Annotated in this window: 103 protein-coding genes, 2 tRNA genes and 1 pseudogene (2 of these 106 only partly in view); 51 read left to right on the top strand and 55 right to left on the bottom strand. The window is 64.0% G+C overall.

What is annotated here, in order from left to right; all coding sequences use genetic code 11:
* The 10 genes from hutI to DQW77_RS00785 all read left to right on the top strand — a co-directional run.
* Positions 1–981, top strand: partial view of an imidazolonepropionase gene (gene hutI, locus DQW77_RS00830; protein ID WP_181711166.1) — the 3' portion only. The gene continues 213 nt to the left of window position 1, outside the view; 981 of the gene's 1,194 nt are visible here — the last part of the coding sequence; the start codon falls outside the window, past its left edge; it ends in the stop codon at positions 979–981.
* The gene (gene hutH, locus DQW77_RS00825) at positions 978–2,519 is read left to right on the top strand and encodes a histidine ammonia-lyase (RefSeq protein WP_113256262.1); all 1,542 of its coding nucleotides are present in this window, start codon (positions 978–980) and stop codon (positions 2,517–2,519) included. The genes hutI and hutH overlap by 4 nt, the downstream gene beginning before the upstream one ends.
* 118 nt (positions 2,520–2,637) lie before the next feature.
* The gene (gene hutG / locus DQW77_RS00820; protein ID WP_113256377.1) at positions 2,638–3,435 is read left to right on the top strand and encodes an N-formylglutamate deformylase; all 798 of its coding nucleotides are present in this window, start codon (positions 2,638–2,640) and stop codon (positions 3,433–3,435) included.
* Between the two features lie 112 nt (positions 3,436–3,547).
* Positions 3,548–5,215, top strand: coding sequence for a urocanate hydratase (gene hutU / locus DQW77_RS00815; RefSeq protein ID WP_113256261.1), 1,668 nt, complete (start codon positions 3,548–3,550; stop codon positions 5,213–5,215).
* A gap of 6 nt (positions 5,216–5,221) precedes the next feature.
* Positions 5,222–5,674 (top strand): DUF1810 domain-containing protein, encoded by a 453-nt coding sequence (locus tag DQW77_RS00810; protein ID WP_258523625.1) that lies wholly within the window; start codon positions 5,222–5,224, stop codon positions 5,672–5,674.
* An 86-nt stretch (positions 5,675–5,760) separates the two neighbouring features.
* A complete protein-coding gene (locus DQW77_RS00805) occupies positions 5,761–6,846 on the top strand; it encodes a TRAP transporter substrate-binding protein (RefSeq protein WP_113256260.1) in 1,086 nt (361 codons plus the stop codon).
* Positions 6,847–6,900: 54 nt separating this feature from the next.
* Positions 6,901–7,404 (top strand): TRAP transporter small permease subunit, encoded by a 504-nt coding sequence (locus DQW77_RS00800; RefSeq protein ID WP_113256259.1) that lies wholly within the window; start codon positions 6,901–6,903, stop codon positions 7,402–7,404.
* Complete coding sequence (locus DQW77_RS00795; RefSeq protein ID WP_181711170.1) at positions 7,404–8,954, top strand: TRAP transporter large permease subunit; 1,551 nt, start codon at positions 7,404–7,406, stop codon at positions 8,952–8,954. Before DQW77_RS00800 ends, DQW77_RS00795 begins: the two co-directional genes overlap by 1 nt.
* A gap of 115 nt (positions 8,955–9,069) precedes the next feature.
* Positions 9,070–10,089, top strand: a complete 1,020-nt coding sequence (locus DQW77_RS00790; protein ID WP_113256258.1) for an ornithine cyclodeaminase family protein — start codon at positions 9,070–9,072, stop codon at positions 10,087–10,089.
* Positions 10,089–11,558 (top strand): aromatic amino acid ammonia-lyase, encoded by a 1,470-nt coding sequence (locus tag DQW77_RS00785; RefSeq protein ID WP_113256257.1) that lies wholly within the window; start codon positions 10,089–10,091, stop codon positions 11,556–11,558. Before DQW77_RS00790 ends, DQW77_RS00785 begins: the two co-directional genes overlap by 1 nt.
* A gap of 12 nt (positions 11,559–11,570) precedes the next feature.
* On the opposite strand, the gene DQW77_RS00780 is transcribed toward DQW77_RS00785, so the two are convergent.
* The 7 genes from DQW77_RS00780 to DQW77_RS00750 all read right to left on the bottom strand — a co-directional run bounded on the left by DQW77_RS00780 (position 11,571) and on the right by DQW77_RS00750 (position 18,873).
* A complete protein-coding gene (locus DQW77_RS00780) occupies positions 11,571–12,377 on the bottom strand; it encodes a mechanosensitive ion channel family protein (protein WP_113256256.1) in 807 nt (268 codons plus the stop codon).
* A gap of 76 nt (positions 12,378–12,453) precedes the next feature.
* A complete protein-coding gene (locus DQW77_RS00775) occupies positions 12,454–12,903 on the bottom strand; it encodes a YtoQ family protein (RefSeq protein ID WP_113256374.1) in 450 nt (149 codons plus the stop codon).
* 14 nt (positions 12,904–12,917) lie between these two features.
* Complete coding sequence (locus DQW77_RS00770) at positions 12,918–13,577, bottom strand: phosphoribosyltransferase (RefSeq protein WP_113256255.1); 660 nt, start codon at positions 13,575–13,577, stop codon at positions 12,918–12,920.
* A 168-nt stretch (positions 13,578–13,745) separates the two neighbouring features.
* On the bottom strand, positions 13,746–16,145 hold the full coding sequence (gene pheT, locus DQW77_RS00765; protein WP_113256254.1) for a phenylalanine--tRNA ligase subunit beta: 2,400 nt from the start codon (positions 16,143–16,145) through the stop codon (positions 13,746–13,748).
* 91 nt (positions 16,146–16,236) lie between these two features.
* On the bottom strand, positions 16,237–17,112 hold the full coding sequence (locus DQW77_RS00760; RefSeq protein ID WP_113256253.1) for a nitrilase-related carbon-nitrogen hydrolase: 876 nt from the start codon (positions 17,110–17,112) through the stop codon (positions 16,237–16,239).
* Positions 17,113–17,173: 61 nt separating this feature from the next.
* Positions 17,174–17,905 carry a spermidine synthase gene (locus DQW77_RS00755; RefSeq protein ID WP_113256252.1) on the bottom strand — a complete coding sequence of 244 codons (732 nt, stop codon included), beginning with the start codon at positions 17,903–17,905 and terminating at the stop codon, positions 17,174–17,176.
* A gap of 8 nt (positions 17,906–17,913) precedes the next feature.
* Positions 17,914–18,873 carry an SIS domain-containing protein gene (locus DQW77_RS00750; RefSeq protein ID WP_113256251.1) on the bottom strand — a complete coding sequence of 320 codons (960 nt, stop codon included), beginning with the start codon at positions 18,871–18,873 and terminating at the stop codon, positions 17,914–17,916.
* Positions 18,874–19,016: 143 nt separating this feature from the next.
* Here DQW77_RS00750 and DQW77_RS00745 point away from each other — a divergent pair, with 143 nt between their 5' ends.
* Together DQW77_RS00745 and DQW77_RS00740 are read left to right on the top strand one after the other, a co-directional pair.
* Positions 19,017–20,342, top strand: coding sequence for a UDP-glucose/GDP-mannose dehydrogenase family protein (locus tag DQW77_RS00745; protein ID WP_113256250.1), 1,326 nt, complete (start codon positions 19,017–19,019; stop codon positions 20,340–20,342).
* An 85-nt stretch (positions 20,343–20,427) separates the two neighbouring features.
* Entirely contained in the window at positions 20,428–21,645 is a 1,218-nt protein-coding gene (locus DQW77_RS00740; protein ID WP_113256249.1) for an MFS transporter, read from the top strand.
* Between the two features lie 4 nt (positions 21,646–21,649).
* On the opposite strand, the gene DQW77_RS00735 is transcribed toward DQW77_RS00740, so the two are convergent.
* The 4 genes from DQW77_RS00735 to DQW77_RS00720 all read right to left on the bottom strand — a co-directional run bounded on the left by DQW77_RS00735 (position 21,650) and on the right by DQW77_RS00720 (position 25,260).
* Positions 21,650–22,552, bottom strand: a complete 903-nt coding sequence (locus DQW77_RS00735; protein ID WP_113256248.1) for a dihydrodipicolinate synthase family protein — start codon at positions 22,550–22,552, stop codon at positions 21,650–21,652.
* Between the two features lie 21 nt (positions 22,553–22,573).
* On the bottom strand, positions 22,574–23,548 hold the full coding sequence (locus tag DQW77_RS00730) for a D-2-hydroxyacid dehydrogenase (protein WP_113256247.1): 975 nt from the start codon (positions 23,546–23,548) through the stop codon (positions 22,574–22,576).
* Complete coding sequence (locus tag DQW77_RS00725) at positions 23,545–24,960, bottom strand: MmgE/PrpD family protein (protein WP_258523624.1); 1,416 nt, start codon at positions 24,958–24,960, stop codon at positions 23,545–23,547. Before DQW77_RS00725 ends, DQW77_RS00730 begins: the two co-directional genes overlap by 4 nt.
* A 213-nt stretch (positions 24,961–25,173) precedes the next feature.
* Positions 25,174–25,260, bottom strand: a tRNA-Leu gene (locus tag DQW77_RS00720).
* Positions 25,261–25,404: 144 nt separating this feature from the next.
* Here DQW77_RS00720 and DQW77_RS00715 point away from each other — a divergent pair.
* Positions 25,405–26,388 carry a complex I NDUFA9 subunit family protein gene (locus DQW77_RS00715; RefSeq protein WP_113256246.1) on the top strand — a complete coding sequence of 328 codons (984 nt, stop codon included), beginning with the start codon at positions 25,405–25,407 and terminating at the stop codon, positions 26,386–26,388.
* Here DQW77_RS00715 and DQW77_RS00710 read toward each other — a convergent pair.
* Complete coding sequence (locus tag DQW77_RS00710) at positions 26,380–27,195, bottom strand: undecaprenyl-diphosphate phosphatase (protein ID WP_113256245.1); 816 nt, start codon at positions 27,193–27,195, stop codon at positions 26,380–26,382. The two genes, DQW77_RS00715 and DQW77_RS00710, sit on opposite strands and share 9 nt — an antisense overlap.
* Before the next feature lie 216 nt (positions 27,196–27,411).
* Here DQW77_RS00710 and DQW77_RS00705 point away from each other — a divergent pair, with 216 nt between their 5' ends.
* Positions 27,412–28,845 carry an NAD(P)-dependent oxidoreductase gene (locus DQW77_RS00705; protein ID WP_181711165.1) on the top strand — a complete coding sequence of 478 codons (1,434 nt, stop codon included), beginning with the start codon at positions 27,412–27,414 and terminating at the stop codon, positions 28,843–28,845.
* A 120-nt stretch (positions 28,846–28,965) separates the two neighbouring features.
* Positions 28,966–33,498, top strand: a complete 4,533-nt coding sequence (gltB, locus tag DQW77_RS00700; RefSeq protein WP_113256243.1) for a glutamate synthase large subunit — start codon at positions 28,966–28,968, stop codon at positions 33,496–33,498.
* 205 nt (positions 33,499–33,703) lie between these two features.
* On the opposite strand, the gene DQW77_RS00695 is transcribed toward gltB, so the two are convergent.
* Entirely contained in the window at positions 33,704–35,098 is a 1,395-nt protein-coding gene (locus tag DQW77_RS00695; protein ID WP_113256242.1) for an aspartate aminotransferase family protein, read from the bottom strand.
* 82 nt (positions 35,099–35,180) lie between these two features.
* Complete coding sequence (locus DQW77_RS00690; protein ID WP_113256372.1) at positions 35,181–35,876, bottom strand: GntR family transcriptional regulator; 696 nt, start codon at positions 35,874–35,876, stop codon at positions 35,181–35,183.
* A gap of 146 nt (positions 35,877–36,022) precedes the next feature.
* Here DQW77_RS00690 and DQW77_RS00685 point away from each other — a divergent pair, with 146 nt between their 5' ends.
* The 5 genes from DQW77_RS00685 (at position 36,023) to DQW77_RS00665 (ending at position 41,421) form a co-directional block, all read left to right on the top strand.
* The gene (locus DQW77_RS00685) at positions 36,023–37,108 is read left to right on the top strand and encodes a polyamine ABC transporter substrate-binding protein (protein WP_113256241.1); all 1,086 of its coding nucleotides are present in this window, start codon (positions 36,023–36,025) and stop codon (positions 37,106–37,108) included.
* A 62-nt stretch (positions 37,109–37,170) separates the two neighbouring features.
* Positions 37,171–38,298 carry an ABC transporter ATP-binding protein gene (locus tag DQW77_RS00680; protein WP_113256240.1) on the top strand — a complete coding sequence of 376 codons (1,128 nt, stop codon included), beginning with the start codon at positions 37,171–37,173 and terminating at the stop codon, positions 38,296–38,298.
* Between the two features lie 3 nt (positions 38,299–38,301).
* A complete protein-coding gene (locus tag DQW77_RS00675) occupies positions 38,302–39,192 on the top strand; it encodes an ABC transporter permease subunit (RefSeq protein WP_113256239.1) in 891 nt (296 codons plus the stop codon).
* Positions 39,193–39,283: 91 nt separating this feature from the next.
* Positions 39,284–40,099: an ABC transporter permease gene (locus DQW77_RS00670; protein ID WP_113256238.1), complete on the top strand. Its 816-nt coding sequence runs from the start codon at positions 39,284–39,286 to the stop codon at positions 40,097–40,099.
* Positions 40,096–41,421, top strand: a complete 1,326-nt coding sequence (locus DQW77_RS00665) for an FAD-binding oxidoreductase (RefSeq protein WP_113256237.1) — start codon at positions 40,096–40,098, stop codon at positions 41,419–41,421. Before DQW77_RS00670 ends, DQW77_RS00665 begins: the two co-directional genes overlap by 4 nt.
* 20 nt (positions 41,422–41,441) lie before the next feature.
* Here the strand turns inward: DQW77_RS00665 and DQW77_RS00660 are convergent, their stop codons facing one another.
* The gene (locus DQW77_RS00660) at positions 41,442–42,365 is read right to left on the bottom strand and encodes a DMT family transporter (RefSeq protein WP_113256236.1); all 924 of its coding nucleotides are present in this window, start codon (positions 42,363–42,365) and stop codon (positions 41,442–41,444) included.
* Between the two features lie 112 nt (positions 42,366–42,477).
* Between DQW77_RS00660 and DQW77_RS00655 the strand changes: the two genes are divergently transcribed.
* A complete protein-coding gene (locus tag DQW77_RS00655) occupies positions 42,478–43,980 on the top strand; it encodes a malonyl-CoA synthase (protein ID WP_113256371.1) in 1,503 nt (500 codons plus the stop codon).
* 8 nt (positions 43,981–43,988) lie between these two features.
* Here DQW77_RS00655 and msrA read toward each other — a convergent pair whose 3' ends face one another.
* The 3 genes from msrA to DQW77_RS00640 all read right to left on the bottom strand — a co-directional run bounded on the left by msrA (position 43,989) and on the right by DQW77_RS00640 (position 45,859).
* Positions 43,989–44,495, bottom strand: coding sequence for a peptide-methionine (S)-S-oxide reductase MsrA (msrA, locus tag DQW77_RS00650; RefSeq protein WP_113256235.1), 507 nt, complete (start codon positions 44,493–44,495; stop codon positions 43,989–43,991).
* Positions 44,492–44,941 carry a peptide-methionine (R)-S-oxide reductase MsrB gene (msrB, locus tag DQW77_RS00645; RefSeq protein ID WP_113256370.1) on the bottom strand — a complete coding sequence of 150 codons (450 nt, stop codon included), beginning with the start codon at positions 44,939–44,941 and terminating at the stop codon, positions 44,492–44,494. The genes msrA and msrB overlap by 4 nt, the downstream gene beginning before the upstream one ends.
* A gap of 177 nt (positions 44,942–45,118) precedes the next feature.
* Positions 45,119–45,859, bottom strand: coding sequence for an N-formylglutamate amidohydrolase (locus tag DQW77_RS00640; RefSeq protein WP_113256234.1), 741 nt, complete (start codon positions 45,857–45,859; stop codon positions 45,119–45,121).
* A 180-nt stretch (positions 45,860–46,039) separates the two neighbouring features.
* Here DQW77_RS00640 and pyk point away from each other — a divergent pair, with 180 nt between their 5' ends.
* The 5 genes from pyk (at position 46,040) to DQW77_RS00615 (ending at position 49,554) form a co-directional block, all read left to right on the top strand.
* Positions 46,040–47,485, top strand: a complete 1,446-nt coding sequence (pyk, locus tag DQW77_RS00635; protein ID WP_113256233.1) for a pyruvate kinase — start codon at positions 46,040–46,042, stop codon at positions 47,483–47,485.
* Positions 47,486–47,522: 37 nt separating this feature from the next.
* Positions 47,523–47,747: a hypothetical protein gene (locus DQW77_RS00630; protein ID WP_113256232.1), complete on the top strand. Its 225-nt coding sequence runs from the start codon at positions 47,523–47,525 to the stop codon at positions 47,745–47,747.
* A 137-nt stretch (positions 47,748–47,884) separates the two neighbouring features.
* Entirely contained in the window at positions 47,885–48,085 is a 201-nt protein-coding gene (gene rpmI, locus DQW77_RS00625; protein WP_113256369.1) for a 50S ribosomal protein L35, read from the top strand.
* A 22-nt stretch (positions 48,086–48,107) separates the two neighbouring features.
* Positions 48,108–48,473, top strand: coding sequence for a 50S ribosomal protein L20 (gene rplT / locus DQW77_RS00620; RefSeq protein ID WP_113256231.1), 366 nt, complete (start codon positions 48,108–48,110; stop codon positions 48,471–48,473).
* Positions 48,474–48,660: 187 nt separating this feature from the next.
* A complete protein-coding gene (locus tag DQW77_RS00615) occupies positions 48,661–49,554 on the top strand; it encodes a fatty acid desaturase (RefSeq protein WP_113256230.1) in 894 nt (297 codons plus the stop codon).
* Here DQW77_RS00615 and DQW77_RS00610 read toward each other — a convergent pair.
* The gene (locus DQW77_RS00610) at positions 49,551–50,288 is read right to left on the bottom strand and encodes a class I SAM-dependent methyltransferase (RefSeq protein ID WP_113256229.1); all 738 of its coding nucleotides are present in this window, start codon (positions 50,286–50,288) and stop codon (positions 49,551–49,553) included. The genes DQW77_RS00615 and DQW77_RS00610 overlap by 4 nt on opposite strands.
* 115 nt (positions 50,289–50,403) lie before the next feature.
* On the opposite strand from DQW77_RS00610, the gene pheS reads away from it, so the two are divergent.
* Together pheS and DQW77_RS00600 are read left to right on the top strand one after the other, a co-directional pair.
* Positions 50,404–51,477 (top strand): phenylalanine--tRNA ligase subunit alpha, encoded by a 1,074-nt coding sequence (gene pheS, locus DQW77_RS00605; RefSeq protein WP_113256368.1) that lies wholly within the window; start codon positions 50,404–50,406, stop codon positions 51,475–51,477.
* Positions 51,474–51,827, top strand: coding sequence for a DUF2513 domain-containing protein (locus DQW77_RS00600; protein WP_147094912.1), 354 nt, complete (start codon positions 51,474–51,476; stop codon positions 51,825–51,827). Before pheS ends, DQW77_RS00600 begins: the two co-directional genes overlap by 4 nt.
* 319 nt (positions 51,828–52,146) lie before the next feature.
* Here DQW77_RS00600 and DQW77_RS00595 read toward each other — a convergent pair whose 3' ends face one another.
* On the bottom strand, positions 52,147–52,368 hold the full coding sequence (locus tag DQW77_RS00595; protein WP_113256227.1) for a DUF1127 domain-containing protein: 222 nt from the start codon (positions 52,366–52,368) through the stop codon (positions 52,147–52,149).
* Between the two features lie 244 nt (positions 52,369–52,612).
* Here DQW77_RS00595 and DQW77_RS00590 point away from each other — a divergent pair, with 244 nt between their 5' ends.
* A complete protein-coding gene (locus DQW77_RS00590) occupies positions 52,613–53,698 on the top strand; it encodes an Mrp/NBP35 family ATP-binding protein (RefSeq protein ID WP_113256226.1) in 1,086 nt (361 codons plus the stop codon).
* A 625-nt stretch (positions 53,699–54,323) separates the two neighbouring features.
* Here DQW77_RS00590 and DQW77_RS00585 read toward each other — a convergent pair.
* The 3 genes from DQW77_RS00585 to DQW77_RS00575 form a co-directional block, all read right to left on the bottom strand.
* A complete protein-coding gene (locus DQW77_RS00585; protein WP_113256225.1) occupies positions 54,324–55,292 on the bottom strand; it encodes an Acg family FMN-binding oxidoreductase in 969 nt (322 codons plus the stop codon).
* A gap of 112 nt (positions 55,293–55,404) precedes the next feature.
* Positions 55,405–55,941: a peptidoglycan-binding protein gene (locus DQW77_RS00580; RefSeq protein WP_113256224.1), complete on the bottom strand. Its 537-nt coding sequence runs from the start codon at positions 55,939–55,941 to the stop codon at positions 55,405–55,407.
* Between the two features lie 82 nt (positions 55,942–56,023).
* Positions 56,024–56,398: an OB-fold nucleic acid binding domain-containing protein gene (locus tag DQW77_RS00575; RefSeq protein WP_113256223.1), complete on the bottom strand. Its 375-nt coding sequence runs from the start codon at positions 56,396–56,398 to the stop codon at positions 56,024–56,026.
* A gap of 127 nt (positions 56,399–56,525) precedes the next feature.
* On the opposite strand from DQW77_RS00575, the gene DQW77_RS00570 reads away from it, so the two are divergent.
* Both DQW77_RS00570 and DQW77_RS00565 read left to right on the top strand, forming a co-directional pair.
* A complete protein-coding gene (locus DQW77_RS00570; RefSeq protein WP_113256222.1) occupies positions 56,526–56,849 on the top strand; it encodes a 2Fe-2S iron-sulfur cluster-binding protein in 324 nt (107 codons plus the stop codon).
* Positions 56,850–56,853: 4 nt separating this feature from the next.
* A complete protein-coding gene (locus DQW77_RS00565) occupies positions 56,854–57,561 on the top strand; it encodes a VCBS repeat-containing protein (RefSeq protein ID WP_258523623.1) in 708 nt (235 codons plus the stop codon).
* Between the two features lie 6 nt (positions 57,562–57,567).
* On the opposite strand, the gene DQW77_RS00560 is transcribed toward DQW77_RS00565, so the two are convergent.
* Both DQW77_RS00560 and purD read right to left on the bottom strand, forming a co-directional pair.
* Positions 57,568–58,194: a hypothetical protein gene (locus tag DQW77_RS00560; protein WP_113256220.1), complete on the bottom strand. Its 627-nt coding sequence runs from the start codon at positions 58,192–58,194 to the stop codon at positions 57,568–57,570.
* Positions 58,195–58,244: 50 nt separating this feature from the next.
* Positions 58,245–59,510 carry a phosphoribosylamine--glycine ligase gene (gene purD / locus DQW77_RS00555; RefSeq protein ID WP_113256219.1) on the bottom strand — a complete coding sequence of 422 codons (1,266 nt, stop codon included), beginning with the start codon at positions 59,508–59,510 and terminating at the stop codon, positions 58,245–58,247.
* Positions 59,511–59,582: 72 nt separating this feature from the next.
* Between purD and xseA the strand changes: the two genes are divergently transcribed.
* From xseA to DQW77_RS00540, 3 genes are all read left to right on the top strand, one after another.
* Complete coding sequence (gene xseA / locus DQW77_RS00550; protein ID WP_113256218.1) at positions 59,583–61,076, top strand: exodeoxyribonuclease VII large subunit; 1,494 nt, start codon at positions 59,583–59,585, stop codon at positions 61,074–61,076.
* 142 nt (positions 61,077–61,218) lie between these two features.
* Positions 61,219–62,124: a LysR family transcriptional regulator gene (locus tag DQW77_RS00545; protein ID WP_113256217.1), complete on the top strand. Its 906-nt coding sequence runs from the start codon at positions 61,219–61,221 to the stop codon at positions 62,122–62,124.
* A gap of 159 nt (positions 62,125–62,283) precedes the next feature.
* Positions 62,284–62,826: an NADPH-dependent FMN reductase gene (locus tag DQW77_RS00540; protein WP_113256216.1), complete on the top strand. Its 543-nt coding sequence runs from the start codon at positions 62,284–62,286 to the stop codon at positions 62,824–62,826.
* A 13-nt stretch (positions 62,827–62,839) separates the two neighbouring features.
* On the opposite strand, the gene DQW77_RS00535 is transcribed toward DQW77_RS00540, so the two are convergent.
* From DQW77_RS00535 to DQW77_RS00525, 3 genes are all read right to left on the bottom strand, one after another.
* Positions 62,840–64,078: an FAD-binding oxidoreductase gene (locus tag DQW77_RS00535; RefSeq protein WP_113256215.1), complete on the bottom strand. Its 1,239-nt coding sequence runs from the start codon at positions 64,076–64,078 to the stop codon at positions 62,840–62,842.
* A 144-nt stretch (positions 64,079–64,222) separates the two neighbouring features.
* Positions 64,223–64,348 carry a type B 50S ribosomal protein L36 gene (ykgO, locus tag DQW77_RS00530; protein WP_113256214.1) on the bottom strand — a complete coding sequence of 42 codons (126 nt, stop codon included), beginning with the start codon at positions 64,346–64,348 and terminating at the stop codon, positions 64,223–64,225.
* Positions 64,349–64,426: 78 nt separating this feature from the next.
* Positions 64,427–64,501: transfer RNA gene (locus DQW77_RS00525), tRNA-Val, on the bottom strand.
* A gap of 148 nt (positions 64,502–64,649) precedes the next feature.
* Here DQW77_RS00525 and DQW77_RS00520 point away from each other — a divergent pair.
* Positions 64,650–65,513: an N-formylglutamate amidohydrolase gene (locus tag DQW77_RS00520; RefSeq protein WP_113256213.1), complete on the top strand. Its 864-nt coding sequence runs from the start codon at positions 64,650–64,652 to the stop codon at positions 65,511–65,513.
* 7 nt (positions 65,514–65,520) lie between these two features.
* Here DQW77_RS00520 and DQW77_RS00515 read toward each other — a convergent pair whose 3' ends face one another.
* Positions 65,521–66,774: a DNA polymerase IV gene (locus DQW77_RS00515; RefSeq protein ID WP_113256367.1), complete on the bottom strand. Its 1,254-nt coding sequence runs from the start codon at positions 66,772–66,774 to the stop codon at positions 65,521–65,523.
* Positions 66,775–66,900: 126 nt separating this feature from the next.
* Between DQW77_RS00515 and DQW77_RS00510 the strand changes: the two genes are divergently transcribed.
* Complete coding sequence (locus DQW77_RS00510) at positions 66,901–67,248, top strand: antibiotic biosynthesis monooxygenase (RefSeq protein ID WP_113256366.1); 348 nt, start codon at positions 66,901–66,903, stop codon at positions 67,246–67,248.
* A 15-nt stretch (positions 67,249–67,263) separates the two neighbouring features.
* On the opposite strand, the gene DQW77_RS00505 is transcribed toward DQW77_RS00510, so the two are convergent.
* On the bottom strand, positions 67,264–67,842 hold the full coding sequence (locus DQW77_RS00505) for a HupE/UreJ family protein (RefSeq protein WP_113256212.1): 579 nt from the start codon (positions 67,840–67,842) through the stop codon (positions 67,264–67,266).
* 239 nt (positions 67,843–68,081) lie between these two features.
* Positions 68,082–69,476, bottom strand: a complete 1,395-nt coding sequence (locus DQW77_RS00500) for an aspartate aminotransferase family protein (protein WP_113256365.1) — start codon at positions 69,474–69,476, stop codon at positions 68,082–68,084.
* Between the two features lie 390 nt (positions 69,477–69,866).
* On the opposite strand from DQW77_RS00500, the gene DQW77_RS00495 reads away from it, so the two are divergent.
* The 3 genes from DQW77_RS00495 (at position 69,867) to DQW77_RS00485 (ending at position 73,032) form a co-directional block, all read left to right on the top strand.
* Positions 69,867–70,865 (top strand): ABC transporter substrate-binding protein, encoded by a 999-nt coding sequence (locus DQW77_RS00495; protein WP_113256211.1) that lies wholly within the window; start codon positions 69,867–69,869, stop codon positions 70,863–70,865.
* Between the two features lie 95 nt (positions 70,866–70,960).
* Positions 70,961–71,770, top strand: a complete 810-nt coding sequence (locus DQW77_RS00490) for a taurine ABC transporter ATP-binding protein (protein ID WP_113256210.1) — start codon at positions 70,961–70,963, stop codon at positions 71,768–71,770.
* The gene (locus tag DQW77_RS00485) at positions 71,767–73,032 is read left to right on the top strand and encodes an ABC transporter permease (protein WP_113256209.1); all 1,266 of its coding nucleotides are present in this window, start codon (positions 71,767–71,769) and stop codon (positions 73,030–73,032) included. Before DQW77_RS00490 ends, DQW77_RS00485 begins: the two co-directional genes overlap by 4 nt.
* 9 nt (positions 73,033–73,041) lie before the next feature.
* Here DQW77_RS00485 and DQW77_RS00480 read toward each other — a convergent pair whose 3' ends face one another.
* From DQW77_RS00480 to DQW77_RS00460, 5 genes are all read right to left on the bottom strand, one after another.
* Positions 73,042–73,908, bottom strand: a complete 867-nt coding sequence (locus DQW77_RS00480) for a class I SAM-dependent methyltransferase (protein WP_113256208.1) — start codon at positions 73,906–73,908, stop codon at positions 73,042–73,044.
* Positions 73,905–74,879, bottom strand: a complete 975-nt coding sequence (locus DQW77_RS00475; protein WP_113256207.1) for an agmatinase — start codon at positions 74,877–74,879, stop codon at positions 73,905–73,907. The genes DQW77_RS00480 and DQW77_RS00475 overlap by 4 nt, the downstream gene beginning before the upstream one ends.
* Positions 74,872–75,714, bottom strand: coding sequence for a C40 family peptidase (locus DQW77_RS00470; protein ID WP_181711164.1), 843 nt, complete (start codon positions 75,712–75,714; stop codon positions 74,872–74,874). Before DQW77_RS00470 ends, DQW77_RS00475 begins: the two co-directional genes overlap by 8 nt.
* 94 nt (positions 75,715–75,808) lie before the next feature.
* Entirely contained in the window at positions 75,809–77,194 is a 1,386-nt protein-coding gene (locus DQW77_RS00465) for a M17 family metallopeptidase (RefSeq protein WP_113256205.1), read from the bottom strand.
* Between the two features lie 69 nt (positions 77,195–77,263).
* Positions 77,264–77,644, bottom strand: coding sequence for a hypothetical protein (locus DQW77_RS00460; protein ID WP_258523621.1), 381 nt, complete (start codon positions 77,642–77,644; stop codon positions 77,264–77,266).
* Positions 77,645–77,791: 147 nt separating this feature from the next.
* Here DQW77_RS00460 and DQW77_RS00455 point away from each other — a divergent pair, with 147 nt between their 5' ends.
* A complete protein-coding gene (locus DQW77_RS00455) occupies positions 77,792–78,442 on the top strand; it encodes a carbonic anhydrase (protein ID WP_113256204.1) in 651 nt (216 codons plus the stop codon).
* Between the two features lie 146 nt (positions 78,443–78,588).
* Here DQW77_RS00455 and DQW77_RS18430 read toward each other — a convergent pair.
* A pseudogene (locus DQW77_RS18430) lies at positions 78,589–78,747 on the bottom strand (pyridoxamine 5'-phosphate oxidase family protein); the annotation flags it as partial.
* 157 nt (positions 78,748–78,904) lie between these two features.
* The gene (locus DQW77_RS00445; protein ID WP_113256203.1) at positions 78,905–80,530 is read right to left on the bottom strand and encodes a DUF4139 domain-containing protein; all 1,626 of its coding nucleotides are present in this window, start codon (positions 80,528–80,530) and stop codon (positions 78,905–78,907) included.
* Between the two features lie 159 nt (positions 80,531–80,689).
* Here DQW77_RS00445 and DQW77_RS00440 point away from each other — a divergent pair, with 159 nt between their 5' ends.
* Positions 80,690–81,163, top strand: coding sequence for a relaxase/mobilization nuclease domain-containing protein (locus DQW77_RS00440; protein WP_258523620.1), 474 nt, complete (start codon positions 80,690–80,692; stop codon positions 81,161–81,163).
* A 17-nt stretch (positions 81,164–81,180) separates the two neighbouring features.
* Here the strand turns inward: DQW77_RS00440 and DQW77_RS00435 are convergent, their stop codons facing one another.
* Both DQW77_RS00435 and DQW77_RS00430 read right to left on the bottom strand, forming a co-directional pair.
* Entirely contained in the window at positions 81,181–82,203 is a 1,023-nt protein-coding gene (locus tag DQW77_RS00435) for an aspartate-semialdehyde dehydrogenase (RefSeq protein ID WP_113256202.1), read from the bottom strand.
* 81 nt (positions 82,204–82,284) lie between these two features.
* Positions 82,285–83,214, bottom strand: a complete 930-nt coding sequence (locus DQW77_RS00430) for a histone deacetylase family protein (RefSeq protein WP_113256201.1) — start codon at positions 83,212–83,214, stop codon at positions 82,285–82,287.
* Positions 83,215–83,451: 237 nt separating this feature from the next.
* Here DQW77_RS00430 and rsfS point away from each other — a divergent pair, with 237 nt between their 5' ends.
* From rsfS to DQW77_RS00385, 9 genes are all read left to right on the top strand, one after another.
* Positions 83,452–83,832, top strand: a complete 381-nt coding sequence (rsfS, locus tag DQW77_RS00425; RefSeq protein ID WP_404947917.1) for a ribosome silencing factor — start codon at positions 83,452–83,454, stop codon at positions 83,830–83,832.
* Positions 83,833–84,303 (top strand): 23S rRNA (pseudouridine(1915)-N(3))-methyltransferase RlmH, encoded by a 471-nt coding sequence (gene rlmH, locus DQW77_RS00420; RefSeq protein WP_113256200.1) that lies wholly within the window; start codon positions 83,833–83,835, stop codon positions 84,301–84,303.
* A 255-nt stretch (positions 84,304–84,558) separates the two neighbouring features.
* Positions 84,559–86,076, top strand: a complete 1,518-nt coding sequence (gene gpmI / locus DQW77_RS00415) for a 2,3-bisphosphoglycerate-independent phosphoglycerate mutase (protein WP_113256199.1) — start codon at positions 84,559–84,561, stop codon at positions 86,074–86,076.
* Positions 86,073–87,215, top strand: a complete 1,143-nt coding sequence (locus DQW77_RS00410; protein WP_258523619.1) for a murein hydrolase activator EnvC — start codon at positions 86,073–86,075, stop codon at positions 87,213–87,215. Before gpmI ends, DQW77_RS00410 begins: the two co-directional genes overlap by 4 nt.
* A 3-nt stretch (positions 87,216–87,218) precedes the next feature.
* Positions 87,219–88,559, top strand: coding sequence for a S41 family peptidase (locus DQW77_RS00405; RefSeq protein ID WP_113256198.1), 1,341 nt, complete (start codon positions 87,219–87,221; stop codon positions 88,557–88,559).
* A 138-nt stretch (positions 88,560–88,697) separates the two neighbouring features.
* The gene (locus DQW77_RS00400; RefSeq protein WP_113256197.1) at positions 88,698–90,449 is read left to right on the top strand and encodes a chloride channel protein; all 1,752 of its coding nucleotides are present in this window, start codon (positions 88,698–88,700) and stop codon (positions 90,447–90,449) included.
* Entirely contained in the window at positions 90,436–91,536 is a 1,101-nt protein-coding gene (locus DQW77_RS00395; RefSeq protein ID WP_113256196.1) for an extracellular solute-binding protein, read from the top strand. The genes DQW77_RS00400 and DQW77_RS00395 overlap by 14 nt, the downstream gene beginning before the upstream one ends.
* Positions 91,537–91,600: 64 nt before the next feature.
* On the top strand, positions 91,601–92,083 hold the full coding sequence (locus DQW77_RS00390) for an RNA pyrophosphohydrolase (RefSeq protein ID WP_113256360.1): 483 nt from the start codon (positions 91,601–91,603) through the stop codon (positions 92,081–92,083).
* A gap of 60 nt (positions 92,084–92,143) precedes the next feature.
* A complete protein-coding gene (locus tag DQW77_RS00385) occupies positions 92,144–95,020 on the top strand; it encodes an error-prone DNA polymerase (protein WP_113256195.1) in 2,877 nt (958 codons plus the stop codon).
* 12 nt (positions 95,021–95,032) lie between these two features.
* Here the strand turns inward: DQW77_RS00385 and DQW77_RS00380 are convergent, their stop codons facing one another.
* From DQW77_RS00380 to DQW77_RS00335, 10 genes are all read right to left on the bottom strand, one after another.
* Positions 95,033–95,551 carry a DUF2478 domain-containing protein gene (locus DQW77_RS00380; protein WP_113256194.1) on the bottom strand — a complete coding sequence of 173 codons (519 nt, stop codon included), beginning with the start codon at positions 95,549–95,551 and terminating at the stop codon, positions 95,033–95,035.
* Positions 95,552–95,577: 26 nt separating this feature from the next.
* Positions 95,578–96,846 carry a gephyrin-like molybdotransferase Glp gene (glp, locus tag DQW77_RS00375; RefSeq protein WP_113256193.1) on the bottom strand — a complete coding sequence of 423 codons (1,269 nt, stop codon included), beginning with the start codon at positions 96,844–96,846 and terminating at the stop codon, positions 95,578–95,580.
* The gene (locus DQW77_RS00370; RefSeq protein ID WP_113256192.1) at positions 96,843–97,454 is read right to left on the bottom strand and encodes a carbonic anhydrase; all 612 of its coding nucleotides are present in this window, start codon (positions 97,452–97,454) and stop codon (positions 96,843–96,845) included. Before DQW77_RS00370 ends, glp begins: the two co-directional genes overlap by 4 nt.
* Positions 97,455–97,479: 25 nt before the next feature.
* Positions 97,480–98,280 (bottom strand): peptidylprolyl isomerase, encoded by an 801-nt coding sequence (locus DQW77_RS00365; protein ID WP_113256191.1) that lies wholly within the window; start codon positions 98,278–98,280, stop codon positions 97,480–97,482.
* Positions 98,281–98,284: 4 nt separating this feature from the next.
* Positions 98,285–99,025: a respiratory nitrate reductase subunit gamma gene (narI, locus tag DQW77_RS00360; protein ID WP_113256190.1), complete on the bottom strand. Its 741-nt coding sequence runs from the start codon at positions 99,023–99,025 to the stop codon at positions 98,285–98,287.
* A gap of 10 nt (positions 99,026–99,035) precedes the next feature.
* Positions 99,036–99,752 (bottom strand): nitrate reductase molybdenum cofactor assembly chaperone, encoded by a 717-nt coding sequence (gene narJ / locus DQW77_RS00355; protein ID WP_113256189.1) that lies wholly within the window; start codon positions 99,750–99,752, stop codon positions 99,036–99,038.
* Positions 99,752–101,272, bottom strand: coding sequence for a nitrate reductase subunit beta (narH, locus tag DQW77_RS00350; protein ID WP_113256188.1), 1,521 nt, complete (start codon positions 101,270–101,272; stop codon positions 99,752–99,754). Before narH ends, narJ begins: the two co-directional genes overlap by 1 nt.
* Positions 101,269–104,994 carry a nitrate reductase subunit alpha gene (locus DQW77_RS00345; RefSeq protein ID WP_113256187.1) on the bottom strand — a complete coding sequence of 1,242 codons (3,726 nt, stop codon included), beginning with the start codon at positions 104,992–104,994 and terminating at the stop codon, positions 101,269–101,271. The genes narH and DQW77_RS00345 overlap by 4 nt, the downstream gene beginning before the upstream one ends.
* Positions 104,995–105,058: 64 nt before the next feature.
* Entirely contained in the window at positions 105,059–106,666 is a 1,608-nt protein-coding gene (locus DQW77_RS00340; RefSeq protein ID WP_113256186.1) for an MFS transporter, read from the bottom strand.
* Positions 106,667–106,728: 62 nt separating this feature from the next.
* Positions 106,729–108,099 (bottom strand): nitrate/nitrite transporter, encoded by a 1,371-nt coding sequence (locus DQW77_RS00335; protein ID WP_113256185.1) that lies wholly within the window; start codon positions 108,097–108,099, stop codon positions 106,729–106,731.
* Positions 108,100–108,345: 246 nt separating this feature from the next.
* Here DQW77_RS00335 and DQW77_RS00330 point away from each other — a divergent pair, with 246 nt between their 5' ends.
* Positions 108,346–109,044 carry a cyclic nucleotide-binding domain-containing protein gene (locus DQW77_RS00330; RefSeq protein ID WP_113256184.1) on the top strand — a complete coding sequence of 233 codons (699 nt, stop codon included), beginning with the start codon at positions 108,346–108,348 and terminating at the stop codon, positions 109,042–109,044.
* A gap of 33 nt (positions 109,045–109,077) precedes the next feature.
* Here the strand turns inward: DQW77_RS00330 and DQW77_RS00325 are convergent, their stop codons facing one another.
* The 5 genes from DQW77_RS00325 to DQW77_RS00305 all read right to left on the bottom strand — a co-directional run.
* Entirely contained in the window at positions 109,078–109,854 is a 777-nt protein-coding gene (locus tag DQW77_RS00325) for a FadR/GntR family transcriptional regulator (protein ID WP_113256183.1), read from the bottom strand.
* Positions 109,823–110,779 carry an ABC transporter ATP-binding protein gene (locus DQW77_RS00320; protein WP_113256182.1) on the bottom strand — a complete coding sequence of 319 codons (957 nt, stop codon included), beginning with the start codon at positions 110,777–110,779 and terminating at the stop codon, positions 109,823–109,825. Before DQW77_RS00320 ends, DQW77_RS00325 begins: the two co-directional genes overlap by 32 nt.
* Positions 110,776–112,662, bottom strand: coding sequence for a dipeptide/oligopeptide/nickel ABC transporter permease/ATP-binding protein (locus DQW77_RS00315; protein WP_181711162.1), 1,887 nt, complete (start codon positions 112,660–112,662; stop codon positions 110,776–110,778). The genes DQW77_RS00320 and DQW77_RS00315 overlap by 4 nt, the downstream gene beginning before the upstream one ends.
* The gene (locus tag DQW77_RS00310) at positions 112,659–113,606 is read right to left on the bottom strand and encodes an ABC transporter permease (RefSeq protein ID WP_113256358.1); all 948 of its coding nucleotides are present in this window, start codon (positions 113,604–113,606) and stop codon (positions 112,659–112,661) included. The genes DQW77_RS00315 and DQW77_RS00310 overlap by 4 nt, the downstream gene beginning before the upstream one ends.
* A 97-nt stretch (positions 113,607–113,703) precedes the next feature.
* Positions 113,704–113,744: the end of an ABC transporter substrate-binding protein gene (locus DQW77_RS00305; protein ID WP_113256181.1), read on the bottom strand. 1,540 nt of this gene lie beyond the right edge of the window; the window shows 41 of its 1,581 coding nt (coding positions 1,541–1,581); its start codon lies off the right edge, out of view; the stop codon is at positions 113,704–113,706.

Genomic DNA, 113,744 nt, shown 5'->3' with positions numbered 1-113,744 from the left:
GGAGGCGATCGGGCGGGAGAGTTCGAGATGCGTCTGGAAGGTGCCAGCTACGAGGAAGTGGCGCGCGCCGGAGGCGGCATCGTCTCCACTGTGACCGCGACACGCGAGACTCCCGAAGACGAATTGCTGTCCGGAGCTCTGCGTCGTGCCGATGCCCTGATTGCCGAAGGTGTTTCCGTGATCGAGGTGAAGTCCGGGTACGGCCTGGATGTCGAGACCGAGACGAAGATGCTGCGGGCGGCGCGGCGGATCGCTGACCTGCGTCCGGTGCGGGTGAAGACCTCGTTTCTGGGCGCGCACGCGGTGACGACCGAATACAAGGGCCGCAACGCGGATTACATCCGCGACATCTGCCTTCCCGCGCTGGACCTTGCTGCAGCCGAGGGCCTTGTGGATGCGGTGGACGGGTTTTGCGAAGGCATCGCCTTTTCCGTCGAGGAGATCGAACCGATGCTTGCAAGGGCCCGGCAGCTCGGCTTGCCGGTCAAGTTGCATGCCGAGCAGTTGAGCAATACCGGCGGGACGCGACTGGCGGCCGCATACGGAGCATTGTCGGCCGATCACGTGGAATATGCCACCGCCGAGGACGCGAGGGCACTTGCCGCTTCGGGCAGTGTCGCGGTGCTTCTTCCCGGTGCGTTCTACACCCTGCATGAAACGCAACTCCCCCCGATCGGGGCGTTTCGCGAAAACGGGGTCCCGATGGCGCTGGCCACCGATTGCAACCCGGGCTCCTCGCCGCTGGCCTCGATTCTGCTGGCAATGAACATGGGGTGCACGCTTTTCCGGATGACCCCGGAAGAGGCGTTGGCCGGGGTCACCCGCAACGCCGCGAAGGCGCTCGGCCTCGACGATACCGGGATCATCGCCCCCGGCCTGCGTGCCGACCTGGCGATATGGGATGCGGCGCAGCCGGCGGAGTTGTCATACCGTATCGGGTTCAACCCGCTTCACCGGCGTATTTTCGGGGGCGAGGGATGACGGAGACGCTTGTTCCGGGATCCGTGACCCTCGCGCAGCTCGAAGCGATCTGGCGCCGTGACCTTCCGGTGGTGCTTGACCCGGCGGTCAGGCCCGGTGTGGAGGCGGCTGCCGATCTGGTGCGGCATGCCGCGGCGGGTGACGCTGCAGTTTACGGCGTCAACACGGGCTTTGGCAAGCTGGCCAGTGTCAAGATTCCGCCCGATCAGACCGAGGCGCTGCAACGCAACCTGATCCTGTCGCATTGCTGCGGGGTGGGTGAGGCGCTGGACAGGCCCACGACACGGTTGATGATGGTGCTGAAACTGCTGTCTCTGGGGCGAGGAGCCTCGGGGGTGGCGTGGCGGACAGTGGAACTGATCGGCGACATGGTCACGGCCGGGGTCACGCCGGTCGTGCCGGACCAGGGATCGGTTGGGGCGTCGGGGGATCTGGCGCCGCTGGCGCACATGGCGGCAGTCATGATCGGCGAGGGAGAAGCATGGCGTGGTGATGTCCGCATGCCGGGCGGCGAGGCGCTGCGACAAGCCGGGCTGGAGCCGATCGTGCTGGGCGCAAAGGAAGGGCTCGCCCTGATCAACGGGACGCAGTTTTCCACGGCCTGCGCCCTTGTCGGCCTGTGGGAGGCGTGGAGAAACCTGCGCGCCTGCGTCGTGACATCGGCGCTTTCAACCGATGCGATCATGGGGTCCACCGCGCCGCTGGTGGAGGGTATCCATCTTCTGCGCGGGCATCAGGGACAGATCGATGTGGCCCGTGCGCAACGCGAACTGATGACCGGGAGCGAGATTCGCGAAAGTCATCGCGAAGGCGACAGCCGCGTCCAGGATCCCTATTGCATCCGCTGCCAGGCGCAGGTCAGCGGTGCCGCCATGGACCTCTTGCGTGGCGCTGGAGGGACCCTCCGGACGGAGGCCAATGCTGTCACGGACAATCCGCTTGTCCTGGTCGATGACAGCCATCCGGACGGTGGCATGATCGTGTCGGGCGGCAATTTCCACGCCGAGCCGGTGGGCTTCGCAGCCGATCAGATCGCCGTGGCGATCGCCGAGATCGGGGCCATAGCGCAACGCCGCGTGGCTCTGATGGTGGACCCGACGCTGAGCTTCGATCTGCCGCCGTTCCTGACCCCGGAACCGGGACTGAACTCCGGCCTGATGATCGCCGAGGTGACCACTGCCGCGCTGATGAGCGAGAACAAGCACATGGCCACACCCTGCACCACTGACAGCACCCCGACCTCGGCCAACCAGGAAGATCATGTAAGCATGGCCGCCCACGCCGCGCGGCGGCTGCGGCGGATGAATGCCAATCTCAACACCATTCTGGGGGTCGAGGCGATCTGCGGGGCGCAGGGGATCGGCTTTCGCGCACCGCTCCGCACGAGCGCGCCGCTCAGGGAGGCCGTGATGCGGCTGCGCGCCGTGGTACCGGCACTGCAGGCGGACAGGTACCTGGCCCCCGACCTGCAGGCGGCAGCGGGTCTGATCCGCGATGACGCGCTGGCTGTCGCGGCGGGGCTGGAGTTGGACCCATGAGGCCGCGCAGGTGCTTTGCGTGGGCGGTGGCGGGGCGCTGCCCCTCTTGGCACCGGGGGAATCCCGGCGCCAATTCACCCCGGGATATTTCCGGCCAGAAGAAGCGCGGAGCCAAGGGATGACCCCGGTGGAGGTGATACGCGGCGACGGGCCGGTGGTTCTGGGCATGCCCCATACCGGCACATATGTTCCGCCACATGTTTGGGGCTGCATGAACGAGACCGGCCGCAGCCTTGCCGATACCGACTGGAACATCGACAGGCTTTATACAGGGGTGCTTCCCGGTGCGACGATAGTGCGGGCCACGTTTCACCGTTACGTGATCGACGCCAACCGGGACCCGAGCGGTGCGAGCCTTTATCCGGGTCAGAACACCACCGGCCTGGTGCCGCTGACAGATTTCGACGGGCATGACATCTGGGACCAGCCCCCGGATGCGGCCGAGATCGAGGCCCGCCGCGAGGCCTGGCATGCGCCTTACCACGCCGCCCTTGCCGACGAACTTGCGCGGGTGCGCTATCTGCACGGTACGGCGGTGCTTTATGATTGTCATTCGATCCGGTCCGAGATCCCGTTCCTGTTCGAGGGACGATTGCCGGATTTCAACATCGGGACCAACGGTGGCACCACCTGTGCGCCGGAAATCACTGCCCTTGCAGAGGAGGTCTGCGGTGGGGCCCAAGGGTACACGGCGGTCACCGACGGCCGCTTCAAGGGAGGCTGGACCACGCGGCATTACGGACGCCCCCACGACGGCTGGCACGCGATCCAGATGGAGCTGGCGCAGTCGACCTACATGCGCGAGGAACCCCCCTGGACCTATCTTGAGCAAAGCGCCGCGAAATTACGCCGTCCACTGGCCGATCTTCTGGCCCGGATGGATGGCCTCGCGCGTGATGGTGGGCTTTCGTGCTGACCCGCCGCGGCCACCGCAAGAGCCGTCACCGCCACGGTGTCACCCGCGGCCGGGAACGGAGATACAGAAACATTTGCCGGCCACCCGCCGGCCCGGTGAGGAAAACGGAGACATGACAGATCCACGCCACAACACCCGCGACGTGTATCCCGACACGGGCACCGAGATCAGCGCCAAGAGCTGGGTCACCGAGGCGCCGATGCGGATGCTGATGAACAACCTGCACCCCGACGTGGCCGAGAACCCGCATGAACTGGTGGTCTATGGCGGGATCGGGCGTGCGGCCCGGACATGGGAGGATTTCGACCGCATCGTCGCCACGCTGAAGACGCTGGAGGAGGACCAGACGCTGCTGGTGCAGTCGGGCAAGCCGGTGGGCGTGTTCCCGACCCACAAGGATGCGCCGCGGGTTCTGATCGCGAATTCCAACATCGTGCCGCACTGGGCCAACTGGGACCATTTCAGCGAACTCGACCGGAAGGGCCTGATGATGTACGGCCAGATGACCGCCGGGTCATGGATCTACATCGGCACGCAAGGCATCGTGCAGGGCACCTACGAGACCTTCGCCGAGGCCGGGCGCCAGCATTACGATGGAAACCTGACCGGCCGCTGGATCCTGACCGCGGGGCTGGGCGGCATGGGCGGGGCGCAGCCGCTGGCTGCGGTCTTTGCCGGCGCCTGCTGCCTGGCGGTGGAATGCGACGAGAGCCGGGCGGAATTCCGCAAGCGCACGGGTTACGTGGACGAGATCGCACATTCGCTCGACGAGTCACTAAAGATGATCGACCGCTGGACCAGCGCGGGCGAGGCGAAGTCCGTGGCGCTGATCGGCAACGCGGCAGATGTTTTCCCGGAACTGGTGCGGCGTGGCGTGCGCCCCGATATGGTTACCGATCAGACCAGCGCCCATGACCCCGTGCATGGCTACCTGCCACAGGGCTGGACGGTGGCCGAATGGCGCGGCAAACAGGAAAGCGACCCGAAAGCGGTTGAAAAGGCCGCGCGCGCCTCGATGAAGGTGCATGTTGCCGCCATGGTCGATTTCTGGAATGCCGGAGTGCCGACTCTGGATTACGGCAACAACATCCGGCAGGTGGCGCAGGACGAGGGGCTGGAGAACGCGTTCGCCTTTCCCGGCTTCGTGCCGGCCTATATCAGGCCGCTCTTTTGCCGCGGGATCGGGCCGTTCCGGTGGTGCGCGCTCAGCGGCGACCCGGAGGACATTTACCGCACCGACGCGAAGGTCAAGGAACTGGTGGACGATCCGCACCTTCACAACTGGCTGGACATGGCGCGGGAGCGGATTTCATTCCAGGGTCTCCCGGCGCGCATCTGCTGGGTCGGCCTGGGCGTGCGGCACAAGCTGGGCCTTGCTTTCAACGAAATGGTGCGCACGGGCGAGCTGAAGGCGCCGGTGGTGATCGGGCGCGATCACCTTGACAGCGGCTCGGTGGCCAGCCCCAACCGCGAGACGGAGGGTATGCTGGACGGGTCCGACGCGGTGAGCGACTGGCCGCTGCTGAACGCTTTGCTGAACACGGCGGGCGGAGCGACATGGGTCAGCCTGCATCATGGCGGTGGCGTCGGAATGGGATTTTCGCAACATTCCGGCATGGTGATCTGTTGCGACGGCACAGAGGATTCGGACCGCCGTATCGCGCGGGTCTTGTGGAACGATCCGGCCACCGGAGTGATGCGTCATGCGGATGCCGGGTACGACATCGCCCTGGATTGCGCGCGGGAGCACGGTTTGAACCTTCCGGGGATCCTGAAGTGAATGAGGATGGCTGCACACATGCCGTGGGCCGGTTCGGCGATGTGCCTTGACCGTTTCATCGACGCGCAGGAGCGCATGTGGCCCGCCCCCCTGCAGGAGATCAGGGCCGGGCGCAAGCGGACCCACTGGATGTGGTTCGTCTTTCCGCAGCTGAAGGGCCTTGGCCGATCGGCCATGGCGCAGCATTATGGCATCAAGGACATGGAGGAGGCGCGCCGATTTCTCGCCCATCCTGTCCTGGGTCCGCGGTTGGAAGAGATTTCCGGCGCGCTGCTGGCGCATGACGGCCTGGCGGCCGAAGCGATACTCGGCCCCGTGGACGCGATGAAGCTGCGTTCCTCGGCGACCCTTTTCGAGGCCGCGGGCGGTACGGCCGTGTTCGCCGGGTTGCTGGACTATTTCTTTGAGGGTGAGCGCTGTGACCCGACTTTGTCGCAGCTGCGAGAGAACGGCGATTGAAAGGACATCAAAGCGTAGGGCGTTGCCGTAACCAGATCGTCTGAACACGGACGCGAGCCAGAGACTTCAACAAGGAGGAAAGACCAATGAAGAGACGCGAATTCCTGAAGACAAGCGCCATCGGTACCGCCGGTGCGGCATTGGCAACACCTGCGGTGGCGCAGGACGTGCGGCAATGGACGATGGTCACCGCATGGCCGAAGAACCTTCCCGGTCCCGGCGTGGCGGCGCAGACGCTGGCCGACCGGATCACCACGCTTTCCGGTGGCCGGCTCGAGGTGAAGCTGCATGCTGCCGGCGAGATCGTGCCGGGGCGCGGCGTTTTCGATGCGGTTTCCGAGGGCACGGCCGATCTCTATCACGCGGTTCCGGCTTATTGGGGGTCTAAGTCCAAGGGCATACTGCTGTTCGGTTCTCAGCCGTTCGGGCTGCGCGCCGAGGAGCAGGTAGGCTGGATGGTCCACGGGGGTGGGCAGGCGCTTTACGACGAAATGTATGGCCGTTTCGGAATAAAGCCGTTCCTGTGCGGCAACTCGGGGCCGCAATGGTTCGGATGGTTCCGCGAGGAAATCAACTCGGTCGACGACCTCAAGGGCATGAAATACCGCTCCACCGGGCTGGCCTCCGAGATGTGTTCCGAAATCGGCATGGCGGTTCAGGCGATGAGCGGCCCGGCGATGTTCCAGGCGCTCCAGTCGGGGGCGCTGGACGCAGGAGAATTCATAGGGCCATGGACTGACTCGGCCCTTGGTTATCATCAGATTGCCAAGAACTATTACTGGCCGGGTATCGGCGAGCCCAGCTCGGCCGAAGAATGCGGGGTCAACGCGGCTGCCTACGAGGCGCTGCCCGACGATCTGAAACTGGTGGTCAAGACCGCGTGTTCGAGCCTCTACAACGATGTCTGGACCGAGTACGAGACCAAACATGCCAGGGCGCTGGTGCAGTTGGTCGAAAACGAGGGAGTGATGCCGAAGGCCCTGCCCGAGAACATCGTGACGGAGATGGGAAAGGCCGCCGAAACGGTGATAGGCAAGCTGCGCGAGGACGACGATGACCTGGTCAAGCGCATCGCCGAGAGTTTCGTGGCCTATCGGGACTCGGTGGGCGGCTACATGACCTATGCCGATAACGGCCAGATGAATGCCCGGGCCAAGGTTCTGGGATATTGATCATGGGCGCGGCCCGGGGTGCTGCCGGGCCGCGCCGTAACAAGGGATGACCCCATGCAGGCACTGGCATCATGGCTTGACGGGATCAACCGCGCCGTGGGGCGCGTGGTGCGGTGGCTGGCGCTGGCGATGGTGCTGGTGCAGTTCGCCGTCGTGCTGTTGCGGTACGTGTACGGCATCAGTTCCATCGCGCTCAACGAAAGCGTCCTCTACATGCACGCCACCCTGTTCATGCTCGGGGCCGGTTATACGCTTCTGGTGGACGGGCACGTGCGCGTCGACATCTTTCAGGCCAGGGCCGGCACGGTCGGGAAGGCGCGGATCGACGCCTTTGGCCATATTGTGCTTCTTGTCCCCTCGATGCTGGCATTGCTCTACTGGTCCTGGCCATCGGTCAGGAACGCCTGGGCGATCTACGAGGGCGCGATTTCGGTTGGCGGAATTCCCGGAGTGTTTCTGCTCAAGTCACTGATTCCTGCCTTTTGCGTATTACTGATCCTGCAATCCCTGGCCTGCCTTCTGCGCAACCTCGTGGTCCTGAGGGTGCGAAGCGCATGATCCTGGAATATTTCGACCTGCTGATGTTCGCGGCGTTGATGGCGGCCATCCTTCTGGGATTTCCGGTTTCCTTCGCGATCGCCGGAACTGCCATCCTGTTTGCCTACCTGGGCTGGTCCGCCGGGATAATGAAGCCCGGCCTTCTGGGTGCCTTGGGGCAGCGTGTATTCGGTGTGATGACCAACGAGGTGCTGATCGCGATTCCGCTGTTCGTGAGCATGGGCGTGATCCTGGAACGGTCCCGTATCGCCGAGGATCTTCTGGATACGATGGGGCGCCTCTTCGGGCAGTTGCGCGGGGGCCTGGGCATTTCGGTGATCCTTGTGGGGGCGCTTCTGGCCGCCTCCACCGGGATCGTCGGGGCAACAGTGATCGCCATGGGGATGATCGCGCTGCCCACGATGCTGCGGACCGGATATGATCCGCGTCTCGCCTCCGGGCTGGTTTGCACCGCCGGTACGCTTGGGCAGATCATTCCGCCCTCGACGCTCCTGATCATCCTCAGCGACGTGATGTCCAGCGCCTATCAGCAGGCACAGTACGAACAGGGCAAGTTTTCGGTCGAAACGATTTCGGTGGGCCAGATATTTGCCGGGGCGCTGGTGCCCGGGCTGGCGCTGGTGACGATCTACATCGTCTATGTGCTTTTGCGCGGCGTCCTTAGGCCGCAGGACATGCCGCCGGCACCCACCCCGGAAGGGCGTCCGGGCCCAGCCGAAATCGCGGGGGCCGTGGTGCCGCCGGTGGTGCTGATCGTCGCGGTTCTGGGCGCGATCCTTGGCGGCATCGCCACCCCTACCGAGGCGGCATCGGTCGGCGCGGTCGGCGCGATCCTGATGGCCGGCGCGCGGCAGGGAGTGGATCGGAGGCTGGTTCTGTGCGGGGCGGCGGCGTTTCTTTTTCTTGCTGTCGCGGCGGGCCTTGCCCCCGTGCGCCTTCAGCGCAGCGATGCGGGTGCTGCGGACTGGGCACTTGGTGCCGTTTACGGCGCGCTTGCACTTCTGGGGCTCTGGGCCGTCCTGGTGTCCCTTTGGCGGCTTTTCCGGCGCGATCTCCTGGTCGGCGCGATGACCACCACGATGACCGTGACGGCGATGATCTTTGCCACGATCCTGATGGCAAGTGTCTTCAGCCTTGTTTTTGTGGGCCTGGGCGGCGAGGACCGCGTGGCGCAGATCCTGCAATCCATGCCCGGCGGGGCGACCGGCGCCCTGGTCTTCGCGATGGTGCTGATCTTCGTGCTGGGATTCTTCCTCGATTTCGTGGAAATCACGGTCATCCTTTTGCCGCTTGTCGCGCCGGTTCTGATCCTGATGGGGCATGATCCGGTCTGGTTGGCGATTCTCATCGCCATCAACCTCCAGACATCCTTCCTGACCCCGCCATTCGGGTTCTCGCTCTTTTACCTGCGCGGCGCTGCGCCACCTGAAATCACCACCGGTCAGATCTATGCCGGAGTCATGCCATTCATTCTGCTTCAGATAGTCGGGATCACGACGATCTGGGCGGTTCCTGCCCTGGCCACCTGGTTGCCGTCGGTCGTGTTCTGAGGGGTTTCGGGCTTTCACACTGGCAAGAATCGCGTGGCAGGTGCATCTCGTGGATTGCGCGCTGCCGCATGATCGTGCTTATGTGCATACATAATCTGCAAGAAGGAAGTTGCACATGTCCCTGGACGGAAAAACACCTCCGGTCTATTTCGATTTTCTCAATCGTTTCGATGTCGAGGCGCTGGATCTGACGGATGAGGAAATCCTGGGTGCGGTGGAAGCCGGGCTACGGATGCAGGGAGCGGGAGAGACCGAGATCGAGCCGCGTACTCACATCCGGCCACGCGCGGGCGTCGAGGGCCATTTCAACGTCTTGCGCGGCTGGATCGGCGGTGAGGTGGACAGTGCCGGTACCAAGGTGGTCGGTGATTTCGTCGACAATTACCGTCATGGACGCCCGAGCGAGTATGGGCTTCTGACACTTTTCGATCCGCGCATGGGCGCGCCCAAGGCCATCGTTGACGCCACCGGCATCACCGAGATGCGAACCGGTGCGATCACCGCGCTCGGGGCCAAGTATCTGGCCCCGGAAAACCCGAAGGTCCTGGGCCATATCGGTGCTCGCGGCACCGCATACTGGAACATACGTCTACTTTGTCATCTCTTCGATTTCGAGGAGGTCCGCATTCATTCGCGTCGTCCCGAAAGCCGCGACTCCTTTGCCGCCCGGCTGGAGTCCGACCTCGGCCGAAAGATAGACGTCACGGATGATTGGCAAAGTTGCCTGGAGGGTGCCGATATCATGGTCGAGGCTTCGCGCCTGTCCGAGCCGGCGCCGCTTCTCAGGACGGAGTGGGTCAAGCCCGGCACCCTTGTCATTCCCTATGGAACCATGTCGGCCGTTGAACTGGACCTCACCGACATCATGGACAAGGTCGTCATGGATGACTGGGGGCAGGCGCATGGCGTCTTCGGGGCGCTGCGCGCGCACGTGGATGCCGGCAAGCTGACACAGGACACACTGCATGCCGAACTGGGGCAGATCGTCGCCGGATCGCGACCGGGGCGGGAACGCGCGGACGAGACGATCCTGTTCTGGCATCGGGGGCTGTCGCTTTCGGATATAGCGTTGGGTCACATGATGCTGGAAAAGGCGCATGACAAGGGGATCGGCCAGAAGTTGAGGTTCTGGTAATGGACGTCATGCAAAGGGTTGATCCGGCACAATTCGCCGCGACCCTGAAGGGCGTGAGCACGCTGGAGGTGCCGGACGCGGTTTTCGCACGTATCCAAGCCGCCCGCCGGCATGTTGACGCAAAGGCCGCCGGTGCGGCCCCTGTTTACGGCCTCAACACCGGGCTGGGTGGCAATCTGGGTCATCGGATCGCACCCGAAGACATTCCGGACTTTCAGCAAAAGCTGGTGGACGGGCGGTCCGTGGCGACAGGCGACACGCTGCCCGAAGAGACGGGGCGCGCCATCCTGCTGGCCCGTATCCTGTCGGCGTCTCAAGGGCGAAGCGGCCTTTCGGAGGAGGTTTTCAGCCACATGGTTGCGGTGTTCCGGTCAGGCATCGCGCCCGTGGTTCCGGAATTCGGGTCAATCGGGGCGGCGGATCTGACCGTGATGGCGGTTTGGGCACAGGGGCTTCTGGGGCGCGGCGAGGTTTGGTTGGAAGGACGTGTCGTACCTGCTGCCGACGCGTTGGCACGAGCCGGGCTGACGGCCCCTGTTCTTCAGCCGAAAGATGCGCTGGCATTGATCAACAACAGTGCCTTCAGCGTTGCGCGTGCGGCCCGCGCCCTGGAACATGCGCGACGGGGACTGGATATGGCCAGAACATCGGCGCTTTTGTCCTATGCTGGATACGGGGCCAGCCGCGAAGTGCTGCGCGCCGACGTGAATGCGCTGCGCCCCGCATCCGGCCAGGCGGATGCCGCCGCCTGGTTTGCACGGCACCTCGAGGGTGCCGAAGACCGGCCCCGCAGGGTGCAGGAGGCACTGAGCTTTCGTCTCGTCGCGACGGTCACCGGGGCGGCCGAGACCGCGATTGCCCGGGCCGAGGAGGCCTGGGAAGACGAGGCCAATTCCGGGGCCGACAGCCCTGCGGTTCTGGACGATGGTGAAATGGTCTCGACGGCACATTTCCATGCGCCGTCCCTGGCGCTGGCCCTCGAGGGGGTGAGTCTTGCCATGGCAATGGTAGCGAACGGTGCGGTTCAGCGGGTACAGAAACTGATGACCCCCGAGTTGTCGGGGCTGCCCAGGTACCTGTCGCCCATGGGCGGAGCGAGTGCCGGCATGGTGCCGATGCAGAAGACATGCGCCTCGCTGCAGGCCGAAATCCGGCGGCACGCGATGCCGGTTGCCTTCGATCCGGCACCAGTGTCTGACACGGTGGAGGACATGGCCGCCATGACACCGCTGGCGGCGGCAAAGCTTCTGGACCAGATGCGTGCCTTTCACCTGCTTGCGGGAGCCGAGGCGATGGCAGCGGCACAGGCACTGGACCTGCGGGCGCCCGGGGCGACAAGCCCGTCGGTCGCCATGGTGCATGACGCGATCCGGGCCGTCGTGCCCACCCTGCAGGAAGATCGCCCCCTTGGCGGGGATATCGGCGCGGCCGCACGTGCCCTGAGTGATGCCGCCGCCAAGTTGGCCTGAGAGGTCCCGGCGTCAGCCTGTTTTCTGGATTTCGACCGAGTGGGGATACGGGATCGAGATGCCTTTCTCGTCGAACGCTTCCTTGACCGTCTTGGTAAGTTCGAACTTGATGTCCCAGTAATCCCCGGCATCGCACCACAGGCGCGCGGTGAGATCGACGCTGCTGTCACCAAGATTGGTCACGCGCACCCAGGGTGCGGGATCGGAATGAACCCGGGAATCCGCCTCGGCCAGATCAGTGATGATCTTCATCGCCTTGTCCGCGTCATCGTCGTAATCAATTCCGAACATAAGGTCGCAACGCCGTGTCGCGTGATGCGAGTAGTTGGTGATGACCGCACCCCAGGCCTGCCCGTTGGGCACGATGATCTGGACGTTGTCCGGCGTTGTCAGTTCGGTGAAGAAAAGGTTCAGATCGGCCACGGTTCCCGCCGTGCCGCCGATATCAACATACTGGCCCAGCTTGTAGGGCCGGAACAGGATCAGCATGAATCCTGCGGCAAGATCGCTGAGTGTCCCCTGCAGCGCCAGCCCGATGGCCAGTGTTGCAGCGCCGAGAATCGCGACGAGGCTGGTTGCCTCGATCCCGAAAAGGCCAAGAACCGCGATCAGAACGATGATCAGGATGACCCATTTCAGAATACTTGCGACGAAATTGCCGAGGGTATCGTCAAGACGCGGGTTCGCCTGTACCCGGCGGCGAACCATGCCGCTGATCGCGCCGGCGACAATCCAGCCGACGACGAGAAGGACGATCGCCTTGATTGCATTGAATGCCAGCGGGCCGAACCCGCCCATCGTGTCCATGATCGGGCCCATTATCCAAACTCCCTCGTTAACCCGATGCTCCATTATCGCCCGCCACCGGCGCTGCCAAGGGGCATTTCACCTTCCGCTAGCCCGGCAAAGTGCCTTTGAGGACGTATTCGAGGATCTGCACCACTTCTTCCGGTTCCCGCGTGACCGCCAGAGCGGCGGCATCGACTTCCTTGAGGGCGTGATCGTGTTCCGGTGGCTGAAGGATGATGAGAGATTTGCCAAGCGCGCTTGCGTAGCCGGCGTCGAAGGCCGCGTTCCACTGCTTGTACTTGTCGCCGAAGCGGACGACCACAATGTCGGCTTCCGCGATTCCCTTGCGGGTGCGGATAGCGTTCACCATGGCCCCCTTGTGATCGTGCCAGTACTTGTCCGCCTCCTCCCCGAGGATCGCCACCCCGCAATCGTCACTTGCCGCGTGATCCGTCACCGGCGCGGAGAAGCCGATATCCAGCCCTTTGGCGCCCGAGACGATACGGTCGCGCCAGTCGGTGTGGATTTCGCCGGATAGATAAACCTTGAGGGACATCAGGGAGCTCCTGTTCATTGATTTCGTGCGGTACCGTCGGCCGGCGCGTCCTGCATCATTGCCGTAACCTCCCGGTCGGGGACCTGTTCGAAACGGTCATAATGTGCCCCCACCGCGCGGAAGTAGCGCGGCACCAGCGGGCAAACGACCCGATCCACCAGCGGTGACAGATCATCGAGCGCCTCTTGCGATGCGACGGGCACCGCAAGCAGGATCCGGGCCGGGGCGCGGTCACGCAGGGCCATGAGGGCCGCGCGGACAGTGGCACCGGTTGCTATGCCGTCATCGACGAGGATCGTATCGCGCCCCGCCACCGGGATCGGCGGCCGGCCCGCAAGCCATCGCTGCCGCCGTTCGGCCAGTTCGGCACGCTTGGTTGCGACGGTGTCGGCGATATCGTCCTGCGTCATTCCGAGCCCGCGCAGGATGCCCTCGTTGAAATACACATGCTCGGGCGGGCCATCGACGATTGCGCCCGCTGCCACCTCTTCCTGCCCCGGCACGCCGATCTTTCGAACCAGCACCAGATCCAGCGGCGCGCCGAGCCCCCTGGCGACAGGCAAAGCCACGGGCACCCCGCCGCGCGGCAGGGCAAGAACCACAGGATCGTCCAGGGCCATGTCCTTTAGCCTGCCGGCAAGTTCGTCACCTGCCGCTTTTCGGTCGGCATACATGCTGCCTCCTGCTTCGTTTCACCTCATCATGCCATACCGTGACCGGCGGGCAACCATTCCCGCGCCGGGGCGGCGAATGAGGTGATATGGGCGCATGTGCAAGCAGCTTTGCCGCGCGCCCGGAATTCGAGCCGGAGGGCAGATCGTTCGCCTGAGCGTGGGCGATCTCTAACCTCGCAGGACACCTCCGGTCGCCTTCCGGACCTTGTCCACGATTTTGGTGGACACCGCTTCGATGTCCGCATCGGTGAGTGTCTTTTCAACCGGCTGCAGGCGCACGGTGACCGCCAGAGATTTCTTGCCTTCGCCAAGGCTGCCGCCGATGTATTCGTCGAAGACGCGCACATCCTCCACCAGTGTCTTCTCGGCACCGGCGGCGGCGTTGACCAGTGTCAGCGCCTCGACATCCGCGTCGACCACGAAGGCAAAATCACGCTCCACCGCCTGCAGGTCGCGCAGGACGAGCGCGCCGCGCGTTGCGGATGATTTTCGTGGCATCGGGATCTCGGCCGGAAACAGGGTAAAGGCCATCGCGGGGCCCTTGATATCCATCGCTTGAAGGAGGCCGGGATGCAACTCTCCGAAAATGCCGAGCACCTTCCCGGGGCCCAGGCATATGCGTCCGTGGCGCCCGGGATGGAACCAGTCCGGCCCGTCGCGCAGGATCTGCACCTTGGCGGGGGCCGACAGGGCCGACAAGACCGCTTCGGCATCGGCCTTGGCGTCGAAAAGGTCAACATTGCGGGATTGCCCGTGAACGTCTTTCGGGGCGGTTCTTCCCACCAGAAGACCGGCAACCTGCAAATGCTGTTCATCCGGTTCGCCGCCGTGGAAGGCATGGCCGACCTCGAAAAGCGCCATGTCCATCAGCCCGCGCGCCTGGTTGCGTGCCGCCGCCTGCAGAAGGCCGGGCAGCAGGTCCGGGCGCATATGGCTCATCTCGGAACTGATCGGATTGGCGAGCATCGTGGCATCATCTCCACCGCCGAAAAGCGTTGCGCCGGCGTGGTCGATGAAGCTGTAGGTGACACATTCATTGTAACCCAGCATGGCCGTGGTCCGGCGGGCGATCTGTTCCCGGCGCTGCATGGTCGACAGGATCGGTTTGGGCACGCCATCACGGGCGCGTGGCATCGGCTTGCCCCGCAGCCTGGTCAGAGAGGCGATGCGCGCCACCTCTTCCACGAGGTCGGCCTCGCCCATAACGTCGGGCCGCCACGAAGGGACATGCGCCATGTCGTCCTCGAGCCGGAACCCGAGCGCTTCGAGCGTGCGGCGCTGTTCGGCTTCCGGGATGTCCATGCCGACAAGCGATTGCACCCGGGCCGGATCGAGGCGGTAGGCGCGGCTGACATCAGGTACTTCGCCGGCGACAACCACTTCGGAGGCCTCGCCGCCGCACAGGTCCAGGATCATCCGCGTGGCCAGTTCATGGCCCGGCATGTTGAAGGCCGGGTCGATGCCGCGCTCGTTGCGGTAGCGCGCGTCGGAATTGATCCTCAGCGCGCGACCGGTTTCGGCGATCTGAACGTGATCCCAGACGGCGGCTTCCAGAAAGACATTGGTGGTCTTTTCGGTGCAGCCGGTGGCGAGCCCGCCCATGATGCCGCCGATGCTCTCGATGCCCGCGTCGTCGGAAATCACGACCTGCCCGAGACCGAATGTGTAGTCCTTCTCGTCGAGGCCGGTAAGGGTTTCGCCACCCTTGGTGCGGTGGACGAGGAGATTTCCACTGACCTTGTCGGCGTCAAAGACATGTAAAGGACGGTTGCGGTCATGGGTGAAGAAATTGGTGATGTCCACCAGCGCCGAGATCGGGCGCAGGCCGATGGCGCGCAAACGGTCCCGAAGCCATTCGGGCGAGGGGCCGTTCTTGACATTGCGGATCAGCCGGCCGGCGAAAACCTCGCAGCCGTTCTCGCGCGCGTCGGGGGCGATACTCACGTCGATGGGGCAGGGGAAGCTGCCCCGGATCTCGGCCTGCGGCGCGGGTTTCATCCTGCCGAGGCCGCGTGCCGCCAGATCGAGCGCGATACCGCGGACGCCAAGCGCGTCGGGCCGGTTGGGCGTGATCGCGATCTCGACAACCGGGTCCACCTTGGCGGGATCGTTCTCGATCAGCCAATCGGTGAAACGCTGGCCCACCTCGCCCGAGGGGAGTTCGATGATGCCGTCATGCTCGTCCGAGAGTTCCATCTCGCGTTCCGAGCACATCATGCCGTGGCTCTCCACGCCGCGGATCTTGCCCACGCCGATGGTCGTGTCGATGCCGGGCACGTAGGTGCCGGGGCCGGCCACGACGACGGTGATCCCCTCGCGGGCGTTCGGGGCTCCGCAGATGATCTGCCGCTCGCCTTCTGCAGTCTGCACCTGGCAGACCCGCAGCCGGTCGGCATCGGGGTGTGGGTCTGCGCTGATGACTTTGCCTATTGTGAAGTCGGACAGCCGCGCGGCAGGGTCCTGCACCTCTTCCACCTCAAGCCCCAGATCGGTCAACGCGTCGGTTATCTCCGGCAGCGTTGCCTGGGTTTCGAGGTGATCTTTCAGCCAGGACAGGGTGAATTTCATGGGTCAGCATCCGCCGGTTGTCTTGTTGGTCCCGCGGCGTTTAGCGGATATCGCGGCAAGGGGAAAGGCCCGCACGAATCCGCGGCGCGGTTCAGTCCTCGTCGCGGATGATGTCCGGAACGCCAAGGCGCGCGATCAGGCGGTCGGTCTCGCGTTCGACCAGCGCGATATTGCTGTCGCGGACCGTCGGCAGAAGTGCCCTTGCACGGCGCACCTCGGAATATTCGAGCGTTGCATGGATCAGTTCGGGCCCCTGCCCCGCGATTGCAAGGGGATGGCCGAAGGGATCAAGAATGCGCGAGCCACCCCAGAATGTCAGGTCCATTTCCGGGCCGACGCGGTTCACCATCACCGAGGGCGCGCCATACATCATCGAGTAGAAATGCATCGTCGCTGTCCAGCCGGAAGGGTTGTCGAAAGCCTCGCCAACGGCTTCGACTCCCGAAGAAATCGGGGAAACCAGGAGTGTGGCGCCATGCAGGAACGCCAGGTGCGTGAGCGCGGGATTCCACAGGTCGGCACAGATCAACAGGCCGAGGCGCCAATCCTCGTCGATGGCATGCGTGTCCACGAACCGGCCCTGCGCATAGTATTTCGTCTCGATCAGCTTGCCGTAGGAGGGCAGATTGATCTTGCGGTGGATATAGACCAGCTTGCCGCCGCGATAGACACCGGCGGCGTTATAGAACTGCGCGCCGGGGCCTTCCTCGATGAAACCCACGATCAGGATCATGTCGCCGGCAGTGCGCGACAGCTCCAGGAGCCGCGCATCGCGGCTCTGCATGGTCACGTCAAGCAGGGATTCGGCGCCGTAGTGGCCGGTCATGGAGAGTTCCGGAAAGACCAGGAGGTCAGCGCCAACATTGAGGGCCGCGCCAACCCATCTGTGGTGTTCGCTGAAATTGGCGTCCAGATCGCCGATGGTCGAGGCAAACTGCGCGGCGGAAACGGTGAGGGATCTGGTCATGGTCCGGCCTGTGAGAAATGCGGCTTTGAAACGGAGGCTTGCACGCGATGACAGCAGGGCGTCAAGCGCCGTGCCGCGCGAGGTAAACCGTTTGCGTGAACGGGCGGTCCTGCAGGGGGTTGTGGAATGTCACCGGCACAGGCCAGGCCGCGACGAAGACCGATTTCAAGCGGTCGGTGAAGGCAGCATCCGGTGGTTCGTTCGACCACAAGCCGAATATGCCGCCGGGCTTCAAGTGGCGTGAAAGGGCGGCAAGGCCCTCCGGCGTGTAGAATCCACCGCTGCGTGTGTCGAGAAGCGCGTCCGGCGAATGATCTATGTCCACAAGGATCGCGTCATGGGTGCAGCCCGGGTTTTCAGGGTCGAAACCTTCCGCGCTGGCCGCGAGAGCGAAAAAATCGCCCTCCACGACTCTGCAACGTGGCTCGCTTGTGAGCCCCTCCCCAAGCGGCAGGAGGCCCGTTTGATGCCATTCGATCACCGGATCAAGAAACTCGACGACGCAGAGCCGTGCAACACCCGTCGCATCCAGAACGGCACGGGCGGTGTGGCCAAGGCCCAGACCCCCGACAATCACGCTCAGGTCCTCTCCACGGCACGCGGCAACACCTTCTTGTCCCAGTGCCACCTCCGATGCGGTGAAAGCGCTTGTCATAAGAAATTCGTGGCCGAGCATGATCTCGTACACGTCCAGTCCGAGTCGCAGGTCGTGCCGTCGCCGCAACGATAGCGCGCCGATGGGTGTCGGACGAAAATCCAGTTCTTCAAAGAAGGGGACGGGCGGATCGGTCATGCCCGCGCTCACGCCACGCCGCTGCGCAGCAGATCGTGGATATGGACGAGCCCCTGAAGCCTGCCATCCTTGTCCACCGCGAAAAGCGCGCTGATCTTGTTGGCGTTCATGATGCCCAGAGCCTCGGAAAGGAGGGCCTCGGGCCCTATGGTGCGCGGGCTGCGGGTAGCGACCTCGCCGGCGCGGCATTCCATCAGCCGGTCGAGGTTGCGGCGCAGGTCCCCATCGGTGATCACGCCGGCCAGGTGCGATCCATCCAGGACCGCGGCCACGCCGAACCCCTTCGCCGTCATTTCAAGCAGGGTCTCGCCCATCGGCGTGTCACCGTGCACCACCGGCAGCTCATCCCCCTTGTGCATGACCGCGCTGACCCTGAGCAGTTGAGCGCCAAGCGTGCCCCCCGGATGGAAGGCGAGGAAATTCTCGCGCTCGAATCCGCGCAGGCGCATTAGCGCCACCGCCATCGCATCGCCAAGGGCCATGGTGCAGGTGGTGGAGGTGGTTGGGGCCATGCCGATCGCGCAGGCCTCGGGCGCTTCGGGCAGGGCGAGCAGACAATCGGCCTGCTGCCCAAGGGTGCTCAGGGGGTTCTTGGTTATCGCGACAAGCGGGATCGAGAAGCGCCGCGTATGGGCAATGATATCGGCAAGTTCGCGCGTTTCGCCGGAATTGGAAATCAGGATCACCGCGTCCTGCGGGGTGATCATGCCCAGATCGCCGTGGCTGGCCTCGCCGGGATGCACCGACTGCGCCGGTGTCCCGGTGCTGGCCATCGTGGCGGCGATCTTGGCCGCGACATGCCCCGATTTGCCCATGCCCGAGACGATGACGCGCCCCCGCACCGAAAGCAGGGTTTCGACCGCCGCGTCAAAATCGCTCGGCAAAGCATCGCGCAGAGCCAGAAGCGCCTCTCCCTCTATGAAAAGGACGTCCTGGGCGATCTCCGTGGGGGTCTGGGTGGTTGTCATCCGTCGGGCTCCGCTGTGACAGCGGCGGTGATACCCGCTTGCCGGGGCAAGGGAAACCCCCGTGCGCGGAAGGTGGCCGCGTTGACTTCGCGAATGACCTGACGCACAACGAAACGAAAGCGGGGCAGGAAAGGACAGGGGCCATGAAGATCGCGATGATCGGCGCCGGGTATGTGGGGCTGGTGTCGGGTATCTGCTTTTCCGATTTCGGGCATGACGTCACCAGTGTCGACAGCAACCCGGACAAGATCGCCATGCTTGAACGCGGTGAAGTGCCGATCTTCGAACCGGGGTTGGAGGCGCTCATGGCCAAGAACGTCGCCGCGGGGCGGTTGACCTTCTCGGACGATCTGGCCACCGCCGTGGCGGGTGCCGATGCTGTCTTCATCGCGGTGGGTACGCCGACACGCCGGGGCGATGGCCATGCGGACCTGACTTTTGTCATGGATGCGGCAAGGGAGATCGCGAAGGCCGCGAGCGGGTACATCGTGATCGTGACCAAATCCACGGTGCCGGTGGGGACCAACCGGCAGGTCAAGCAGGTGATCCGAAAGGCCAACCCCGCCCTCGACTTCGATGTCGCTTCCAACCCCGAATTCCTGCGCGAAGGCGCAGCGATCGAGGATTTCATGAAGCCCGATCGCGTGGTCGTGGGTGTGCAATCCGACCGTGCGGCCGAGGTCATGCAGGATATCTACCGGCCGCTCTATCTGCGCGATTTTCCGATCATCGTCACTGATCTGGAAAGCGCTGAGATGATCAAGTACGCGGCGAACGCCTTCCTTGCCACCAAGATCACCTTCATCAATGAAATCGCCGCCTTGTGCGAGCGTACCGGCGCCGACGTCAAGCAGGTGTCCAAGGGGATGGGCCTTGATGGGCGGATCGGCAACAAGTTCCTGCACGCCGGCCCCGGTTTCGGCGGTAGCTGCTTTCCCAAGGATACCAGGGCCCTGGCCCGTATCGGGCAGGAGCATGCGTCGCCGGTCCAGATCACCGAAACGGTCATCAAGGTCAACGAGGAGGTCCGCCGCCGAATGACCGACAAGCTGCTGGACATGTGCGACGGCAGTTTCAACGGCAAGCGCATCGGCGTTCTGGGCGTGACCTTCAAACCCAACACCGACGACATGCGGGATGCGCCCGCGCTGACAATCGTGCCCGCCCTGGTGGGTGGCGGTGCAAAGGTTCGGGTGATGGATCCGCAGGGGCAGCGGGAGGGGGAAGAGCTGTTGCCCGGGGTGCAATGGCTGAACGATCCCTACAAAGCGGCCCACAATGCCGACCTTCTGGTGATCCTGACGGAATGGAACGAGTTCCGTGCGCTGGACCTGAAACGCATCGTGCGCAAGATGTCGGTACCGCGCCTTGCGGATCTGCGCAACATATACTCGGCCCGCGATGCCAAGCGCGCCGGGTTCACCGCCTATCAGTCCGTGGGCCGCGCAGGATTCGTGAAGAGCACATGATCGCTGTGAACGGATGCAATGACACGCACGTGCATGGGGAGCCGGGGGCCGCCCTGCAGCGCGTGCGGCCGGCCCTGGAATTGCCGTGACGACAGATGTCGATATCCTTGACAGCCGCTATTCCTGGCTCCGCCTCGGGGTGTGCCTTCTGATCGCGACGATCGGCAATGTCGGCATGTGGGCGATCGTCGTGGTGATGCCTGACATGCAGGCGGAATTCGCCATAGACCGCGCCGATGCGGCGCTGCCGTATACCCTGACGATGGTGGGCTTCGCGTTTGGAAATCTGGCCATCGGACGGATCGTGGACCGGTTCGGGATCACCGTGGCGCTGAGCCTTGCGGCCGTCCTGATCGGCGGCGGCATGGGGCTGGCTGCGCTGAGTCCGTCGGTGATGATCCTTTCGGTGCTTCAACTCATCATCGGTTTCGGCACCGCCGCCAGTTTCGGACCCCTTATCGCCGATATATCGCTCTGGTTCCTGCGCCGCCGCGGTATCGCCGTGGCGATAACCGCAAGTGGCAACTACTTGTCCGGCGCGTTCTGGCCTGTCGTTCTTGGTGGCGTTCTGGCCGAACACGGCTGGCGCGGGGTCTATCTTGTGCTCGCGTGTGTCACGGTGGCGCTGGTGATCCCGCTGTCATTGTTTTTGCGGCGGCGGGTGCCACTGGGGGCGACTGCCCATGCGGATACGATATCCAGCCAGCGTGCCAACGCCTCCGGAATCCCGCCCCGGACGCTGCAACTGATGCTCGGACTGGCCGGCATCGGCTGCTGCATCGCGATGTCGATGCCGCAGGTTCATATCGTGAGTTTTTGCGTCGATCTCGGCTATGGTCCGGCCGTCGGCGGGCAGATGCTTTCCCTGATGCTTCTGGGCGGTGTCGTCTCGCGGCTGATTTCGGGGCTTGTCGCGGATCGTCTGGGCGGAGTGCGCACCCTTTTGATCGGGTCGGCGCTACAGTGCCTGGCGCTCTTTCTCTACCTGCCGGCGGGAGGGCTTGTTTCGCTGTACATGGTCAGCGCGGTATTCGGTCTGGCGCAGGGCGGGATAGTGCCCAGTTACGCGCTCGTGGTGCGCGAATACATGCCCAGCAAGGAGGCCGGGCGGCGGGTCGGTTTCGTGCTGATGGCAACGATCTTCGGGATGGCAATAGGTGGCTGGATGTCGGGCTGGATATACGATGTGACCGGCAGTTACAGGATGGCTTTCATAAATGGAATCGCCTGGAACTTCCTGAATATCGGTATCATGGTCCTGATCCTGCTGCGCACCACGCGCCGGCACCTCGCCGCAGCCTGATCGTTCAGCCGTGGATCACCGTCTTGTCCAGGTCAGGCCCGAGGGCCGGATCGGCCGGTTCCAAAGGCGGTCTCAGGTTGAGCCACCGTTCATCACCGCTCTGATGGGCTTTCAGAGATTTGAGCCCCGGAATAAGACCGGCGTCCTGAATCGCCGTGCGATGACGATTGACGGCTGCCTCAAGCGCCTGCGCCTCGATCGTCTTGTCGGCGAGGGCGAGATCATAGAGCTTTCGGATCGCACCGGCATTGGAATTGCAACTTGCCGAAATACAGCCGCCCGCGCCTGCCTCCACCCCTTTCAGCAGGAAGCTCTCGGAGCCGGGAAACACCGAAATGCCGGGGGCCGCGTCGATCACCGCGCGCGTGTTTTCCCAGTCTCCCGAACTGTCCTTGTAGGCCACCACGATCTCGGGAAACGCCGTGTTCAGCCGCGCCGCGAGAGCCGGCGAAATTCCGACTCCTGCCATTTGCGGAATGTGGTACAAGCAGATGCGCAGCGCGTCCGAGCCCACGCGGTCTATCAGCGTGCTGAAATAGCGGTAAAGCCCCTCGTCCCGGGCATTGACGTAGAAGAACGGCGGCAGTGTCATCACGGCCGCACATCCAAGATCAACGGCGTGGCGCACAAGCGTTTCGGTGTCCGCAAGCGCGCAGAGCCCGGTGCCCGGCATCAGTTGGTCCGGCTGCGCAATGCCCGAGGTGACCAGCCGTTCCAGAATCTCCATGCGCTCGCGCGAGGTGTTGCTCACTGCTTCGCCGGTGGTGCCGAACGGTGAGAGGTAGTGCGCGCCATCGGCCAGACACTGTCCGGCATGTTCGAGGTAGAGGTCGGACGCGATGGTCATGTCGTGATTGTAAGGTGTGAGCACGGGGGTCACGATCCCGCGGAACCGTTTCGTGGGCATGCGGTGGTCCTTCCTGGTTGATCAGTAGCCGCGTTCGGGATCGACGATATTGACAAGGGTTTCACCCGCTTGCCAACGGGCAAGGTTCTCGAGGAAGAGCTCGAACGAGGCCATTTTCCAACCCTCGAACACGGCCGAGCAATGTGGCGAGATGATCGTGTTATCCAATTCCCAGAGGGGGCTGTCGGTCGGCAGTGGCTCGGTCTCGAAGACATCGAGCGCGGCTCCGGCGATGACCCGGTTGCGCATCGCGTCGATCAGCGCGTCGGGCTGCACGACACCGCCGCGCGAGACATCGACAAGAAGCGCATCGGGTTTCATGGCCCCGAAGGCCCGCGCATCGACCAGATGACGTGTCGACGGCAGAAGTGGCGTGCAGACGGCGATGAAATCCGCGCGCCCCCAAAGATCGGGCAGGGCGTCGGCGGCATGCACCTCGTCGACATTCTCCATCGGGGCGGGGCGCGCACGCGTGCCCAGAACATGCAAGCCGAAGGCCCGGGCACGTGCGGCAATGGCTTGTCCGGTGTTGCCAAGGCCGACGATCAGCAGGGTCTTGCCCTTCAAGGGGCTCATGAGACGTTCGCCGTCCCAGTGCCGCGCAGAGCGATCGGCAGCCAGCCCGTCGATATCAAGGGTGAAATGCAAAAGGGCGCCGAAAGTATATTCGGCCATCATGGCCGACGCGACACCGGCAGAATTGGTTACCGTGACACGCTCGGGGTTCCACGGCGTCAGGTGATCGGCGCCCGACCCGCCCACGGAAATCCACTCGGGGCCGTCCTCACCCAGTAATGCCTCGCGCGGAAAACCCGCGCGCCCCGCGAAACAGATCGAATAAACCACGTCGGGCCTGAAGGACCCGACAAGTGTGTCCAGGCCATCGTACTTGTCGCTGGCTTCGACGGTCGCGTCCGGGGCCACATCCTGCATCCGGGCCAGAAGCGGGCCGGGCTCGCTGGAGTGGATTAGGATTTTCGGGGTCTCGCCTGTCATTGCGCCTCCACTTCGGGGTAAACCAGTTCAGCCAGGGCTGAAAACCGTGTGCCGGGCTCGCACAGCTCTTCAAGCATCGCCCAGATCGCATCGCGTCGGGCTCTTGGCATTACCCGCGCTGTCATGGACTCGAACTTTTCCCGCAATTCGCTGTCGCTCATCGGCTCCTCGGGGCCGCCACGCGCCTGGACATCTCCGGAGTGAACCTGACGGCCGTCCCGCAGGATGACGGTGATGTCGGACCAGCGCCCCTCGGGGAAACGGGCGGAATGATGTGCATCCTCGGTGACGGTGATGCGTGGCAGCCACGCAAGGACATCCGGATCGCGCAACCGCTCGCCCGAGATGGCGTGCGGGGTGATCCGGCCATGTTCCAGCATTGTGGCAAGGGCGAAGCCGAGGCTGTATTGCGCCTGTGAAGTCGTCCGTGGCGCCCCGGAGAAAAGACGCGCGGATTCCGTGAAGGTGCGCACTTCGATCCTGTCGACGTCATTCGGGCGTATGCCCTGTTCCTGAACAATCCTGTGCAAGGCGTCGCAGGCGGCATGCGCCCAGCGGCAGATCGGGTAAGGCTTGATGTAGTTGCTTTCAATCGTCCATTCGCGCCCCAGATCGGCCCAGACATCCGCGACATCGTCGGCCTCCACAGTGATTGCCGGCGCACCGGTGAATCCCCGCATGGCCATCAACGTGGCCGAAGCGCCAACCAGCGCGCCCATGCCGGACCCGTCATGCAACATTGTGGGATTGTCGATTTCGCGCATCATCTGGCTGCGCGGGCCGTGATATTCGGCGATTCCGAGAGCATGACGCAGGATTGCGGCATCCGCTCTTTCCATCCGACACCCGAGAGCGGCAACGCCAAGCGCGTTCCAGGCGCCCGATGTGTGGTAATCGGAAACCGTGGCATGCAGCGAAATTCCGGCACGGGCAGCCACCTCGTAAGCCATGGCCAGCGCCTTCAGCGCGGTGCGTGCCTCGAGCTCCGGATGCCTTTCGGCAAAAGCGAAAAGAGCCGGCACGACGGCGCAACCGATATGGCCCTTGGTGCGGTTCAGCCCGTCGTGACCGTCAAGATTGTCGATTTGAGTGGCAAGGGCCCATGCCGCGCCCGGCACGCTGACGCGGCGGCCGTCGAACAGCATACGGGCGGCGGTGTCCTGCGATCCCGCAGCATGGAAATCGATCGCGAAGTCTCGGGCTATCGTTCCCGGCTGCAGAGTTGCCGCACCCGCGGCCACACCGATCGTGTCAATCAGCAGGCGCGCAGCGAAACGCAGCGCAGTTTCCGGAACCTCAAGCTCGGGGTTCAGCGCGAACCGGGCGATCGTGGTGAACCGCGTGCCGTCGGGCTCCGCGATACGGGATGGACCATCATGCATGTGCGGCTCCTGGGCGGGGATCTGCCTCATGCAAGCTACCTGTCACTTGACCCGGAAGGCAATGGCGTTCCGTGCAGATGTGAAAGGGCGTGGCGGAGGAATGGCTCGCTTGGGATGTGGCACCTGCGATCCGGTCATGTCGCTGATGTACCTCAGGCGCCAATCACTCTGCCGGTTCCCGCGTTCGGGATGGCCTGAAACGTGACTGACCAACAGCCGGGATCCGTTGATCTTGAAGGGAAATGGTGCCCAGGAGAGGACTCGAACCTCCACGTCCATACGGACACTAGCACCTGAAGCTAGCGCGTCTACCAATTCCGCCACCTGGGCCGGTGTCGTGAAGCAGGCATGTATCTCCGCGTCCGGAAGGTGTCAACGTCGTTTTTCGCAACCATGCGGCTTGCCAAAGCGCCTTGTCCAAACCGGCCCGGAAGGATAGGACTCGAGTGTAAATAATTTGCCCGGAGACAGCCAATGTCCAAGCTTGTCACGATCTATGGCGGATCAGGATTTGTCGGACGCTACATCGCTCGGCGCCTCGCGCAGGCGGGATGGCGCATACGCGTGGCGGTCAGACGCCCCAACGAGGCGATGCACGTGAAGCCTTATGGCGTGGTCGGACAAGTGGAGCCGGTATTTTGCAATATCCGTGATGACGCGAGTGTCCGGGCCGTGATGAAGGGGGCCGATGCGGTTGTGAATTGCGTTGGAACGTTCGATCGGAAAGGTCGAAACAATTTCGATGCAGTCCAGCACGAGGGCGCGGAACGCATCGCGCGCCTGGCCGCCGAAGAGGGCGTGGAGAGGATGGTGCACATTTCGGCCATTGGTGCCGACGGAGACTCCGAAAGCATCTACGCCCGTACCAAGGCGCAGGGCGAGGCGGCGATTACCGGGCATTTCCCGCAGGCCGTGATCCTGCGACCTTCAGTCATTTTCGGCCCCGAAGATGCCTTCTTCAACCGGTTCGCCGCGATGACGCGCCTCGGCCCGGTCCTGCCGGTTGTCGGGGGCGGAACGCGGTTTCAACCTGTTTACGTGGATGACGTTGCCGCTGCGGCGGCTCTGGGTGTGGAAGGCCGGGCCGCACCGGGTGTTTACGAGCTGGGTGGTCCGGACGTCACCACATTCCGTGACCTGATGCGGCATATGCTCCAGGTCATCAGGCGGCGGCGGCTGATCATGAATATCCCGTTCTGGGCGGCTTCTGCCATGGCATGGGTCATGGAATTGGGCCAGACGCTTTCACTTGGGCTGATCCCGCCGCAGATCACCCGCGATCAGGTTCGCAGCCTCAGGCATGACAACGTTGTGAGTGCGGATGCGAAGGGGTTTGCCGAACTGGGAATCGAGCCGACCTCTCTCGAGGCGGTTTTGCCCGATTACCTGTGGCGTTTCCGCCCCTCGGGGCAATACGCGGCGATACAGGAATCGGCCGACAAGCTTCGGTCAGGCTAACTGCCCGCCATAGGCAAGGATCAGCAGGGCGATGCCCAGGATGATCCGGTAAATGACGTAGGGTGTGAAGCTGACGTGGTGCAGGAGACGCATCATCAGCGCAAGCGCAAGAAGCGCCGCCACGAAGGCGAAGACCGCGGCAATCAGACAGCTCCGCATATCTACGCTCTCTACCCCGATGATGACCTCCCCGCCCAGGAGTGCGCCGCTGGCCGCGATCGCGGGTATCGACATCAGCATTGCAAATCGTGCCGATTCATGACGGGCGTATCCCAGCATGCGTGCCCCGCTGATCGTGATGCCCGATCGCGAGGTGCCGGGTATAAGGGCAAGCGCCTGCCAGAGGCCGATGATGATGGCGTGGCGCATTGTCCAGTTTTCCTGGGTAAGGTGGCTTGAGCCGCGCTGATCCGCCCACCAGAGCACGACGCCGAATACCAGCATTGTCCAGCCGATCACGATCGGAGAGCGCATCGCCTCGTCCAGGCCGATGACATGCAGTATCAGACCCAGAATGACCACCGGCATGGACGCGATGACGAGCAGCAAAGCAAGGCGTGCGCCGGGCGTATCGACCCGGCCACGCACCAGGCGGTGAAATCCGCCGAGCGCCAGCCGGACATCTGAAAGGAAATACAGGATGACCGCAAGCAGGGTGCCCACATGAACGGCGACATCCACCGCCTGTCCCTGATCGTGAAGACCGGTCAAGGAAGGCAGGAGAATCAGGTGCCCCGAGGACGAGACCGGCAGGAATTCAGTCACGCCCTGGATCATGGCAACGAGAATCAGATGCAAGAGCGTCATCCGGCGGCTCCGGGTTTGAGCATTTCCTCACCTATAAACCATTGGAAATCACAGGGAAGCGCATAAAAAGGTCCGAAACGGACATAAAATACGAGATCCTTTGTGGGTTTGGTTCCAGCTGAAGCAAAAATTCTATTAATAAGACAGTAAAGCTGACTTTTCATGCTGTGCCACATGCCGTACACATGGTGCTTCAATGGTGAACGGAGAGGCGCCGTGTCAAAGCAACCAATGCTGAAATTTGTGACGGTCGAGCGGGTGATGCCCGACAAGCGGGCGGCCGAGAGCCGCAACAAGGACTTTCACGAAATCTATGCGGAGTATGCCGATGCCAAGGCCCGGGAACAGGCCGGACGGTGCAGCCAGTGCGGTGTACCTTATTGCCAGTCACATTGCCCGTTGCACAACAATATTCCCGACTGGCTTCGGCTGACGGCAGAGGGGCGCTTGCGCGAGGCATACGAGCTTAGCCAGGAAACCAACACATTTCCCGAAATCTGTGGGCGGATCTGTCCGCAGGATCGTCTGTGCGAGGGCAACTGCGTGATCGAGATGTCGGGACACGGCACTGTCACGATCGGCGCTGTCGAAAAATATATCACCGACACGGCGTGGGAAGAAGGTTGGGTCGAAGCGATCATGCCGCGGCAGGAACGCCCTGAATCCGTTGGGATAATTGGCGCCGGGCCGGGTGGCCTGGCGGCGGCTGACATTTTGCGGCGCGAGGGTGTGAAAGTGACTGTCTATGACCGTTACGACCGGGGCGGCGGATTGATGACCTACGGGATTCCCGGTTTCAAGCTGGAAAAGGACGTGGTGATGCGCCGGATGGACCAACTGGCACAGGCCGGGGTCGAGTTCCGGCTGAACTGCGATATCGGCCAAGACCTGTCATTCGAGGAGATTCACAGCAAACACAATGCCTTGTTGATCGCCACCGGGGTTTACAAGTCGCGAGACCTGCCCGGTCCGGGCGCCGGGGCGCAGGGGATCGTGCGTGCGATAGATTATCTGACGGCATCCAACCGGATCGGGTTTGGTGACATCGTGCCCGAATTCGAGTCCGGCGAGTTGAACGCGGCTGGCAAACGAGTTGTCGTGGTCGGTGGTGGCGACACGGCTATGGATTGTGTGCGCACGGCCGTGCGACAGGGTGCGACTTCGGTCAAGTGCTTGTATCGCAGGGACCGGGACAACATGCCGGGCAGCCAACGTGAAGTGGCCAATGCCGAAGAGGAAGGTGTTGTTTTTGAATGGCTCAGCGCCCCGAAATCCTTCATGGGTGATCCGGTTTCCGCAGTCCGTGTGCAGCAAATGCGCCTTGGCCCGCCGGATGCCACCGGACGCCGCGCGCCCGAGGAGATCGAAGGCGCAGAGCATGACGAACCGGCGGACCTGGTGATCAAGGCGCTCGGTTTCGAAGCGGAGGATCTTCCGGCCCTCTGGAATCAAAAGGATTTGGAAGTCACACGCTGGGGCACGATCAAGGCCGAGTTCACATCCGGCCGCACTTCGATGCCGGGGGTGTACGCGGTGGGAGACATCGTGCGCGGTGCCTCGCTCGTTGTCTGGGCGATCCGTGACGGGCGCGATGCGGCGGCGGCCATGATGGATGACCTGAACGCCGCGCAATCCGTCGCTGCGCAATAGGTTTTGAACAGTTCGAAGAGTTTGAACAGGGTTCTTGTTCAGGACGTCGGCGTTCCGTCCTTCAAGATGAAATTCGGGGCAGCACCCCTGACCCACAGACCCAAGAAAGGGTGAAGAGCGATGATGAAACCGGATCTCGACTGGGCCGCCGATCAGGATGCGAAGCGCAAATGGCTGGCCGGGCACGGCATGTACTCGGAAGAGGAGGAGCATTCCTCTTGTGGCGTGGGCCTGGTGGTGTCTGTTGATGGCAGTGCCTCGCGCAAGGTCGTCGAGGCCGGTATCGGCGCGCTGAAGGCGATCTGGCATCGGGGCGCGGTGGATGCCGACGGCAAGACCGGGGACGGCGCGGGCATCCATGTGCAGATCCCGGTGCCGTTCTTTTATGACCAGATCAAGCGCACCGGACACGAGCCGCGCGAGGATCGCCTTGTCGCGGTCGGGCAGGTCTTTCTGCCGCGCACGGATTTCGGCGCCCAGGAAACCTGCCGCACGATCGTGGAGTCCGAGGTGCTGCGGATGGGGCACTCGATCTATGGCTGGCGGCATGTGCCGGTGGATGTGACCTGCCTTGGCGAAAAGGCCAACGCCACCCGCCCCGAGATCGAGCAGATCCTGATCTCGGATGGCAAGGGCCTGGACGAGGAAACCTTCGAGCGCGAACTGTACGTGATCCGCCGCCGGATCGAGAAGGCCGCCGCGGCGGCCGGGGTCAACGGCCTTTATATCGCGAGTCTGAGCTGCCGGAGCATCATCTACAAGGGCATGATGCTTGCCGAGCAGGTGAGCGAATTCTACCCCGATCTCAAGGACAAGCGGTTCAAGTCCGCTTTCGCGATCTATCATCAGCGGTATTCCACCAACACCTTTCCGCAATGGTGGCTGGCGCAACCGTTCCGGATGCTGGCACATAACGGCGAGATCAACACCCTCAAGGGCAATCTGAACTGGCTGAAGAGCCACGAGATCAGGATGGCCTCCTCGGCGTTCGGGGAGATGGCGGAGGACATCAAGCCGATCGTCTCGGGCGGATCTTCGGACAGCGCCGCGCTTGATGCGGTGTTCGAGGTTCTCGTGCGCGCCGGACGCAGCGCGCCGATGGCCAAGACGATGCTGGTGCCGGAAAGCTGGTCCAAGCAGGCCGAGGAACTGCCGCAGACGTGGCGTGACATGTATTCCTACTGCAATTCCGTGATGGAACCGTGGGACGGTCCCGCGGCGCTCGCGATGACGGATGGCCGGTGGGTCTGTGCCGGGCTGGATCGCAATGGTCTGCGGCCGATGCGCTATGTCGTCACCGGTGACGGGCTGGTGATCGCCGGGTCGGAAACGGGCATGGTGCCGGTGGATGAGGCGCGGGTGCGTGAAAAAGGTGCGCTCGGACCCGGTCAGATGCTGGCAGTGGACATGAAGAAGGGCCTTCTGTTCCACGATACCGAAATCAAGGACAAGTTGGCACGGGCGCTGCCGTTCGGTGACTGGGTCGGCAAGATCAAGGATCTGGACACGGAGCTTTCGAGAGTGACCGAAAGGCCGATTTTCAGCGGCGAGGATCTGCGCCGGCGCCAGATCGCCGCCGGGTACAGTATCGAGGAGCTGGAACAGATCCTCGCGCCGATGGCCGAGGACGGCAAGGAGGCGATCGGCAGCATGGGCGACGATACGCCCTCGGCGGTGCTGAGCAAGCGCTACCGGCCGCTGAGCCATTTCTTCCGGCAGAACTTCAGCCAGGTCACCAACCCGCCCATAGACAGCCTGCGCGAGTACCGGGTGATGAGCCTCAAGACACGGTTCGGCAACCTGAAGAACGTGCTGGATGAAAGCGGTGCACAGACCGAGATCCTGACACTGGACAGCCCCTTCGTGGGCAACGCGCAGTTCGACGCGCTCCTGTCCGGTCTGGATACCGAGGTTGCCCGGATCGACTGCACGTTCGCGCCGGGGCGCGGCGCGCTGCGTGCGGGGCTGGAGCGCATTCGCGCCGAGGCCGAGGACGCCGTGCGGTCAGGTGCCGGGCATCTGGTGCTTGGTGACGAGACATCCGGCCCTGACCGCGTGGCGATGCCGATGATCCTGGCGACCAGCGCGGTGCACAGCCACCTGACGCGCAAGGGTCTGCGCACCTTCTGTTCCATCAACGTGCGGTCGGCCGAATGCATCGATCCGCACTATTTTGCCGTGCTGGTGGGCGCCGGGGCGACCGTCGTAAACGCCTATCTCGCCGAGGATTCCATCGCCGATCGGATCGGGCGGGGCCTGATCGAGGGCAACCTGACCGACGCGGTGGCGCGCTACCGCAAGGCGATCGACCTGGGGCTGCTCAAGATCATGTCCAAGATGGGGATTTCGGTGGTTTCGTCATATCGCGGCGGGCTGAACTTCGAGGCGGTGGGCCTGGGCCGCGCGATGTGCGCGGAGTATTTTCCCGGCCTGACCAGCCGGATTTCCGGCATCGGAATCTCCGGCATCCAGACCAAGCTGGAGGAAATCCACGCCGAGGCATGGCAGGGTGGCCGTGACATCCTGCCCATCGGCGGATTCTACAAGGCGCGCAAGTCCGGCGAGACCCACGCATGGGGCGCACAGACCATGCACATGATGCAAATGGCTTGCAACAAGGCCAGTTACGAACTCTGGAAGCGCTATTCGGACGCGATGCGCAAAAGCCCGCCGATCCACCTGCGCGATCTGATGGCGATCAAGCCGATGGGTGACTCGGTGCCGATCGAGGAAGTCGAAAGCGTCACCGCAATCCGAAAGCGTTTCGTCACGCCGGGGATGAGCCTCGGCGCGCTGAGCCCCGAGGCGCACAAGACCCTGAACGTTGCGATGAACCGCATCGGCGCCCGCTCGGACAGCGGCGAAGGCGGTGAGGATCCGGCACATTTCGTGCCCGAACCCAATGGTGACAACCCCTCGGCCAAGATCAAGCAGGTCGCCAGTGGCCGTTTCGGGGTCACGGCGGAATACCTCAACCAGTGCGAGGAACTGGAAATCAAGGTCGCCCAGGGCGCCAAGCCCGGCGAGGGCGGGCAGCTTCCCGGCATGAAGGTCACGAAGCTGATTGCCCGGCTGCGCCATTCCACGCCCGGCGTGTCCCTGATCAGCCCGCCGCCGCATCACGACATCTACAGCATCGAGGACCTCGCGCAACTGATCTATGATCTCAAGCAGATCAACCCGGCGGTGAAGGTCACTGTCAAGCTGGTGGCACAATCCGGCGTCGGGACCATTGCCGCGGGCGTGGCCAAGGCCAAGGCCGATGTGATCCTGATATCCGGCCATAACGGCGGCACCGGGGCCTCGCCCGCCACCTCGATCAAATATGCCGGTCTGCCTTGGGAAATGGGCCTCACGGAAGCGCACCAGGTGCTCAGCATGAACAGCCTTCGGTCTCGCATCACCCTGCGGACGGATGGCGGCCTGCGTACCGGGCGCGACATCGTCATGGCGGCGATGATGGGCGCCGAGGAGTACGGAATCGGAACCGCGGCTCTGATCGCGATGGGTTGCATTATGGTGCGGCAATGCCAGTCGAACACCTGCCCGGTGGGGGTATGTACCCAGGACGAGCACCTGCGCGAGAAGTTCACCGGGAACGCGGAGAAGGTGGTGAACCTGATCACCTTCTACGCCCAGGAGGTGCGCGAGGTTCTGGCGGAGATCGGCGCGCGCAGCCTCGACGAAGTGATCGGCCGGGCCGACCTTCTGACACAGGTCAGCCGCGGCAGCGCGCATCTTGATGATCTGGACCTCAATCCGATGCTGATCACGGTGGATGGCGCCAAGAACCTCCGCTACGACCGTGAACGCCCGCGCAACGAGGTGCCCGACACCCTTGATGCCGAGATCGTGCGCGACGCGCAGCGGTTCCTCGAGGATGGCGAGAAGATGCAACTGTCCTACGCTGTACAGAACACCCACCGCACGGTCGGCACCCGGCTCTCAAGCCATATCGTCCGCAATTTCGGAATGCGAAACGCCCTGCAGCCGGACCATCTCACGGTGAAGCTGTCGGGCAGCGCAGGACAGAGCCTCGGAGCCTTCGCTGCACCGGGGCTGAAGCTGGAGGTGTCCGGCGACGCCAATGATTACGTCGGCAAGGGCCTCTCGGGAGGCACGATCGTGGTCCGCCCGCCGATGGCAAGTCCTCTGGAGGCCGGAGAGAACACGATCATCGGCAACACGGTGCTCTACGGCGCCACCGCAGGTCATCTCTTCGCCGCGGGTCGCGCCGGCGAGCGCTTCGCGGTTCGCAATTCCGGCGCCCATGTGGTGATCGAGGGCTGTGGCTCGAACGGATGTGAATACATGACCGGCGGGGTCGCAGTGATCCTTGGACGGGTCGGCGCCAATTTCGGTGCCGGCATGACCGGCGGGATGGCCTACCTGCACGATCCCGACGGACGGGCGCGTGGACTGATGAACATGGAAACGCTGGTCACATGTCCGGTGACCGAGCCGCATTGGGAAGCGGAACTGAAGATGCTGATTGAACGTCACGCGCATGAAACCGGCAGCCGCCGGGCGCGCGACATCCTTCGCCACTGGGAGACAGAGCGCGGGGATTTTCTTCAGGTTTGCCCGGTCGAGATGCTGGACAAGCTCGACTATCCGCTGGGAATCGAGGCACGATCCGTTCCTGCGGAGTGAATGCCCGGATCCTGCGAAAGGAGCGCGCCAGTGGCGCGCACAGTCCCGTCTCGTTGTCGGCCTGCGGCCTCCGCCTCGGGTGCCTCCGGCGGGAGTATTGCAAGAAAGATGAAGACGGGCAGATGCCTTCATCTTTCCCTAAATACTCCGGGGGTCCGGGGGCAGCGCCCCCGGATCAAGCACGACGAGTGGCCGGCGGCGGTCCTCAACCCGCGGACATCAACCCTTCGTCGCGAAGCCGTGAATGGGCGATGTCGAGGGCTTTGGCCGCGCGGTCTGCCAGGGTGTCGACCTCGGCTTGCGAGATGACCAGCGGCGGCGAGATGATCATACGGTCGCCGACATGCCGCATCACCAGGCCGTTCTCGAAGCAGGCTTCCCGGCAGATCAGCCCGGCGCTTCCCGCGGGAGCGGCAAAGGCCGCTCGACGCGTCTTGTCGGGTGTCAGCGCGATAGAGCCCATCATTCCCTTAAGTCGCGCTTCTCCAACAAGCGGATGATCGGCCAGTGCTGTCCAGGCCTTTTCAAGATAAGGGGCCGTTTCACGGGCCACCCGATCGACGATTCCCTCTTCGCGAAGGATGCGAAGGTTCTCCAGCGCCACTGCGCAGGCGACGGGGTGGCCGGAATAGGTGTACCCGTGGTTGAATTCGCAATGTGCGAGAACCTCCGCCACCTCGTCGCAGACGATCGAGCCGCCGATCGGTGCATACCCCGAGGAAAGCCCCTTCGCTACGGTCATGATATGCGGACGCCAGCCCACGGTTTGCGAACCGAACCAGTTGCCGGTGCGGCCGAAGCCGCAGATGACCTCGTCGGCGATGAGCAGGATGTCGTGCGCGTCGCAGATGCGCTGAATTTCCGGCCAGTATGTTTCGGGTGGTACGATCACCCCGCCGGCGCCTTGAACGGGTTCCGCGATGAAGGCCGCAACCCGGTCCTCGCCGATCTCGGCGATGGCGCGTTCAAGCTGGCGAGCGCGTTCGAGGCCGAATTCCCCGGGGGACGTTTCGCCGCCTTCCGACCACCAGTCCGGCTGATCGATGTGGTGGATATCGGGGATCGGCAATCCGCCTTGCGCGTGCATGCCGCGCATCCCGCCAAGCGAGGCACTGCCGACACTGGAGCCGTGATAGCCGTTGCGGCGGCCGATGATCACTTTCTTGTCCGGCTTGCCCTTCTGGGCCCAGTAGGTGCGCACCATGCGGATATTGGTATCGTTGGCCTCGGAGCCCGAGCCGGCGAAGAAAACGTGGTTCAGATCGCCCGGCGCAAGTTCGGCCAGTGTATTGGCAAGGGCGATGGCGGGAACGTGGGTGGTCTGGAAGAACGTGTTGTAATAGGGCAGCTCGCGCATCTGCCGGGCGGCGGCATCGGCCAGTTCGTCGCGCCCGTAGCCGATGTTCACGCACCATAGGCCTGCCATCGCATCGAGATAGTCGCGCCCTTCGCTGTCTGTCAGGGTGACGCCCCGGGCGCGTGTGATGACGCGCGGCCCGTTGGCGGCAAGATCGGCCCCGTGCGTGAAGGGGTGCATGTGGTGGGCGGAATCGAGCGCCTGAAGCTCGCCGGTCGGCAGGTGGTTGGAAATCTGGATCATGACAGCGCCTTTGACGGATGTTGCATGGCGCGTGCCGCGCCTTTGGATCAGAATATGATCAAATCTTCCGCTGTCAATCGAATCAATCCGCAGCGGCCGTCCCTTCCAGAGATCGCCGCACCAGTTCCATTCCCTGTGTCACGTCCTCGCGAATGGCACGGGCCGCCGCCGTCCCGTCGCCGACGCGCATGGCCGCGAGCATCTCCTTGTGGCGGTCGGGCAGGTTCTGGGTGCCCATGCGGCCGCAAACCACCCTGAGCGACGGCCCGAAGCGCAACCAGAGACCATCGGCCAGATCGGCCAGGATCGGTGCCTCGGCAAACTGGTAGAGCCGTCTGTGAAAGCGATAGTTCAGTTCAAGGTAAGCGCGCAGGTCGCCCTGCAGGATGGCGTCATCCAGAGCATCGTCAAGCCCGGTCAGCTCGGCGAGGTCCGCAGGGCCGGCGCGGGCTGTCGAGCGTTCAGCAAGAAGTGGGTCAAGCCACTGTCTAGCAATTATTATTTCACAAATTCTCGCATCGTCGAGAAGTGGTACGCTAACCCGCCGATTGCCCTGGAATTCCAGGGCCCCTTCCGAGATGAGGCGGCGGATCGCCTCGCGCACCGGGGTCATGCCGGCACCGAGCCGATCGCTCAGCCCCTGGATTGTCACCGCCTGCCCCGGCGCCAGATCGCCATAAAGAACCTGATCGCGCAATTGACGGTAGATCCGCTCATGTGCCGGCGCCCTGGTTCCGGTGCCGGACACATCGCCCGGATTTTCAGCTGCATGCCCCATCAAATCGTCCGCCGGCCCCTTTTGCAAATGTCTGTGCTTGCGAGTTTAACGACTGCGTGAAAGCATTACCATATTGCCAAGTGCGGATTTATTTGATCAAATTCGCCGACGGAGCAAGAAACTTGCCGAACCAACGGGAGAGAAACATGAAGAAACTGATTCTGACGACAACGGCCATCTTCGGGCTGGGCGCCGCGGCGGCGGCCGCCGAGGAGGTCCGGGTCTACAATTGGTCCGACTACATAGATGAATCGTTGCTGGAGAAGTTCGAGGAGGAAACCGGGCTGGAGTTGACCTATGATGTCTTCGACAGCAACGAGGTTCTGGAAACCAAGATGCTGGCCGGTGGTTCCGGGTATGACGTGGTTGTGCCGTCGGGCACCTTCCTGCAACGGCAGATAAGCGCCGGGGCGTTTCAGAAGCTGGATTATGACAAGCTTCCCAATGCCAAGCATCTTTGGGACGTGGTACGCGAGCGCACGGCCGCCTACGATCCCGAGCATGAATACGCGGTCAATTACATGTGGGGTACCACAGGTATCGGGGTGAATGTCGACAAGGTGACCGAGGTGCTGGGCGAGGATGCGCCGATGAACTCCCTGGCACTGATCTTCGAGCCGGAGAACATGGAAAAGCTGGCTGAATGCGGGGTGCAATTCCTCGATGCGCCGGTCGAGCTGATTCCCGCGGCGCTGGCCTATCTGGGCGAGAACCCGGACAGCCATGACACGGACGTGATCGCCAAGACCGAGGAGGTTCTGGCGGGGGTTCGTCCCTATGTGCAGAAATTCCACAGCTCGGAATACATCAACGCCCTGGCCAATGGCGATATCTGTGTCGCCTTCGGCTGGTCGGGTGACATCCTTCAGGCGGGGTGGCGCGCGGAAGAGGCCGATAACGGGGTCAATATCGCCTACAACGCGCCCAAGGAAGGCGCGCTGATGTGGTTTGACATGATGGCGATTCCGGTGGACGCCCCCAACCCGGAGGGTGCTCACGAGTTCCTCAACTTCATCCTCGACCCCGAGAATATCGCGGCCGCGTCGAACTACGTCTACTACGCCAATGGCAACAAGACCTCGCAGCAGTACCTGATCGACGACGTGATCGACAATCCGGCGATCTATCCTGACGAGGATACGCTCGAGAATCTCTACACCACCCGCCCCTACCCGGCCAAGGTGCAGAGGACGGTCACGCGCATGTGGACCAAGATCAAGTCGGGCACCTGAGCCCATTCGCAGCCCGCGCGGCACGTTCCGCGCGGGCCTGTTCCGTTCAGCCGGGGGCAGGCATGCCGGAAACCGTATTCGAGCCGTGGAACGATCCTGATGCCGAGCCGCTGATCAGGTTCCGAAACGTGACCAAGCGTTTCGGTGATTTCACCGCCATCGACAACCAGACACTTGATATCTACGAAAAGGAATTCTTTGCGCTTCTGGGTCCGTCGGGTTGTGGCAAGACGACGATGATGCGCATGCTCGCGGGGTTCGAGACACCGACCGAGGGCACGATCGAGCTTTCGGGCCAGGACATCGCGCCGATTCCGCCCAACAAGCGCGCGGTCAACATGATGTTCCAGTCCTATGCGCTTTTCCCGCATCTGAGCGTGTGGGAAAACATCGCCTTCGGGCTGAAACGCGACAGGATGGACAAGGATTCCATCGCGGCGCGGGTCGAGGAGATGCTCAAGCTCACCCGCCTGGAGAAATTCGCGCGGCGCAAGCCGCACCAGATTTCCGGCGGACAGCGGCAGCGCGTGGCGCTGGCACGAAGCCTTGCCAAGGCACCCAAGCTGCTGCTTCTGGATGAACCGATGGGTGCGCTTGATGCCAAGCTGCGCCAGGACACGCAGTTCGAGCTGATGGACATCCAGGAAAAGACCGGCACGACCTTCGTGATCGTCACCCATGACCAGGAAGAGGCGATGACCGTTGCCAGCCGCGTGGCGGTGATGGATCACGGCCGCATCGTTCAGGCCGACACCCCGGCGCGCATCTACGAAGATCCCGAATCCGTGTATGTGGCGGATTTCATCGGAGACGTGACGATCATCGAGGGCACCGCACAGCCGCGGCGCGAGGGTTTCTATGAAATGACTTTCGCCGAAGCGCAGCCAGGGATTTCGGCGCAATCGGAGAGGAAATTCACCGCCGGGCAAGCATGTGCGCTGGCGATCCGGCCCGAGAAGGTGGTGATCAGCGCCGAGAAGCCCGAGAACGGGGTGAACGCCCTGAAAGGCACGATCCTAGATATCGCATATCTGGGCAACATCTCGACCTATCATGTGGAATTGCCCGGCGGGCAGGTCATAAAGGCGCAAACAACCAACACGCGGCGGTTGTCGCGGCGCAATTTCACCTGGGAAGACGAAGTGTGGTTGAGTTGGAGTGAAACCGCCGGCGTCTTGCTGGAGGGCTGAGGGATGCGCCGTTTCGCCCTGATCGTCCTGCCCTATGCCTGGCTTCTGGCGCTGTTCCTGGTGCCCTTCATCATCGTTCTGAAGATCAGCCTCAGCGACATCGCGCTGTCGATTCCGCCCTATACGCCGACGCTGGACCTGGCCGCCGGCTGGCAGGGCGTGAAGGATTTCTTCGCCGCGCTGGATTTCGAGAATTTCGTCTTCCTGACCTCCGATGACCTTTACTGGAAAGCCTATCTGTCATCTCTGCGGATCGCGGCCATCTCGACCTTCCTGACCCTTCTGGTGGGCTATCCGATCGCCTATGGCATGGCCAATGCCCCGGCACATTGGCGCCCGACCCTGATGATGTTGGTGATCCTGCCCTTCTGGACCTCGTTTCTCATCCGGGTCTATTCCTGGATGGGAATTCTCTCGACCGAAGGGTATCTCAACCAGATCTTGGGCGGGTTGGGCCTGATCGCGGAGCCGCTGCAGATCCTCAATACCAATGTCGCGGTCTATATCGGCATCGTCTACACCTACCTGCCGTTCATGATCCTGCCGATATATGCCACCCTGGAACGGATGGATGCCTCGCTTCTGGAAGCAGCGGAAGATCTGGGGTGCTCGCGGATAAAGGCGTTCTGGCTGATCACCTTCCCGTTGTCGCGCAGCGGGGTCATCGCCGGGTGTTTCCTGGTCTTCATTCCCGCGGTCGGGGAATTCGTCATACCGGCGCTTCTGGGCGGGTCCAGAACGCTGATGATCGGCAAGGTTCTCTGGGAGGAATTCTTCAACAATCGGGACTGGCCCGTTGCCAGCGCGGTTGCGGTGATCCTGCTGCTGCTTCTGATCATCCCGATCATCCTTTTCCAGCGCAACGAACAGAAAAACCGCGAGGCAGAGGGATGAGACGCCTGCCAAATCCCGTTCCGGGCCCGGCCCGGCCCGACGGCACCGGCCGGGAGGCCCCGGGTCACGCCCGGGGCGGGACGGTGATCACATGAGACGCCTGACCTGGTTCAACACCACCTCGCTGACGCTGGGGTTCGCGTTTCTCTACCTGCCGATGATCATCCTCATCGTTTACAGTTTCAACAAGTCGGAACTTGTGACGGTCTGGGCCGGTTTCTCGACCCGCTGGTACGGGGAGCTCCTGGAGAACGACGCCTTTCTGGATGCGGCCTGGGTGACGTTGCAGGTGGCAGTCGTGTCCTCGACGGTGGCCACCGTGCTGGGCACCCTGGCGGCGCTTGTGCTGGTGCGTGCCGGGCGGTTTATCGGGCGCACCCTGTTTTCGGGAATGATCTATGCGCCGCTGGTCATGCCCGAGGTGATCACGGGCCTGTCGCTCCTGCTCTTGTTCATCGGGATCGGGCTGGACCGCGGGGTTCTGACGATCATACTGGCCCATACCACCTTTTCGATGTGCTACGTGTCAGTCGTGGTTTCCTCACGGCTGGTGAGCTTCGATCGCTCGCTGGAAGAGGCGGCGCTGGATCTGGGCTGTTCCACCGTACAGGCTTTCCGGCTGGTCACATTGCCGATCATTTCCCCGGCGGTGATTTCGGGGTGGTTGCTGGCTTTCACCCTGTCGCTCGACGATCTGGTGATCGCCTCGTTTACCGCCGGGCCATCGGCCACGACGCTGCCGATCAAGATCTGGTCGTCGATCCGGCTCGGCGTCAGCCCCGAGATAAATGCGCTTTCGACGATCCTTATCGGGATCGTGGCGGTCGGCGTGATCTCGGCTTCGCTGATCACCAAGAGCGCCTCGCTGCGTCAACAGGCCGAGGAACGTGCCGCCGTGAAGGCATGAGGCGGATCTACCCGGCACACGCCTATGGCGACGCGCCGCGCGCGGATTGCTATTGGCCGTCCACGACCGAGACGCCGGAATTTCCCGCCGCCACCGGCAAGCTGGCCTGTGACGTCGCGGTGATCGGGGCCGGGTTCACCGGCCTTTCCGCCGCGTTGCACCTGGCCGAGGCGGGCGCGGACGTTGCCGTGTTCGAGGCAAATTTCCCCGGCTGGGGCGCGTCGGGCCGCAATGGCGGGTTCTGCTGTTGCGGCGGGGCCAAGGCCACGAACGCGATGATGAAGGCCATGTTCGGCGACGATGCGCGGCGCGAGTACCGCCGGACCGAGGTGGAAGCGGTGGACCTTGTTCGCGGCCTGCTGGACCGGCACGGGATCGAGGCCGATACCCACTCCGAGGGCGAGACGGTGATGGCGCACACGCAGGCCGCCTTTGACGGGTTGGAGGCCGAGGCGCGCATCACCGAGGATGACTATGGCGTCACACCGACGATCCTGACCCGGGCGGAACTGGCGCCCAACGGGTTCGGCAGCGGCTTCTTCGGCGCCATGACCAGCCCGGTGGGATTTGCGCTCAACCCCTGCAAGTACGTTCTGGGGCTGGCCCGGGCGGCGCAGGAGGCCGGGGCGCGCGTGTTCGGGCAAAGCCCGGTCGCGCGGATCGACGGGAAAGGCGGCTTCACGCTGGCCACGCCCGCGGCGACGGTGACGGCGAAACGCCTGATCGTTGCGACCAACGGTTATTCCTCCGAGGACCTGCCGGGCTGGATGCGCGGGCGGTACCTGCCGACGCAATCGAACGTGATCGTGACCCGCGAACTGACCGCGGAGGAGATCGCGGCGCAGGGATGGTCCACCCACCAGGCCTGTTTCGACGATCAGGTCCTGCTCCACTATTTCCGGCTGATGCCGAACCGGCGGATGCTGTTCGGGATGCGCGGGGGCCTGCGCAGTTCGCCCGCGTCGGACCAGCGGATGCACCGGACGATCCGCATCCATTTCGAGCGGATGTTTCCCGCGTGGGCGCATGCCGGGACGCCGTTCAGCTGGAATGGCCTTTTGTCGATTGCCGCCGACCTGACACCCTATGCCGGGCCGATTCCCGAGATGCCGGGCGCCTATACGGCGGTGTCCTATCACGGCAACGGCGTGGCGATGGGCAGTTTTGCCGGGGCGCTTCTGGCCGATCTGGCGCTTGACCGGACCCCGTGCCGGACATGGCCCGCGGTCATGCGCTCGCCGCCGGGGCGTTTCCCCCTGGGCCGCCTGCGCCGGGCCAATCTCTGGCCGCTTTATGCGTGGGCTATGCTGACCGGGAAGTGACCCGCCGGCCGGGCCGGCGGCTATCCCTGCGGTGTGCGCACCTCGCGGGCACGGTCGCGTTGCAGGCCCAGGTGACGCTCACGCAGGATGATGGCGATGCCGGCTAAGATCACCAGCGCCGCACCAGCCAGCATCGGAACGGTCGGCACCTCGTCGAAGATCACGTAGCCGATGATCAGCGCAAAGAGCATCGAGGCGTAATCGAACGGCGCGATGACCGAAGCATCGGCAAAGCGGTAGGACGCCGTCAGGAATATCTGTGCCGTGCCGCCGATCAGCCCCGCCAGAACCAGCAATGCCAGTTCACCGATCCCCGGCAGCACCCAGCCGAAGGGCAGGGTAAGCAGTGACAGCGCAGATGAGGTCATGGAGAACCAGAAAACGATGGCGCTGGTTTCCTCCGTCCGGACCAGCTTGCGGATGTAGATTTGGGCCAGCGCCGCGCAGGTCGCGCCCAGCAGAACCAACACCGCCCCGAGTGCCTGTGCCATTTCCAGTCCCGGACCGCTAAGCGCGGTAAGGCGCGGTGACAGCACGATCAGAACACCCGTTAGCCCGACAGCAACCGCGCTGATACGGAAGGCGCCCACCTTTTCGTCAAGGAACATCGCGGCGAACACGACCGTCAGCAGAGGCGCGGTATAGCCGAGCGCCGTGACCTCCGGCAGCGGCAAAAGCCCAAGGCCGGCGAACATGAGGCCCATCGCCGTGGTTCCCACGAAACCGCGCCAGAAGTGTCCCATTGGCGATTTCACGCGCAGCCCGGTGCGCAGGTCGCCGCGCCACCAGAGCCACGTGAGGATCACCGGCACCGCGAAGGCCGAGCGGAAGAATACCGCCTCTCCCGGCGGGACATGGTCCGAGGTGGCCTTGATCATCGCCGACATGACGATGAAAAGGACCACGGCGCAGAGTTTCAGGGCTATGCCCTTGAGCGGGTTCATCCGGTCTCTCCCCGGTCTCTTTCCTCGGGCTTTGCTGTGCAAAGGTCAATCAAGTCGCTTGCATGTTGCGGGGCGGGTTTGGCAAATAGCCGCAAGCACCATGGGGGGCAGGATGTACGACGCCAATCATCTCATGACACGCCTTGCCGGCGCGGGCGGTCGGGACCGGGTCTTCGCCTCACGTCCGGGCCTCGAAGAGATGAGCTACGGCACCCTGTTCGATGGCGCCGGGCGTATCGCCACGGTGCTCGCGGCGGCAGGGTTGCGCCCCGGTGACAGGGTTGCGGCGCAGGTCGGGAAATCGTTGGAGGCGGTGCAGCTTTATCTGGGTACGGTGATGGCGGGCGGCGTCTTTCTGCCGCTCAATAGCGCCTACACCGCCAGCGAGGTTGCATATTTCCTCGCTGACGCGACGCCGCGTGTTGTTGTCTGCGATCCGGGGCAGGCGGACGCGATCGTGCCACTGGCGCCCGAAGCGCGGGTTCTGACGCTCGCCGCGGACGGGGAGGGCAGCCTGACGGACGCCGCGGCCGGGTTGCCCCCGATGGAGGAGGCGGTGCCGCGCGGCGCGAACGATCTCGCCGCGATCCTGTACACCTCGGGGACCACGGGGCGGTCAAAGGGCGCAATGCTCAGCCATGAAAACCTGGCTTCCAATTCGCTGGTGCTGCGCGATCTGTGGCGGTTCACACCAGATGACGTCCTGATCCACGCGTTGCCGATCTTTCACACCCATGGCCTGTTCGTGGCGACGAATGTTGCCCTCCTGTCGGGGTGCGCGCTGCATTTCCTGCCGCACTTTGATGCCGACGCGATCATTGATGCGTTGCCGTTTTCCACCGTGCTCATGGGGGTGCCGACCTTCTACACGCGATTGCTGGATCATCCCGGCCTGACGCGGGAGGCCGCCGGCAACATGCGGCTCTTCATTTCCGGTTCGGCGCCGCTTCTGGTGGACACCCACGAGAAATGGCAGGCCCGGACCGGCCATCGCATCCTCGAACGCTACGGCATGACCGAAACGAACATGAACACCTCCAACCCCTACGAGGGCGAGCGCCGCCCCGGCACCGTGGGATTGCCGCTTCCGGGGGTGGACCTGCGGGTGATGGATGCGGGCCTCGAGGTGAAACGAGGCGAGATCGGCGTGATCGAGGTGCGCGGACCGAACGTTTTCCGGGGTTACTGGAACATGCCCGGAAAGACGGCCGAGGAACTGCGCCCCGACGGGTGGTTCAAGACCGGCGACCAGGGGGTCGTGGATGCCGATGGATATGTCACGATCGTCGGCCGGGAAAAGGACATGGTGATCACGGGTGGATTCAACGTCTATCCCAAGGAGGTCGAAACCGTCATCGACTCTGTGCCGGGCGTGCACGAGTCCGCCGTCATCGGGGTGCCGCATCCGGATCTGGGCGAGGCTGTCGTCGCGATCGTGGTGGCGGACTCGCCAACCGTCAAAGAAGGCGATGTCGCCGCGGCCCTGACTGGCGATCTGGCCGGGTTCAAGCGTCCAAAGCGGATCGTCATGTGCTCCGACCTGCCGCGCAACACCATGGGCAAGGTCCAGAAGAAAGCCCTGCGCGACGATCACGCCGGGCTTTTCGAAAGCTGAGAGCGCACCTATTCGGCCGCGTCCCGCCGCGGCAGCACCCAGTCCGGGCGCGGGAAATGGCAACTGTAACCGCCGGGGAACCGTTGCAGGTAATCCTGATGTTCCGGTTCGGCCTCCCAGAAATCGCCCACGGGTTCCACTTCGGTCACCACCCTGCCGGGCCAGAGGCCACTGGCCTCCACGTCGGCGATGGTGCGCAGTGCCTCCTCACGCTGTTCCTCGGAGCAGTGGTAGATGGCCGAACGGTAGCTCATGCCAACATCATTTCCCTGCCGGTTGACCGTGGTGGGGTCGTGGATCTGGAAGAAGAATTCCAGGAGTTGCCGATAACTGATCCTAGCGGGATCGAAGGTGATCTCGATCCCCTCGGCATGGGTGCCGTGGTTGCGATAGGTGGCATTGGGCACGTCGCCCCCGGTATAGCCGACACGGGTCGAAATCACCCCGTCCATGCGTCGGATCAGCTCCTGCATGCCCCAGAAACATCCGCCTGCCAGTACTGCGCGTTCGGTCATGTCACATCCTCCACCTGATCAAGATAATCACCATAGCCCTCGCTGGCCATATCGTCACGATGAATGAACCTCAGGCTCGCTGAATTGATGCAGTAGCGCAAGCCGCCCCGGTCGCGCGGTCCGTCCGGGAAGACATGACCGAGATGGCTGTCACCATGCGCCGAACGGACTTCGGTGCGCAGCATTCCCAGGCTGGCATCCTGAAGTTCGCGAACATGGGCCGGCTCGACCGGCTTGGTGAAGCTGGGCCAGCCGCAGCCCGAATCATACTTGTCCGCCGAAACGAAAAGCGGCTCGCCCGAGACGATGTCGACGTAGAGCCCGGGGGCCTTGTTGTGCAGCAGGTGCCCGGTGCCCGGCCGTTCGGTCCCGTTCTCCTGGGTGACGCGGTAGGATTCGGGGTCGAGCGCGGCGATCGCGTCGGGGCATCTTTTGTAATTTGCCATCGGGGCCATGTCCTTTTGCGTTCAATGGTGAAAAATAGAGTGTTGCGGCGCAGATGAAACCCCTCCACGCCTGCAATCGCCTTCATCTTTCTCCAAATACTCCCGCCGGAGGCGCCGCGGAGTTCGTCTCAGGCGGGTGACGAGAGCGCCGCGCGCGCCGCTTGCCGGGGGCCGCGCTCAGAGCTCCGCGATCTCGGCCGCCGCGACGAGTTCCGGTGCCAGGTACGCGCCCCATGCGGCCTGCGTTTCCTCGGTGCGGATCAGGTCGTTGCGCAGCTCCAGCAGTATGTTGGGCCTCTGGTGGGCGATGGCGTGGCGGGCGATCGAATCACCCGGCAGGTGGCCGCCATACGGCTCGTTCACGCCAACGCAGAGATCGCCATGGTTCTGCAGCAGGGCCAGAAGCGGCCGCGCGAGGCGTTCATCCGCAGCGTGCAGCAGGCCGACATGCCAGGGCCTCGGCGGGCGGTTTCGCAATTGCCGGGTAAAGCTGTGGACCGAAACGATTATCGTATCCGCACGGCGTCCTGCCAATCGCGCGAGCGCGCTGTGGTAGGGGCGGTAACAGCGATTGAGTCGCGTTTCCCGGTCCGCCGCGCCGATATGACGGTTGGCCGGGATGACGGTTCCGTCGTAAAGCTTCATGATCAGCGTCGGATCGTCCTCGCCCCTGTTCGGGTCGATCACGAGGCGGGAAAAATTGGTCAGGATCACAGGCGCGTCAAGCGCCCGGCCAAGGGCCCGCGCGACGCCCGCGGCGCCCACGTCATACGCGATGTGGCGGGCCATGTCCGCGGCCGAGAGGCCAAGGCTGCCGGCATTCACGAATGGTGGTACCGTGTTGCTGGCGTGATCGCAGGTCACGAGCCAGCGCGCAGGCCGTCCCGCCCCTTCTATCTCGAAAGGTTGATAGGTCATGGGGTCTTCATTTCCTTTGACCCTGCTCTAGGCCAGTTGCAAAAAGATGTGAAACGGATAAAAGGGCGGGATGAAATTGTTAGCGTTAACGGTTGCTTTTCGCAGGTCCGGCCCGCGTCATTCCGCGGCGCTGGTCTCCGGGCAACGGATGCGGACGCGATCCGCAGGAAGGACCAAGGCATGAGACGACATCGCAATGTCAAGATCGTCGCAACGCTGGGGCCGGCATCGTCGGACCACGCGACGATTCGCGCCCTGCACGAGGCGGGCGCGGATGTTTTCCGCCTCAACATGAGTCATGGCGATCACGCGGCGATCCGGGAAAAGCACCGGATCATCCGCGAGATCGAGGACGAACTCGACAGCCCGATCGGCATCCTCGCTGATCTTCAGGGGCCGAAGCTGCGCGTGGGTGTCTTCGCCCGTGGCGAGGAAGAACTCGATGAGGGGGCGGCTTTCCGGCTGGACCTTGATCCGGCGGAAGGCGATGCGCACCGCGTCTGCCTGCCGCATCCGGAGATATTCGAAGCGCTGGAACCGGGGGCGTCCCTTCTGGTCAACGACGGCAAGATCAGGCTTCGGGTGCGCGATTGCGGCAAGGACTTCGCGGACTGCGAGGTCGTCACCGGTGGTACGATCTCGAACCGCAAGGGTGTGAACGTGCCGGATGTCGTTCTCCCGCTCGCGGCGCTGAGCGAGAAGGACCGCAAGGACCTGGAGTTCGTCTGCGGCCTGGGCGTGGACTGGCTGGCGCTGAGTTTCGTGCAGCGGCCCGAGGACGTGGAGGAGGCGCGGGACTTGTGCGACGGCCGTGCCGCGATCCTGTCGAAGGTCGAGAAGCCCGCGGCGGTCAGGAATTTCCACCGTATCCTTGCCGTTTCCGACGGGATCATGGTGGCGCGTGGTGACCTGGGGGTCGAGCTTCCGGTCCAGAACGTGCCGCCGATCCAGAAACGGCTGGTGCGCAAATGCCGTGCCGAGGCCAAGCCGGTGATCGTGGCGACGCAGATGCTTGAATCGATGATCGAAAGCCCGATGCCAACCCGGGCCGAGGTCAGCGACGTGGCCACGGCCATCTATGAGGGGGCGGACGGAATCATGCTGTCGGCGGAATCGGCGGCGGGTGAGTACCCGGTCGAGGCGGTGACAACCATGGACAACGTCGCGCGCGAGGTCGAGGACGACCCCACTTACACCGAGATCATCGAGGCTTCGCGCCGGGCCACGCGCACCACGGTGGCCGACGGGATTGTCGCCGCCGCGCGCGAGATCGCGGAGACCACCGATATCAAGGCGATCTGCTGTTTCACCCAATCGGGGACGACGGCCCTTCTGACCGCGCGCGAGCGGCCGAGGGTGCCGATCATCGCGATGACCAACCTGCGCGGGACGGCCCGGCGGCTGGCGCTGACATGGGGGGTCAACTGCGTGATGACGGGCACCCTCGAGCGGTTCAAGCAAGCGGTTCTCGGTGCGGCGCGTGCAGCCCGCGAGCAGGGATATGCCGAGCCCCTTGACCAGATCGTGGTCATTGCCGGCGTTCCGTTCAACGTGCCGGGCACGACGAACATCCTGCGCGTGGCGCCCTGTCAGGAAAGTTTGATCTATTCCACTGATCCGGGCTAGGATCACCCTTTCTCGCGGTTGGGGGGTGAAAAGGCAAATGGATACGGATCTGGCACTGGTTATCGGGCTTGTGATCGCGGTGTTTTCCGTGCCGGCGGCGCTTTCGGCGCTTTCGGACGGGCGCGCGCCGCGTGTCGCGGCCTTCGCGATGATCGCGGGTGGGGCTCTGGTGGTCTGGGCGCTGACCCAGAGCCCTGGCGGCTACAGGATCGCCGACATCCCCGATGTTTTCGTGAGGGTCGTGGCGTCGTTTCTGAGATAGGCGGTGATCACGGCAATCCTGCGCGACCCCCCTTGCGGAACGCGCGATGCCGGCGTATATGCCGCCTTCATTGGCGCGGCCGGCCGAAGTGGCATGCCGAGTCGCGCGCAACCGACCGACGACAAGAGGAGCCGGAAATGCCCAAGATGAAGACCAAGTCGAGCTGCAAGAAGCGGTTCAAGGTGACGGCCAAGGGCCGCGTGGTGGCCGCCCAGGCCGGCAAGCGCCACGGCATGATCAAGCGCACCAACAAATTCATTCGCGACGCGCGTGGCACCACCACGCTGAGCAAGGCAGATGAAGGTATCGTCAAGCCGATGATGCCCTATTCGCGCTGAAGCCCAGAAGGAGGATTGAGATATGGCACGCGTCAAAGGCGGAACGGTCACCCACGCCCGTCACAAGAAGATCACAAACGCCGCGAAGGGCTATTACGGCCGTCGCAAGAATACCTTCAAGGTGGCCACGCAGGCCGTCGACAAGGCCAACCAGTACGCCACCCGCGACCGCAAGAACCGCAAGCGCAGTTTCCGCGCCCTGTGGATCCAGCGGATCAACGCCGCAGTGCGTGCTCATGACGAGGCGCTGACCTATTCGCGTTTCATCAACGGGCTGGGCCTTGCCGGCATCGAGGTCGACCGCAAGGTTCTGGCAGATCTGGCCGTTCGCGAACCCGAAGCCTTCGGCGCCATCGTCGATCAGGCGAAAAGCGCGCTGGCGAAGTAGGGTTCCATCCCGACGGAATTTTCGAGAGCCCGCCGGTTATTGCGCCGGCGGGTTCTTTCGTCGTGGTGCGTGCAGTGCCGCGTCCGTCCTTCCTCGGTCATGGTCCGGGTGCCTCCGGCGGGAGTACTTGGGGAATGGTGAAACCATGGCTGTGGAAACCGGGCGCGCGATTGGCTAGGGTCCGGGCATGGATCACCGGGCTTTCATAGCGTCGCTTCCGCGGGAGGCGCTTTCTGATCTTGGCCGGACCACCGATGCCCCCGGTCTGCGGCACCTGGCCGGGCATGCGGGGCTGATCTTCGGTCTGGGCATGTGGATCGCGCAGGGGTGGTGGATGTGGCCGCTCGCGGTTTTGTTTCAGGGGATCGCCATCTGTTTCCTGTTCACGCTTCAGCATGAAGCGACACACAAGACGCCGTTCAGGACACCGTGGATCAATGAGTGGGCGGGCCGTTTGACGGGTCTTCTGATCCTTCAGCCCTTCGAATGGTTCCGGTATTTCCACCTTGCGCATCACCGCCACACCAACATACCAGGCAAGGATCCGGAGCTTATCGCGGGTCACAAGCCGGAGACATTGGGCGAGTATGTCCGGCACGTCTCGGGCCTGCCCTTCTGGTGGGCGATGATCGGGCAGACGGTGGGGAATGCGACAGGGCGCGATCCGGGGTCGTATATCCCGGCACGCGCCCGGCCCCGTGTCCGGCAGGAGGCACGCTTTATGCTGGCGGCGTATGCAGTTGCGCTCGCCAGTCTCCTGTTCACGCCGCTCCTGTTCTGGGTCTGGCTGATACCCTGCCTTCTGGGTCAGCCTTTTCTGCGTCTTTACCTTCTGGCCGAGCATGGGCGCTGCGCTTTCGTGGCGGATATGTTCGAGAATACGCGCACCACCTTCACCAACCGTATCGTGCGGTTCCTGGCGTGGAACATGCCCTACCATGCGGAACACCATACATTGCCACAGGTGCCATTCCACAGGTTGCCCGACCTGCATGAACGGATGCGGGGCCGACACCGGGTGACTGCGGATGGCTACGCGGCGTTTTCCGCGGATTATGCACGTCGCCTCGGAAACTCCTAGCGGTCCCTGGTTCCGTCCTTGCCTTGGAATAGCGATCGCCGGCCGCGGATTTTCAGCGGCCTGCGCGACCCGGTCACTTCGCCATTGGTGGACCCGATCATCAGGGGCGCCTCCTTGTCCCGATGTTTCTCGATCACCACGATGGAATCGTAGAAACGGATACCGGCGATCTGTCGCGCCATCTCATCGAAGGGAAAGATTTCATCCTGGTCGGTGTACCAACTGTGCATCAGGTCGATCAGCCGTTTGGAGTATTCGATGAAACTCTTGTCCTCGCGATAGCCGCCGCCGAAACCGGGCCAGTAGCTGGTGTGGGTGTCCTCGACAAGATAGCGCCCCCGGTCGTTCAGATGCGGCCAGAGATGTTCGAAACTTGTGGTTTGCTGGTGCACATGATGGCCGCCATCGTCGATGATGACGTCGAAAGGCCCATGTTTTTCGGCTAGTTCCTTGAGAAAAACCGGGTCCGCCTGATCGCCGATTTCCACCACTGTTCCGGGTTCGGCATGGGCGGTGCAGGCCGGATCTATGTCGGCGAACACCAAGCGCGCGTCCGGCCCGAAATATCCCGCCCACATCGGAATCGATCCGCCGCAGTAAACCCCGATTTCCAGAAACGAGATGTCCCGCCCCTGCAGGTGTCCGAGTTCGCGCTGGAAGGCGTCGAAATAGTGCAGCCATTTGGTGAGCCCCCGGTGATCGGTGCGTTTCAGGTAGTCGCGAAAATAGCTCATGGTGCTGGCCCTGTCTGTCCCGGTTCAACATCGGGGAAAACCGAATGTCCGGCAATGCTTGAATTCGCCGGAGTCTGGCGATAGCAGGAAGGCCGGAACGGAACGGGGCGGGCTCATGGATGATCTCAGGGACAAGTATATCGGTCTGATCGCCGACGCGGCCGACGAGGCGGCGCTGGAGGCGCTGCGTGTTCAGGCCCTTGGAAAAAAGGGGGAAGTTTCCCTGAAGATGCGCGAACTGGGCAAGATGAGCCCGGAGGAGCGTCAGGTCATGGGCCCGAGGCTCAACGCGCTCAAGGACGAGATCAACAGCGCATTGGCCGCCCGGAAGGCCGCGCTGGCCGATGCCGCGCTGGAGGAGCGTCTGCGTGGCGAGTGGCTGGACGTGACACTGCCGGCCCGGCCGCGGCGCACCGGAACGATCCACCCGGTGAGCCAGGTTACTGAGGAAGTCACAGCCATCTTCGCCGACATGGGTTTCTCGGTCGCCGAGGGGCCGCAGATCGAAAGTGACTGGCATAATTTCGATGCGCTCAACATCCCCGGCCACCATCCCGCGCGGGCCGAGATGGACACGTTCTACACCCACCGTGCCGAGGGAGATAACCGGCCGCCGCATGTCTTGCGGACCCATACCAGCCCGGTGCAGATCCGGTCGATGGAAATGGCCGGGGCGCCGCTGCGCGTGATCTGCCCTGGCCGTGTCTATCGCGCGGATTACGATCAGACGCACACGCCGATGTTTCACCAGGTCGAGGGGTTGGCGATCGACCGCGACATCTCGATGGCCAATCTCAAATGGTGTCTGGAGGAGTTCGTGAAGGCGTTTTTCGAGGTCGACGACGTGGAACTGCGTTTCCGCGCCTCGCATTTCCCGTTCACCGAACCCTCGGCCGAGGTCGATATCCGCTGTTCGTGGGAGGGCGGCACCCTGAAGGTGGGCGAGGGTGACGACTGGCTTGAGATCCTCGGGTCGGGCATGGTGCATCCCAAGGTGCTGATGGCCGGCAACATCGACCCGGCGGCGTGGCAGGGCTTCGCCTTCGGGCTGGGCATCGACCGGATCGCGATGCTGAAATACGGGATCCCGGATTTGCGGGCGTTCTTCGACAGCGATTTGCGGTGGCTGCGCCATTACGGGTTCAGCGCGCTCGATGTGCCGACGCTGCATGGCGGGTTGTCGCGGTGAAACGAGACGACGATCTCTTGCGCGAAATGCTCTTCGAGTTTGAAGAGCAAGAGGATTTTTTGATCCTTGATAGGAATGTCATCGGCGCATCGCAAGAAGACAGACGGTGGCAGTATCATCTTAACCTTTTGGCTGACCAAGGGCTTGTAACCCCTGTCGCGGAAGGTACTTATCGGATGACTACCCAAGGACATGATTTTCTTGAGGCGATCCGCGATGAAGGGCTTTGGCGGGAAACCAAGAAAGCAGTTGCGGAAACGGGTGGGAATGCCACGCTCGAAATTGTAAGAGCACTTGCCGTCGGCTTTTTGAAGAAAAAGATCTCGCAACATACCGACATACCCCTCTGATAGCGGTCGTTCCTCTTCCGAAGCCGCGCGCATCTCCAATGCGCGGTGCGGCGATACCGCGGTTCGGCATTGCCTATGGCAACGAGACGATGCTGGTGAGTCCGGGACCGGCAGAAAAAACGGCGACGCCCGGGAGGAGGATGGGCGCCGCCGCAATTTCGTGACCAAGCCCAGGGAGGAGGAAAGGGCCTGACCACGGTCTTTTAGGGGACAAGGCCCCGGTCGTTCCCGGCAACGGCATCAGGGAGGAGGAGAGATGCCGCCGCCGTCGTGTCAGGAGCCCCAGGGAGGAGGAGAGGAGCACCTGAGCCTTGAGGTCTTAGCCGCGCGGGCCGTAGACCGATTCCTTCGCCACGTGGGCAATTTCGCTGCGATGCAGGCCGATATCGGCCAGATCGCTGTTGGACAGCGCCGCGAGCTCGTTCAGGGTGCGGCGATAGGCACGGTGGCGTTCGACGCGTTGCTCGACCTTCCGCAACGCGCTGTTTGCCAGGGTTCCGAATCCGCCCCGTGTCGATTGCGCGAAATCTGCGAATGCCATCGTTCTGTTTCCTTGTGTCAGCGTTCGTAATTTGCCGGCTCACCCGCCTGCGTTGAAACAAAGATAGTCCAATGCTGCGTCTGCACAATCCCTTTCGTATTCAATGCTGCTATGCAGCAAATGCATAAGGGTAATTGACCTAAAGTTAGGCAATTCAGGGATTTTTTGGGCAGTACCGCGGCCGGCCTTGCCTCTGCCGGGCAAAGGCGCCACCTAATGCGGCGAAGCTGATGGGAGATGGGGCATGGCGCTGACAAGGGCAAGGATCGAAGAAGAGCTCAGGCGGCTTGATCTGCCCGATGGTGGTGATCTGATTTCGCGCGACATGGTGCGTGCGCTGACGGTCGAAGGTGGGGAAGTGCGATTCGTCATCGAGGCTCCAACACCGGAAAGCGCCCGAAAGATGGGGCCGTTGCGCGATGCCGCCGAGCGCCTGATCGATAGTTTGCCGGAGGTCACCAAGGCAACGGTTGCGCTGACGGCGCATGGTTCTTCGCAACCGGCCGGATCGTCATCCGGGCCCGCGCAAGGCCCCGAAGCGGGGGGCCATCCCACGACGCAGGATGTGCCGCTGAGGCCTGCGAGCGTGCAATCCATCCTCGCCGTCGCCTCGGGCAAGGGAGGGGTCGGAAAGTCCACCGTTTCGGCCAACCTGGCCGTGGCGCTGGCCCGGCGGGGGCGGCGCACGGGTTTGCTGGATGCGGATTTGTACGGCCCCAGCCAGCCGCGGATGATGGGTGTGTCGAGACGACCGCTCAGCCCGGACGGCAAGAATATCGAACCGCTGCACGCGCACGGTGTGACCATGATGTCGATCGGATTGATGCTGGAGCCCGACAAGGCGGTCGTGTGGCGCGGTCCGATGCTCATGGGGGCAATGCAGCAGATGATCGGCCAGGTGAACTGGGGCGAGCTGGACGTGCTGATCGTCGACCTTCCGCCCGGCACCGGCGATGTTCAGTTGACGCTGTGCCAGAAGGCCGCACCGACAGGCGCGCTGGTGGTCTCGACCCCGCAGGACGTGGCGCTTCTGGATGCGCGCCGGGCGATGGACATGTTCACGACGCTCAAGACCCCGGTGCTGGGCCTGATCGAGAACATGTCCACATATGTCTGCCCCGGTTGCGGGCACGAGGCGCATCTGTTCGGTCACGGCGGGGTCCGGGCGGAGGCCGAAAAGTCGGGCCTGCCCTTTCTGGGGGCGTTGCCGATCGACCTTGAAACCCGGCTTTCGGGTGACAGCGGTACCCCGATCGCCACCGGGGACGGGCCGATGGCGCAATCCTATGCGCAGATTGCCGACCGTTTGGTCGAGGGCGGCATGGCCTGAACGCGGCAATGTGACGGGCTTGCGCGGGCAGGGCCATTGCAGGGGGCCGGCCCTTTCCCGAGGCAGGCCCCGGCCCCTGATGCTGACAGCGACGGCTTGGCGCCCTATGTCGCGAATGCCGCGGTCAGCGCTTGTGGCCCCTATGCGCAGGGAGCGGGATGTGAAAACTCGTGGCCGTATCCCGACAGCGGCCATTCCTGTAGCGTGCAGCCAAAGCCGGTTGAGAGCCCGATTCCGGCATCCGGACAACCGGTGCCGAGCCGCGCATCGACGGGCCGTGGCGCGGCGATCCGGCGCGCGATTGGACGCGCTTTATTCCCGAGGTGTCCTCGTGACTCGGGGGCGGCGCCCCTGCTCAGGCCAAATCGCCGTGCCGGGGGATGGCCCGGCGATGCGCGGCGCCCTTCGGGCTTGATTCCGCGCGGGGGCCGCAAGGCCAATGTCCCCTTAGTCCCGCATCTTACCAGTTTGCCAAGTACACGGTGAAGGTCAGCTATCGCCGACCCGAGCCAAGGGTCGCGGGTCCGCCCCGGGCTGACTGCGGTCTCTGGGTGCGTTGGTGTTGCCCCGTCGTCCGGGTGCCTTGTCCCGCCATGTTGACGGCCCGTCGTGACCGGCCTCGGCGTCAAGGCCGGTCCGGTCCGGGGGCGTTTTCCACAACTTCCTTCAAGGGGCGCCGCGGCGAGAGGGGCAGGATCTCTTCCGGGTACCCCATGCGCAAAAGGATCTGCGGATGCCCGGGCCTTCCGGTCAGTTTCCCGAGTTCGGGCCTGAGCCGCGCCACCTGCACCGGCTGGTTGAGATAGGAGCCCTGAAGCCCCGCGTGAACCCCGGTCAGGAGCAGGTTCTGGAGCGCCTGACCCGCGGCGATCCAATCGGCAACGGTGTCGCCTTCGGTCCCCAGGACAGTCAGCAACGGCGAGTGCTCGGCCAGTTCCTCGTCACGAGCGGCCACACCGTTGCCCATGTCGAAGCTGCGCACCACCAGTTGCGCCACCGGGATCGTCAACCAAGGCAGGGTCAGCCCGTCGCCCGTCCGGCGGGGGTGCATCCACGCAGCCAGTTCGCGCCGCCATGCCGGATCGCCCCATTGCTCCTCATCGCCGCGGGCCACGAGATCGGCGGCCTTGTGGCGGTCCGCATCATCCTCGACCGGGACAAGCCACGCGCCTTCGGCGGTGGCGGCCGCGATCAGCGCATCCCGCGCATCCTCCGGCACCGGCCGTCCGTCAAAGCCCTTGCGGTATGTCTGTCTTTGCGCCAGCAGCGGTGCGAGCGGAGCCAGACCGGACTCGGGATCGCCGATCAGCGTGATACGGGCGAGAAGATCGGGATCGTCCTTGTCTGGAAGGAGCGCAATCCTTGTGCCGCAGCCTTCGCCAGCCGCGGCCACACGCAGGGCCATCAGCGCACAGCCACAACTTATGGTCAGTTCCCGATCGTCGGGATCATTGGCGGGCAGCGCGCGGGTGCGGTCCGCGAAAAGATTGATATCGTCACCCGCGAGGCTGAATATCCATGGCTGGGTGTTGTGGCTCGAGGGCGCACGGATCGCGTTGTTCAGGATGCGGCTGCGTGTGTCAGGATCGGTCATGGCCCCTCTCTTCCCGCTTTCGTGACTCTGCGGGCAGGATGCGCCATCAAGACGGCATCTGCCTTGAGGTGGGTCAAACCGGGTTGCCCGGTCACGGGCGCGGCCGGTGCAATCAGGTCGCCTCCTTGCCGGGGCGCTCCACGGCCACGAGGCCCAGACGGCGCGCGGCCGCCAGCGAAAGGATGCCGGAATCCAGACCTTCGGGTTTCTGGTAACGGCGTATGGCGGCACGGGTGCGGGCGTCCATCCGGCCGTTGGCCGGGCCGCGATAGAGGTTGCGCGCCTTCAGGGCGCGTTGAAGCGAGGCGATGAAATCGGGGGTGCGGACATCGGCGCAAGGCGTTTCGAACCAAGTCACGTTGCGTTCCTCGACGATCGCCTGGCGGGTTTCGGTCCGGTAGATCGCGGGCTTTTCGACGGTGCCGTCCACCCGGACCCGCGGGGGTTGCACCAGCACCTGGTCCGTGACCGTCTCGATCACCGCCGGGGTGACGTCCTTGCCCCAGCAGGTGCCGGGCGCGGCGCCGGGAGGAGCCTCGGCCAGGCTCTGCACAAGGTCCGGCTCGGTCAATTCCGGCACCGAAAGAGTGGTTTCGCATGCCGCGAGCAGGCCGGTGGCCATAAGCGACAATGTCAGGGTGCGGATCATCTGCTCGTGCCTCTGGGGCTTTTGTTTTGACGCCATCGTAGCGGTTTTCACAGGGCCGGGAAAGCACCCAGTGCCGGGCCTGTCATCCGTGCGGCGATCCCTGCGAGTCAAGCAGGTGGTCAAGCATCGGCGATATGTCCTCGATCACCTCGGCAATGACATGCACCACCCCGTCGGCGCGCTGTACCCGCCCGGTAACACGCAATAGCCGCCCCGAAATCACCGCCCGGCGAAAGCGTTCATGAAGCGCGCGCCAGACGATCACGTTCACCACCCCCGTTTCGTCCTCAAGGGTGATGAAGATCACGCCTTTCGCGGTGCCTGGACGTTGCCGCAGGATCACCAGCCCGGCCACCGCCACGCGCGCACCTTCGTGGGGCTCGCACAGCCGGGCGGCGGGCAGGGCCGCAGGCGGGCGTGGCCAGCCGGCGGCGGTAGGTGAGGACGTGACTCGCATAGGAACAAAGGTAGAACAAATGGGATTTGTCGCAACTCTTTTCCACCGGGGTCGCAAATTGGGGTGGCCTGACCCAGTCGGCTTGTCTAGGAACCCCGAGACAGCGATGAAAGGGAGAGCGCGAGCGATGGCGAAGATCACCTATATCGAGCATGACGGCACCCGGCACGTGGTGGAGGTCGCGAACGGGCTGACCGTCATGGAAGGCGCGCGCGACAATGGCATTCCGGGCATCGAGGCCGATTGCGGCGGCGCCTGCGCCTGTTCGACATGCCACGTCTATGTGGCACCGGACTGGCTGGAAAGACTGCCCGCGAAAGATGACATGGAAGAGGACATGCTCGATTTCGCCTACGAGCCCGATCCGGAGAGGTCCAGGCTGACCTGCCAACTCAAGGTTACGGATGCGCTTGACGGGCTTGTGGTGCAAATGCCCGAAAAGCAGATCTGAGCGCGTGGGCTGGCGGCCTCTCATCGTTTTTCTTGCCGTTTTCACGGGCGCGGCGCCGGGGCTTGCGCAACAGATCACGGCGGCCCGGTACGACGCGCCGACCACGCGCTACGCTCACGGCGTTCTGGGGGATGCGGTAGAGTGGGGGGCGCTGGTGCTGACGCTTGCAGGGGGCGAAGAAACCCGTCTGACCCTGCCGGAAACCCGTGTTTTCGAGGATGTCGCACCAAGGCTTGCGGACCTGGACGGCGATGGCAACCCCGAGGTGATCGTGGTGGAAAGCAGCGTGAGTCGCGGCGCGCGACTTGGCGTTTACGATGCTGACGGGCTGAGGGCCGCAACACCCCATATCGGCCGGCCGAATCGCTGGCTTGCCCCGGTGGGTGCGGCGGATCTCGATGGTGACGGATCGGTCGAGATCGCCTATGTGGATCGCCCGCATCTGGCCAAGCGTTTGCGCGTATGGCGCTACGAAGACGGTGGTCTGGATCATGTCGCGGACCTTGGGGGACTGACCAATCACAAGATCGGTTGGGATTTCATCGCCGGCGGCATCCGTGATTGCGGAAACGGCCCCGAGATTATCACCGCCGATTCAGATTGGCGGAACGTCGTAGCGACCCGGTTTTCGGCCGGCAAGCTGACACCGCGTGACATCGCCCCCTATTCCGGACCCGGCAGTGTGCAGACCGAACTGGAGTGCGGTGGCTGAAACGGCTCAGCCCGGATGGCCGGGATCGTGTGCGGGGACGGGCGATCGTCGGGCCTGTCGTTCCTTCAGTGCATCGGTCAGCGCCGGCACCTTTTCAGCGTCGATCCGGACCGGATCCTGCCATGGATTGTGGGTGCGCAACAGGATCAGGCCAAGCCCTCCGAGCATGAAGAGCATCGCGGCGCCCACCGCGATACGTTCCGCTGAAGGCTCGATCAGAAAGGTCGCGAGCAGAAACGCCAAGCCTCCGGCGGTGCAGACCACACCCATCGCGAAGAAGACGCGGCGTGCCGAGCCGTATTCGCCGATCTCGATCTTGAAACCGGGTTGTGCCTCTGCAAGCGCGGTGCAGATATCGCGAACAAGCCCGAGATAGGTTTCGGCATCGAGAGCGCCGGGCCCCGCATTGCTGTTGAGGGCAGCGCGGCGCAGTGTATCGCCGCTCAACAGGTCAAGCCGCCACATGACCAAGCCGCGCTGGCGGTGCTCGACCAGGATGGCGCGATCAACATCCGAGAGGTCGAGTGTCCATTCATCGCGCCCGCCTGACCTTCGACAGGACAAGCGGTGGTCCACCAGCGTGTAGGTTCGTTCATCTGCCAGTGGCGCGGGCTGGAAGCTGTAGTCGGTCATCGCCGCCCCAGTCTGCGCTGCGACACACGGCACTGCAAGAAAATCACCGGTCAGCGCAGAGCGCGCCAGCCGATATCGCCACGGTACTGCCCGCCGGGCCAGTCGATCTGTTCGATCGTCGCATAGGCGAGATCACGGGCCTGTTCCAGGGTCGCCTGCCGGGCCGTGACATTGAGAACCCGCCCGCCAGTGGCGATGAAACGGCCGTCCCTTTCGGACGTGCCGGCATGGAAGACCATGTTGAAACTGTCCTCGGGGCAGGTGTCGAGGCCCCGGATGACGGTGCCTTTCTCGTAAGTGCCGGGATAGCCTTGTGCGGCCATCACGACGGTGATCGCGTGATCGTCCGCCCAGTTCACACGCATTTGCGACAGCCGGCCTTCGGCCGCGGCGTGCATCAGGTCGAGGGCCTGTGCCCCGAGACGCATCATGAGTACCTGGCATTCCGGGTCGCCGAACCGCACATTGTATTCGACCAGCCGGGGCTGGCCATTCGCGATCATGAGGCCGGCATAAAGGACCCCCTGATACGGTGTCCCGCGCCGCGCCATTTCGGCAAGTGTGGGCCGCACGATCCGGTCCAGTGCAGCCACGGCCACCGCGTCATCCAGGACCGGAGCCGGAGAATAGGCGCCCATGCCGCCGGTATTGGGCCCGGTATCGCCTTCGCCGATGCGCTTGTGATCTTGCGCGGTGCCGATCGGCAGGGCCGTCTCGCCATCGCAAAGCACGAAGAAGGACGCCTCTTCGCCTTCCATGAATTCCTCGATCACGACCGCGGTGCCGGCGGCGCCGAATTCGCCGCTGAACATATCGTCGATCGCCGCCTCTGCCTGATCCGGGGTTTCGGCCACGATTACCCCCTTGCCGGCGGCCAGGCCATCGGCCTTGATCACGATCGGCACGCCCGTGTCACGAACATGGGCTTTCGCGGCCGAACAATCGGTGAAACGGGCATATGCTGCGGTTGGGGCGTTCGCGGCATCACAGATTTCCTTGGTGAAACTCTTGGAGGCTTCCAGCCGAGCCGCGGCTGCGGAGGGGCCAAAGACCAGAAAACCGGCCTCCCGCAGCCGGTCAGCGACGCCGGCGGCAAGCGGCGCCTCGGGTCCGACAATGACGAAATCCACGGCGTTGATATCGCAGAAATTCACCACGGCGGCGCCATCGCAGATGTCCATCGCCGCGCATTCAGCGATCTGTGCGATCCCGGCATTGCCCGGCGCCACGACAAGTTTGTCGCATTTCGGGTTCTGCATCACGGCCCAGGCAAGGGCATGTTCGCGGCCGCCGCCGCCGAGGATCAGGATGTTCATTGGCGCTGCTCCCGGTTGGCCTCTGTTCCGGCGCGTTCTAAGGTGGCCGCGACACAGACACAAGGTGCGCCCATGTCCGACCTGATCGACCATCCCGCCGAAGGTGAAAACGCGCCCGAATTCTCGGTTTCCGAACTTTCGGGCGCGATCAAGCGCGTCATCGAGGGCGAATTCGGCCATGTCCGGGTGAAGGGCGAGATCGGGCGCGTGTCACGGCCGCGATCGGGGCATGTCTACCTCGACCTCAAGGATGACAGATCGGTTCTCTCCGGTGTGATCTGGAAGGGCGTTTCCGCGCGCCTTTCTGTGCAACCCGAGGAGGGGATGGAGGTGGTCGCCACGGGACGGTTGACCACTTTCGCCGGGCAGTCACGCTACCAGATCGTGATCGAGGACATCAAGCCCGCCGGTATGGGCGCGCTGATGGCAATGCTGGAAAAGCGCCGCAAGGCGCTGGCCGCCGAGGGACTGTTCGATGTCGCGCGCAAGGCGCCCCTGCCCTACCTGCCCGAGGTCATCGGTGTGGTCACATCGCCGTCGGGCGCCGTGATACGCGATATCCTCCATCGTTTGCGGGAACGGTTCCCGCGTCGGGTTCTGATATGGCCGGTGGCGGTGCAGGGCGAACGCTGCGCGCCCGAGGTGGCCCGGGCGATCGATGGGTTCAATGCCTTCACGCCCGGCGGCGCACTGCCGCGTCCGGATCTGATCATCGTTGCGCGCGGGGGCGGATCGGTCGAAGACCTGTGGGGATTCAACGAAGAGGCGGTGGTGCGGGCTGCCGCGGCAAGCGCGATCCCGCTGATTTCCGCCGTGGGGCATGAAACGGATACCACCCTGATAGATCATGCGTCGGACAAGCGTGCACCAACCCCGACCGCGGCGGCGGAACTGGCGGTTCCTGTACGGATGGACCTGCTGGCATGGTTTGACAATCAGGAAGCACGTCTGACCCATGCTCTGACTTCGGGAGTGACGGCGCGCGGGCAGCGCCTGCGTGATCTGGCCCGGTCTTTGCGCCGGCCCGAAACCGTGCTTGAGGCGCCGCGCCAGAGGCTCGACACCTGGTCCGAAAGGTTGCCCGCGGCCTTGATCCGTTCGGTACAGGCCCGGCGCGTGATGCTTTCGGATGCCGCCGGGGTCTTGCGGCCCGGACTGCTGCGGCGGGCGCTGGAAACGGATCGCGGACGGCTTGCCAATGTCGCGGCCCGGTTGAACCGGCGCGCGATCGAACGTGACCTTGAACAGAAATCACGTGACCTTGCCGGGCTGGCGACACGTCTTTCGGATGCGGGGCATCGGCAGACCCGCGCCTTGAGGGACCGGATCGAGGCGATGGACCGCTTGCGCGAAACGCTGGGTTACAAGGCCACACTCAGGCGTGGTTATGCGGTGGTGCGCGGCGACGGGGAGGTGATGACAACCAAGAAAGCCGCCCAGAAGGCAATCGCGCTGGAGATAGAGTTTGCCGACGGGCGGTTGGGCGTCGGAGGGGGTTCGCGCGCCGCACGTGCTGCGCCGCAGTCCGGATCCAAGACACCGCCGGAACAGGGCAATCTCTTCTGATTTTGTCCGGAAACAGCTGTTTCCGGGTTTCCGTGTCATCAACGATCCGCTGTTTGACCCAGATATTGTCGGGCGCATGCCGCAGTCGCGCCAGATTTCCCCGCCATACAGTGCCCCGTACGCATAGCAAGGGTATCGAGGTATGGACCGACTGACCGAAATGGAAGCTTTCGCCACCGTCGTGGACCAGGGCGGATTCACCGATGCGGCGCGCAAGATGGGCATTTCCAAATCGGCGGTGTCGAAGCATGTCTCGTCGCTTGAGGCGCGGCTCGGTGCGCGGCTTCTCAACCGCACGACCCGGCGGGTCAGTCCGACGGAGATCGGCCTTGCCTATTACGACCGCGCGTTGCGGGTGCTCAACGATGCCGGTGAGGCGGATGCGCTGGTCAGTTCGATGCAATCGGACCCGTCCGGCCTTCTGCGCATTTCCGTGGCTACGGATTTCGGGGTCAATCATCTCAGCCCGGTGCTGGGCGAGTTTCTCGAGGAATTTCCCGATATCACGGTGAACATGGTGCTCAACAACCGCTACGTGGAGCTGATATCGGAAGGTTTCGACATGGCGGTGCGCATCGGTGAACTGGAGGACAGCACGCTGCGCGCCCGCAAGCTGACCGAGACCACCAAGCGCATGATCGCGAGCCCGTCCTATTTCCAGAAATTCGGACGTCCGCAGAAAATCGACGACCTCAATGAACACAAGCTCCTGCATTATTCCAGCCAGTCGGGCGGCGCCGTCTGGAAGCTGACCGCACCATCGGGCGAAAAGCGACAGGTGCGCACCGCCGGCGGGCTTTCGGTGAATGACGGGCAATCGCTTCTGAATGCGGCGATCTCGGGTCTTGGGATCGCCTATCTGCCCAGTTTCCTTTACGCCGGTGCGATGGAGAAAGGGCTGGTGGAAGATGCAATTCCCGATCTCCCCCTTGAGAAACAGGGCATTTATGCTGTCTATCCTCCCGGCCGTTTTACCCAGCCAAAGGTGCGCGCCTTCATTGATTTCCTTGTCCAGTCCTTTGCGGACAAGGGGCCGGCAGACTGGTAACCGTCTTCCCCCGCCAGCAATGGCTACCTGGCCCGGCTGTCCCGCAGCCGGGCTTTTTTGCCGTCTGTCGCACATCGCATGTGCGCCCCGTATGCCTTGCCTCGGCGTCGACCGGGGCCAGATAGGGGGCAGCAAACACAAGAATGGAGACAAGACCCCATGCCGACGCCAAAGCTTGTAACGATCTCGGGATCACTACGGGCCGGATCCTTCAACCGGATGCTCCTGCGCGAGGCGGTTCATGCCTTCGGACCCGCCGAGGTTGTCGAGGCGGACCTGAACCTGCCCCTCTATGACGGTGATCTTGAATCCTCCCGCGGGGTGCCGGAAGCGGTGCATGTCCTGGCCGATCACCTGCGCAACGCCGATGCGATCGTGATCTCTTCGCCTGAGTACAACAAGGGCATCACCGGTGTCATGAAGAACGCGCTTGACTGGATCAGCCGCGTCAAGGGGCCGGTTTTCAAGAACAAGCTGACCGTAACGATGTCAGCCAATGCCGGCCGCACCGGGGGCGAGACCGGGCAGTTCATGCTGATGAGCTGCCTTGTTCCGCTTCAGGCGCATGTTCTGCCTGGGCCGATGCTTTGTATTGCCGGTGCCGAGAATGAATTCGACGAGGCGGGAAAACTGATCAACGATCGGTATCACAAGGTCCTGACCGGCAAGATGGAGGCCCTGCGCGCCGCCGCGGAGCAGTAAGAGGATGCCCCGCTCAGCCGTAGCGGCAAGGATCGTAGGGCGAAAGATCCGTGTTGGGCGGCTGACCCGAAATCAGCCCGGCCACCCAGCGCCCGGTCTTGGGGCCGGCCGTGAGGCCGACATGCTGATGACCGAAGGCGGCGAAAATGCCGGTTGCCCCGATTTCGCCTATGAATGGCAGGCTGTCGGGTGTCGAAGGGCGGCTGCCCACCCATTCCTCAACCGCGTCATGCCGCAAGCCGGGGAAGGCACGTGCCGCATGCCGGCGCAACAAGCGCAGAGGCTTGGGCGAAGGGGGGGCATCGGGATGGGAGAATTCAACCGTCCCGGCACAGCGCAGCCCGCCCTGCATGGGCGTGACGGCGAACTTGCCGGTGGTCATCATCATCGGGTTGCGTGGCATTTGCGACGGGTTGCGGAACATCAGGTGATAGCCACGCTCGGCGATCAGCGGCACCTTGAGGCCGAGTTTTCGCATGAGCGGCCGTGAGTGAATGCCAGCAGCAAGCACGGCCCGGCCGCAGGCGAAGCGCCCGGCATCCGTGTCCACCGCGGCGATCTGCCCGTTCTCGATCTGGACATCCTTCACATCGGCCCGGACGATATGCCCGCCAATTCCCTCGAATCCCCGTGCCAGGGCGGTGACATAGGCACCCGGATCGGCAATGTGGCCATGACCACGCAGGACCGCCAGACACCGGATCGCATCGCCGAGGATCGGCTCGGCTTCCTGAACCTTCGCGCCTTCGACGATTTCGGGCCGCAGGCCGGCCTCCTCTCGCAGCGCCCAGGAATAGTGGTCCGCATCGAAGGCGGCGCGCGTGGGGTAGGCAAAGCTTACATCGCTGTCCTGCAGCCATTTCTCGGCGCCGGTCCCCGCGGCGAGCGCCCGGTGCTGATCAACGCTGTCGCCGACGAGCGGAAGCAGAGCCTGCGCTGTATGGCGTGTGTCGCGGTCATTGGCACGCAGGGAAAATTGCGCGAGCCACGGTAACATTTCCGGCAGGCGGCGCCATTGCAGGAAAAGCGGCGAGCCCGGATCGGCAAGGTATTTCAATCCGGTGCGGATCAAGCCGGGCGTCGAAACCGGAACAAGGGCCCATTGGGCCATCAGCCCGGCATTCCCGTAAGACGCCCCTGCCCCCGGCGCGGCCCGGTCGATCAGTGTCACGCGATGGCCTGCGCGCTGCAGCCAGATCGCCGTGGACACACCGCAGATGCCGGCACCGATGACCACAACAGTTTCTGGCATTGCTTGTGACTGTCGCACCTCGAGCTCCTGCGTGATGGTCCCGGGGCGCAGTCAACCCGGTGCGTCCGTCAGGAGCAAGCCCGTAAACGCGAAAACCCCGCCCGAAGGCAGGGTCAGCCCGATCATCCGGACGCGAGGAGAGGTTCAGCCCTGACGGGCCTTGAACTTCTTCTGGGTCTTGTTGATGACGTAGACGCGGCCTTTGCGGCGCACGACACGGCAATCGCGATGCCGGTTCTTGAGCGAGCGGAGCGAGTTCTTGACCTTCATCGGTCTCTCCTGTCTGTCGCGGCGCGGGCCAGCGCCTGTGGTTGCGGGCGCCCGGCCGAATGCGGGGCGATGAATTCATGGTGGGCGGTACTGGGATTGAACCAGTGACCCCTTCGATGTCAACGAAGTGCTCTACCGCTGAGCTAACCGCCCGGTTTTCCGCCGCCGTCCCTGGCCCCGAAGTAAGAGGGGCGCGGAAATCCGCGCCGGTCCGCGGTTCTATAAAAGGAGTCGTGGGGGGGATCAAGGGCTTTTGGTTTGGGATTCTTTCAAGCTATGATGCGGTGCAGCAGGAGGTTCCATGCCCAAGTTCGCCTACGAGGTCATCCATCCGCAGAAGCGGCTTACCAGCGTGGTGTTTGCCTCGCCTCACAGCGGGAGCGACTATCCCTGGACGTTCCTGCGCCGGACACGCCTGAACGAACATTCCGTGCGCAGTTCCGAGGACGCCTATGTCGACCGCCTGTTCGAGGTTGCCCCGCAGATGGGTGCGCCGTTCATCAAGGCCGGCGCGCCGCGTGCCTTCGTGGATCTCAACCGGGCTCCGGACGAACTTGATCCCGCGCTGATCGACGGTGTGAGCCGCTCGGGGCACAATCCGCGCGTCGCGTCGGGGCTGGGTGTGATCCCGCGCGTCGTGGCGAACGGAAAGGCGATCTACTCCGGCAAGATTTCGGTGGAGGAAGCACAGCAGCGTATCGACACCTATTGGCGCCCCTATCACGAAGCGTTGCAAGGCCAGATGGATCAGGCGCACCTGATGTTCGGGGAGGCGATCCTGATTGATTGCCATTCGATGCCGCATGAGGCGATGGATGCGATCTCGCAGCGCGGTGTCCGGCGCCCCGAGATCGTTTTGGGCGACAGGTTCGGCGCGGCGGCTGACGGGGCGATCGTGGACCGGATCGAGGCGGCATTCGCCGATGCCGGTCTGACCGTGGTGCGCAACATGCCCTTTGCCGGGGCTTACATCACACAGAAATACGGCCGCCCGGCACGCGGGCGCCATGCCGTGCAGATCGAGATCGACAGATCCCTCTACATGAACGAACAGTCCATCCGTCCGAACGGAAACTTCGAGGGCTTCAAGAAAGTTCTGCGGTCCGTCATTGCAGAGATCAGCGATATCGGGCGTCCATCCCGTCTGTCCCTCGCTGCCGAATGATCCGGTCTCAGCGCAGGGCACGTCCTTTCAGGATCGCGTCGGCGCCAAAACGGCGGCGAATATCGTCCGTGGCCCGTTCGGCGATGCCGCGCCGATCGGCCTGAGGATCCAGAAGATCGCCCGAAAGATCGCCGCCGGCCTCGGGGCAAAGGCCCGAGATTCCCACGCCGATCAGACGGCAGGCTATGCCCCCGCCAGCCTGGTCCATCAGCCCGCGGGCCGCGCGGTAGATCGTATCGGCCATCTGCGTTGCATCACGCAGCGATATCCGACGTGTGATCAGGCCGTGATCGGCGCGCTTGAGCTTGAGCGTGACGGTCCGGCCGGCCAGCCTCTTTGCCTTGGCCCGGTCCGAGACCTTTTCCGAAAGCCGCCAGAGGTGACCGTCCAGAATATCGGCGTCTGCGGTGTCTTCTCCGAATGTCGTTTCATTCGAGATGGATTTCATCGGGGAGTTCGCGCTTACCCTTCGATTGTCCCGGCCCCGCGCCAGATGCCACAGACGATCGCCCATGCTGCCGAAGCGCGCCGTGAGATCGCGGTGGTCCCAACGCAGAAGATCCGCGAAACTGCGGATGCCGGCCTCCTCCAGTGAAGTCTGCGCGGTCTGCCCGACGCCCCAGATCATCCGCACCGGCTTGTCGCGCAGGAAATCCGCAGTTTCCGCTTCTCCGATCACCGAGAAGCCATGCGGCTTGTCGAGATCCGAGGCGACCTTCGCCAGAAACTTGTTGTGTGACAGACCGATGGATCCCGTCAGACCCAATTCGTCGCGCATGCGCCGGACAAGCCGTGCCAGCATGACAGCGGGTGGAGCGCCGTGCAGGCGGGCTGTGCCGGTCATGTCCAGGAACGCCTCATCAAGCGATAGCGGCTCAACCGCCGGTGTCAGTTCCTCCATCATCGCGCGGATCTCGCGGGAGACGTCCGCATAGACGTCCATGCGCGGCGGCAATATCACCGCTTCGGGGCATAGCGCCATCGCACGAAACATCGGCATGGCCGAATGAACGCCGCGAATCCTTGCGATGTAACAGGCGGTTGAAACCACCCCGCGTCGCCCCCCGCCGATGATCAGCGACTTGTCGGCCAGCGCGGGATCGTCGCGTTTCTCGACGCTGGCATAGAACGCATCACAGTCCATGTGGGCGATGGAGAGGGTGAAGAGTTCCTCATGTGCCAAGACACGCGGACTCCGGCATGCCGGGCAGCGCGGGGCAGGATCCATCGTCAGAAGGCAATCGCGGCAAAGGGCTGGCATGGCGGCGGCGTTTTCTTCATTCCATTCATTCTGTACACGGGTTTTGTACAGAATCCGGAGGGCTGCGGAAACGGAATGTTCGATCCGTTCATCGCGCGTCACCGGTTGCAAGGGGAAGGGCACGCCATGATCGCGGTGATTTTCGAAGTGATACCGGCCGACGGCCGCAAGGCAGAATATCTTGATATCGCGAGCCGGATGCGGCCTTTGGCGGAATCGGTCGAGGGTTTCATCAGTGTGGAACGGTTCCAGAGCCTGACAGATCCCGACAAGCTGCTGTCCATCTCGTTCTGGGAGGACGAGGCAGCGGTGGAGCGCTGGCGCAGGCTCGACGCCCACCGCCGGGCGCAGGGACAAGGGCGCGACGAGGTGTTCGCCGGCTACCGGCTTCGCGTCGCGCACGTGATGCGGGATTACGGCATGACCGACCGCGCGGAGGCCCCCGCCGACAGCCGCGTCGCCCTCGGGGAGTAGTCGCGGCCGTCCGGATCAGCCGAAAGCCAGCGACAGCCCGCCAAGGGCCGTTGCCCCGCCCAGCAGGCGCAGGACAATGCCACTCCCGGCGCTCAGGGCGCGGGCAAAAAGCACTGCCACCGCAAGCCCGGTGGCATGAAGCCCGGCAGTGGCGATCATGAATCCGGCACCGAAGGTCAAGGCCTGCGCTCCGCCCAGTTCGCCGCCATGCGCATGGCCGTGAAAAAGGGCAAGCACGCTGACCGTGAGGATCGCCACGAATGTCGTGGGCCGCAGCGCCAGTGCCACCAACGCACCCAGAATGAAAATCGAGCCAAGGATCGCGGGCTCCACCAAGGGCAGCGGTCCACCCGCCAGCGAGACCCCGAACCCGGCAAGCATTGCAACGACGAAGGCGGTGGGCACCTGCCAAAGCGCGCGCCCCCCGATCTGCGCGGCCCAGAGGCCCACGGCGATCATGGCCAGAACGTGATCAAGCCCGAAAAGGGGGTGCGTGACCCCGGCCAGAAAAGAGCCGTACTCGCCCGGCGGCAGATGCGCGGCGGCGGGGGTGGCGGCAAGTAGCGGGATTATGAAAGGAATGGTGCGTTTCACGGCAATCGGCTCCGTCAGGTCAGCCGGGCGCCTCGGGTTGAGCCGCGCCCCTCATAAAGGAAACACACCCGACCGGGCCGTGCAAGCCGCGATGGAACAGTGGGCACGCGGCTCGCCCATCCCTGCCTGTCAGGCGCGGGACGAATAAAGCACATCCGCCTTCATCTTTCCGAAAATACTCCCGCCGGAGGCATCCCGGCGAAGGCGGTCCGCCTCCGCCGGCGGGTCAATTGCCGGGATCAGCCGAACACCCGGGTCAGGGCATTGTCCGTCGCCTCGATGATCTCGTCGATATCGTCGCGGGTGGCGATCAGCGCGGGTGAGTAGCAGAGCGTGTTGTTGTAGCCGGGTACGGAGCGGTTGGTCACCCCGATCACCACACCCTGTGCCATGCAGTCCGCAACCACGGCCTGCGCACGCTTTTCGGCGACCGGCTCGCGGCTCTCACGGTCCTCGACCAGTTCTGCCCCGAGAAACAGCCCCTGTCCGCGCACGTCGCCGATCACCGCGTGGCGCTCGGCCAGGTCATGCAGCCGCCCGGTCATGTACTCTCCCATGGCGGTGGTGTTTTCCAGCAGGCCCTCCTCTTCGATGATGGCCATGTTTTCCAGCGCCGCCGCGGGCCCGGCGGTGCAACCTCCGAAGGTGGAAATGTCGCGGAAATAGTTCAACGGGTCCGTGTCGTCGTCCTTGAACATCTCGAACACGCGTTCGGAGGTGACGCAGCAGGCAATCGCTGCATAGCCCGAGGCCACCCCCTTGGCCATGGTGACGAAATCGGGCTCGATCCCGTAATGCTGGTAACCGAACCAGTGCGTGCCGGTGCGCCCGACGCCGCAGACCACCTCGTCGATATGCAGCAGGACATCGTACTTGCGGCAGATCTCCTGCACGCGGGGCCAATAGCCCTCGGGCGGGGGGATGACGCCGCCGCCGGCGGTGACCGGCTCCAGGCAGAGCGCGCCAACCGTGTCGGGCCCTTCGGCAAGGATGACCTTCTCGATCTGGTCGGCGGCCCATTCGCCATAGTTTTCCCGCGGGGCGCCCTCCTGTTCGAAGGCGCGGTATTCAAGGCAATGCGGCACCCGCACGAAACCCGGCGTGAAAGGGCCGTACTGGGCGTTGCGCTCGTCCTGTCCGCCGGCGCTGAGGCAGCCGATGGTGGTGCCGTGGTAATCGCGGTCCCGGTAGAGGATCTTGTGCTTGCGCCCGCCATGGTGTTTGTGGGCGATCTGGCGCACCATCTTGAACGCCTTCTCGTTCGCCTCGGAGCCGGAATTGGTGTAGTAGACGCGGGTCAGGCCGGGCATCTTGGAAATCAGTTTCTCGGCGAACAGCGCGCCGGGTACCGATCCGCCCGAGCCGGCGAAGTAGTTCAGCTTCAGAAGCTGGTCGCGCACCGCGTTGGCGATGCGCTCACGGCCGTACCCCACATTCACTGTCCAGACCCCGCCGGAGACGCCGTCGATATGTTCCTTGCCCTTCTGATCCCAGATGCGCATGCCCTTTCCCTCGACGATGATCTTCGGTTCGCCGGTTTCGAAGGGTTTGTGCTGGATCAGGTGATGCCAGACATGGGCGCGGTCAGCGTCCACGATCTTTTCGATATCGTTGTCGAGAAACTTGCCGTCCATGACGATGCTCCATCTGCTTTCGGCCCGCGCGGGGGGATCGCCGGGTATCATGACAGCAGTCATTGAGCCTGTGAAGGGTTTGCGGGAATAGGGCCAGCCACGCGCTTTGTTTAAGGCCAGTCATGCCGGGCCCTGCACCCCCGCCCGGCTAACAGCATGTCATCGTTGCGCAAATTTGTTGCGATTATCGGAAACGCCGTTTCATGAAAGCCAAAAGGCCCCGGGATGTTTCACAAAAACATTGATCGGCGCAAAAATTTCGGATCGGATGATGGATGGATGAAGGGCCGCGCGTGGCCCATTGCCCTGCAGCCGCATCGGAGCCCCCGGAACAAGGCGGGAGCGGTCCGGCCGCAAAAGACAAGACGTCAACCAACGGGAGTTAACCACATGACATTGAAGTCCAACCTCTTCTCGGCGGCCGCGGGTGCGGCGATGCTCGCAACCGGGACGGCCGCATCGGCCGAGAGCATCACGGTGGCCTATTTTCTCGAATGGCCGATGCCGTTCCAGTACAGCAAGGTGAACGGCGATTACGACGAGGCGCTGGGCATGGAAGTCAACTGGCGGGCGTTCGACACCGGCACCGCGATGAGCGCCGCAATGGCAAGTGGCGACGTTCATCTTGCCGTAAGCCAGGGTGTTCCGCCCTTCGTCGTGGCGACGAGCGCCGGGCAGGATCTTCAGGTTGTCGACGTGGCGGTCAGCTATTCGGACAACGACAATTGCGTGGTGGCAGAGGAACTGGAGATCGACAAGGACAGCGCCGGTGAACTGGCCGGAAAGAAGGTGGCGGTGCCTCTGGGCACGGCGGCGCATTACGGGTTCCTCAAGCAGATGAACCATTTCGGTGTCGATATCTCGACCATGGAGGTGGTGAACATGGCCCCGCCCGAGGGGGCCGCTGCCATAGCGCAGGGCGCGGTTGACATGTTCTGCGGCTGGGGCGGCAGCCTGCGCCGGGCCGAGGAGCACGGTAATGTCCTTCTGACCGGCGCCGAAAAGGAGGATCTGGGTATCCTGGTGTTCGACGTGACCTCCGGACCCGCCGCGTTCATCGCGGAAAACCCCGACGTGGTGAGTGCGTTCCTCGAGGTCACGGCCAACGCCAACGACATGTGGAACAGCGGCGAGCACACCGAAGAGATGCTGCCTGTCATCGCCAAAGACAGCGGCATGGATATCGAAGCGACCCGTGCCACGATCGAGACCTTCGTCTTTCCCTCCGCCGAGGAGCAGCTCACCGGGAAATGGCTGGGTGGCGGCGCACAGGAATTCATGAAGGGCGTGGCGGATGTTTTCGTCGAGGCCGGCAGCATCGACGCCGCGCTTTCCTCCTACGAGAGCAACGTCAATACCGGCCCGCTTTCGTCCGCCATGGGCATGTGACGCTGCGCTTCACGCGGATCACCGGCAGGGGCGGGCTTCGTCACGGCGCGCCCGTCCCCGCCGCACCCCGGCCATGACGGACAGGAGGCGTGGCGATGTCCACACTGACCATCGAGAACCTGTCGATGCGTTTCGACCTGCCCAACGGCGAGCATGTTCAGGCGCTGAAGGATGTCTCGCTCGAACTCGGAACAGGCGAGTTAATGAGCGTTCTGGGGCCTTCGGGCTGCGGCAAGACGACCCTGTTGAACATTGTTGCCGGGTTCCTGGCCCCGACCGAGGGGCAGATCACCCTCAGCGGGCACAAGGTCAGCGGCCCCGACGCGGAGCGCGGCATGGTGTTTCAGCAGGGGGCGCTTTTCGAATGGATGAGCGTTCGCGACAATGTGAGTTTCGGGCCCCGGATGCGGGGGCAGCGCAAGGCGGAATACAAGGAAACGGTCGATCACCTGCTGGAGGTGGTGGGCCTGAAGGATTTCAAGGAGAAGGCGGTTTACGAGTTGTCGGGCGGCATGCAGCAGCGCGTGGCGTTGGCACGTTGCCTTGCCAACGATCCGGACGTGATCCTGATGGACGAACCGCTGGGTGCGCTGGACGCGCTGACGCGCGAGAAGATGCAGGGCCTTGTTCTCAAGCTCTGGAAGGAAACCGGCAAGACCATCATCCTTATCACCCATTCGGTCGAGGAGGCGCTGTTGCTGGGTGAGCGCCTCCTGGTGATGGCGCCCCGCCCCGGGCGTATCCACAAGGAATACCGCCTGCCCTTTGCCGATAACGGCGTCGGCAAGGATCTGCGCGAGGTCAAGAAAGACCCGGAATTCGCAGTCAAGCGCGAGGAAATCCTTTCGATGATCTGGGATATGGAAGAAGAGATCATGGGCCGGTCCGAGGGGGCAGGCGCATGACCTTGCTGTTGATATATGTCGCGGTTTTCGCGGTTGCCTTCGCCGTGGTGCGGCTGGGCCTTAAGCGGATGATGGAGCGGCACGATTTCACGTCGCTCAAGACGGTCACGTTCGGTGACGAAAGCGCCGTGAGGCCGGACCGCTGGGCGAGCGTGATATCGGTGATCACGATATTCCTGCTGTGGGGCGCGTTCACCGGATCGTCCTGGGTGCCCGTACATGCGCCCGGGCCTTTCGTCGGCGATACCGAATTCACCTACACCCTTGAGGCGCCGGACGGCCGGACCGACGATGCGACGATTTTCGCCCGCGTGTTCCGCGTCGGCGACGATGTGCAGGAGCGCGAGATCGAGCCCGGTGAAGGGTTTGCCAAGAACGACACGATCACCGTTGGCGCCTGGCGGTCGGACCTGATCCTGATGGACCGCAACGACGAGGTGACGCGCAAGGACGGGGCGCAGGTCATCGCCGTGGACGGCAAACCCATCACGCCCGGCAAGACGGTGCGCGTGGACGACGGCAAGGTGGTGATGTCCTCCAAGGGGTCGCTCAATTTCAGCCCGGCCAAGGGCATGCAGATGGAGCCGATATGGCTTCCGCCCCCCGAGGACGTGGTGGCGCGCGTGGGCGAAATCTCACGCGAGGGGTATCAGAACTTCACGCTCTGGGAACACCTCTACTGGTCTTTGTACCGCGTTATCGTCGGCTTCTTCTTCGGGGCGCTCGTGGGGATCCCGCTGGGCTATGCGATGGGATTGAGCGACTGGTTCCGCGGCTGGTTCGATCCGATCGTGGAATTCATGCGTCCCGTGCCGCCGCTGGCCCTCATTCCACTGGTGATCATCTGGGCGGGTATCGGTGAGAGCGGCAAGATCATCCTTCTGTTTCTTGCCGCGTTGTGGATCATGACGATATCGGCGCGGGCTGGCGTTTCGGGAGTGGCGATTTCGAAGGTCCATGCGGCCTATTCGCTGGGAGCCTCCAAGTGGCAATTGATGCGCCATGTGATCATGCCCAATTCCCTGCCCGAGATCTTTACGGGTGCGCGGGTGGCGATGGGTGTCTGCTGGGGCACGGTGGTTGCCGCGGAACTGGTGGCGGCGGAAAAGGGCGCCGGCATGATGATCATGGTCGCCAGCCGGTTCCAGCTGACCGATATCGTGATCATGGGGATCATCCTGATCGGGATCATCGGTTACGGCATCGACATCCTGATGCGCAAGGCCGAGGCATGGCTTGTGCCGTGGAAGGGCAAGATCTGAACCCGTTGCTCAGGCGGGAGTTCTGGCGCGATAGAGGTTGAGCCGCGCCGGCACACGCAGGCCGTGATCGGTTTCGAAGGGAACGAAGGCCTCGGCAACGGCGCGTTCGATCTGCATCGCGTCAGCCTCGGAGGCGCCGAATTCCCGGATCATCCGTGCGGCCATTCCGACCTCGCAGGCAAAGGCGGCGGTTTCGGCTGCGGTGCCCGGCGGCGTGAGCGAAATCTCGGCAATCTCGGCAGTTGCCTCTTCAAGCCCGGCCTCGGCAAGCAGACCAAGAACGTGATCGGTGTCCTGAAAGGCCATGGGACCGGGCGCATGGGGATCCGGCGCAGGCATGTCGCCCAGTTGATCCGTGGCGGCCCGGCGCGGAATGTCGAACCATGGGTTATGTGCCACCCCGGCCCAGGCCACGAACGTCAGCTGCGCGCCCGGCACCAGGGCGCCCGAGATATTGGCGAAGGCGGCAGGCGGATCGGCGAAGAACATTACCCCGAATCGCGACATCATGCGATCGAACCGCGCCTGCGGAAAATCATGTGTCTGGGCGTCAACGTTGAGAAAGGTGGTGTTCTGCAGCCCCGCCGCTGCCGCGCGTTCCCGCGCCCGGTCAAGGAGCGTTGGCGAAATGTCGGCGCCGGTCACATGGCCCGAGGCGCCGACCATGCGCGCGGCTTCAAGGGTGCTGGCGCCGGTGCCGCAGCCGATATCGAGAATTCGATCACCGGGCGCGGGCGAAGCGGCGGCGACCAACAGATCCAGTACCGGCGTCATCAGCGCGTCAAGCTGTGCCTGATGCCCGACCCATTTTGGACCCGCCTCGGTGGTCCAGTGTTCGGCCTGATCGGCGTTGGCCTCGTTCGATGAAACGGTCATGCCTTGCCTTCCCGGGCATGTTGCCCGGCCATCACGCACAGAAGCTCGAACATGATCGACGCACCAAGGAATGCGGTGCCGCCGGAGGTGTCGAATGGCGGTGACACCTCGACCAGATCGGCGCCGGCGATATCCAGCCCTTCGAGCTCCCGCACCACCTGCAGCGCCTGGAAACTGTTGGGTCCGCCGACTTCGGGCGTGCCGGTGCCGGGTGCGAAGGTGGGATCGACGAAATCAATGTCGTAGCTCACATAGGTCGGTCCGGCGCCGACGATCTCGCGGGCCTCTGCCATCACGTCCGCGACGCCGCGAGCGAAGAATTCCTCGATCAGGATAAGCCGGATTCCATTGGCGGCGGCGAAATCGCGATCCTCGGTGTCATACATCGTGCCGCGCAGCCCGATCTGCACGACCCGGCCCGGGTCCAGCAGCCCCTCTTCCACGGCGCGCCGGAAGGGGGTTCCGTGGGTGTACATCGTCCCGTTGAAATAGGAATGGAAGAGATCCGTGTGGCTGTCGAAGTGGATCATGCCGAGCGGCGCCGTCCTGGCCAGCGCGCGCAGCACCGGCAGCGATGCCAGATGATCACCGCCGGCGGTGAGCGGGATGATGCCGGCGCCGGACACCGCATCGTAGAATTCGGTGATGCGCGTCATGCTGTCGGGAATGTCGGCGGGGTTGGGGCCAACATCGCCGAGATCGGCGCAATTGGCGGCCTCGAAGGGCCGCATGCCGGAGGTCGGGTGCTGAGCACGGATCATGGTCGACGAGTCGCGCAGTTGCCGGGGCCCGTGGCGCGGCCCGGGCCGGTTGGTGGTGCCGCTGTCCCAGGGCACGCCGATGAGACCGATATTGACTTCTGGTAGGCGCGGATGGTTCTGCGGGACATGTGGCAGGCGCATGAAGGTGGGCACCCCGGCGAAGCGCGGCAGATCAAACCCGGAAACCGGGTGAAAGAAGGTGTCAGCCATGGAGTTCCTCCAATCTCTTGCGCGCGGTCACCGGGCCGTCCCCCTGCGCGGCGATTCTGTCAATGGCATCCTGAAGGTCTTCTTGGCCTACCGCCATCTGAAATGCATTGGCGTGAAGAAGGGTTCCGGGATCGGACACCCACGCCACATGCCCGTTCCAGAACAGAAGGTCGCCGCGGCGCAGCGGCGCCTCAGGCGGCAGGGCGGTGCCAAGCGCCGCCTCCTGCTGATCGCTGTCGCCGGGGCACGGGATGCCGCAGGCCAGGCACCCGGCCTGTATCAATCCCGAACAGTCGATCCCGGATGCCGAATTGCCGCCCCAGAGATAAGGCGTGCCGAAAAACAACCCGGCCACTGCGACGGGATCTCGCGAAAGGCTGTCGGCGGGTTCAAGATGCGCGGCGGGGACGAATCCGTGCGGGGTTTCGGCGAAGCGGTCTTTCACGGCGATGACATGCAGCAGGCTGCCATGGGTCAGGAGAGCCCTTTCGCGCTGCTTGATGTCCGGCACGGCGTAAAGATGCGTGGCTCGCGCGGCGACCCGGTGGGTCGGTTCGGGACCGGGCGGGGCAAGGTCGGTTTCCGGAACATACCCGACGAACCGGTCGCGGGCGGATTGCACGAAGCACCACCCCTTCCGCCACTCGAACACGGTAACGGCGGACCCGAGGGGCAATTGCCGTTCGCGCGGGCCGCAGGGGCGGTGCAGCAGATCGGAAAGCGGTGCCGTGATCCGGGCCGGCCGGCCTTCGACGAAGGCATCGGCCGACAACTGCCCGCGCAGATGCGCGGCAGCGACACGGCCGTTGGCCGGGATGAGGCGCGGATCGGTCACGGCTGCACCGGAGGGGCGCCGCCCCTCTTGCCCCGGCCCCGGCCGGGGCAATTCACCCCGGAGTATTTCCGGAAAGATGAAGGAACCGGGCGGGTCATAGCCCCAGTGCCCCCGGCAATGCGTCCAGCAGGGCGCGCGCCCCCATCCCCACGCCGCCCTTCGGGCGCGCGGGCGCATCGGCGGGGGTCCAGCCGTAGATGTCGAAATGGGCATATCGGCCCTCTCCTGCGAAGCGCCGCAGGAAGAGCGCGGCGGTGATCGAGCCGGCGAACCCGCCTTTCGGAGCATTGTCGAGATCGGCGATCCCGGGTTCGATCATCGCTTCGTAGGGGGTGTGGAAGGGCAGGCGCCAGACCGGATCGGCAACCCGTTCCGCCGCGCGCTCCAGGGCGTAGGCGACGTCCGTGTCATCGGTGTAGTAGGGGGCCAGATCGGGCCCGAGGGCGACCCGTGCCGCGCCGGTCAGCGTGGCCATGGACACGGTCAGCGCCGGCTCATCCTCGCCGGCGAACGCCAGCGCGTCGGCAAGCACCAGCCGGCCCTCGGCATCGGTGTTGTTGACCTCGACCGTCATGCCGTTGCGTGCCGTGAGGATATCGCCGGGGCGGAAGGCATCGCCGGAAATCGCGTTCTCGACCGCGGGGATCAGGACCCGCAGGCGCAACGGCAGATCAAGGGCCATGATCATCCGGGCAAGCCCGAGGACCGTCGCGGCGCCTCCCATGTCCTTCTTCATCAGGGCCATGCCCGTGGCCGGCTTGATGTCGAGCCCTCCGGTATCGAAGCATACGCCCTTGCCGACCAGCGTCAGCGTGGGGCCGGCATCGCCCCACTGCATGTCGAGCAGGCGTGGCGCACGGTCAGGGGAGGCCGCACGTCCGACGGCGTGGATCATCGGAAAATTGGCATCGAGCAGATCGGCGCCGCGCGTGACCGCGCATTCCGCAGCGAAATCCTTTGCGAGCGACATGCAGGCGGCCTCGAGATCGGCCGGGCCCATGTCGGAGGCTGGCGTGTTGATAAGGTCGCGGGTCAACGCCTCCCCCGCTGCGATCGTTTCGAGCCTTGAGGACTCGACGCCGTCCGGGGCGATCAGTGCGGCCTTGGAGGCGGATTGCTCACGGTAGCGGTTGAAGGAATATCCGGCAAGGAGCCAGCCCAAGGCCTCTTGCGCGGCGCGGTCGGGGGGCAGACCTTCGAGCCGGTAAGTGCCTTTTGGCAACCCGGAGGCCACTGTGGCGAGATGAAAGCGGCCACGGGCCCGGGTTTGCGCGGTTCCGTAGCCCGCCAGCACCATCGCCATGGCGCCATCCGGACCGGGAATGCGCAACGTGCTGCCGGCGGCACCGGTGAATCCGGCGCTGCGCGCGAAGCGGGCATTGAAATCGGGCTGGCCCGCGGCCCAGTCGTCGAATTCGTCCTGGTCGATCACATGAACCGGGATGGCGTCGGCGTCGGCGGGGGCGAACTTGAGGGTCATGCGGGCGCCTTTGCGGGATGATTGCAACAATGCCCACAGCCTACCGGTCCGTGCGGCGCCCGCAAGCCGTCAAATGGAGAGGTCCTGCAATTCCCAGGCTTCGCAAAGCGAGCGTTCGCCGACACGGAGAAGGCGCGCCAGGGTCGCGGCGAGGGCGGTCCTGTCCTCAAGGTCGATGCAGGCCGTGACATCCGCGGCCACGCGGGCCAGCAGGTGAAGCCCGATCTGTTCGGATATGGCGATGAGGCTGTGGGCCGATCTTCGCATATCATCTCTTTTGTCGCGACGGTGGCAACTTTCGGCATGGGTCAGGCGCAGCGCCAGTTCCTCGAGGGCGCGGCAGACAACGTTTTCGGCACCGGCCTTGCCGAGCCGGTCATAAAGCAGCCTGAGCCGGGCGGAATCCAGGTGAACCGCCTCTTCCTGTTCCAGCATCCTGACCTGTTTCACGAATCCATCCTGTGTCTCGCGCCCCCGAGCACGGAAGCATGATGTGGCCAAGGAGTTCCCAAATCCTTTCGGAACGCCGGAATTGTCGCTCGAATTCATCGACAATCCCCGTTATTGACGGTCGGGAAACGCAGGAAGAAACAAGACATGAAGAATGCGCGGCCTTTGCCAACCTACCTGGTTCACCGTTATCACGGCTGGAAGGCGACCTCTTATGCGGACAATCAGAGCTGGTACCGGCGGCTTGCCGGGGAGGGGCAGCACCCCCGCGCGATGATTATCTCGTGCTGCGACAGCCGGGTGCATGTCACGTCGATATTCGGAGCTGACCAGGGTGAGTTCTTCATCCACCGCAACATTGCCAATCTGGTCCCGCCGCACGAACCCGACGGGGCGCAGCATGGCACGTCCGCGGCGCTGGAATACGCCGTGACGTCCCTGAAGGTGGCACATGTGATTGTCATGGGGCATTCGAACTGCGGCGGCGTGCGCGGTTGCCATGACATGTGTTCCGGCAATGCCCCGGCGCTGGAGCAGAAATCCAGCTTTGTCGGACGCTGGATGGACATCCTGCGCCCCGGTTACGAGCGTGTGAGCGGGATATCCGACGAAAGCGCGCGTATCCATGCGCTGGAAAAGGAGGCGGTGCTTGTCTCGCTCGAGAACATGATGAGTTTTCCCTTCGTGACCGAGGCGGTCAATGCCGGTCTGCTGACGCTGCATGGTCTGTGGCTGGATATCGGCGAAGGGCGGGTCGAGCAATACAGTGCCAGCACCGGGGATTTCGTTCCGATCTGACCGGTGCCGCGCGGCATGTCAGTAAAGTGTGCGGTGGTAGCGCGCCTCGACCGCGGCCTGCGATGTGTCGCTCGCCGTTTCACCGGAATGGTCGCGCGGCCGTTGACGCGCAGGGTTTCGTCCACGGACGGGATAAGAAACAAAAGCGCCACCTGCGGGTTCCTGAGGAGATTCAGCATCCCGTCAAGCCGGTTGTTGCCGGGGCGGTCGGGAATCAGCAGATGGCGATCATCCTCTACCTTGACGAACCCGGCCGGGTCGCCTTTGGGCGAAACATCCAGAGTGACACCATCGGTGGTTGCCAGAACGAGGAACGGGGCGTGTGCGATGAAGCTTCGGCAATGGTCGTCGAAGTGTTCGATCACCTTGCGTGTGGCGCGCGGTGAGGGCTCCCCATAAAGGGCGCGCAGGCGGTTTTCGGTCATTTCGGTCATGATGGCCCTCCACTCATCCGCGGCCTTGTCAGCGCAGGACCATTCCCTCGGGCCAGTCCAGTTCATACTCCAGAAGGATATCGCGGCTCTCGCCGGCCGGCAGGTCGAACTCCCATGCCATCACGCCGCGTTTGCCGTCGATATCGGTTTCCGATGGTGCGGGATCGGCATTCCAGCTGAGTTCCAGGTCTTCCTGTTCTGTATAGGGCACCCGATCGAGAACGCGCAGCGGCCAGTCGGCCCCGGTCAGGTTCTCGATGTTCAGACGCACGCCCTCGGTCAGGGTGTTAGAGGTCGTCAGAACGCCGCGATCGCCTTCGGTCCGGTCAAGGATCACCCGGTCGAGGCGAAGGCCGTCTATCGGTCCGAAGGACAGTTCGGCCTCGCCACCGGCGGGCAGCAATTCGAGATGACGCCGGGCGACGAAACGGCCGTCTAGATGGAACATGGCCTGGGCCGAGGGAAGGATCACCTCGCCGGTATCATTGGTGATCCTGGCAGTCAGGAAGGCGCGGTCATCGGCGCGCGGGACAGCCGTGGCGACCAGGTCGGCCCGGGTCCGGAGCGTGTCAAGCGACAGTCGAACCCGATCCGCGCGCGATGCGATGGAAACCGGGTCGGGGTAACGGTAAGAGGCCACGAGCCCGTCGAAATCGGCCATGGCGTCGATGCGCAGGGGGGCGGGGGCGTCTGTTCCGGCGGCGTTTTGCGCCTCCTTCAGGGTATCGGTCCGCGGTTCGGCCAGCGAGGGCGACGGGCGGTCTTCCTCGATGCGGCGCAGCCGGGGAAAGATCTCGCTCGGCTCGGTCTGGTCGCTGGGGCGTCCGGTTTCGAGGGTGAGGTCGATACCGGTCCAGTTCTCGCCCGTTCTCTGGGTGACGAACGCGCCGCGGTTGATATCGAGCATGCCGGTCTCGCGGGAGAGATCGAGGTCGTAGACCGGGTGCCAGGACGCGTCCGCGATCGTGTATGTCACGATCGCGGAGCCTTCGGCCGGAGTGTCCGAAGAAACCGCCACCGAGAGCATGGCATTCTCCGGCTTTCCGGGGACAAGAGCGGCCAGTTCGGCGCGTGCCCGCTTGAGTTCATCCTCCAGGCCGGACAGGGCGCGGTTCGCGTCATCGGCGCGAAGTCCTGCGGCGTGGGCCTGCTGTTTGGCCGCCAGAGTTTCGTTTCCGATCATTCGCGACAGGTCGCGGAGCGCGCCAACATCCATGTCGGCGACGATATTCGCAGTGGCCAGACTTTCGAGAAACGAGTTTCGGGCGCGCGCGGCATCCTCTTCGAGGCGGATCGCAGCCACCTCCGCGCGGCCGGTGCGCAACTCGGCCTCGAGACGTTCGACCTTGGCGCGGGCGGACGCAATCGCCTCGGTGGTTTCAGGGTCCCGGGGCGGTACGAAATCGTTGCGGGCGGTGACACTGCCCATGACCGCGCCGTCAACCGATACGGTCACCGACTCGAGCGGTGTGCCGCGCGGCAAGTCGGTCAGGACAAGCGCATGGCGTCCGGCGGGCATGGAAAAAGGCACCTCCCGGGTGACCGTGGCGCCCCGCGGATAAACGGTGGCCGACGTTACCGCGCTGCGCAGCGCGATGTCGTCGGCCAGGAGAGTGCTCGGCATGACAAGAAGGCACAGCGAAAGGAGGCGCATCGGAAATACTCCGGATCGGAACCGTATCGCTCCAAGAGTGCGCGCGTGGGCGGCCGGTGGCAAGCCCACGGGGCATTTTCCCGGATCGAAATGGCCGTTGGCGGTGGGAATCCGCCGGCGTTTAACGATTTGCAAAACTTTTTGCAGCGGAGTGAGAGCATGATGATGCAACAGTTGGAAATCCGGATGCACCGCGAACTGGTCCGGGCCGCCAGGCACCTGGCGCGGGAACGGGACATTACCACGGGGCAGCTTGTGCGGGACCTTTTGTCGCGCGAGGTTTCGCGCCACAACCGCGCGAAGCCGCCTGTCAGGGCGGATGAGCGGCTCGTCGCACCCTTGCGTGCGCGCCTCGCCGTTGACCTTGCCGGCGCGGAGGGCTGGACGGATCTGGATCGCCGCCTGCGCGCAAGGGGTTATGTCCTGCGTGCTGCCGGGGGCGGCCTGGCGCTGCATGACTGGCCCGGCGACAGACGCATCTGCAAGGCCTCGGAGCTGGGTTTCAGCTACTCCCGCCTGATGCGCCGCTTCGGAGCGCCCTTTCCGGGCCACGGCCACACATGGCTGGCTGATCGGATGCTCGCATGCCCCGCCGGCGAGGACGACGCGGGTTCCGACGCGACCGCACGATAGTCAATCCGCCCTTGCCCTCACCCCTTCTGCAGGACGCGGCTTCCCAGGGTCTCGGCGATCTGAACCGCGTTGAGTGCCGCGCCCTTGCGCAGGTTGTCGGAGACGCACCACAGGTTCAGCCCGTTCTCGATCGTGCCGTCCTGGCGGATGCGGCTGATGAAGGTTGCGAAATCGCCCACGCATTCGACCGGCGTGACGTAACCGCCGTCCTCGCGCTTGTCGATCACCATGATGCCGGGGCTTTCGCGGAGGATGTCGCGGGCCTCGTCCTCGTCGAGGAAATCCTCGGTCTCGATATTGATCGCCTCGGCATGGCCCACGAAGACCGGCACCCGCACGCAGGTCGCCGTGACCCTGATCGACGGGTCGACGATCTTCTTGGTCTCGGCGACCATCTTCCATTCCTCCTTGGTCGATCCGTCCTCCATGAAGACGTCGATATGGGGAATGACGTTGAAGGCGATCTGCTTCTGGAACTTCTTCGGCGCGACCTCGTCGGTGGGGTTGTAGACGGCTTTGGTCTGGTCCCAGAGTTCGTCCATCCCTTCCTTGCCGGCCCCCGAGACCGACTGGTAGGTCGAGACCACAACCCGCCTGATCGTCGCCCGGTCATGCAGGGGCTTCAGGGCCACCACCATCTGCGCGGTCGAACAGTTGGGATTGGCAATGATGTTCTTCTTCGCGTAGCCCTCGACGGCCTCGGGGTTCACCTCGGGAACAACGAGCGGCACGTCCGGATCGTAGCGGTAGAGCGAGGAGTTGTCGATCACCACGCAGCCGGCTTTCGCGGCCCGGGGGGCGTAGGTTTTCGTGGCGTCCGAGCCGATGGCGAAAAGCGCGATGTCCCAGCCGGTGAAGTCGAACGTGTCAAGATCCTGCGTCTTAAGCGTCTCGTCGCCAAAACTCACCTCGGTTCCCAGAGAGCGGCGGCTTGCAAGAACCGCGATCTCATCCACGGGAAACTGGCGCTCGGCCAGGATGTTCAGCATTTCGAGGCCCACATTCCCGGTGGCGCCCACGACGACGATCTTGTAACCCATGACGGGCAAACTCCTTCAAATCCGGTCGAACCTGCGCATACCGCACCGCAGCACCGGAATAAAGCGGATTCCGGTCGCGGGTCAGGCCGCCCCCCGTGCGATCAGGACGTCGACATGGGCCGCGGCGCTGGCGGCCAGCGCGGCGAGGTCGTAGCCGCCTTCGAGATTGGAAACCAACCGTCCGCCGCAATGCGCATCCGCCAGATCGCAAAGGTGTTCGGTGGCCCAGGCGAAATCCTCCTCGACAAGGTCGAGCTGGGCCAGCGGGTCGGCCCGATGGGCGTCGAACCCGGCCGACACGATCAAGAGTTCGGGCGCGAACTCCGCGATCCGCGGCAGCACCGTTCCCGTCATAGCGGCGCGGAACTCGGCGCTTCCGGCACCGGGCGGCAGCGGGACGTTGAGCACATTGTCATGTGCGCCTGTCTCATGCGCGGCCCCGGTACCCGGCCAGAGCGGCATCTGGTGGGTCGAACAGAACAGCGCCCGCGCCTCCGCCTCCAGCAGGTCCTGGGTGCCGTTGCCATGGTGAACGTCGAAATCCATCACCGCCACGCGCCGCAGGCCGTGATGATCGAGTGCGTGCCTTGCCGCTACCGCCACGGTGCCGAACAGGCAGAATCCCATCGGTGTGGCGGTTTCCGCGTGATGCCCCGGCGGCCGGCAGGCGACGAAGGCGTTCGCGGCCTCGCCCGCCATCACCATGTCCACCGCGCGCACCGCCCCGCCGGCCGCCCTGTAGGCGGCGGCCAGCGTTCCGGGCGACATGAAGGTATCGCCATCCAGTTGTATCAGCCCGGTTTCGGGCGCAGCGGCGCGCAAACGCTCCAGGTGCGCCGGCGGATGCACGCGCAGAAGATCGTCCTCGGCCGCCATCGGCGCGTGCACATGTTCGAGTGTCTTGCCCTCCAGCGCGGCGAGCACGTATTCCAGTCGCGCGGGCCGCTCGGGATGGCCTTCCGGCATGAGGTGCTTCAGGCCGTCAGGATGGGTGATCAGGGCGGTGGTCATCGTGGTCTCCGGTTCTGCCGTGGCGCAGGGAACGCGAAAACCGCGCCGCTGTCCAGTGTCCGGGGCGCCTTGCGTCCGGCAGGTTCCCGCAACGGGATTGCCGCATGACATTGAGATTTCACGAATCGGGTGTTACCTTAACGACATGCCCGGCACCGGGGCGGATCGGTGCGTGCAACGAAGGAGGACAATGTCCTGTCTTTTACTGCTGACGCGGCCGAAGCCGCCGATACCGGGGTGCCCGGCGTGGCACCCGTGATAAACGCAACGAGCGAAACGCAGCTTGAGCGGATTCTTTCCTCACTGAGCGAAGACAAGGCCGAGGAAATCGTGCAGATCGACCTGCGCGGCAAATCGGCCATGGGCGATTACATGGTGATCTGCTCGGGCCGGTCCTCGCGACAGGTGATCGCGATCTCGGAAAAGCTCGTCGACCGGCTCAAGCATGAGCTGGGCACGGCGGCGCGGATCGAGGGAAAGGAAACCGGCGATTGGGTGCTGATCGACACGGGCGACGTGATCGTCCATGTGTTCCGCCCCGAGGTGCGCGATTTCTACCAGCTCGAGAAGATGTGGCTTCCGGCCACGCAGCAGGCGGCCACCGCGCCGCGCGGCTGAATGCGCGTTCATGTCTGTGCCGTGGGCCGGCTGAGGGCCGGCCCGGAGCGGATGCTTGTCGAAGATTACCTGTCCCGCTTCGATCGAACGGGCCGGGGCCTTGGGCTGGGTCCGACAAAGCTTCACGAGGTCGAGGATCGCAAGGGCGGTGGCGCGACGGGCGAGGCGGTACTGCTGACGCGTGCGGTTCCGAAGGGGGCAGTCCTGCTGGCGCTTGATGAACGCGGGAAGACCGTGACATCGCCGGAATTCGCGGCGCTCATGGCGCGCTGGCGCGATGCCGGCCGTGGTGACGCGGCCTTCGTGATCGGCGGGGCCGACGGACTTGATCCGGCGCTGCTTGACCGCGCGGACACGACCCTTTCTTTCGGGCCGATGGTCTGGCCACACATGCTGGCCCGGGTGATGCTGAGCGAGCAGCTATACCGCGCCGCCGCGATCCTTGCCGCAAGCCCCTACCACCGGGCGTGAAGCGGGCGTCAGGCCGGATGCTTTCCGCAGGCCGCCGGCAGCGGGCAGGAACGTGCCGCGCTGCGGCTCTACCGGTGTGCCGGCTTTGGACCGCACGGATGCTGCATTCGCCGCGCAAGCATGGCGCCCGTCGGGACTTCGACATCGGGAGGGTCCCGGACCCGCCGGCCCGATGTCCATGGCAAGCAAAGACGAAAACCGGTTCACCCCGCGGCTCCGAGGCGTTAGAACCCAATCGTTGAGGCAGGAGACACCATGAGTACGCATAAACCCGTCGTTCTTTGCATTCTGGATGGATGGGGCCTGTCGGCGGATCGCGAGGCAAATGCGCCGGTTCTGGCCGACACGCCGAATTTCGACCGTCTGATGGCGACCTGTCCCAATGCCACGTTGATCACCCATGGGCCGGACGTGGGCCTGCCGACCGGGCAGATGGGCAATTCGGAAGTCGGACACACGAACATCGGTGCGGGGCGCGTGGTGGCAATGGATCTTGGAAAGATCGACCTTGCGATCGAGGATGGCAGTTTCGCCGCCAACGATGCGCTGAGGCGGTTCATCGCGCGGCTTGAAGAGACCGGCGGCACCGCGCACCTGATGGGCGTGGTTTCGGATGGCGGCGTGCATGGGCATCTGCGCCATGTCGTGACCGCCGCTGAAATCATCGCAGCGGCGGGGGTGCCCGTGGTACTGCACGCGGTTACCGACGGGCGCGATGTCCTGCCGCGATCTGCGCCGGAGTTCTTTTCCGGCCTTGAAGATTCGCTGCATGCAGGGGTTCGGATCGGCACCGTCACGGGCCGTTACTTCGCGATGGACCGTGACAATCGCTGGGATCGTGTTTCAAAGGCCCATGCGGCCATGATTCACGGTCACGGCCTGCACGCCGGGAACGCAGATGACGCGATACGCGCCGCCTATGACCGCGGTGAAAGTGATGAATTCATCACGGCCACCGTGATCGGCGATTATTCCGGCGCGCAGGACGGCGATGGTTTCTTCTGCCTCAATTTCCGGGCTGACCGGGCGCGCGAGATTCTGCGCGCCATTGCCGATCCGGAATTTGACTGTTTCGAGACGGGTTTGTCGCCTGATTGGGCGGCGCTGCTCGGCATGGTGGAATACTCCGAGACACACAACGCCTGGTTCGATACCGTTTTTCCGCCGCGCGAGATCGCCAATACACTCGCTGCCTGGGTGGCGGGACAGGGTCGCACCCAGTTCCATATCGCGGAAACCGAGAAATATCCGCATGTGACCTTCTTTTTCAACGGTGGCGAGGAAGAGCCTGAAGACGGCGAGGTGCGCTACATGGCGGCATCACCCAAGGTGCCGACCTATGATCAGAAACCGGAAATGTCCGCCGTGGAGGTGACCGACAAGCTGGTGGAGGCGATTGACGCCGATTACGATCTGATCGTGGTGAATTATGCCAACCCGGATATGGTGGGCCATACCGGCGACCTGAAGGCGGCGATAGCGGCTTGCGAGGCGGTCGACAATAGTCTCGGCCGGGTTCTGGAGGCGTTGGAGACGGCAGGCGGTGCGATGGTCGTAACGGCCGATCACGGCAATTGCGAGGTGATGATCGACCCTGAGACTGGCGGCCCTCACACCGCGCATACGGTCAATCCGGTGCCCGTGGTCCTTTTCGGTGGCCCTGACGGGGCGCGGCTTGCGTCCGGTCGGCTTGCGGATCTGGCGCCGACACTGCTGGACCTGATGGAACTTCCGAAACCGTCCGAGATGACGGGCAAAAGCCTGCTGGCATGATGTTGCGCGGAACGATATTTTCCTTCGGTTTGATCCTGATCCTGGCCGGGGCGTCAATGGCACAGGTGGATCCGGCCGCGGCCGCGCGCGAGGCGGCAAGGAAACTGGAGGCGGCGACCGATGCGCTGAACGAGGCCGAAGGCGCGCGCAATCGTGTTCGGGCCTTGACGCAGACCCTGCGCGCCTACGAGGACGCCCTTGCCGCCATGCGCGAAGGGCTGAGGCGCGCGGCGGTGCGTGAAGCGGCGCTGGAACGCGAACTGAGATCGCGCGAGGAAGAGACGGCGCAGCTTCTGGGCGTGCTGCAAACCTTGAGCGGCGCGCCCGCGCCGTCTCTCCTGCTGCATCCGGCGGGTCCGGTGGGGACCGCCCGTTCGGGGATGATCCTGGCCGAGGTGACTCCGGCCCTGAACCGCCGCGCCGAGGAACTGCGCCGCAAACTTGACGAGATGCGCGTGCTTGGGGCCCTGCGCGAAACGGCGGCGGAGCAGCTCAAGCAGGGGCTGATCGGGGCGCAGGAAGCGCGCGTGGCCCTCAGCCAGGCGATCGCGGACCGCACCGGCCTGCCGCGGCGTTTCAGCGCGGATCCGGTCAAGGCCGCGCTGCTTGTCGCCGCAACCGAGTCGATGAAGGATTTTGCCGCCGGATTGGGGCAGATCGCCGTTGATGAGGTCGAGGGCAGCCTGCCGGGAATATCGGATCGCAAGGGTGAGCTTCCGCTGCCTGTCCGGGGGCGCATCCTGCGCCGCGCCGAAGAGCCTGACGCGGCAGGGATCAGCCGCCCGGGTATCTTGATCGCGACGCGCCCCGGCGCGGTCGTCACCACCCCGGCTGCGGCAACCTTGCGCTACCGCGGGCCGCTGCTGGATTACGGCAACGTGGCCATTCTGGAACCCGAGGCAGGGATTCTTCTGGTCATCGCCGGCCTTGACGTGATCTATGGGGAAACCGGGCAGGTGCTGCCGGGCGGCAGCCCCGTCGGCCTGATGGGCGGTGTGACCCATCAGGATGGCGCGGTTGTGACCGCCCCGGAACAGGAGACGGGTGCGGAACGGAGCGAAACGCTCTATATTGAAGTGCGAAAGGACAATTCGCCGGTCGATCCGGAGGATTGGTTCAGGACAGACAAGGATGATTGATCCATGAAGAAATTCCTGATGGCCGCAGCGGCCGGAACGCTGGCCGGTGCGATCGTGACCACTCAGGTGGCCGGTCCGCTTCTGGCGCAGGAGGCCAAGACCAACACAAGCGTTTACGAGCAGCTGGACCTGTTCGGCGATATTTTCGAGCGCATTCGCGCACAATATGTCGAGGAGGTGGATGAAGGCGAACTGATCGAGGCCGCCATCGACGGGATGCTGTCCTCGCTCGATCCGCACTCGGCCTACCTGTCGCCGGATGATGCGGAAGACATGCAGGTGCGCACCCGGGGCGAGTTCGGCGGGCTGGGCATCGAGGTGACGCAGGAAGAAGGCTTCGTGAAGGTCGTGTCGCCGATCGACGGCACGCCGGCGGACAATGCCGGTGTGGAGGCCGGCGATTTCATCACTCATGTGGATGGCGAAAGCGTACTGGGCCTGACCCTGGACGAAGCGGTTGACGAAATGCGCGGCCCCGTGGGCAGCGAGATCGTGATCACCATCGTGCGTGAGGGTGAGGCGGAACCCTTTGATGTGTCGATCATCCGCGACACCATCACCCTGACCGCGGTGAGAGCACGGACCGAACAGGAAAGCGTGGTCTTGCGCGTAACGACCTTCAACGACCAGACCTACAAGAACCTCGAGGAAGGCTTGAACGAACAGGTCGAAGAAGCCGGTGGCATGGACAAGGTCACGGGTATAGTTCTGGATCTGCGCAACAATCCCGGCGGACTTCTGACGCAGGCGATCAAGGTCTCCGACGCCTTCTTGGAGGAAGGCGAGATCGTGAGCACCCGCGGCCGCAACCCGCAGGATGGCGACCGCTTCAATGCAACGCCCGGTGATCTGGTGGAAGGCAAGCCGATGGTCGTGCTGATCAATGGCGGATCTGCATCGGCCTCCGAAATCGTGGCTGGTGCGCTTCAGGATCACCGCCGCGCGATCGTGGTGGGTACCAAGAGTTTCGGCAAGGGATCGGTACAGACGGTCATGCCCTTGCGCGGAGACGGCGCGATGCGCCTGACGACCTCGCGCTACTACACGCCGTCGGGCCGCTCGATTCAGGCACTGGGCGTTTCGCCGGATGTTCTGGTGCCGCAACCGCGCCGGTCGAGGGAAGAACCGGACGAGGAAGAGGAGGGCACTCCCAATCTGCGCTCCGAGGCCGATCTTCGCGGGCGGCTGGACAATGACAGCCTCAGCGAGGATGAAATCCGATTGATCGAAGAAGACCGTGCGCGCGCCGAGGAGGCTGCGAAACTTCGGGAAGAGGATTACCAACTGGCCTATGCGATTGATGTTCTCAGAGGGCTTTCGGCCCTTTCCGAAGCGCAGCAATAGCCTTCGGTGCGCCGTGGTTGAATGACAGAGAGGGGCGCCGGGCCGTGCAGGTCCGGCGCCCCTTGCATTCGCGGAAATGGAATCGGCGCTGTCGGCTTTTGATTGCATGGCGACTGCGAATGAGGAAATGCTGAACACATGACATCTCCGGCATCTTCCGGACAGGCATTGGTGCCCCCCGGCCGCCCCGGTCATCCCGCCTATCGCGCGGGGATCCTGACACTTTGCGCGATCGGTGTCGGAACGCTGGCCTCGCTGGCCGCCATCGGGCTGACCGAGGCGGTTTTCTGGCTCAATGATATTCTCCTGATCGCGCCGCGGGCGCGCGTTCAACTTGATGCGCAGGGTTACCTTGTGCCCGTCGCAACCGTATTGGTGCCGGTGCTGGGCGGGCTGGTGGTGGGGCTGGTCCTGCGCCACCTTTCGCCGGTGCATCGCCCCCTGGGCCCGCCCGACGTGATCGAGGCTGTTCAATTCGAGCGTCCGTTGCCGCCCCTGCGCGCCGGAATTGCCTCGACCTTGGCGGCGATGGTATCGCTCGGAGCCGGAGCGTCGGTCGGGCAATACGGTCCGATGGTCTATCTGGGGGCCATGCTGGGCGGTTTGGTGCGCCGGCTGCGACTTGGGGTGCCGAACCTGCCGGCGATCTCGGTGGCCTGCGGCGTGGCGGCGGCCATCGCGACAGCGTTCAACGCCCCCATTGCCGGGCTGGTCTTTGCACACGAGGTGGTGTTGCGGCACTACTCCACGCAATCCTTCGCCCCTACCACCGTAGCGGCGGCCACCGGCTATGTGATGGCTAATGTGGTGTTCGAGCGCCCGGCATTGTTCCTGGTGCGGTTCGACGGAGTGGAACACGGTCATGAATTCGCGCTTTTCGCAGCTCTCGGGATACTGGCGGCGGGGCTGGCGATCCTTTTCATGCGGCTGATCCTGCTGGTTTCCGCGCGTGCGGCCCAAAGCCGCCTGCCGGCGCTTCTGCGTCCGGCGGCGGCGGGGCTTGCGTTGGGTCTTGCGGCGTTGTGGTTGCCGGACGTTCTGGGCATCGGCAAGGAGACATTGCGTTTTGCCACAATCCCCGGCGCCTTCGCCCCCGGTGAACTTGCGGTGCTGGTCATCGCCAAGCTGGCGCTGACGGCGTTGTGCATAGGGTTCGGTTTTGCCGGTGGGGTGTTCAGCCCGGCGTTGCTGATCGGCATCCTGTTCGGCGCGCTTTTCTGGACCGCGATCGACGCGACGGCGCTGGTGGCGACATCAGGCGTTGCGGTCTATGCGATCTGCGGGATGATGGCGCTGACAAGCCCGGTGATCGGCGCGCCGCTGACGACGATCCTGATCGTGTTCGAGCTGACCCGAAACTATGACATCACGATCGCGGCAATGGTCGCGGTGGTGTTCTCGAATCTTGTAGCACACCGTTTCTTCGGAAGGTCGCTCTTTGATGTGCAACTGGCACGGCGCGGCACCGACCTGTCGAAGGGGCGCGACCGGGCGCGTCTTTCGGCGCTGCCGGTCAGCCGGTTCTGCGCCGAGAGCCCGATCACCGGCGAGACCGGGCAGGACCTGGAGGATGTGCGCGCGCGGCTTGACCGCTCTGCCTGGAGCGAGGCGTTCGTGACCGATCCGCAAGGCCGTTTTGCCGGCGTTCTGGATCGGCAGGCCGCTGGCACGACCTGGGACGAGGCGCTGCGCGCGCCGGCGCGCCGTTTCGATGAGACGACAAGTGTCCTGCAGGCGATGCAGGCGCTGCGTGGCTTCGTGGGCGATGCCGTCCCGGTGATCGACAGTCGCAACGGCGTGCTGATCGGCGTGGTGTCCGAGGCGGCGGTGATCGAGGCGTACCTGGATGTGTCGGCGGCGCTGAGGCGGGAGGAAAATGCGGTTCTCTGATGCGATAACCCGTTGTGCCGGGCTGTTGGCCGTCCTGCTGGTCGCTGTGCCGGCGGCGGTGGCACAGGAACCCGAGGCGTTGACGGTTGTAACCTGGGGCGGTGCTTATGAAGCGGCGCAGAAGTCAGCGGTCTTTGTCCCCTTCACCAAGGCTACCGGCATTCCCGTCGAGGTGAAGCGTTACAGCGGGGCGATCGGTTCATTGCGCAAACGGGCCGAGGCCGAGAGCTGGGACGTGATCGACATGCTGGAGGCGGATGCGATCACCGGCTGTGAGGACGGGCTGCTCAGGAAGTTGCGGCATGACGAGATTCTTGGGGGGCTCGACCGGGCCGTGAGGCGGGATTTCGCGCCCACGCGGTTGCGACCCTGTTCGTTGCCGCAGAATGTGTTTGCCACCGTTATGGCCTATGATGACCGTGCCTATCCGGGCCTCAAGCCGACCCGTATCGAGGATTTTTTCGATGTCGAGGAATTTCCCGGCAAGCGCGCGATTCACCGTTCGCCCGACGTCATCCTTGAATGGGCGCTGATGGCCGAGGGCGTTCCGGCGGCCCAGGTCTATGACCTGCTGAGCACGGACCGGGGCCTGCGCCTTGCCTTGCGCCGGCTTGAGGCCCTGCGCGGGCATATCGTCTGGTGGGAGGATGCCGGCGCCCCGGCCCGTCTGCTGGAAAAGGGCGAGGTGGCGATGGCCAGCGGTTACAACGGCCGTTTCTTCGCGGCTGCACAGGATCGTGGTGCGCCGGTGAGCGTGATATGGGACGGGCGCCTGATCGGTACCGATGTCTGGGCGGTGCCGGTGACGACGGATCGACCTGAAGCGGCACGCGCCTTTCTGGAATTTGCCACGCGGCCCGAGGTGATGGCGGGGCTGGCCGCGCGCATCCCTTATGGGCCGGCCCGCAAGAGCGCGATGGAGTGGATCGGACTGCATCCCGAAAGCGGCGTCCCGATGCGCGATCACCTGCCCAATGCGCCACAGCATGGCGCGCGGATGCTGGTGCGTGACAGCGTCTGGTACAGCCATACCGAGGCCATTCGCGAACGCCGGTTCGAGGCATGGCTTGAAAAAGGTGGGGGATGAGTGCCGGATGGTTGACCTTGCCGCGCGGCACCGCAAAGGTGATGCCACCCCGCAAGAGGCGCCCATGACACCCGACGAGATCGCGAAACTTCCGTATCGGCCCTGTGTCGGGGTCATGCTGGCCAATCGGCGTGGCCAGGTCTTTGTCGGTCAGCGGATCGACAATGACGCGCCCGCCTGGCAGATGCCACAGGGCGGTGTGGACCCGGACGAGGCGCCGCGTGACGCCGCGCTGCGTGAACTCCGAGAGGAAACCGGTGTGCCCCCTGATCTTGTCCGCGTGGAAGCCGAGACCGCGGACTGGATAAGATACGATCTGCCGCACGAGATCGTGCCGCGCATCTGGAAGGCCCGCTATCGCGGGCAGGAACAGAAATGGTTCCTCCTGCGCTTTGATGGCCGTGATGACCAGATCGACATTGCCACCGAGCATCCGGAATTCTCCGAGTGGCGGTGGCTGGACCCGGCAGAACTGGAAGCCAGCATCGTGCCCTTCAAACGCGAGGTTTACAGGAAGGTTCTGGATGAGTTCGCGAAGCATCTTTGACCGATGGTGCCAAATTCCGACTCGAAAAAGAACAAAAGGTGAATATATTCGTGACTCGCCATGTTTGCCGAGCTTTGCGCCACATCCAACTTCAGTTTCCTGACAGGGGCCTCGCATCCCGAGGAATACGTGCGGCGTGCAGCGGCGTTGGGAATGCCGGCAATCGCAATCGCCGACGAGAATTCCGTGGCGGGCATCGTGCGGGCACATTCGGCATCGCGTGAGATTGCCCGGCAAGTGGCCGAACGGCGGGCGATCGAGGCGCGCGATGGCCCCGTCGGCCCGCCCGCGCCGGCCGAGCATATTCCCGGCTGGGCCTGTGTGCCGCGGCTGATTCCCGCTGCGCGTCTTTGTCTTGAAGAGGGGATCACCCTGACCGCCCTGCCGCCGGACCGCCCGGGATGGGCCCGTCTGTGCCGGGTGCTGACCCTCGGGCGCCGGCGGTCCGGGAAGGGGCAGTGCCGACTGACCCTCGATGATGTGCTGGACGGGGCCGCGGGCCTGTCGTTGCTGCTGGACCCGCCGCCGGATGGCGAAACCGGGGACTGGGAGATGGCCGTGCACCGGCTGGCACGGCGGTTCGGCCCGGACATGCACTTGCTGATGGCGCCGCGCTATGACGGGCAGGACGCAGCGCGTTTCGAACGGCTTTCGCGGTTGGCCGCGGGGCTGGAGCTGCCTCTGATCGCGTCGGCGCGGCCGCTCATGCATCACGGTCGGCGGCGCCGTCTGGCCGATGTCCTGACGGCGATCCGTGAAGGCTATCGGGTGGACGGGCTTGGCCGGGCGGCGCTGGCCAATGCCGAGTTCCGGCTGCGCGGCGAAGCGGAGATGCTGCGCCTGTTCCGCGGGTACGAGGCGGCTGTGCACCGCGCAGGGGATCTGGCCCGGAGCCTGACCTTTTCGCTTGACGAACTGCGTTATGAATATCCGTCCGAGGTGTCGGAGGGTCAGACCCCGGTGGAACGGCTGCGGCGTCTGGCCCGGGAGGGACTGGACTGGCGCTATCCCGACGGGGCGCCCGACCGGGTGCGTGACATGCTGGAACATGAACTGTCCCTGATCGGGCGGCTGGGATACGAACCCTATTTCCTGACCGTCCATGACGTGGTGGCCTTCGCACGGTCGCGCGGGATCCTGTGCCAGGGGCGCGGATCAGCGGCGAACTCGGTGGTCTGCTACTGTCTTGGCGTGACCAGCGTGTCGCCCGAGATCGGCACCATGGTGTTCGAGCGGTTCGTTTCCGAGGCCCGCGACGAACCGCCGGATATCGACGTGGATTTCGAGCATGAACGCCGTGAGGAGGTGATCCAGTGGATCTATGACCGCTACGGGCGTCACCGGGCGGGATTGTGCGCGACGGTGATCCATTACCGTGGCAAGCGCGCCGTGCGCGAGGTGGGCCGGGCGATGGGGCTGAGCGCGGACACGGTCGCCGCACTCTCCTCGCAGCTCTGGGGGTCTTTTGCCAGCGGCAGTGTGGAGCATGCCCGCCTGCGCGAGATCGGGCTGGACCCCGATGACCGGCGCCTGCGCCAGACCATGGACCTGGTACAGGAGATCGAGGGGTTTCCGCGCCACCTGAGCCAGCATGTGGGTGGTTTCGTCATGACCGAGGGGCGGCTTGACGAGCTGGTGCCGATCGAGAACGCCGCGATGGAGGATCGCACCGTCATCTGCTGGGACAAGGACGATATCGACGCCCTGGGCATTCTCAAGGTCGATGTGCTGAGCCTCGGGATGCTGACCTGTATCCGCAAGGCCTTCGACCTCGTTGCGCAGCATCACGGGCCGCGTCACAGCCTGGCCACCCTGCCGCCCGAGGATCCCGCGGTTTACGACATGCTGTGCGGGGCCGACAGCATCGGCGTCTTCCAGGTGGAAAGCCGCGCGCAGATGAATTTCCTGCCGCGGATGAGGCCGCGCTGCTTCTACGATCTGGTGATCGAGGTCGCGATCATCCGCCCCGGTCCGATACAGGGCGACATGGTGCATCCCTATATCCGCCGTCGCAACGGGCAGGAAGCGGTGAGTTTTCCCTCGGACGCTTTGGGTGAGGTTCTGGGCAAGACGCTGGGCGTGCCACTGTTTCAGGAACAGGCGATGCAGATCGCGATCACCGGGGCGGGCTTCACTCCCGACGAGGCCGACCGTCTGCGCCGGTCGCTCGCCACCTTCAAGAAGCACGGCAATGTCAGCGAGTTCCGCGACCGGTTCCTGCGGGGGATGCGCGCCAACGGCTATGACGCGGAGTTCGCCGAACGCTGCTTTTCCCAGATCGAGGGGTTCGGCTCCTACGGGTTTCCCGAAAGCCACGCCGCCAGCTTCGCGCTGCTGGTCTATGCCTCGGCCTGGCTCAAGTGCCATCACCCCGGCATTTTCGCCTGCGCGCTTCTGAATTCGCAGCCGATGGGATTCTATGCCCCGGCCCAGATCGTGCGCGATGCGCGCGAGCACGGGGTCGAGGTGCGGCCTGTCTGTGTGCAGGCAAGCTACTGGGACAACGTGATGGAGCGCGACGGGCGCGGTGGCCTGGCGCTCAGGCTCGGGTTCCGGCAGATCAGGGGCATGACCGAGGAAGACGCGGGGTGGATCGCCGCGGCACGCGGCAACGGCTACCGCGAGGTGGCCGACCTGTGGCGCCGGGCGGGGATTGTTCCCGGGGTGGCAGCGCGGCTGGCGGAGGCGGATGCCTTTGCCGCGCTCGGCCTGACCCGCCGTCAGGCGCTGTGGGAGGCCAAGGCGCTGGCCGGCGACGCACCGTTGCCGCTTTTTGCCGGCGATATGGAGGGTGAAGGGATACAGGAGCCGGCCGCGCATCTGCCCGCCATGACCCTGGGCGAGGAGGTGGTGGAGGATTACGTTGCCCTGCGCCTGTCGCTCAGGGCGCATCCGCTCGCCCTGCTGCGCGACCGGTTGACGCCGCCGGGTGCGTGAGGGCCGGACCGCTCAGGCGACCGCGGTCCCCTGTGCGCCCTGCAACCAGGCAAAAAACGTGGCGGGACAAGGTGCAAGCCGTTCGGCGGTTCCGTCCGAGAATTCGGTGAAGGCCGCGAGGTTGAGTGCATTGATCCCGATGAGAACCGGGATGTCCATCATCAGGGCCTGTGCGATCACGTCGCGAAAGCCCCGGCCGGCGGCCTCATGCTTGCCGAACTTGTTGACGATCAGGATATCAGGCCGGGCCCGGTCCAGCCCATGCTGCACTTCGGTCACCGCCCGGTCCAGCGCCGCCGGGTCCAGCCGGCATCCCCGCGCCTGACGGCCCAGGGATTGCGAGATCCGGTAGGTTCCACCATCGGGAAGCACCTTCACGTCCATGTCGCAGCGATGGCCGTCGTCCCCGCCGGAATTTATCTGAACCAGCCCTGCGGGCCGCAGCCCGGCGCGCAGGCATGCCGTTGCGAGGCTGGAAAGCGCAAGATCGGTTCCGCCACGCCGTTCGGTCATCACGTAGGCAAGTTTCATGGATGTCGGTCCTTTCGTGACAGGGCTCAGAAGGGGAGGAACTCCAGAAGGTCGCCTTCCGGGACGGTCTCAGAGTCTCCGGGAATGAGAAGCAGCCCGTCCGCCGTGGCCAATGGAACCGCATGAGCCGAGCGCGTGCCCCCGGCACAGGTGGCGACTTCGCGTCCGGCATGGTCATATCCCCGAAGGATCGCAGGGCGAAATTCGCAGCGGCCCGGCCTGTGATGCAGGGCCTGCCCGGTGCGGACATGCCGTCGTTCCGGTCCCGCAGTGACTCCGCCCGCCATCCGGACGGCCAGTGGCCGGCCCAGCACCCGCCATGTCACGAAGGCCGAAACGGGATTTCCCGGAAGGCTGAGGATCAAAGCGTCGCCGAGACGTGAAATGGTGACCGGCTTGCCCGGTTTGATGGCGACCCCGGAAACCCGGATTTCGGCCCCGGTATCGCGGAGGGCCGGCTTGACATGGTCCCTGTCACCAACGGAAACACCACCGGAGGTGACAACCAGATCGGCCTGCTGCGCGAGATTCATCAGGGCCGATGCCAGTGCCGCGCGGCTATCGGCCACATGGCGCAGAGCGATCAGTTCGGCCCCGTCCGCCTGCAGGCAGGCCGAGAGCATCGATGCGTTCACATCCCAGACCGTACCCTCCCGAAGCCTTGCCCCGGGCGGGCACAGTTCATCCCCCGTAAGCAGGAGCGCGATGCGCAGCCGGCGCCGGACCTCGACCCGTCCCGCGCCGGCCGCGGCGCAGGCCGCGATGCCGCGAGGGGTCAGGCGCGTGCCCGGCTCCAGCACGCGATCGGTCTTGCGCTGATCTTCGCCTTGCCGGCGTATGTTGGCGCCCGGTTCGGGCAGGCGCTCCACGCGGATTTGGCCGCGATCCCTGATCACGTGTTCTTGCATCACCACGGTATCCGCGCCCTGCGGCAGGGGAGCGCCGGTGTAGATTCGCATTGCCGTGCCGGATGGCAGCGGGCGTGGTGGGCTGCCAGCAGCACTCGTGCCGGAAACCGGAATCGTCCCGGCCCCGGCCTGCTGTGCATCGGCATGCCGCAGCGCATAGCCGTCCATGCCCGAATTGTCGAAACGGGGCATGTCCGCCTGCGCCGTCACGGGCGCCGAAAGGGTGCGTCCCACGGCGGTATCAAGGGAGATGGTTTCGGTTTCGGCAACCGGGTGGGCCAAGGCCATACCAGCCTCCAGAGCGGCGTTCACCGGCATGAGACGGGTTTGAAGATCGGCGCCGTCGCAAGCGCAGGCGGGGGCGGAGATACGGTCGATGACAGTCATTTTGCGGCCTCCCCGCGGCCATGGCAAATGGTGCAATCCAGGTCACGAAGGCGCCCGTCCTTCAGCCCGTAGATCAGTCCGTGCACGGCAATGCTTTCGCCTCGCGCCCACGCGCGCTGCAGGATCGGTGTTTCCGACACCCGCATCACGCCTTCGATCACGTTGAGTTCTGCCAGCCGGTCGCGGCGTGCCTCGCTATCCTGCGCAGCGGCCAGATCGATGGCATATTGACGGGCCAGACGCCGTATCGGTTCCAGCCAATGATCCGCCAGCCCGTGCGGCATGTCTTCGGTGGCCGCCTTGACCCCGCCGCAGCCGTAGTGGCCGCAGACGATGATTTCGCGCACATCGAGCGCGTCGACCGCGAATTCCAGCGCGCTGAGCAAGTTCATGTCAGAGGAGTGAACGACGTTGGCGACATTCCGGTGCACGAACACCTCGCCGGGGTCGAGCCCGGCCACCACATTGGCGGGTACACGGCTGTCCGAGCAGCCGATCCAGAAAAACTCGGGTGCCTGTTGCCCCGCAAGGCGGGAAAAGTAGCCCGGTTCGCGCGTGGTGCGTTCCCGGGACCAGTCCCTGTTGCGTCTGAGCAGATCCGACAGCATTTGCGGTCCTCCGTTTCCAGGGCGATCAGCCGGTGAATTTCGGGTCCAGCCCCTCGATTTCGGCCCCTTCCAGAAGGGCGCTTACAAAGGCATGTGCGGCACGTGTCCAGTTGGCCTTCTCACAAGCCTCGGCCAGACGCGGCCGGACAGTCTCGAACGGCAGGATCTCGCCCTCGGCGCGGTCATCGAGCCGCAGGACATGCACGCCATACCGGGTTTCGACGGGTTTGTGATGAATTGCGCCGGGCGTTGCCTCGCGCATGGCGGCCTCGAATTCAGGCACCGTGTCTCCCGAGGTCAGTTGCCCCAGCTGACCGTCAGTACCACGCGATGAACAATCGCTTTCCGCGCGCGCAATGTCACCGAAACGTCCCGGCGCGCGCGTCAGCGCATCCAGGGCTGCGAGCGCCTGCGCTCTTGCGTCTTCCCGGGCGGCTTCGTCACGCGGATCGGCGGCATAGAGGACATGCGACGCCTGATACAGCGTCGGTGCCCGGAAGGCGCCCGGATCACGGTCATAAACCGCGCGCAATTCCGGCTCCGAAACCGGCTCGGGCGTCACCAAACGTTCGAGAACCTCGCGGATGCGTGCCTCGTCGGCGGTTTCTATCCTGCCCGGTGCAAGCTCCTGCGGGGTCGCTTCGATGGCCAGCGTCTCGGCCCGGTCCAGCAGCAGCTGCCGGATGGCAAGTGCCCGCGCGGCCTTGCGCCATGCAAGGCCGGGCTTGCCCTCGGGGGCGGGGTGATTCTGGGCCTCCGCCGCGATTTCCGCGGCGGAGAGGGTCGTTCCGTTGACCACGATTTCAGGAAAGAGAGCGGCCTTCATCGGATCACTCCCCGGGGCTTGACGCCGGGCCGGCATCCCCGCTGCGGCGCGACCGCACGATCTGGTAGCCCGGCCGGGTCAGCAGGTAGCGGAACGGTGCGGCGAATCCTGAAATCATGTGCACGAGCCGCGTGAACGGGAACAGGATCGTGATGATCAGCCCGAGGAAGATGTGCAGCTTGTAGAGCCAGTGCACGTCCACGACATTCACCCAGGCGTTGACGTTCCACGTCACCACGCTCTGTGACCATTCCATGAAGAGCACCATCTTGCCGCCATCCATGTGCTGAAGTGTCTGGGTGATGGTGAAAAGCCCGATCACCAGCTGGAGCCAGATCAGGACCATGATGAGAATGTCGGCGAAGCTCGATGTCACGCGGATACGCGGGTCTGTCAGGCGGCGGTGCAGCAGCATGGTTGAGCCGATCAGTGCGACGATGCCAGCAGGCCCGCCGATCAGGACGGCCATCCACTGCTTGAGCCAATAGGGCACACCAAGCGAGTCGAGCACCCAGATCGGAGTGAACAGCCCGATCAGGTGACCGAAGAACACGATGATGATGCCGACATGAAAAAGGATCGAGCCCCAGATCAGCTGCTTGCGCCGAAGAAGCTGACTTGACGAACTCTTCCAGGTGAACGGCTCGGTCTCGTACCGGGCGATGCTGCCGATCACAAGCACGGTCAGGGCCACGTACGGCATGATGCCGAAGATGATGAAATCAAGGTTGAAGTTCTGGAACATCGGGGATCTCCTATTCTGCGGCCTGTGCCGGTTTGCCCGGGGTGGGGGTGACGGGCGTATCCATGCGCGAAAGCAATTCGCGGACCTGCGGGCAGCCGCCATTGGGATCGGGGCCGAAAGTGACCTCGGTTTCCTCCCAGACGGCGTCCAGCGCGTCCAGGTCGTCGGGGTCGTCCTCGGGTTCCGAGAGAAGCTCTTCCAGCGCCTCCTGCCCGGGCTGGGCACCTGAAAGTTGCCTGAGCGCCGCAAACACCGGGGCGTAAACGCTTTCCCGGCGTGTCAGCCGCCGGGAAAGCGCCTCGAAGATATGCGCCGCGTCGGCCAGGACTTCCCGCGCCTCGCCTTCGGGTCGCATCGCGAGAAATTCAAGCAATACCGGCAGGTGATCGGGCAGTTCGCTGGTGGCGGGGTCGAAACCCGCCGCTCGGTAGGTTTCAACGAGGCTGACCATGGCACCGCCGCGGTCACGGCTTTCGCCATGCACATGCTCGAACAGGTTGAGGCTGAGCGTGCGCGAACGATCGAAAAGGGTGACATACGATTCTTGCAGGTCGTAAATGTCAGTGTTTTCCAGATTGTCGAGAAGGGTGGAAAACTCCCGTCGCGCGGCCGAGGTCAGCCTGGTCTCGGACAAGAGAACCGCGCTGATCTCGGGCATCGCCGCCTGAAGTTCCGGTGTCGGGTAGCTCAGGATGAGCGAGAGGGCTTTGAGTGTGCGGTCTGTCATCACATTGCCTCCGGCATCTTGAGCGCCTTGCGCTTGCCACCGAACAGCGAGCCGCCGGAGATCCCGGACGAGCATCCATTGCCATCGGTGAAGCCGCATCCGCCGCGCAGGTCATATGCATCCTCGACCTGTTCGCGGTGCGTGGTCGGGATCACGAAACGGTCCTCGTAATCGGCGAGGGCCATTATCTTGTACATCTCGTCGATCACCCGCCCCGAAAGGCCCACCCGTGCGGCGATCGCCTCGTCCCGGACGCCATCGACCGTCTTCGCCCGCATGTAGGCGCGCATTGCCGACATGCGCTCCAGAGCCTGCACGACCGGTGCCTCGTCACCCGCCGTCAGCAGGTTGGCCAGGTAGCGCACCGGAATGCGCAGGGACCGCACATCGGGCATCTGACCGTCATGGCCGATCTTGCCGGCCTCGGCGGCGTTCTGGATCGGGCTGAGCGGCGGGATATACCACACCATCGGCAGCGTCCGGTATTCGGGGTGCAGCGGAAAGGCGACCTTCCATTCCATCGCCATCTTCCAGATCGGGCTGTGCTGTGCGGCGCGAATCCAGTCTTCGGGGATGCCGTCGGCGCGGGCGGTCTCGATCACCACAGGGTCGTTTGGATCCAGAAAAACGTCCAGCTGCGCATCATAGAGATCGGTCGTGTCAGGCGCGTTTGCCGCCTGTTCGATCTTGTCAGCGTCATAGAGCATCACCCCGAGGTAGCGGATGCGGCCCACGCAGGTCTCCGAGCAAACCGTCGGATTGCCGCTTTCGATGCGTGGGTAACAAAGCGTGCATTTCTCGGATTTTCCGCTTTCCCAGTTGTAGTAGATCTTCTTGTAGGGGCAGCCCGAGACACACATCCGCCAGCCGCGGCATTTCTCCTGGTCGATGAGAACGATGCCGTCCTCCTCGCGCTTGTAGATCGCGCCGGAGGGGCAGGAGGCCACGCAAGCCGGATTGAGGCAATGCTCGCACAGGCGCGGCAGGTACATCATGAAGGTGTTTTCGTACTCCCCGTAGATATCCTTCTGGATGCCGTCGAAATTGTAATCCTGTGAGCGCTTCGAGAACTCCCCGCCCAGGATCTCCTCCCAGTTGGGTCCATGCTCGATCTTCTCCATCCGTTCGCCGGATATCCTGGAACGTGGCCGTGCGGTGGGGAAGGCGGCCATTTCCGGCGCCGATTTCAGATGGTCGTAATCGAAATCGAACGGTTCGTAGTAATCATCGATTTCGGGCAGGTCGGGGTTGCCGAAGATGTTGGACAGGATCCGCCATTTGCCGCCCTGCTTGGGTTGCAGCTTGCCGGCCTTCGTCCGCTCCCATCCACCTTTCCAGCGTGCCTGGTTTTCCCAGTCCTTCGGATAGCCGATGCCGGGCTTGGTTTCGACATTGTTGAACCACGCGTATTCGACGCCGTCGCGGCTGGTCCAGACGTTCTTGCAGGTGACGGAACAGGTGTGGCACCCGATGCATTTGTCGAGGTTGAGCACCATTCCGATTTGCGCACGTATCTTCATTCTGCGGCCTCCTTCGCGGTCGCTTCATGGTCGAGCCAGTCGACCTTTTTCATCTTCCTGACGATAACGAACTCGTCCCGGTTGCTGCCCACGGTGCCGTAGTAGTTGAAACCGTAGGACTGCTGCGCGTAGCCACCGATCATGTGGGTCGGCTTCAGGGTGGCACGCGTGACCGAGTTGTGGATGCCCCCGCGCAGGCCCGTCTTCTCCGATCCGGGGGTGTTCACGATCTTTTCCTGCGCGTGATACATGAAGACCGTGCCTTCGCGCATCCGCTGGCTGACCACCGCGCGCGCCGTCAGCGCGCCGTTTATGTTGTAGGCCTCGATCCAGTCGTTATCCTCGATGCCCGCCTTTTTCGCGTCCACCTCGGACAGCCAAACCACCGGGCCGCCCCTGTTGAGGGTCAGCATCAGCAGGTTGTCCGAATAGGTCGAATGGATACCCCATTTCTGGTGCGGCGTGATGAAGTTGAGCACAAGGCTGTCGCCCTCGTCCTGCACGCCCTTGGTGATCGTCTTGAGGTCAACCGGGGGACGCCAGGTACAGAACCCCTCGCCGAAGGCGCGCATCCACAGGTGATCCTGATAGAGCTGCTGACGGCCGGTCAGGGTGCGCCACGGGATCAGTTCGTGCACGTTGGTGTAGCCGGCGTTGTAGCAGACTTTCTCGCTCTCGATGCCCGACCATGTGGGTGAGCTGATGATCTTGCGGGGCTGCGCGGCGATGTCGCGAAACCGGATCTTCACGTGCTCCTGTCCCTTGGCCAGATGCGCGTGTTCGCGCCCGGTCGCCTTGCCCAGTTGATCCCACGCCTTCACCGCGACTTCGCCGTTGGTTTCGGGCGCCAGCATCAGGATCACCTCGGTGGCGTCGATATCGGTTTCGATCTTCGCGCACCCCTCGGCCGGACCGTCCAGCTTGATGCCATTGAGATCGCGAAGCTCCTGAACCTCGTGCTTGGTATCCCAGGCAATGCCCTTGCCGCCGTTACCCACATTGTCCATGAGCGGCCCGAGCGACGTGAACCGTTCGTAAAGGGCGGGATAATCCCGCTCCACAGCGATGTAATTGGGCGCGGTCTTGCCGGGGATCAGGTCACATTCGTCCTTCTTCCAGTCACGGACCTGATCCTGAGCGATCTCGGCGGGCGTGTCGTGCAGGATCGGCAACGCGATCACGTCGGTTTCCTTGCCAAGAATTTCCGGCGCGACTTCCGAGAACTTCTTCGCGATCGACCGGAAAATCTCCCAGTCCGACCTGGACTCGTAGGCCGGGTCCACCGCTGCCTGAAGCGGATGGATGAAGGGGTGCATGTCACTGGTGTTGAGGTCGTTCTTCTCGTACCAGCTGGCCGTCGGCAGCACGATATCGGAATAGACCGCCGTGGTGGACATCCGGAAATCGATCGTCACCAGAAGGTCCAGCTTGCCGCGCGGCGCCTCTTCGTGCCAGCGCGCCTCCCTGGGCATGACGCCACCTTCTTCGCCCAGATCCTTGCCCATCACGCCGTGATCGGTGCCCAGCAGGTGCTTGAGGAAGTATTCGTGGCCCTTGCCGCTGCTTCCCAGAAGATTCGAGCGCCACACGAAAAGGTTGCGTGGCCAGTTTTCGGGCGCGTCCGGATCCTCGCAGGACATCTCCAGCTTGCCCGACTTGAGTTGATCGGCGACGTATTGCGCGACGTCTTTCTTGGACTTCGCGGCGAGCCGTCCGATTTCAAGCGGATTGGTCCTGAGCTGGGGTGCAGAGGGAAGCCAGCCCATCCGCTCGGCGCGAATGTTGTAGTCTATCAGGCTCGCGTCCCAGTCGCCCTCCGGGGCGGTAGGGCTGAGGATCTCGTCGGCCCTGAGGGTCTCGTAGCGCCATTGATCGGTATGGGCATACCAGCAGGAGGTCGAGTTCATGTGCCGCGGTGGGCGCGCCCAGTCCAGCGCGAAGGCCAGCGGTTGCCAGCCCGTCTGCGGGCGCAGCTTTTCCTGGCCCACGTAATGCGACCAGCCGCCGCCCTCCTGCCCGACACACCCGCACATCACCAGCATGTTGATGATGCCGCGATAATTCATGTCCATGTGGTACCAGTGGTTCAGACCGGCCCCGAGAATGACCATCGACTTGCCTTGCGTCTTCTCCGCGTTGAGGGCGAATTCCCGCGCGACGGTGATGATCTTGTCGGCCGATACGCCGGTGATCTTCTCGGCCCATTTCGGGGTGTAGGGAATATCGGCCTCGTAGTCCGACGCCACCCATTCGCCGCCAAACCCGCGATCCAGCCCGTAATTCGCACAGAAAAGATCGAAGACGGTGGCAACCCGCGCTTCGCCCCCCGTCAGTTTCACTGTCTTGACGGGAATGTTGCGCGTCAGAACCTCGGGATGATCGCAACGCACGAAGTTCTCTGTCGCGACGCCGCCGAAATAGGGGAAATCCACTTCGGCCACATCGTCGTGATCCTCGTCCAGGACCAGCGACATCTTCAGCTCGGTTGCTGTCTTGCGGCTGCGCTCCTCGAGGTTCCAATCGCCGTCCTCGCCCCAGCGGTAACCGACCGAGCCATTGGGTGCCACGTAGCTGCCGGATCCGCCGTCATAGGCAATGGTCTTCCATTCGGGATTGTTGGTCTCGCCCAGCTTGTCATCGAAATCATCGGCCCGCAGGAAGCGCCCCGGGACAAGCTTGCCATCCCGTTCCTCCAGCTTCACCAGCATCGGCATGTCGGTGTACTTGCGGCAGTAGTCCTCGAAATACTCGGCCTGCCGGTCGAGGTGGAATTCGCGCAGGATCACGTGGCCCATCGCCATGGCGAGCGCCGCGTCGGTGCCCTGTTGCGGGGCCAGCCAAACGTCCCCGAACTTGGCGGCCTCGGAGTAGTCGGGACAGATGACCGCGGACTTGGTGCCGCGATAGCGCGCCTCGGTGTAGAAATGCGCGTCCGGCGTCCGCGTCTGCGGCACGTTCGAGCCCCACAGAAGCAGGAACCCGGCATTGTACCAGTCCGCGGACTCGGGGACGTCCGTCTGTTCGCCCCAAGTCATCGGCGATGCGGGAGGCAGATCACAATACCAGTCGTAGAACGACATGCAGGTCCCACCCAGCAGGCTGAGGTAACGCGACCCGGCGGCGTAGCTGACCATCGACATCGCCGGGATCGGTGAAAAGCCGAACACCCGGTCGGGCCCGTAGGTCCTGGCCGTGTAGGCATTGGCCGCGGCGGTGATTTCCGTCGCCTCGTCCCAGCTGGCGCGCACGAAGCCGCCCTTGCCCCGGGTTTCCACGTAGGAGGCGCGCAGCACCGGATCCTGTTGCAGCTTGGTCCAGGCCTCGATCGGGGTCATGGTTTCGCGCATCTTGCGCCAGACCTTCATCAGGCGCCCCCGTACCAGCGGGTTCTTTACCCGGTTGGCAGAGTAGAGATACCAGCTGTAGCTTGCCCCGCGGGCGCATCCGCGCGGTTCGTGGTTGGGCAGGTCGGGGCGGGTGCGCGGATAATCCGTCTGCTGGGTTTCCCAGGTGACGATGCCGGACTTGACGTAGATCTTCCAGGAACACGACCCGGTGCAGTTCACCCCGTGGGTGGAGCGCACGACCTTGTCGTGCCGCCAGCGGTTCCTGTAGGTGTCTTCCCAGTCACGGTTTTCGCGGGTCACTTGCCCATGGCCGTCCGAGAATTGCTCCAGCTCCTTGGTCTGGAGGAAATTCAGTCTGTCGAGCAGGTGGCTCATTGTCTTACTCCTTGGTATTGCTTTCCGGCCCGGTCGCGGTGCCGGGCCGGTGCTTGTCTGTCGCTCAGGGGTTCTTCACGTAGGCGTTGGGCCGCATGTAGAACCACCAGTTGATCAGGATGCAGACGCCGTAGAAGATCGCGAAACCGTAGAGCGCGTATTCGGGCGTTGCGGCCTTGATCTGTTCGCCGAAGACCTTGGGAATGATGAAGGCGCCATAGGCGGCCACGGCGCTGGTCCAGCCCAGGACCGGCCCGGCCTGTTCCTTGTCGAAGACCACGGCGATGGTGCGGAAGGTCGATCCGTTGCCGATCCCGGTCGCGGTGAACAGGATAAGGAACAGGATCATGAACGGCAGGAAATAGTCCTGCGGCGTTGCCGAAACGTAAGCCTGCTTGAGGAAATACGCCACGCCGAGCGCCGAGGCGACCATGACGACCGAGACCCATTGCGTCACACGCGCACCGCCAAGCTTGTCGGCCATCATGCCGCCGATGGGCCGGATCAGCGCACCGATGAAGGGCCCCATCCACGCGTACATCAGCGCCGAAGGTCCGTCCGGGTTGGCAAGATCGTGGGTCATCACACCGTCGACCTCGATGTGCTGAAAGCCGAACACCACCTTGATCGCCAGGGCGAAGGTCGCGGCATAGCCGATGAAGCTGCCGAAGGTCATCGTGTAGATGACGGTCATTGCCCAGGTGTGCTTGTTGCCGAAGATGCGGTATTGCCGCGTCAGGTTGCGCCCCACCTGGCCGGGGATCAGCTTCAACAGCCCCACTGTCAGCGCGATGACGATCGGAAGGACGATCCACTTTGACACGTCCCACCCCGAACCGCCGACAGTCGCCGGAAGCATCAGCCAGAGCCCGACCGCCGCGGCAACGAATCCCAGGAGCAGCATGAATGTGATGATTCCGAAGGCGCCCAGGGGGCCGGGAATATCCGGCGAGACGTGATCGTCACGGATGTTGTTCATGCCCAGCCAGCCCGCGAAGGCCAGCGGAATGAGCGCCAGCAGCCAGACATAGCCGGCATTGTGGATGTAGGTCTCGGTCCCGGCGGGGATCTTGCCGATCAGGGTGCCGGAGGTGTTTTCCAGTACCATCGGTTCGCCGCCGAACAGACCGAAGGTCATCACCAGCGGGATCACGATCTGCATCGTGGTCACCCCGAAATTGCCCAGCCCCGCGTTCATCCCCAATGCGTAGCCCTGTACCTTCCTGGGAAAGAAGAAGCTGATATTGGACATCGAACTGGCAAAGTTGCCGCCGCCGATGCCGGACAGGAAGGCGAGGATCTGGAACACCCAGAGCGGCGTATCGGGGTCTTGCAGGAAATAGCCCGTGCCGGCGGCCGGGATCATCAGAAGGGCGGTGGTGAAAAAGATCGTGTTCCGCCCGCCCGCTATGCGGATGAAGAAGGTCGAGGGAATGCGCAGCGTTGCCCCGGTGAGGCCGGCGATGGCAGCCAGGGTGAAGAGCTGGGATTTCTCGAACGGAAAGCCGAGGTTCAGCATCTGCACCGTGATGATGCCCCAGTAGAGCCAGACGGCGAAGCCGCAGAGCAGGCTGGGAATGGATATCCAGAGGTTGCGGTTGGCGATCGCCCTGCCGGTTTCCGACCAGTAGGTTTCGTCGTCCGGCGTGTAGTTTCTCAGGTCTTGTCCCACGGTTCTCTCCGTTCCTGGGGTTGTTGCTGAGGGCGGGCCACGCTGGGCCCGCCCCGGTCACGTCATTGCGCCGGGTTCGCGTCCGGGCTGCCGGTGGATGTGGCGCGTTCACGTGGCTGCGGTGCGTCCAGCGGCTGATCCGGCACGTCGGAAAGGAATTTTTCTTCCTCCAGCCCGGGATGGCGGCGGCGCTCCATCCGGCGAATGGCCACATGCATCCAGACGGTCATTACAGCGACCATCACGAAGGTGAACATGAAGGGCGTCGTCCACACGCCGGTAAGGTCCAGGAGCGCACCGAAGATGATCGGCAGGAAGAAGCCCCCGAGGCCGCCGATCATGCCCACGAGCCCGCCGACGGATCCGACGTGATGCGGATAGTAGACAGGAATGTGCTTGTAGACCGCCGCCTTGCCGAGGCTCATCATGAAGCCGAGGATGATGGTCAGGAAGACGAAGAAGCCGACCGAGATACCGAAATCGAAGGTCACAGGCCCGGTGATGCCCTCGACCGTGTAGCTGGTTTCGGGGTAGCTCATGATGAAGAGGACCACCAGGGAAACCAGGAAGGTCGCGTACATGACCGCGCGGGCGCCCCACTTGTCGGACATCCAGCCGCCGAGTGCGCGAAAGATCGATCCGGGCAGGCTGTAGAGACCGGCGAAGACACCGGCGGTCGTCAGTTCCAGCCCGTAGGCGCCGACATAGTAGCGCGGCAGGAACGAGGCCAGCGCGACGAAGGCACCGAAGACGAAGAAATAATAGGTCGAGAAGCGCCACACCTGGATGTTCTTGAGCGGCGCCAGCTGGTCGGCGGTTGAAACCGGGCCCTTGCCGGTGCGCCTGCGTTCCTCATGGACCGGGTCGGTCTTGGCGAAGACGTAGAAAAGTACCGCGGTTATCGCGAGGACGATCGCGTAGATCCGCGCGGTGCCCTCCCATCCGGCGGCGACCACGAGGAAGGGGGCGGCGAAGTTCGTCACCGCCGCGCCAACGTTGCCGGCCCCGAAGATTCCCAGGGCGGTGCCCTGGCGCTCCTTCTCGAACCAGCGCGAGGTGTAGGCGATGCCGACGATGAAAGAGCCGCCCGCAAGCCCGAGCCCGAGCGCCGCGATCAGGAAGACCGGGTAGCTGGTGACGCTTGTCAGAAGCCAGACACAGATCGCCGTGATCATCATCTGCAACGGGAACATGATGCGCCCGCCGAATTGTTCGGTCCAGACGCCGAGGAATATCCGGCTGATCGAGCCGGTCAGCACGGGGGTTGCCACGAGCAGGCCGAACTGCGTGTCGGAAAGGCCCAGCTCGCCCTTGATCTTGACGCCGATGATCGAAAAAATCGTCCACACGGCAAAGCAGACGGTGAAGGCGAATGTACTCAGACCAAGGGCCCGGTACTGGTCCGTTCTGGTCACTCCATCGAGTGTCGTCATTGGAGGTCCTCCTGGTTTCTGGCGCGCTGCGCCTTGCGTTTGAACAGGAGGAAAAGAGGCTCTGACGGTGCAATCCGTTGATCCAGATCAAGCTTTGCGATCCGGTAGGGTTAAATAAATCGGGAGGTTAAACCCTTGGCCCCACATGGCGGAAAATGTTGGTTCGCGGGTTGCCGGGGCGTTCATCTTGATTGATAATTGTCAACCGGCCGGGGGGCAATCTCTTGATACCGCGAAGGAGACGACTTGAGAGCCGACGACATTCCCGAGATTCGCGCCCTCGGTCTTTTCCGGGAGATGGAAGCCGAAAATTTCGACACGCTGGTGCGCGGCGGCTATTTCCAGACGTTCCCACCACAGGTCGACCTGATCACCGAGGGCGATGCCGCGGACTTTCTGCACATCATAGTTTCGGGCAGTGTCGAACTTTATGCCGGCTGGAACGCGCGCGAGACCTCCATGGCGACGGTCGGTCCGATCTCGACCTTCATACTCGCGGCCACGATCCGCGATGCGCCTTACCTGATGTCGGCCCGTACGGTCGAGAAATCACGCATCATCCTTTTGCCCTCCAACGACGTGCGCGAGGTTTTCGAGCGCGATCATGCGTTCGCCCGCGCCGTGGTGACGGAACTGGCGCAGTGCTACCGTTCGGTGATCAAGAACACCAAGGATCTCAAGCTGCGCACGTCGCTCGAACGGCTGGCCAACTATGTGCTGCGCCGGCATCATGGAAATGGCGGTGCGCTGGAGTTCGAACTCGGGCAGGAAAAGCGGCGCCTGGCCTCGCTTCTCGGAATGACACCGGAGAACCTGTCGCGTGCGATCAAGGCATTGCGTCCGCATGGTGCGGAAATAGACGGCACCTGGGTGCGTATCACGCAAAAGAACGATCTGGAGCGTCTCGCCAAGCCCAGCCGTCTGATAGACGACCATTGCTCGTGACGGGCTTGGGCCTCTGCTCGTCCGGCTCAGGGGTCATCCCGGGATGAAATTGCGCCTTATCTCTGCTTCCTGTTCCTGCATCAATGCCTGTGCGGTATCCATGTGTGAGGCCATGATGCGCCGTGCCGCCTCGGAATCGCCGTCGCGCAGGGCCGCGACGAGGCGGGCCTGATAATCCCGGCCGCGCGACCACAGTTCGAGGTTCGGCTTGGCATAGAGTTTGCGGTAGACCGTCAGGTCCGACAGCATCTGTGCCATGAAATCTATCATGAAGGCCAGCAGATCGTTTTCGGACTGCCGGGCCAGAAGGGCATGAAAGCGCAGGGAGTTGATGTGCTGTTCACGTTCCTCCGCGGCGGTTTCGGCCGGCGCGTCGTAATGCGCGATGTTGTCCTCGAGCTCGGCCAATACCGTGTCCGGGAGTCTTCCGGCCAGCGAGGCGGCGAGTTCGGGTTCCAGGACACGCCTCAGTTGATAGATGTCCGCGATGGTGAGGTTCTTGAAGTAGAAATAGTTTCCCAGAAGCGCGCGGGCCCGCTCCATCGAGACCTCGTGCACGAAACTGCCACCGCCCGGTCCGGTGCGCGTCTTGATCAGACCCTGCGCCTCGAGGATGCGCATCGCCTCGCGGATCGTGCCCTTGGCCATGCCGAAACGCTCGATCAATTCGGGTTCCGAAGGCAGGCGGTCGCCGGCCCTGAGCCCGCGCGCCACAACCCATTCCTTGATCTGCTCGGCAACCCGTACCGGGCGGCTGCCGCCGGATGCGACCGCGTTTTCAGGTATCGAGCGGGTGGTGGCAGGCGGCAAACTGATCCTCTCCCATCTGTTCGAGTGGCGGGTCCTTTTCGCGGCACAGCGCTGTTGCGCGCGGGCAGCGGCCGGCAAAAGCGCAGCCCGGCGGCGGGTTGAGCGGATCGGGAAGCTCGGTGTCCTTCTGTTCCGGCGCCTCCAGCGCACGGCCGACCTTGGGCGCGCTTTCCGCCAGAAGCCTTGTATAGGGATGACGCGGGGCTGAAAAGATTTTTTCAGCCTTGCCGATCTCCACCACCGCACCGAAATACAGCACCACGATGCGGTCGCTCACCGCCTCCACGACAGCAAGATCATGGGTGATGAAAAGGTAGGTCAGACCGAATTGCGCTTTCAGATCGGCAAGCAGGTTGAGCACCTGCGCCTGCACCGAGACATCCAGCGCCGAGACCGGCTCGTCGAGTATGATGATCCGCGGGTCGGCGGCCAGGGCCCGGGCAATTCCGATGCGCTGCGCCTGTCCGCCGGAAAATTCGTGCGGATAACGATCAAGGAAATCCTCGCGCAGATTGACCGAGGCGAAGATTTCGCCGATGCGCTTTTCGCGGTCGGACGCGGACATGCGGTACAGCCGCCTGAGCGGTGACTCCACAACCTGACGAATGGTCTTGCGCGGGTTCAGGCTGCTCTGCGGGTCCTGAAAGACATACTGGATCAGCCTGCCGAAGGCTGCGGGATCGGCCGTGTCCAGCGCACGGCCCTCAATCTCGATCACGCCCTCGCTGGGCTCCAGAAGCCCCACCAGCATGCGGGCGAGCGTGGACTTGCCGCACCCCGACTCGCCGACAACGCCAAGGGTTTCCCCGGTCTCGACGCTGAATGACATCGGGCGCACGGCCCGCACTCCGGGCCCGGCGGCGCCGAAAAGCGGTTTCTTCAGCGCGAAGGTCTTTGCAAGGTTTTCCACTTTCAGAGCGGTCATCTTGCGACCTCCTTCCCTGACAGGTCGGTTTCCGGGTAAAGGCAGCGCACCGCGCGGGTGTCTTGCCCTTCAAGCGGGATCACGCCCTGTCGGCAGGCCGCCTGCGCCTTGTCGCAGCGCGGCGCGAAGGCACAACCCGGTGGCAGATCGTCCACGACCGGCGGCAGGCCGGGTATTGCCGCCAGTTCCCGGCGGCCGCCACCCAGCTCGGGCACACAGGCGATCAGGCGCGCGGTGTAAGGATGCGCCGGGCTTTCCAGAACGTCGTCAGTCGGGCCTTCCTCGACGATGCGGCCCGCATACATCACCGCCAGCCTGTCACAGAGCTGACCGACAACGCCGAAATCATGCGTGATGAAGATGATCGCCAATCCCCTGTCCCTGCGCAGATCCTGAAGCAGTGACAGGATCTGTGCCTGGACCGTCACATCAAGCGCGGTCGTGGGCTCGTCCGCGATGATCACGTCCGGCTCGTTGGCCAGCGCCATGGCAATTCCGACGCGCTGCCGCATGCCGCCCGACATCTCGTGCGGGTAGTTGTCGATCCGCGATTCCGGGTTCGGGATGCGCACGTCGCGCAGCAGGCCGATGGCGCGGTCACGCGCCTGCCTGTCGCTGATCCGGTGATGCGATTGGATCGCTTCGGCCAGTTGCCGGCCGACACGGTAGAGCGGATGCAGCGTGGAAAGCGGATCCTGAAAGATATAGGCCACACGGTCGCCGCGCTTCTGTCTGAGCGTCTCATAGGGCGCACCGACAAGATCCTCGCCCTGGAACCGTACCGCCCCGCCCGCGATGACCCCGGGCGGAGAGGCCACAAGCCCCATGACCGAAAGCGCGGTCACCGATTTCCCCGACCCCGATTCACCTATGACCCCGAGGCATTCGCCGGGTCGTACACTCAGTGTCACGCCGCCCACAGCCCGGTAGGTGCGCCGCCCGACGCGGAATTCGGTCTCCAGCTCCTGAATGGCCAGCAGATCGTCGGTCCTTTCCGGGATGTCGCCCTTGCGGTCAACCAGGGTGGTGGCGCGCGGGCGGGACAACGCCCCGGACTTCAACCGCGGGTCAAGGGCATCGCGCACCCCGTCGCCAAGCAGGTTGATCGACATCACGATGAGAAAGATCATCAGCCCCGGAACAACCGAGGTGTGCGGATGACTGATCAGGGCCGAGCGCGCCTCGCCCAGCATCGAACCCAGATCGGCCTGCGGGGGCTGCGACCCGAGGCCGAGGAAGGAAAGGCCCGCGGTTTCAAGGATCATCCAGCCCACCGTGGTGGACATCGCGATGATGATCACGGGAAGGACGTTGGGCAACAATTCGGTCAGGATGATGCGCGAATGGCCCATGCCTGCCAGCCTCGCCGCGTCGATGAACTCGCGCCCGGCCAATCCCACCGTGACCCCGCGGATGTTGCGGGCGAAGAAGGGCACGTTTACGGCTGCCACCGCGATCAGCGCGTTCATCAGGCCGGGGCCGAGCGCCGCCACGATCGCCAGCGCCAGCAGGATGTAGGGAAATGCCATCAACATGTCGACGCCGCGCATGATCACATTGTCGATACGTCCGCCGAAATAACCGGCGACGATGCCTATGGCTGATCCGATCGTGGCCGCGATCAGTGCCGCGGCCACCCCCACCGCGAGGCTGAGGCGCGTGCCGTGCAGCAGCCGGCTCAGCAGGTCACGGCCCAGGTGATCGGTGCCCAGAAGGTGGCCCTGCGAAAACGGTTTCTGGAACCGGTCGGCGGTTGCTGTGGCGTCGGGGTTCTGCAATGGCAGCACCGGGGTCAGCAAAACCACAAGAACGATCGCCGTCAGCACCAGGGCACCCGCTGCCGCAAGGCGGTTGCGAAACAGCAGCTTCAAGAACGCGATCATGTCTTGATCCTCGGGTCGAGGAGGCTTTGCGCCACATCGACCATGATGTTGAAGATCACGTAGCAGGCCGCGACGAACACGACGCCGCCCTGCACCAGAAGCAGGTCGCGGGTCAGGATCGCGTCAACCAGCATCCGCCCCACGCCCGGCCATTGGAAAACGATTTCGATATAGACCGACCCGGACAGGACGAATCCCGCCTGGATGCCCAGGACGGGGATGATGCTGACCATTGCCGCACGCAGCGCATGGCCCATGACCACGCGCCGCTCCGGCACCCCTTTGGCGCGGGCGGTGCGGATATAATCCTGTCGCAGCACTTCCAGCATGGCCGAGCGTGACAGCCGCGCGATCACCCCGGTGGCCACCGCCGAAAGTGCCAGCGCCGGCATGATCAGGTGGCTGACCAGATCCGGCAGGTCGCCGCCGCCATAGATCGCATACATCCCCGAGACGGGCAGCCATTTCAGGTTCACCGCGAAGAGAAGGATCATCATCATGCCAAGAAAGAAGGACGGGACGGAAATGCCGATCAGCACGGTGAACGTGATCGCCTTGTCGGCCAGCCCGTACTGCCTGGCCGCAGAAACGACCCCGGCCAGGACCCCCATCACCGAGCACAGGACAAAGCTGGTGCCGGCAAGGATCAGGGTCGCGTTGAACCGTTCCAGGACCTCGTTGATCACGGGGCGGTTGAGTGAATAGGAGCGTCCGAAATCCCCTTGAAGCATGTTGCCGAGCCAGATGAAGTACCGTTGCACCATGGGCTTGTCGAGGCCGAGGTCTCGGTTGATCTTCTCCACGTTTTCCGGAGTTGCGTAGCTGCCGAGGATCGCGGTGGCCGGGTCGCCCGGAATGAGTGACATGATCAGGAAGACGATGATCGTGATCCCCAGCAGGACCGGGACCGCCGAGATCAGTCGCTTGAGGATGTAACCGCCCATTTCGCGCCCCTTCATCTTGCCGAAAATACTCCGGGGGGTGCGGGGGGCAGCGCCCCCCGCCGGCCGGGCCGGGCGGATGCCCCGGCCCGCAACCGCCTCAGTTCTTCTTCACGTCCGTGAGGCGCGGGAAAAACGACG

Origin of the sequence: Roseovarius sp. TE539, from assembly GCF_003298505.1 — a bacterium.
Classification (GTDB): Bacteria; Pseudomonadota; Alphaproteobacteria; order Rhodobacterales; family Rhodobacteraceae; genus Roseovarius.
Note: the sequence above shows the minus strand (reverse complement) of the source record. Positions and strands in the feature narration are given on the sequence as shown.

What these genes read in the sequence shown, in the direction of transcription:
- hutH (WP_113256262.1), top strand. Translation starts at nt 978, where the DNA reads ATGACGGAGACGCTTGTTCCGGGATCCGTGACCCTCGCGCAGCTCGAA.
- hutG (WP_113256377.1), top strand. Translation starts at nt 2,638, where the DNA reads ATGACCCCGGTGGAGGTGATACGCGGCGACGGGCCGGTGGTTCTGGGC.
- hutU (WP_113256261.1), top strand. Translation starts at nt 3,548, where the DNA reads ATGACAGATCCACGCCACAACACCCGCGACGTGTATCCCGACACGGGC.
- DQW77_RS00810 (WP_258523625.1), top strand. Translation starts at nt 5,222, where the DNA reads ATGGCTGCACACATGCCGTGGGCCGGTTCGGCGATGTGCCTTGACCGT.
- DQW77_RS00805 (WP_113256260.1), top strand. Translation starts at nt 5,761, where the DNA reads ATGAAGAGACGCGAATTCCTGAAGACAAGCGCCATCGGTACCGCCGGT.
- DQW77_RS00800 (WP_113256259.1), top strand. Translation starts at nt 6,901, where the DNA reads ATGCAGGCACTGGCATCATGGCTTGACGGGATCAACCGCGCCGTGGGG.
- DQW77_RS00790 (WP_113256258.1), top strand. Translation starts at nt 9,070, where the DNA reads ATGTCCCTGGACGGAAAAACACCTCCGGTCTATTTCGATTTTCTCAAT.
- DQW77_RS00785 (WP_113256257.1), top strand. Translation starts at nt 10,089, where the DNA reads ATGGACGTCATGCAAAGGGTTGATCCGGCACAATTCGCCGCGACCCTG.
- DQW77_RS00780 (WP_113256256.1), bottom strand. Translation starts at nt 12,377, where the DNA reads ATGGGCCCGATCATGGACACGATGGGCGGGTTCGGCCCGCTGGCATTC.
- DQW77_RS00775 (WP_113256374.1), bottom strand. Translation starts at nt 12,903, where the DNA reads ATGTCCCTCAAGGTTTATCTATCCGGCGAAATCCACACCGACTGGCGC.
- DQW77_RS00770 (WP_113256255.1), bottom strand. Translation starts at nt 13,577, where the DNA reads ATGTATGCCGACCGAAAAGCGGCAGGTGACGAACTTGCCGGCAGGCTA.
- pheT (WP_113256254.1), bottom strand. Translation starts at nt 16,145, where the DNA reads ATGAAATTCACCCTGTCCTGGCTGAAAGATCACCTCGAAACCCAGGCA.
- DQW77_RS00760 (WP_113256253.1), bottom strand. Translation starts at nt 17,112, where the DNA reads ATGACCAGATCCCTCACCGTTTCCGCCGCGCAGTTTGCCTCGACCATC.
- DQW77_RS00755 (WP_113256252.1), bottom strand. Translation starts at nt 17,905, where the DNA reads ATGACCGATCCGCCCGTCCCCTTCTTTGAAGAACTGGATTTTCGTCCG.
- DQW77_RS00750 (WP_113256251.1), bottom strand. Translation starts at nt 18,873, where the DNA reads ATGACAACCACCCAGACCCCCACGGAGATCGCCCAGGACGTCCTTTTC.
- DQW77_RS00745 (WP_113256250.1), top strand. Translation starts at nt 19,017, where the DNA reads ATGAAGATCGCGATGATCGGCGCCGGGTATGTGGGGCTGGTGTCGGGT.
- DQW77_RS00735 (WP_113256248.1), bottom strand. Translation starts at nt 22,552, where the DNA reads ATGCCCACGAAACGGTTCCGCGGGATCGTGACCCCCGTGCTCACACCT.
- DQW77_RS00730 (WP_113256247.1), bottom strand. Translation starts at nt 23,548, where the DNA reads ATGACAGGCGAGACCCCGAAAATCCTAATCCACTCCAGCGAGCCCGGC.
- DQW77_RS00725 (WP_258523624.1), bottom strand. Translation starts at nt 24,960, where the DNA reads ATGAGGCAGATCCCCGCCCAGGAGCCGCACATGCATGATGGTCCATCC.
- DQW77_RS00715 (WP_113256246.1), top strand. Translation starts at nt 25,405, where the DNA reads ATGTCCAAGCTTGTCACGATCTATGGCGGATCAGGATTTGTCGGACGC.
- DQW77_RS00710 (WP_113256245.1), bottom strand. Translation starts at nt 27,195, where the DNA reads ATGACGCTCTTGCATCTGATTCTCGTTGCCATGATCCAGGGCGTGACT.
- gltB (WP_113256243.1), top strand. Translation starts at nt 28,966, where the DNA reads ATGATGAAACCGGATCTCGACTGGGCCGCCGATCAGGATGCGAAGCGC.
- DQW77_RS00695 (WP_113256242.1), bottom strand. Translation starts at nt 35,098, where the DNA reads ATGATCCAGATTTCCAACCACCTGCCGACCGGCGAGCTTCAGGCGCTC.
- DQW77_RS00690 (WP_113256372.1), bottom strand. Translation starts at nt 35,876, where the DNA reads ATGGGGCATGCAGCTGAAAATCCGGGCGATGTGTCCGGCACCGGAACC.
- DQW77_RS00685 (WP_113256241.1), top strand. Translation starts at nt 36,023, where the DNA reads ATGAAGAAACTGATTCTGACGACAACGGCCATCTTCGGGCTGGGCGCC.
- DQW77_RS00680 (WP_113256240.1), top strand. Translation starts at nt 37,171, where the DNA reads ATGCCGGAAACCGTATTCGAGCCGTGGAACGATCCTGATGCCGAGCCG.
- DQW77_RS00675 (WP_113256239.1), top strand. Translation starts at nt 38,302, where the DNA reads ATGCGCCGTTTCGCCCTGATCGTCCTGCCCTATGCCTGGCTTCTGGCG.
- DQW77_RS00670 (WP_113256238.1), top strand. Translation starts at nt 39,284, where the DNA reads ATGAGACGCCTGACCTGGTTCAACACCACCTCGCTGACGCTGGGGTTC.
- DQW77_RS00665 (WP_113256237.1), top strand. Translation starts at nt 40,096, where the DNA reads ATGAGGCGGATCTACCCGGCACACGCCTATGGCGACGCGCCGCGCGCG.
- DQW77_RS00660 (WP_113256236.1), bottom strand. Translation starts at nt 42,365, where the DNA reads ATGAACCCGCTCAAGGGCATAGCCCTGAAACTCTGCGCCGTGGTCCTT.
- DQW77_RS00655 (WP_113256371.1), top strand. Translation starts at nt 42,478, where the DNA reads ATGTACGACGCCAATCATCTCATGACACGCCTTGCCGGCGCGGGCGGT.
- msrA (WP_113256235.1), bottom strand. Translation starts at nt 44,495, where the DNA reads ATGACCGAACGCGCAGTACTGGCAGGCGGATGTTTCTGGGGCATGCAG.
- msrB (WP_113256370.1), bottom strand. Translation starts at nt 44,941, where the DNA reads ATGGCAAATTACAAAAGATGCCCCGACGCGATCGCCGCGCTCGACCCC.
- DQW77_RS00640 (WP_113256234.1), bottom strand. Translation starts at nt 45,859, where the DNA reads ATGACCTATCAACCTTTCGAGATAGAAGGGGCGGGACGGCCTGCGCGC.
- pyk (WP_113256233.1), top strand. Translation starts at nt 46,040, where the DNA reads ATGAGACGACATCGCAATGTCAAGATCGTCGCAACGCTGGGGCCGGCA.
- DQW77_RS00630 (WP_113256232.1), top strand. Translation starts at nt 47,523, where the DNA reads ATGGATACGGATCTGGCACTGGTTATCGGGCTTGTGATCGCGGTGTTT.
- rpmI (WP_113256369.1), top strand. Translation starts at nt 47,885, where the DNA reads ATGCCCAAGATGAAGACCAAGTCGAGCTGCAAGAAGCGGTTCAAGGTG.
- rplT (WP_113256231.1), top strand. Translation starts at nt 48,108, where the DNA reads ATGGCACGCGTCAAAGGCGGAACGGTCACCCACGCCCGTCACAAGAAG.
- DQW77_RS00615 (WP_113256230.1), top strand. Translation starts at nt 48,661, where the DNA reads ATGGATCACCGGGCTTTCATAGCGTCGCTTCCGCGGGAGGCGCTTTCT.
- DQW77_RS00610 (WP_113256229.1), bottom strand. Translation starts at nt 50,288, where the DNA reads ATGAGCTATTTTCGCGACTACCTGAAACGCACCGATCACCGGGGGCTC.
- pheS (WP_113256368.1), top strand. Translation starts at nt 50,404, where the DNA reads ATGGATGATCTCAGGGACAAGTATATCGGTCTGATCGCCGACGCGGCC.
- DQW77_RS00595 (WP_113256227.1), bottom strand. Translation starts at nt 52,368, where the DNA reads ATGGCATTCGCAGATTTCGCGCAATCGACACGGGGCGGATTCGGAACC.
- DQW77_RS00590 (WP_113256226.1), top strand. Translation starts at nt 52,613, where the DNA reads ATGGCGCTGACAAGGGCAAGGATCGAAGAAGAGCTCAGGCGGCTTGAT.
- DQW77_RS00585 (WP_113256225.1), bottom strand. Translation starts at nt 55,292, where the DNA reads ATGACCGATCCTGACACACGCAGCCGCATCCTGAACAACGCGATCCGT.
- DQW77_RS00580 (WP_113256224.1), bottom strand. Translation starts at nt 55,941, where the DNA reads ATGATCCGCACCCTGACATTGTCGCTTATGGCCACCGGCCTGCTCGCG.
- DQW77_RS00575 (WP_113256223.1), bottom strand. Translation starts at nt 56,398, where the DNA reads ATGCGAGTCACGTCCTCACCTACCGCCGCCGGCTGGCCACGCCCGCCT.
- DQW77_RS00570 (WP_113256222.1), top strand. Translation starts at nt 56,526, where the DNA reads ATGGCGAAGATCACCTATATCGAGCATGACGGCACCCGGCACGTGGTG.
- DQW77_RS00560 (WP_113256220.1), bottom strand. Translation starts at nt 58,194, where the DNA reads ATGACCGACTACAGCTTCCAGCCCGCGCCACTGGCAGATGAACGAACC.
- purD (WP_113256219.1), bottom strand. Translation starts at nt 59,510, where the DNA reads ATGAACATCCTGATCCTCGGCGGCGGCGGCCGCGAACATGCCCTTGCC.
- xseA (WP_113256218.1), top strand. Translation starts at nt 59,583, where the DNA reads ATGTCCGACCTGATCGACCATCCCGCCGAAGGTGAAAACGCGCCCGAA.
- DQW77_RS00545 (WP_113256217.1), top strand. Translation starts at nt 61,219, where the DNA reads ATGGACCGACTGACCGAAATGGAAGCTTTCGCCACCGTCGTGGACCAG.
- DQW77_RS00540 (WP_113256216.1), top strand. Translation starts at nt 62,284, where the DNA reads ATGCCGACGCCAAAGCTTGTAACGATCTCGGGATCACTACGGGCCGGA.
- DQW77_RS00535 (WP_113256215.1), bottom strand. Translation starts at nt 64,078, where the DNA reads ATGCCAGAAACTGTTGTGGTCATCGGTGCCGGCATCTGCGGTGTGTCC.
- ykgO (WP_113256214.1), bottom strand. Translation starts at nt 64,348, where the DNA reads ATGAAGGTCAAGAACTCGCTCCGCTCGCTCAAGAACCGGCATCGCGAT.
- DQW77_RS00520 (WP_113256213.1), top strand. Translation starts at nt 64,650, where the DNA reads ATGCCCAAGTTCGCCTACGAGGTCATCCATCCGCAGAAGCGGCTTACC.
- DQW77_RS00515 (WP_113256367.1), bottom strand. Translation starts at nt 66,774, where the DNA reads ATGCCAGCCCTTTGCCGCGATTGCCTTCTGACGATGGATCCTGCCCCG.
- DQW77_RS00510 (WP_113256366.1), top strand. Translation starts at nt 66,901, where the DNA reads ATGATCGCGGTGATTTTCGAAGTGATACCGGCCGACGGCCGCAAGGCA.
- DQW77_RS00500 (WP_113256365.1), bottom strand. Translation starts at nt 69,476, where the DNA reads ATGGACGGCAAGTTTCTCGACAACGATATCGAAAAGATCGTGGACGCT.
- DQW77_RS00495 (WP_113256211.1), top strand. Translation starts at nt 69,867, where the DNA reads ATGACATTGAAGTCCAACCTCTTCTCGGCGGCCGCGGGTGCGGCGATG.
- DQW77_RS00490 (WP_113256210.1), top strand. Translation starts at nt 70,961, where the DNA reads ATGTCCACACTGACCATCGAGAACCTGTCGATGCGTTTCGACCTGCCC.
- DQW77_RS00485 (WP_113256209.1), top strand. Translation starts at nt 71,767, where the DNA reads ATGACCTTGCTGTTGATATATGTCGCGGTTTTCGCGGTTGCCTTCGCC.
- DQW77_RS00480 (WP_113256208.1), bottom strand. Translation starts at nt 73,908, where the DNA reads ATGACCGTTTCATCGAACGAGGCCAACGCCGATCAGGCCGAACACTGG.
- DQW77_RS00475 (WP_113256207.1), bottom strand. Translation starts at nt 74,879, where the DNA reads ATGGCTGACACCTTCTTTCACCCGGTTTCCGGGTTTGATCTGCCGCGC.
- DQW77_RS00465 (WP_113256205.1), bottom strand. Translation starts at nt 77,194, where the DNA reads ATGACCCTCAAGTTCGCCCCCGCCGACGCCGACGCCATCCCGGTTCAT.
- DQW77_RS00455 (WP_113256204.1), top strand. Translation starts at nt 77,792, where the DNA reads ATGAAGAATGCGCGGCCTTTGCCAACCTACCTGGTTCACCGTTATCAC.
- DQW77_RS00445 (WP_113256203.1), bottom strand. Translation starts at nt 80,530, where the DNA reads ATGCGCCTCCTTTCGCTGTGCCTTCTTGTCATGCCGAGCACTCTCCTG.
- DQW77_RS00440 (WP_258523620.1), top strand. Translation starts at nt 80,690, where the DNA reads ATGATGATGCAACAGTTGGAAATCCGGATGCACCGCGAACTGGTCCGG.
- DQW77_RS00435 (WP_113256202.1), bottom strand. Translation starts at nt 82,203, where the DNA reads ATGGGTTACAAGATCGTCGTCGTGGGCGCCACCGGGAATGTGGGCCTC.
- DQW77_RS00430 (WP_113256201.1), bottom strand. Translation starts at nt 83,214, where the DNA reads ATGACCACCGCCCTGATCACCCATCCTGACGGCCTGAAGCACCTCATG.
- rlmH (WP_113256200.1), top strand. Translation starts at nt 83,833, where the DNA reads ATGCGCGTTCATGTCTGTGCCGTGGGCCGGCTGAGGGCCGGCCCGGAG.
- gpmI (WP_113256199.1), top strand. Translation starts at nt 84,559, where the DNA reads ATGAGTACGCATAAACCCGTCGTTCTTTGCATTCTGGATGGATGGGGC.
- DQW77_RS00410 (WP_258523619.1), top strand. Translation starts at nt 86,073, where the DNA reads ATGATGTTGCGCGGAACGATATTTTCCTTCGGTTTGATCCTGATCCTG.
- DQW77_RS00405 (WP_113256198.1), top strand. Translation starts at nt 87,219, where the DNA reads ATGAAGAAATTCCTGATGGCCGCAGCGGCCGGAACGCTGGCCGGTGCG.
- DQW77_RS00400 (WP_113256197.1), top strand. Translation starts at nt 88,698, where the DNA reads ATGACATCTCCGGCATCTTCCGGACAGGCATTGGTGCCCCCCGGCCGC.
- DQW77_RS00395 (WP_113256196.1), top strand. Translation starts at nt 90,436, where the DNA reads ATGCGGTTCTCTGATGCGATAACCCGTTGTGCCGGGCTGTTGGCCGTC.
- DQW77_RS00390 (WP_113256360.1), top strand. Translation starts at nt 91,601, where the DNA reads ATGACACCCGACGAGATCGCGAAACTTCCGTATCGGCCCTGTGTCGGG.
- DQW77_RS00385 (WP_113256195.1), top strand. Translation starts at nt 92,144, where the DNA reads ATGTTTGCCGAGCTTTGCGCCACATCCAACTTCAGTTTCCTGACAGGG.
- DQW77_RS00380 (WP_113256194.1), bottom strand. Translation starts at nt 95,551, where the DNA reads ATGAAACTTGCCTACGTGATGACCGAACGGCGTGGCGGAACCGATCTT.
- glp (WP_113256193.1), bottom strand. Translation starts at nt 96,846, where the DNA reads ATGACTGTCATCGACCGTATCTCCGCCCCCGCCTGCGCTTGCGACGGC.
- DQW77_RS00370 (WP_113256192.1), bottom strand. Translation starts at nt 97,454, where the DNA reads ATGCTGTCGGATCTGCTCAGACGCAACAGGGACTGGTCCCGGGAACGC.
- DQW77_RS00365 (WP_113256191.1), bottom strand. Translation starts at nt 98,280, where the DNA reads ATGAAGGCCGCTCTCTTTCCTGAAATCGTGGTCAACGGAACGACCCTC.
- narI (WP_113256190.1), bottom strand. Translation starts at nt 99,025, where the DNA reads ATGTTCCAGAACTTCAACCTTGATTTCATCATCTTCGGCATCATGCCG.
- narJ (WP_113256189.1), bottom strand. Translation starts at nt 99,752, where the DNA reads ATGACAGACCGCACACTCAAAGCCCTCTCGCTCATCCTGAGCTACCCG.
- narH (WP_113256188.1), bottom strand. Translation starts at nt 101,272, where the DNA reads ATGAAGATACGTGCGCAAATCGGAATGGTGCTCAACCTCGACAAATGC.
- DQW77_RS00345 (WP_113256187.1), bottom strand. Translation starts at nt 104,994, where the DNA reads ATGAGCCACCTGCTCGACAGACTGAATTTCCTCCAGACCAAGGAGCTG.
- DQW77_RS00335 (WP_113256185.1), bottom strand. Translation starts at nt 108,099, where the DNA reads ATGACGACACTCGATGGAGTGACCAGAACGGACCAGTACCGGGCCCTT.
- DQW77_RS00320 (WP_113256182.1), bottom strand. Translation starts at nt 110,779, where the DNA reads ATGACCGCTCTGAAAGTGGAAAACCTTGCAAAGACCTTCGCGCTGAAG.
- DQW77_RS00315 (WP_181711162.1), bottom strand. Translation starts at nt 112,662, where the DNA reads ATGATCGCGTTCTTGAAGCTGCTGTTTCGCAACCGCCTTGCGGCAGCG.
- DQW77_RS00310 (WP_113256358.1), bottom strand. Translation starts at nt 113,606, where the DNA reads ATGGGCGGTTACATCCTCAAGCGACTGATCTCGGCGGTCCCGGTCCTG.